The following is an 85,911-nucleotide window of genomic DNA, read 5'->3' on the forward strand; positions in this document are numbered from 1 at the left end:
GTCCATGACCGCCTGTGCCGTCGTCTTGCTGATGGCGGCTGCCGCCACGTTTGCCGATGAAAGCGAGGAAGTTGCCAAACTTTATAAGCAGGGTAATCTGGGCAAAGCGCTGGAACAAGCAGATGCCTATCTTGCCACCCGGCCCAAGGACGCCCAAATGCGCTTCCAGAAGGGGTTGATCCTTACCGAGCAAAACAGGATTGCCGATGCCACCAAGGTATTTTCTTCACTATCGGAAGAGTATCCGGATCTGCCCGAGCCCTATAATAATCTTGCCGTGCTTTACGCCAGCCAGGGCCAGTATGACAAGGCCAAGAGTGCGCTGGAAGCAGCGATACGCACGCATCCCAGTTATTCCACCGCACATGAGAATCTCGGTGACATATACGCCAAGATGGCGAGTCAGGCATATGGCAAGGCTTTACAGCTGGACAAGAGTAATGCCACCGCGCAGACCAAGCTCTCAATGATCAAAGAGTTGGTCACGACGAACCGCCCCAAAGGCGTTCAACCCGCCGCCCTGCCAGCAGGCAAGCCATCGGTAACAGGCCCGGAAAAAATTGCCGAAAAATTGCCGGAGAAGGTTCCGGACAACATTTCGGCAACCGCCGAAAAACCGGTGCCCGAAAAAGCTCCTCTTGCTGAAAAACCAGCTTCGGAAAAACCAGCAGTCGCGGATAACGACTCCAAAGAAATCCTTAAGGCAATCAATGCCTGGGCCAAGGCATGGTCGGATAAGGATGCCAGCACGTACCTCGCATTTTACGCAAGCGACTTCCATACCCCCCGTGGCACCTCACGCCCAGCATGGGAGAAAAGCCGCCGGGAGCGCATCGGCAAGCCAAAGTCTATCCATGTCGAAATCACCCATCCCAAAATCAGCTTCACCAATGCCGCGCACGCCACGGTAAGCTTCAGGCAATCGTATCACTCGGATGCGATCAAAAGCACCACCACCAAAACCATTGAGATGGTCAAGACAGGGGAAAAGTGGCTGATACAACAGGAGCAGGTCGGACGATGAAATCGCAAAATTGCCTTGTTTCCCTGAAACGGGATCGTCTATCCGTAAAAACCACGATTACCACAGCCGCACTGGCAGCATACTGTCTCGCAATCCCCGGCGTACTCGCAAGTGAAAACTCAATCTTGACGGAACTCCCCATGGCCGGGCCGGAAACGGCGCTCGTCAAAAGCTTGCAGGAAATCGCGGAGAGCCGCATGGATTCCGCTTTGAACGGAATCGAGCAATTACTCAAGACCAACCCCAATTTCCGGCTTGCGCAATTGATCAAGGGTGACCTGCTGCTGGCTCGTGCCCGCCCCATCAATAATATGGGCGATACGGGAGGAATACCACAACAGGACATTGCCGATCTGCGTGAGGAGGCGCGCGCCAGAATGCAGCATCACCGGGAATCGGTCCCGCGTAATGCGACACCTAAATATCTGCTGCAAATGCAGCCGGAGCAAAAATACGCAATCATTGCCGATACCCGCAGATCCCGGCTTTATATGTACCAGAATGTTCGTGGGGAAGCCCGCTATCTTGCCGATTATTACATCAGCAGCGGCAAGAATGGCTCACAGAAACTGAAGGAAGGTGACAAGAAAACGCCTGTCGGAGTGTATTTCATCACTGCCAATCTGCCACGTGAAAAACTTACGGATTTCTACGGCAGCGGCGCATTTCCTATCAATTATCCCAACGAGTGGGATAAGCGCCACGGGCGCAATGGTTATGGCATCTGGCTGCATGGAACGCCCTCAAACACCTACAGCCGCCCGCCTCGCGCCAGCGATGGGTGCGTAGTACTCTCCAATCAGGATCTGAATGCGGTGGGTGCGACCTTGCAAGTCGGCATCACTCCCATCATCATCAGTGACGAAATGGAATGGGTAAAACCTGATGATACGGTCATACTCCGCAACAAATTGACGCAAAAACTGGAAAGCTGGCGGCGTGATTGGGAGAGTGGGAATATCGAGGCATATATCAGGCACTATGGACGGAATTTCTCCAGCGGCGACCAGGGCCTGGCTGAATGGATACAGCACAAACGCCAGGTAAATGCCGCCAAAAGCTGGATCAAGGTGGGTATCAGCAATGTCGGCATGTTTCTTTACCCCGGCAGGGACGACCTGGTAGTCGTCAATTTCGATCAGGAATATTCCAGCAACAACCTGTCCAACAAAATGAAAAAACGCCAATACTGGATGAAGGAAAACAAAGAAGGCTCATGGAAAATTATCTATGAAAGTGCGGCATAGTTTCAGTATTATGATAAAAATAATCGATTGATTTCCCTTTTTTACAGGCAGCCCATGCATATCATCAAACTTCTCACTGTTCTCTCACTTCTTTTCAGTACTATCACAACGGCTTACGCTGCCAATCCCCAGGTTGAAATCAAGACCAATTTCGGCACTATAGTGCTGGAACTCTATCCGGATAAAGCACCGAAGACGGTAGGAAATTTCTTAAGCTACGTGAAGGATGGTTACTATACAGGCACCGTGTTTCACCGGGTCATCCCTGGATTCATGATTCAGGGCGGCGGCTTCGATAAGACCCTCAGACAGAAGCCTGCAAGACAACCCGTTGAGAATGAAGCGGCCAATGGCCTCAGGAACGAGATCGGGACCGTTGCCATGGCCCGCACGTCGGATCCGCATTCGGCCTCGGCACAGTTTTTTATCAATGTCGCCAATAACGCTTTTCTTAACCATACCGCGCCTACGCCACAGGGCTATGGTTATACCGTATTTGGAAAAGTCGTGAAGGGAATGGAGATCGTCAACAAGATCGCAGACGCGCCCACCGGTCCGGCGGGACCTTTCCCAAGCGATGTCCCTAAGGTAACCGTGGTCATCGAAGAAGTCAGACTCATCGCGGCGGAACCCTCTGCCGCAGCCAGCACCCCCACCAAATAAGGACAAACATGATCAAATTGCATACCAATCACGGCATCATTTCACTTGAACTCGACAGCGAGAAAGCGCCATTGACCGCCCAGAATTTTATCGACTATGTAAACAGCGGACATTATGACAATACGATATTCCATCGCGTGATTGATGGCTTCATGATTCAGGGAGGCGGTTTTGAGCCGGGCATGAAGCAGAAACAGACCCGCGCGCCGATTCAGAACGAGGCCGCCAATGGGCTCAAGAACGAAAAATATACCGTCGCCATGGCACGCACCTCCGATGTACACTCCGCTTCCGCACAGTTTTTCATCAATGTCGCCGATAATAATTTTCTCAATTACACTTCATCGACTTCTCAGGGTTTTGGCTATTGTGTATTTGGCAAAGTCACGGAAGGCAAGGATGTGGTAGACCAGATCAAGAAAGTAAAAACGGCCGATCGAAGCGGGCACCAGAACGTGCCTTTGGAGGATGTGGTGGTGCAGAAAGCGGAAGTCGTTCAATAGCGGAATCGTTGCGGGGGGTCCATGAACAAAAATTTTCTTTCATTCTGCCTTGCCGCGGTGCTGGGCATATCCTCCGCCATGCTCCATGCCCTCCCCTTTGCCGACTCCGTGATCAGTTTCAATGGGGGCGCCGGTTTCGGGATTGACGATGGAATTATCGACGGAGAGGGTATTGATGACCTGCAGGCGGTAACGGCTGCGATAAAGGCATTGGACGGAACAATAGTTGCCCTGGGCGGCGCCACGGGGACTCCAGGTACTATCACCATGCGTTTCAGCAGTGGCGAGGTGCTTGACGGAGCCGGCCCGGATCTCCGGTTTTACGATACTTTCAGCTTTCTGGACGGATTCAGTCTGGATATCAGCGCTAATGGATCCAGCTTCATTCACGCGTTTTCCCTTGCCGGAGATCTGTTGAATTTCTCGTGCTCTCCCGCATTCCCGTGCATTACGAATGTGGACATATCCGGGACGGGACTCAGCGAGATCAGCTACCTCAGGCTAACCGCGTCGGGCAACAGCGGGCAAGGTTTTCCCGAAGCCTATACACTCGATGCCGTGGAAGCACTTAATTTCCGTTCCTCCGCCGTCGTTCCCGAACCGGGAATACTTGCTTTGATTGGCCTGGCCGCCACCGCACTAGTGGCTATACGCCGCCGGAAGTATTGAGGAATCAGTCGCCGGGGTTCTCTGAATACGTATGACAAAATATTTTATCGGGAGAAATCATGTCCATTTTTCGACTTCTTGCAGCCATATCAATCAGTCTATGGTTAGCGGTGCTCAGCGGGTGCGCAACCACCACCACAGGTGGGGCGGTTGGGGCCAACCGCTCTCAGCTCATGCTTATTTCCTCGGAGCAATTGGAGCAGACAGCGGCGCAGGGTTATACCAAGATGAAAGCGGACGCAACAGAAAAAGGCGCGCTGAACCAGGATAGCAAGCTGCTGCAGCGAGTGCAGGCCATAGCCCGCCGGATCGAACCGCAAACCGGCGTATTCCGTCGGGATGCGCCCGGCTGGAAGTGGGAAGTCAATATTATTGATAGCAATGAGCTCAATGCTTTCTGCATGCCCGGCGGCAAAATCATGTTTTATTCGGGACTGATTAATCGCCTGAAGCTGACCGATGAGGAGATTGCGGTCGTAATGGGGCATGAAATTGCCCATGCCCTGCGCGAGCACTCACGTGAACAGGTCTCCCAGGCGATTGCCGCACAGGCCGCCATGGGCGTTGGATCGGCATTGCTTGGCCTCGGTCAGAATGCGGCTCAACTCGCCAATGTTGGTTATGAAGCGCTGATAGCCACCCATTTTAGCCGTACTGACGAGGCGGAGGCCGATCGTATCGGTCTGGAGCTGACCGCCCGTGCGGGTTACAATCCACGCGCCGGAATAACCTTGTGGCAAAAGATGATGAGCGCTAACGACGGCTCGCAGCCACCCGAATTTCTGAGCAGCCATCCAGCCGACTCAACCCGGGTTCAGCAGATTGAATCATTGCTGCCAATCGTTACACCTCTCTACCAGGCTGCACGCCGCTGAAGCTGAGTCGTATTGCAGGTTGTGTAAAAATCACGATCGTTTTTAATTCTGCGATAAGAGTTCACATTTACAAATTCCGGGCCGATCAAACTAAACGGGCCGTGTGATATACGGCCCCGTTAGTGGTACAACTATTTATCCTGAATCCGGTAGTAAGCAGGGTAAAGTGTGCGGATCTTGGGATATCGGAAGACATAACGAATCACTCACCAATGTGCCGCAAAAACCTTGCCATCCATCCCATAGCAAGCTCACCCAAAAGGTGAGAAGCCGGTCACATTACCTATAACCCGGAAGGATAAGTTTCATCCATTTCCCCTGGTCTTTTATGGGCGAATGATGGTAACGGTGTCACAGCTTCTGTTTCATCGATATGGATCATGAAATCGAATTGCCGTGGCAGGGATGTGTAGAAGTAGTGACTCATGCGCTCCGTTTCAGGCCGATAGATGACGCCGATGGCCCGCTGTAGTCTCTCATCTCTGAGCATATCGGTTGTGTCGGTTCTTCCTCGCAGGTCGAGAAAGAAATTCCGCTTTCCAAGCTGCGAGAAAATCTCTTCATAACTGCCGGACAATGGCTCGCGGATCGTCTTTGTTTCCACTGGTCCATCCCAGTCTGAAGCAGCGGTCACTGTGCCTCGGCTGGTTGAGAACCCAATACAAAGCGCCCTATCCCCGTATTTCTCACTGACCAACTGGCCGATATTAATTTCACCCCGCCGCCCCATATCGGTTGCCGTCGCATTGCCCAAATGAGAATTATGAGCCCAGACAACAATTCGCGCCTCGCGCGCCTGCTGGAGACTCACGTAAGCGGCAAGTTTCTCCAGCGTTTCGAACATATGCCGGTCTCTCAAGTTCCAGGTGTTAGGTCGTCCTCTGAACATTGCACGATAGTATTCTTCGGCATTTTTTATCAGCTCGGCATTCTGCTGCGCCGAAAAATATTCATTTTTGGCAAAAGCACCATCGCATTCGATATAGAGACGCGCTTTCTGTTGCAGTTGTATAAGCTGGGTGATGACTTCCTGCTCACAGGAATCCCATCTACCTGAGGCAATGGCATAGCCATATGCCTGCGGATCATTGATAAACTGGCCAAAGCACGCATAGCGCCCCCGTGCAGCCTCCGCTTCTTTCGGGTCGATCTTGTCCAGATACTCCAGCACCGCCTCCATGGAGGTCGTCATGCTATACAAATCAAGACCGTAGAAACCGACGGGTTTCATTGGCCCCCTCTGCTCCATTTGAGCCTTCCGGCCTACCCCGCCTTTAGCACTCTTGCTCCCTTCGTTGAAATCGTGCAGCCACTCGACGAATGCCCGAACCTCGGTATTGCGCCACATCCAGGTAGGAAACCGTTCAAAGCCCGATAGAGCCGCATCCGCATCCACATCGTCCGGCTGGCCCGATACATAACGGTTAACCCGGTAAGCATCCGGCCAGTCGGCTTCAACGGCAATAGCGTCGAAACCTTCCTCCACGATGAGGCGCCGGGTGATTTCAGCACGAATCCGGTAAAACTCCGCGGTTCCATGAGTGGCTTCACCGATCAGGACGAATCTTTTCTCCTTGGCGTTGCCCGAAGCATTCCCCCGGACGGCCTGTATTATCGCGTCATAGTCACTCTCGAAACCCGGCAGAGATTGAGCCTGTCTTTCCAGCACATCAATCAATTTATGATCAAAATTGAGGCTAGACATACGCCCTCACTCACTGGAGAAAAACCAGTTTCGGCGGAGAATCTACGAATATAGAGTTCGCCCAAGGTTTGTTGTGACATTGTTTAGAAGCGCCAGCACGTCCTCATCCGATGTCTGGGAAAAATCGCTATACCATTGTCCGACACCGTAAAAAGGCTCTGGCGCGTGCAGGCATATAAACTCATCCGCTTCTTTACCGATTTTGCCGCAGGTGGATGCCGCACCAACCGGAACAGCCACAATGATCCGTGCCGCGCCCGCCTGACGGAGGGATGCAATCGCAACACGCATGGTCGCACCCGTAGCCAGACCGTCATCGATGATAATGATTGTTTTCCCTTCTATACCTGGCGGCGCTTTACCCTGGCGGTAGAGCGTGTTGCGTCTTTCCAACTCGGCCTGTTCCCTGGCTACGATGCCATCAATAACCGTCTCGTCAATATTGAGAAGATCAATAATATCTTGATTGAAAATACGGATACTCTTCCCTGCCAGCGCACCTAGCGCCAATTCTTCGTGTCCCGGCACACCAAGTTTGCGGACAAGCCACAGATCCATCGTCGCAGACAGGGCTTTCGCCACTTCATAAGCAACAGGAACACCTCCCCGCGGCAGCGCCAGAATGAGGATATCGCTTCTACCGGTATAACCGGATAGTGCATCCGCAAGTCGCTTCCCAGCTTCTGTTCTGTTTGCGAAACGGTAAAAGGTAGTCACCACCCGATTGATCTCCCCGGCTATTTCAAGTGATCGCGGAACCATTGGGCCGCCAGAAACGCGGCGGCTTCAAGCGTACCGGACTCTTCAAACAGATGCGTTGCATTGGGCACAATTTCCAGTTTTGACTGGGCATTGAGCTGCGCAAGTGCCCATTTATTGAGATCCAGAACCTGAGGATCGTTTTCTCCCACGATCAGCAATACAGGCGCCGTAACGTCCCGCAGATAATCCCCGGCCAGATCCGGCCTGCCGCCACGTGAAACGACAGCCATGATATTTTCCGGACGCCGCGCCGCGGCAATCAGCGCGGCGCCAGCCCCGGTACTGGCCCCAAACCAGCCGATTTTCAACTGTTTCATCTTCGCTTGATCTTGCAACCATGCCGCGATATCAACCAGCCTGCCCGCCAGCATTGGAATATCGAAGCGCAGATGACGTGTCCGCAAATCGATGATCTCCTCTTCTTCCGTCAGAAGATCGGCGAGAAGTGTGGCAAATCCATATCCGTTCAGCGTTTCCGCAACATAACGGTTTCGGGTGCTGTGCCGGCTGCTGCCACTCCCATGAGCGAAGGCAATAATGGCTTCCGCGCCCGCAGGTACAGTTAAATCCGCACTCAACAGCACACCACCCGCCGGTATGCGTAGAGCCGTAGTCTCGTGAGCGTCATGCATCGAACGGGTGGGCATAGGATTTCTTATAATCCCAATTTTATGGAACAGGCGGACAGGGCAATCAAGATAGGCATCAACTACGTTTTACTGATTGTCCAAACGAATGGAATGAAATAACTTTGATGGAAGTTCCGTGCGATTTCCGTGCGATTCCGAACATAGCTGGATGTTTCTTATTGCGGAACCGGCATGACGGAACTCGGTTGATATTTAGGCCACCGGAATGGGATTGCGGCTGCCCAGCACGCAAAAATCACGGAAATTGTCATTGGCTCGTACTATTATTTAAAGGGCGGTACAGATTTCTTTCTCAATTTTTATAGGGAGCAAGTAAAAATGAAAACGATTTACCGGATCTACCCGGCGATAGGAGTTGCGCGGATAGGAAACAGCGAGACCGGCTATTTCCTGGGTCCGGAATCTCCAGGCATCGTGCCGGAGGGACCTTATCGTGACGATTCATCACCGGGGAAAATAAAACCGCAAGGTGTCCGGTTCCGAATCTATAAATTCACCCGCGATGAGTTTGGGAAGGAATCGCTCAACAACGAGGTTATGCTGGATAAGAAGACAAAAATCACCTGGAGCGTTCATCTTGCCAATAGCAAAGCGGCGGGAGGAAATTTCCCCCCAGGGGGTCCGTCTTCTTCCCCAAGAAATGCTGGTTACGACCGCGCCGGATTAGTGGTGGATGCTTCGTTGCAATCGGTATCCGGGAAAAGTAAAACTGCTTTGGCGCTAAGTGGAGAAATTCACTTCATTAGAAACGGAAATGTCGAAGGTAGTGAAAAGGTTGAGCTTGGACGGCTCCTTACCGATGAAAAAGGTCGACTCATCGTTGTTGGCGGCCCAGGCAAATCAGGCTCTCCAACCGGCCGGGGCCTGGATAGTTTCGCAAACAATGATGGCTGGTATGATGGCGTTTCCGATGGTCCTGTAAGCGCTGTGGTGGAAGTCGATGGTGAAACACCCGTCACGGCGGAAGGGGGTGCATGGGTTGTGGTTGCTCCCCCGTCATATGCCCCGGGCATCGAAAACGTCACAACCTGGTATGACCAGGCGCTAAATGTCGCCGCGAGGAATTTCTCGCCGCGCCTCGTAAAAAATGTGCCCTCATTTACACGGGATATCTATCCCATCCTGAAGCGAACAGTCATGCTGCATTGGGTGGTCGAGCAGGAAAATCGTCATCATGGCGCTGCTGGCAACTTTCTGAATATTGCGCGATTGAGTAAGTTGGCGGACAAGAGTGAAAACGGAAAGTCCGCACGCGAATCGGTCTTCAGGTGGTTGATGAAACCGAATACGCGTGTCGATCCCAATACACCACCGCCACAGCTTCCGCCGGCCATGCCAAAAGTGAATAGTGGCCTCGATCCGGACAACCCCGAGCAGGGCGAATACACGGCACTGACGGAGTATCAGTACACCATGATGGAAAAATGGTCGCAGGGCAATTTCGAAGCCGACTGGACGGCGGAGCCGGTACCCGTTCCGTTCGATGAATTGCCGCTGAAACTAAGACCCGATGCCCTGACGCGAGCATCATTGGAAGGTTGCATTGGCGCGCCATTCTTTCCCGGTATCGAGGTGACCTACGTTATCGCGCAGGCTGCGACCTACGAAGGATCATTTCGAATCAAGCACACCCTCCCTCCCGGGTTTCTGACCGAACGCATGGCATTGCCCTGGCAGGCCGACTTTCTGGCTTGCGGTGAGCTATGGTGGCCCGCCCAGCGCCCGGTCGATGTCGTTACCGCATCGGGGCGGATTCAGCCATTCTCGCGAGGCATCCAAGACTATGGGGATATGGTCCGGTGGTGGACGGAACTTGGTTTTATTGTAAAGAAAGGCGAAAAATTTGTTGAGGATGAACGTAATCCCATAGATGGCCAGTCTTAGCAGATAACAGATAGGAAGGTCAGCCTTGAGGCTGTTTGAAAACGGAGGGGTCGAGCTGATATCTTTGGAGAAGTTTATAGAATTCGGTGCGATTGCGTTTTGCGAGACGCGCTGCCTGGGTCACGTTGCCACCCGTGATTTTGAGCACGCGCACCAGATAATCTCTCTCGAAACTCTTGCGCGCATCCTCGAAAGAAACGAGTTGCTCCTCTTCTTTATGCATGGCATCGTACACCAGGACCGGTGAAATCAGGGGAGCGGTACTCAAGGCAACGCACTGCTCCACCACATTCATCAGTTGCCTCACGTTACCGGGCCATGAAGCACCCACCATCATTTCCATTGCCTCGGGAGAGAATCCATTGATATTCTTATCGTATTTCACGGAAAATGTACCGAGGAAATGATTTGCCAGCAAAGGAATATCCTCCCGCCGCTGCGACAAGACCGGAATGGTTAATGCCACGACATCCAGTCGGTAATAGAGATCTTCCCGAAAACTGCCGTTAGCGATTTCGACCTTGAGATCACGGTGAGTCGCGGAAATAATGCGGACATTCACAGGAATTGTCTGCATGGACCCAACCGGGCGCACTTGCCTTTCCTGGAGAACGCGCAATAATTTGACCTGGAGCAAAAGCGGCATGTCTCCGATTTCATCCAGGAACAGTGTCCCTTTTTCTGCTAACTGCAACAAGCCCTTGTGATCCCTCACAGCACCTGTAAACGCTCCCTTGACGTGTCCGAATAATTCGGATTCCAGCAATTGCTCCGGAATCGCCGCGCAATTTATCGCCACAAATGGATAATGGCGACGTTTTGATGCTTCATGTATGGCGTGAGCAAACAGTTCCTTGCCAACACCACTCTCACCATAAATCAGTACACTTGCATCCCCTTCCGCCACCAGTCCCGCTTTGGTGAGAAGATCCTCCATTACCGCACTTTGCGTAATAATAGTCTTGGACCACGATGCTTGTGACGTCTCGTTCTGTCCCGCAGTGCCGGGGGCAAGCCTGAGCGCTTGGCTAATGTTAGCCAGTAGTGTCTTGCTGTCAAAAGGTTTGGCGAGATAGCCGAATACGCCCCGCTGAACAGCTGCCACCGCATCGGGAATGGTGCCATGCGCTGTCAGGATTATCACTGGCAAGGTGGGCAACGTGCGGTGAATTTGTTCGAATAGCGCCATCCCATCCATACCGCTCATCTGCATATCGCTAATGACGAGTTGCGGGCGCGATACATCCAGATAATTAAGTGCCATCTCCGCGCTTGGCACGGCTTCCACTTTGTAGCCAGCGGCGGTAAGCCGGATCGTGAGTAATTCCAGCAGATCGGTATCGTCGTCGACGATGAGGATTCTTGGATTGGAGTCAGGCATATTTTTTTGAAGGTTTACAGTTCTCTGAGAATGAGATTTTTTTCCATGCTTTTAATGGCCTCAATCTGATTTTGTAAAGTTTCTGTACGTTTTTGCTCTTCTTTCAATTTTAGTGATAATTCATCCACGCTATTGCTTAACCGTTGCTGTTCCGTGAGAAGTGCCGCCAGCAGGTTTCTGAAACTTTGCAAACCCGTTGCCGGTTTTGCATCGCGTGGCCATTCGTTAAGCAGATAAAGCGCTGAAGTGGTGTCACGGAAAGGAGTGTTGGGCAAGATAAGAAGCAATATCAGCCTGGCTCGATTTGCATCGCTTTTGTTTTGTACGAAATTCTGTTTTACCTTGTCGTACACGCGAGCAAGGTCCGCCGCGGGCTGCTTACGCAAGGCATCGTAGTATTGCATCAGATCTTCCATCTGACCGGTTACGATTAAGTCGAATGGCAACGGCTCTGCAGGTTGCTGATTTTCAGGAACAGTGGAACAGGCGGCCAGCAACGCCAATATAACTACCGGCAGAATCCAGAATTTCCGGCGTGCGCTCATAAGGTTCCTTCCATATCACGAATCGGCAGGGTAAGGCGAAAATGGGCGCCATTAGTGGCCTGCTGCACAAGCTCTATCGTGCCACCATGCGCGAGCGCGTACTCACGAGCGATGGATAATCCCAGTCCTGTTCCCTTTATATGACTGTCGAGGACTTGTCGTCCCTGATAAAAAGGCTCGAATACCTTCTCACGATCCACCTCGTCAACACCGGCACCGGCATCCAAAATATCGAATCGCACCGTCTCATCCTCTTCACTCGCCCAGATTTTTATACATCCACCGGCAGGAGAGAACTTGACCGCGTTCGATAGCAAATTATCCACAATGACTTTAATTTTTTGTTTATCGCAATCAACCATCAATTCCGGGCAGGAAACATCTATTTTCAAGCCTTTGCTCATAATGATAAGATTCTGGTCTTGTAACACGGCATCCAGAATTTTTGCCAGATTCGCCGGTCGTTTCACCAGAGCCGCTTTCTCGGTCTGAAGCGCACTGTAACTCAGCAAATCTTCTATGCGCCGTTGTAATTGTATGCTGTTGTTGTACAGGATAGTTGCAATACGCTGTTGTTCTTCCGTCAGTTCCCCCGCTACGCCTTCCGCAAGCAAGTCGGCACCTTCGCGCATAGCGGTAAGTGGTGTCTTGAGTTCATGAGAAACGTGCTGCAGAAACCGGGTCTTTTGTTCTTCCAGTTTCAGCAACCTGCGGCGTAGCCAATCCAGGCGTTCACCAAGATACCTTAAGTCCTGAGGACCATCCACCCGTATGGCTTTAAATAGTGCGCCTTCCCCCATGGTACGAATCGCCTCGTCAATCTGACGTATTGGATGCGCAATCCGCAATGAAAAGATAAATGCCAGTAGAATCGCGAATGGAATCAAGGCAAGCAACTGCCATCCGACGGTAAAGCGGGCATCCCCCGCCATATCCTGCATTTCACCCACTTCACGTTCAATCAACGCATAACCGACCGCTGAAAATGTTCGCGCTGAATCTCGCAGAGGCACAAATTTGCCAACCAGATCGCGGAGCGCTTCCGGTGATTGCTTCATAGCCGACACGTTCCCGAAAATCGATTCCTCCAATAACTGCATCTGCTCCAGTAATTGCTTCTGTTCAGTATGCAAGGAAAGCTCAAAAAGGTTCGTCGCGGTGCTCTCGAATTTCTTGTGCGCCCTGAAGTAATTTTCGAGCAGGGATGTGTCACCCAGGATATGTGTCTGCCGCACGGCACGCTCCATGGCTGCAATTTCGTCCGCCAGGACACGACTGCCATGCGCAATTTGCGCCGCCTGATATACAGCCCTGCGGCTTTGATCCGCCAACCGGTCGATGGAGAATGCGCTGTTGATGAGTGCGATGATAAGCGGCAGACCCACCAGTGCAAATCCGAACAAAATCAGTTTCAGAAAAGATTTGGGCTTACGCCGTAACCGAGACGAAGAAGTGGCGCCAGTACCATTCTCCTGTCTTACGGTATCCCCATGAACAACCATTTTTATCCTTTGACCGACAAACCTGCCAGGGCCGATGCCTGAGTTAATATCCGATTATTTTTTTATCCGTAGATAATCCATAGATTATGCTGATAATTCAGAAAATCTGAATAGTCTTATTGGTCGTAACCCTTCATGTCACGACACCCATCATCGAGCTTGTAATGTCTATGGCGTTGAGGCAACATAAGGCTTGCAATAGTGCTTGGAAGGAAATTCCTTATTCCGGCGCGAATTCACAATAACATCACCACCATTTTTTACACACTCCCGCATCGCATTGTTCAGACTCGCATAATGCTCATTTGGCTCCGTATTCTTTGAAACTGGCGGCACTTTCTCCCGGATTTTGAGACACGCCGCCGCTTCATCCTTCGCAGGAGAAGTATCTTTTGTGGGCGGCAATGAACATAATTTACATGGGTTACCCGGACACAGGCATCCAGTACATTCCGCCTGCACCACGGTAGCGAATACCCCCAGCAGCAATGCAAGGACAAGTGGACAAATCCGCCGCAACATATCGATTGATCTCATATTCATATCATTTCGCCTTCTCTATCAAGTATTACCATGCTCCACCGCACTCCGCCACACTGTCGCCCCCAACCGGTCGGCGGCCTCAATCTCTCAATCGCTGAATAATTCGCTACAACAACTTCATCACGTTCTCCGGTGGGCGACACAATACGGCCTTGTCACCACGCACGACAATGGGCCGCTGAATCAGGTCCGGGTTGTCCACCATGATCTTTATTAATTCATCATCAGCTAGCTGCTGTTCAGCCAGCTTCAGGCTGCGTGCCAGTGGTTCGTCGCTACGTAGTACATCACGTACCGGCACCCCCAGTTTCTCGATCAGTTCACGCAATCCCGCGACGGTTAGAGGCATCTCATAATAATTGACTGCATCGAACTGTTGGCCACTGTCCTTGAGAAGTGCAAGCGTGGCACGGCATTTACTGCATGTGGGTTTATGATAAACGGTAATCTTGTTACTCATGCAATTTTCTCCTGTCTCAACCCCGAGTCTTGTCAAGCTTGATCCGCATTGCTGCGGGCTCTGGAGGCTACTTGTAAAATCTCGCATGACGTTGAATCATCGTAAAATGCCGGATGATACGCGCGAGTAGGCACCCTTTTATATAGCCGCTACTTTAGCAAATACTTACAAGTTCGTGATAAAACACTCCACAAGAATCAAAAAAACAGGCCCTAGTGTATGCATAAGTCGTTGATGAGAATCAAAAAAACGATACGTGGAATCCCGAAGACGTCCCTCATCCACCTGAGCGGTTCTATTCACCTTCATCCATACTCTGCTTTGCCGCTGCGCTGCTCATTCCTTATTTACCAAATTTCTTTAGTACATGGCGTGTCATGCTGAGAGCAAGCTCATGCTCACCCAGAAGCACCGTACCTCCGCTTTCTCTTCGTAGCAGTGCAGCTTCTTCTTCATTATGGGTACGCACGATAATCTCGATCGGCGGATTAAGCATACGGGCGGTTTCTATCATCCGGCGAGCTCGTAGTGCATCGGGGACCGCAATCACCAGCATTTTAGCTCGCGCAATATGCGCTTGTATAAGCACAGCCGGTTCAGCGGCATCACCCACTACGGCATGGATTCCATGCTTGCGTAACCCCTCAACCATCTCGCGATTCTGATCCGCCACAACGAGCGCCAGTCCCTGTTCAATCAGCGCTTCGCCAATATGCCGGCCGACCCGGCCATAACCCACAAGCACCACGTGGTTGGTCACATAGCTTGAGGCAACCGACATGGGCAGTTCAGCCAGGGGATCGTCAGAACGCTCCAGGACGCGGGCAAGCCTGGAACGGGAACGTATCCATTCCTGTGCTGGCTCTATTACCTGAAATACCAGGGGGTTGAGCGTGATCGAGATAAAAGCCCCCGCGAGTATAAGACTCTGTGCCTCGACCGGCAGGAGTCCGAGTGAAACACCGAGCGCTGCAAGAATAAATGAGAACTCGCCAATCTGAGCAAGACTGGCCGACACGGTTAATGCCGTATTGAGTGGGTAGCGAAAAGCAAGAACCAGGAGAAAGGCTGCCAGGGATTTGCCGATAATAATAATCCCAAGCGTGGCGACAACGCGGAGTGGCTGATCGATGAGGACGTTCGGATCAAACAGCATTCCAACGGAGACAAAAAACAATACCGAAAAAGCATCTCTGAGCGGCAGGGATTCCTGAGCGGCTCGATGACTTAAATCGGACTCCCTCATAACCATCCCGGCGAAGAAAGCGCCGAGCGCAAAGGAAACACCGAAGAGCATCGCGGAGCCGTAGGCGATACCTATCGCCACTGCAATCACACTCAAGATAAAGAGTTCGGTCGAGTTGGTGCTCGCGACATGCCATAGCAACCAGGGAAAAACCCGTTTTCCGACAATAAGCATTAGCGCGATGAAGATCGCCACCTTGCCAAAAGTGAGCAGGAGCGTCACCAGCAGATCCGGGGTGGGCCCATCCGCTGGACTACCGGCAGAGGTTCCAAGCCATCCGGCAAGTGGTGGCAAAAGAACGAGAACCATAACCATTGCCAGATCTTCGACCACCAGCCAACCCACCGCAATCGATCCATTGACGGATTTGAGCACACCACGCTGCTCCAATGCCCGCAGGAGCACGACTGTACTCGCGGTGGATAGCGCGACGCCAAACACGATGGCCGCACTCAAATCCCAACCCCAGGCAACAGCAACCGCCGCACCAAGAGCGGTTGCCACCCCGATTTGTACGAGGGCACCAGGCAAAGCAATCCGGCGGACAGCCAGCAAATCATCCAGGGAGAAGTGCAGCCCGACTCCGAACATCAACAGAATAACACCGATTTCCGCCAGCTGAGCCGAAAGCTCCATGTCAGCCACAAAGCCCGGCGTATTGGAGCCCAGGATTACACCTGCAACCAGATAGCCAACCAATACCGGTAATTTCAAGCGGTTGGCAATAAGCCCCATGAGCAAAGCGAGACCGAAACTGACGGCAATCGTGGTGATCAGGGTAACGCTATGGGGCATGTGTCGTGCCGTTTAGACAAATGGGTTAGCCACCGACCCGATGGGTTTGCGTGGACCACGGCGCGAAACTCCAGAGTGGCATGAGAACGCAAATTTGTTTCGGATTCCGCGTCCGCCAATATGAAAAAATAGAATACTTAGGGAATAATATTAATGATATAAAAAAGCTTTTTAGATCATAGTTAACTTAAAATATAAGTGAGCAACTGCTAGTTTCAGGTTCAGCAGGTACGGATATTTCTCTCCCCTCGCGCGCTCAGCCTCTACGCTGGAATGTGCGAAAGCGCCAGCCAAGCAATCCCAAGCCAGCAAGCATCATGGTCCAGGTTTCAGCTTCGGGCACGGCCGAGACTTGCCAGCCAATGTCTTTCATAGCTGCGGCATCAAGCGCTGTAAAATGTTTGCGTTGCCCACCCGCAATGGAAGGATCCATCGCGGCTTCCTGGCCGAGATAACTGAGTCCGTTAGCCCAGTGGCTATCGCCCGCCAGGGGCGGATTGTTACCAAGCAAGGCATGAACGGCAGGGCCGGTAAATTTGCCACCCGAGATCAGGTTTTTGAAAGAATCGGCGCTGCCAAAACCGAGCACATGCGCCAACTCATGTATGGCCACCGAATAAAAATCGAAGCCGGAAAAGGATTCATCTCTAGTGAGATCGGAATCAAAATACCAGTTGGAGGTATTGTTAAAGGAGATCGCCCCGCCCCACGGCCCAAAATCAGTCTCGATGGGCGCAAGGGCTCCTGACTGGCCTCTGCTGGATGCGTTGTTAATGAAATCGGCGGAACCATTGCTGGAGAATCCCCCTGGACCACCCACCGCCACTGCACCACTCAAATTACGGGCGCCAGCAAAAACCACAATTTGATTCGTGGCAACGCTAAAATTGGGAATAACAGTCTTGCTACCGTTATTCGGCTGAAAAAAACTCACATCAAAACTATCCGATCCGGATGACGTGATTGCGGCCAGGTTGTCCTCAAAGCTGCTCTCAAATGTGGAGGCGGCGGCATTCAATAAATTCTGGCGCGAACTGTTAGCGCCGGTAAAAAAGCCCGAACTGTCGTAACGATAATCAAATTGGATATCAATATTGGCCAAGGCGGGTTGACCGGCAGCGAGCAATGCGCAGAAAAATACAGGATATGCGAATTTCATCTTGCTTGACTCCTGGTGGTTGAACCGTTCAATGGGTATGCTCCAATGCTTGTAATGGATCAATATAACTCAGACCAAATTCCTTTGCCACCGCGGGATAAGTGGTCAATCCCCGGTGGGTGTTAAGACCATATTGTAGCGCCAGACTATTTCTTACGGCATCTAATCCTTCATCCGCCAGGCGCAACGTATAAAAAGCCGTTTGCGCGTTCAGCGCAAAGGTACTGGTACGCGGGACCGCGCTCGGCATGTTGGCGACACAATAATGCACCACACCCTCGAGTTCATAGGTCGGATTGCTATGAGTGGTCGGCCGGGTGGTTTCGACACACCCTCCTTGATCAACCGCCACATCGACAATTACGGAACCTTTTCGCATATTCGGCAACATACCGGCTGTAATCAACCAGGGCGCCCGTCCGCCAGGAATCAAAACAGCACCGATTACCAGATCGGCATTGTAGACCACCTCTTCAATATTATACTCATCACTGATGCGCGTCTGTAGTTGCCCATGATAAATGTCATCCAGATACTTCAGGCGGTCATGATTGATATCCAGCACGGTGACCTGGGCGCCGGATCCAACAGCAACGCGAGCGGCATTTGTGCCGACAATACCCGCCCCCAGAATTGCGACATTAGCTGAAGCCACACCAGGCACGCCGCCCATCAATACGCCACGGCCCCCGTATGTCTTTTGCAGATACGTTGCCCCGATTTGAGTGGCCATACGCCCCGCCACCTCGCTCATGGGCGTCAACAGTGGTAATTGACCTCCTTCGGTTTGAACTGTTTCGTAGGCGATGCCTGTTACGCCATGCTCCAGCAACGCGATGGTAAGAGGCTTATCCGAAGCGAGATGTAGATAGGTAAAAAGAATCATATCTCGATGCAGGTAAGAATATTCCGCTGCAGTGGGTTCCTTGACCTTAACCACCATCTGCGCCGCCCAGGCGTCTTCGGCGTGAGGAACAATCATGGCTCCGGCTGATTGGTATTCCGCATCTGAAAGAAAGCTTCCCTCCCCCGCCCCGCTCTGTACCAGCACCCGGTGTCCGCGGCGCGTCAAGGCTTTGACTGTACTCGGTGTCATTCCAACCCGATTTTCATGATCCTTGGTTTCCTTGGGTAGTCCGATCAGCATGGTTTTGTTCCTGACTGAATAAAATTGAACCTGTTCTTCTGCAAAAGATTAACCTGATTCGAAAATCTTACGGATAATCTCGCCTCTATCAATAACTCCATACTTTCCATATGACAATGAGCACTCCCGCACCATTGATTTGCTAACTCGATAGTTCCGCTTCTTTTGTCACCGAGTATACAACCCGATCCCGGGATCGCTGAAAAAAAATAAGCCTAGGCCTGGAGCCGGACGGGATGAAGTGTACGGTTTTTAGGGTACAGGGCGAGACGTAACGATGCGGAATGCGACCCCGAAGGAAGGTGAGACCCCGAAGCGGGATGCGGGCGCTCCATGGACCTGGAACGCGATCGCGGCATCCCTTACGCTGCCCGATCCCCGCTTCGCGGGAGCCCCCGTGCAATGCTTCGGGGCACCATTCCATTCCGGGGAGCTGCAACGCAGCCCTGTGCCGCGCTGTACAATTCGCCATAGTGGACTCACCAAAAAGATGAGAATCAATGGCACAGAAACTCATTTAATAATGATAGTGTTATACCGACAATTGCCAATTGCCGGATAGGGATAAATATTCTGCGCGAGACTTTTGCATTACTGCAAGATCCAGCACATTCGAAACGGGCAGTTGCATACGCAATCGCTTCGGTATTGGGTAATCGATGAGATATAGAGTGCGTTTCCCGGCATGACAACAAACTGAAGCACTGCGTTGCTGTCAGTCACACTCCCGCAGCGTACCCGCTCCCCACGTGCGACGCATTCTCACGAATCGAGGGAGCAGACAAATACGGATAAGCTGATCAGTACTTTTATGAAAACGATGTTGCCCAGCTTGAGGCTATATGTGAACGTATCAAAGTGAAACGGTATGTACGCGTTACAGCGCCTTGACCATATCTTCAACAACCTTCTTGGCATCGCCGAATACCATCATGGTTTTGTCCATGTAGAACAGGTCATTGTCGAGGCCGGCATAACCGGCAGCCATGCTACGCTTGACCACCATTATGGTGCGCGCCTTGTGGGCATCCAGAATGGGCATGCCATATATCGCACTGCCTGGAACATTCGCCGCGGGATTCACTACATCGTTTGCGCCCAGCACCAGCACCACATCGGTGGTGGAAAAATCGCTGTTGATCTCATCCATCTCCAGCACTTGCTCATAGGGTATCTCCGCTTCCGCCAGTAGTACGTTCATGTGTCCCGGCATGCGTCCCGCCACCGGATGTATCGCAAAACGTACATTGACGCCTTTCTCGTGCAGTTTCTCGGCTAGCTCCTTGACCGAATGCTGCGCCCGCGCCACTGCCAGACCATAACCGGGCACGATAATAACGCTATCGGCATTACCCATGAGAAATGCCGCATCGTCAGCGCTACCGCTGCGATGGGTTTTCTGTGTCCCGTCGCTCGCCGCAGCCACCGCCCCTCCCTCGCTGCCAAAGCCGCCAAGTATGACCGAAAGAAATGGCCGGTTCATGGCCTTGCACATGATGTACGACAGAATGGCCCCGGAACTCCCCACCAGCGATCCGGCAATGATAAGCATGGGGTTGCCGAGCGAAAACCCGATTCCTGCTGCGGCCCAGCCGGAGTATGAATTAAGCATGGAAATGACTACCGGCATATCCGCGCCACCGATGGGGACGATAATGAGAAAACCGAGCACAAAGGCGATCGCGGTCATTGTGGCAAAGGCTGTCCAGTTGGTGGTCTCGCTAAAAAAGAACCACAAACCAAAGACAACCATCACAATCGCCAGAATCAGATTGACCATATGCTGGCCGCCGAATGTGATGGGTGCGCCGCTCATGCGGCCGGACAGCTTCAAGAATGCAATCACCGAACCCGACCAGGTCATGGCGCCAATGAAAGTGCCGAGAAACAGCTCCAGTTTGCTGCCCATGGGCAATATCGCGGGCAGGCCGAATGAAACCGGGTTATTGACGGCGGCGATAGCGATAAATACCGCTGCCAGACCCACCAGCGAGTGCATGAAAGCGACCAGCTCCGGCATTGCTGTCATTTGCACACGCCGTGCAACAACAGCACCAATGGTGCCACCTAAGGCGATACATGCGAGTATCAACATCCAGTTCTTGGTGATCGTAAGTGTGGTGACAACGGCAATTGCCATTCCCACCATACCGAACAGATTGCCACGACGAGAGGTTAGCGGCGAGCTTAGGCCTTTTAGCGCCAGAATAAAAAAAACCGATGCGATCAGATACGCGAATGCGACCAAATTTGCGGACATTGACTAGCTTCCTTTTTTATCTTTTTTTCTGAACATTTCCAGCATCCGCTGGGTAACAAGAAATCCGCCGAATACATTGATTGCGGCCAGCGTCACCGCCACAGCTCCCAGCCATACGCCCCAGTCGGTTTCCGCCGGGCCGGCCGCCAGCATTGCGCCGACTAAAATTATGCCGGAAATCGCATTGGTTACTGACATCAGTGGTGTGTGCAAGGCAGGGGTCACGTTCCACACTACGTGATAACCTACGAATACTGCCAGCACGAATACGGTCAGGTTAATGATGGTTGGGTCAACTTCGCCGATCATGAGTGCTCCTTCAATCCGTTAATTATTCCGAGTGTTGAGTTATAGCAGGGAGAGTGAAACGTGCAAAATCGGACAGGTTCCTTTGCTTTCCCTCTATGACTTTTCAGGTTTTACCGGTTACTTCCCCGTCCGTGCAGACCAGCGTTCCGGAGATGACTTCATCCTCACGGTTTACTTTGAATTCACCGCTCTTCGCATCCAGCATCAGGTTAAGAAAATTCATCAGGTTACGTGCATACAGGGCGCTGGAATCCGCCGCTACCAATCCTGGCAGATTGGCGATACCGACGAGATGCACGCCGTGCTTCACTACGATTTTGTCCAATTCCGACAAGGGACAGTTACCGCCCGCTTCCACCGCCATATCGACGATCACCGATCCAGGTTTCATGGCACGAACAGTTTCTTCCTTGATCAGAACGGGCGCCGGGCGCCCGGGAATCAGCGCCGTCGTGATAATGATATCGGCTGCCGCCGCGCGCTGATGCACCAGTTCACCCTGACGGCGCTTATAATCATCCGACATTTCACGAGCGTACCCGCCGGCCGTTTCCGCTTGCGCTTTCTCTTCCTCGCTCAATGGAACCTCGACGAATTTGGCTCCGAGACTCTCTACCTGTTCTTTTGCCACCGGCCGCACATCGAACGCTTCGATCACCGCGCCCAGCCGTTTGGCCGTGGCGATCGCCTGCAAGCCGGCCACCCCCGCGCCCAGAACCAGCACCCGTGCCGCCTTTACCGTACCCGCCGCGGTCATCAGCATGGGAAAGAATTTCTGATAGACATTGGCCGCCATCAGTACCGCTTTGTAGCCGGCGATATTGGCCTGCGACGACAGCACGTCCATGCTCTGAGCACGGGAAATGCGCGGCAGTTTCTCCATGGCAAATGCGGTCAGGCCGTGACGGGCGAGTATCTCGATACCTTCCGCCTGATGGGGAGAAAGCAAACCCAGCAACACCGCATCCTTGCGCATCATTGATAGTTCGCCGGGTTCCGGCCCGCGCACTTTCAGTACGATTTGCGATTGCCCATAAAGCTCCGCCGCGCTGGCTACAATGATTGCTCCGGCAGCCTGGTACTCCTCATCAGGTATGCTCGCGCCGCTTCCCGCGCCGGACTGTACCAGAACAACGTGAAAGCCTTTAGCGGTAAATTTCTTCACCGTTTCCGGCGTGGCCGCAACGCGGGTTTCACCCCCGCGAATCTCCGCCGGTATGCCTATGTGCATTGATAATCTCCCTTATTTTTGGACATTTTCTATTTTTTTCCAGCAAACTTGCGAAAATGGGCAATCACTTCCCTTTAATCGCGAAAGCCGGATTATAAATGAACCTGGGTGCAATGAATTATCCGGATTAACGAAAATAGCTCATTCCTGGCAACCATTCCCTGTAACCTCAAGCCCCGACCTTGTTCGTTTCCTTTAAGCAATGGCTAATCCACCGGGTGGTGAGCTTCTCCTGAACACTATTCTGGCGTAAACGCGACGCCAACCCGCCGAAATCAACCTGATCAAGCGGTTGATCCTGATTGAAGCATGAAAACACATAAGTAATTTCGCCTGTCTCTGGATCTTTGTGCGGTTGTAGACACTGGGCGCAGATCTCTTTCATCATGCACTGCATCGGTGAATTGATGGAGCCGATCGCATAGTGATCCGTCTTCAAATAAGGCTGAAGTTTATTATGCCGCGCGGCACCCACCGCCGCCATCATTCGATCGGAGCCAATGGCAATGATACGGTCGGCATCCGACAACAGAATTTTCTGAGGACCCAACGCACCTCTACCATACGCGGCCATCGCATCCACGATATTACCGGCGTAGCTAAGATCGTCCGGCCGGGATGGCGTAAAACCCGGGGCTTCATCGCAACACCATACCACCACATCCGCCGCCGCCTCGATTTCCGCTACTTTATAACGATCGATCAGTTTCTTGTAACCGGCAAAATATAAAATTTTCGATCCCGCGGCGCGTGCCGCAGCACCAATGGAAAACAAAACCGCGTTACCCAGTCCGCCACCCACCAGTACAACGGTTTCCTCTGGCAGGATCTCCGTGGGGGTGCCGGTGGGGCCCATCAGCACTACCGGATCGCCAGGATTGAGTTTGGCACACAAATCCGCCGACCCGCCCATTTCCAGGGCAATCAGCGATACCAAGCCGCGAGACACATCAACCGAAGCTCCCGTCAGGGCGATGCCCTCCATTGCCAATTTTGTATCGCCCACGGCGGTAGCGAGCGTGGCAAAATTCTGGAAGCGATAGAATTGACCGGGGTGGAACCGCTCCACCGCCATTGGCGCATGCACGACCACTTCAATGATATTGGGAGTCAACCGTTCAACCTTATGCACAGTGGCGCGTAATCGTCCGTTTAATTCGGCAAAAAATAGTCTGGCGGACTTTGTGGATGCCGGTGCGACGCGTCCGAGCATCCGGCTTACCACCGGATAACCCTGTTTTGCACTGGACATGGCTTTAACCACATTGCCCGAATAAGATGGATGGAGGTCACCGAAAAAGCTGATGAAACGTCCATCCTCGCAACGGCTCAGCAATACCATCGAGGTATCCGGCTTGGGATTTCCCCGGGGGGGGCTCACTGGATCACCATTTTCATCGCAGGCCGCAAAATAGCGTCCGTTCAGCTTGAAATTTTTTTCGTCTTCTCTGGCGAGCACCGTGTTGGGCTGAGTTCCCGCCGCAACCAGAACGGCACGGGCCGGTAATTCAGCTTGCCCGGTTTTTTGCCATGAACCCGTTTCATCCAGGATCTGTACCGAGAACTTCACAGATCTCGCATGTTCCCACTTGTCGGCTTCCACTCGTACAGGGGTAAGGCCTTCGGCAAACCAGATGCCCTCCTCCAGCGCTTTCTCAACTTCCTCGTGATTAAGTGTGTAGGAGGGACTGTCGATGAGCCGTTTCCGGTAAGCAATGGTGGCACCGCCCCATGATTGAAGCAATTCCAGTACACGCGGCGCCCGCCCCTCTCTTTCCGCTTCCTTGCGCTCCGCGCGGATGGCACGACCGTGACTGAGAAACTCCTCGGCAATTTCCCGCTCCTCCTCATCCCATGCACCACGAATTGCTGTTTCATCCTGCACTGCGGTAAGAATCTCATAACGGCGAAGAAATTTGTCCACTTGCACCGGATAATAAGCCAGTGCTTCGGTTGCTGTATCGATGGCGGTCAAGCCTCCACCGATCACCACCACAGGCAGGCGTAACTGCATGTTGGCAACGGAACTGGTTTGTGCCGCGCCGGATAACTGCAGTGCCATCAGAAAATCGGATGCGGCACGAACGCCACGTGCCAAACCATTGGGCATATCGAGCACAGTGGGACGTCCGGCCCCCGCAGCCAGCGCCACATGATCGAATCCAATAGCCAAAGCGTCATCGGCCGTAAGCGTTCCGCCGAAACGGACACCGCCAAAAAGCGCAAACTCTTCCCGCCGCTCCAGAAGCAACCGGATCAACTTCAGAAAATTTTTGTTCCATCGCACGGTGATTCCATATTCGGCCACACCACCGAAACCTCCAGGCATGCGCTCATCCAGATTCTCTTCGAGTTCTCCGGCATCACGAATGGCATTGAATGAAACATGCTCGCCCTGACTATTCACACCTGAAAGCTCTGGAGCCAAAGGCTCTATCTTGAGACCGTCAATGCCAACCACTGTATGGCCATCGTTCATCAGGTGGTGTGCCAGGGTATATCCGGCGGGTCCCATGCCCACTACCAGCACTTTCCGACCTGTTGGGGCCTTTGGCACCGGCCGGCGCAGGTTTAACGGATTCCACCGGGTAAGCAGACTATAAATTTCAAACCCCCACGGCAACTCAAGTACATCCTTGAGTGTGCGGGTTTCCGCCTGCGGGATATCAACCGGCTCCTGTTTCTGGTAAATGCAGGACTTCATGCAATCGTTGCATATGCGGTGACCGGTACCCGCGCACATGGGGTTGTCCACAACGATCATTGCCAGACCGCTGACGGCAAGCCCTTGGGTCTTTAATTTGTGAAACTCGGAAATGCGCTCCTCCAGCGGACATCCCGCGAGCAGGACGCCCAATTGGCTTTTTTTGAAAGATGGCGCTTCCCCTGGCGTCTTCGGTTTCTCCTTTAATCCTTTTGAGCACGAATCCTTGCCTTGCTCGTGACACCAAATGCAGTAATTCGCCTCATCCAGGGCGCCCGCCAGGTCGGTGCCGGAATCGGTGAGCGCAAACCCCTCCCGGCGGCGTATATGATGAAGGCGGTGAACGGTATAGCCGGCGGTAGTATCGGCATCCGTTGACAAGAGATGCAGATAATCAAGTTTAGCGGGAGCCTTGAACAATATGCCATCCTGATTGCGTTCTCGTCCTGTCGCTGTTTTCAGCGCCCAGGCCGCATAGAGCAACGCCATCCTGAGCCGCTCTTCATTCACATTTTCGTCCAACAGCCACTCTATGACTTTGGTTGCAAAAACCAGTTCGGAAAAGGGCTCCTCGAATTCAGCAACCAGCTTTTCTTCCAGTGCAACCCCATCCACCGCGGCGGCTTCCGCCTCGCTCACCTTGTTCATTGCCCGGCGCTGTACGAACTGTCTTTTGCAGGCATACAGCGGAGCCAGTTGATGATGGCGGGCGGCAAGCGCACCGACTTCTTTTTCGATACCGAACAACCTGGCGACGAAATCCTCCATCCACGGCGCAACCTCGATCAGCAGGGCGGCTTCGTCTTTGCGATCCAGGCTATCGGGGTTGGCGCGGGCAAGGTCCAGGCGGACGCGCAGTCCAGGTTCCCCTTCATGCAGAAAATCAAGAAATGCCTGATCCAGTCTCACCAGGCCATCGCGGCGATACAGATCAGCAAAAGTCATCTCGAATCCCAGTACGGGGAAAACGGCTGTTGCCGGTTCAATGTGAAGCGCCGATTGTAAACTTGTCATCATAAGGTCATCGATAATATGAAAATGAATCAAAAAAGAGACTGCAAACGTAATCGCTATTTTTTATTAGAACGCGTCCGTGATTAAAGTTTTATATCCCTATTCAATTTATGTTTTTCCCCGCTAAAAAATATAAAAGCGGCAACGCCACCCCTCTCCGCGTTGTCCGCTCTAGCCGCAATGTCGCTTCACAACCTGAACAGCCTTACGCCGGAATCCTCCGCAGCGAATCAAACCGATCAAATCAACCTGAATTCCTTGCCGGGCAGATCATGCCTGCGGCAACCGTGTTGTTATTCACCTCGTCGATAACAATAAAGCTGCCGTTGGCATGGTTGCGCTGATACTCATCGCATACCAGGGGCTGGTGCATTTTCAGCGCAACCCGCCCGATATCATTCATTTTTAAGGTTTCCACCGCTTCATGATTGAGTGTATTGATATCCACGCGATAGTCTATGCGTGTCACCAGCGCCTTTACGACACGGGTCGTATGCTTGACGAGATACTTACGCCTCGGGTCGAGACTCTGCTCCGACAACCAGCACAGCATCGCCTCGAATTCCTTTGTTACCCGAGGGATGTCTCCCTCGGTTTTTACCAGCATATCCCCCCGGGAAATATCCAGATGGTCTTCAATAGTCAGTGTTATCGACTGGGGCGCGACCGCTCGATCGATAGTACCATCATAAGTCACGATTTCCTTGATACGTGAATTCAGGCCGGAAGGAAGTACCTTCACCGCATCGCCGACGCTGATGAAACCCGACTCGACCCGTCCCATGTACCCGCGGAAATCGTGCATTTCCTCGGTTTGCGGACGACACACCAATTGCACAGGAAACCGGAAATCTTCGAGATTGATGTCATGATCGATAGGAACATTCTCCAATAAATCCATCAGTACCATACCCTTGTACCAGCCAAGTTTTTCCCCGCGCTCCACCACCATATCCCCGTTCAAGGCGGACATTGGAATGTATGCGATATTGTTCAGCCTGAGCCCACCGGCAAATGCGGCGAAATCCTCGCAGATTCGCTCGAACACCTCGCGTGAATAGTCCACCAGATCCATCTTGTTAACCGCCACCACCAGATGAGGAATCCCCACCAGACTGGCCAGATAGGCATGCCGGCGCGACTGGGTAAGCACTCCCTTGCGCGCGTCAATCAGGATAATGGCCAGATTGGCGGTGGAAGCCCCCGTCACCATATTACGGGTGTATTGCTCGTGACCAGGAGTGTCGGCGATAATAAATTTGCGTTTAGGCGTTGCAAAATAACGATAGGCCACGTCGATGGTAATACCCTGCTCACGTTCCGCTTGCAAACCATCGGTGAGCAGCGACAGATCGACGCCCTCCATGCCGCGCCTGCGGGTCGTGTGAGTAATGGCGCTCAGTTGATCTTCAAAGATGGATTTCGAATCATGCAGCAGGCGTCCGATCAGCGTGCTCTTCCCATCGTCCACACTGCCGGCGGTAATGAAACGTAACAACTCGGTGTGATCAAACGAAATATTTTCTACTGCTGACATTTACAGCCCTTCTGGAAATTTTTTCACCTGGAATTTCCTCGTTCTTCTTTGTTCCAGTGAACTTGGATAACACTAATAAATTCAAATCCGTAAATCCGGATACAACAAAGTCATGAAAAGACAACGCACCGTTATCGCCTGACTCAATTTGTATGAGGCTACTTCAGAAATACCCTTCTTTTTTACGCAACTCCATGGATGCATCCGAAGTCTGATCGTCCATACGGGTAGCCCCACGCTCGGTGATTCGGGTGGTCGCGGTTTCAGCTATGATTTCACCTATACTGACCGCGGTGGACTCCACCGGACAGGTGCAACTCATGTCCCCCACCGTGCGAAAGCGCACCATGACGTTTTCCGCTTGCTCCCCCTCCTGAGGCTGCACCAGATGGGATACTGGTAAAAGACCGCTACCCCGTCTGATTACGTCACGCTTATGGGCAAAATAAATATGCGGCACTTCCAGTTCCTCGCGGGCAATGTATTCCCAGACATCAAGCTCGGTCCAGTTGCTGATCGGAAACACACGGATATTTTCTCCCGGATGTACGCGAGTATTGTAGATATCCCACAGTTCGGGCCGCTGGCTCTTCGGATCCCATTGACCGAATTCATCGCGGAAGGAAAATATACGTTCCTTGGCCCGCGCTTTCTCTTCATCGCGGCGTGCACCGCCGATACAGGCATCAAAACGAAATTCGGCAATGGCGTCCAGCAGCGTTATCGACTGAAACGCATTACGGCTCTGATTTTCAGAGCGAAGCACTACTCTCCCCTGCCGGATGGAATCCTCCATGCTGCGCACAATCAACCGCTCACCCAATTGCTGGGCTCGGCGGTCACGAAATTCGATCACTTCCGGAAAATTGTGGCCGGTGTCGATATGCAGCAACGGAAACGGAAAGCGCCCTGGACGAAAGGCTTTTTCCGCCAACCGCAATAGCACGATGGAATCCTTTCCACCGGAAAACAATAGCGCCGGATTGGCGCACTCAGCCGCCACTTCCCGCAAAATATGAATAGCTTCACTTTCCAACGCATCCAGATGTCCCAACTGCCTTGCGATACGTTGTTTAGAGGCCGCCGGTTCACTTCTCATCACAGAACCTGGAACGGGAGTAATAAATTCTTGCACATTTCTCAATAGGGTATCCATCGCTCAATCCTGATAATCTCACGAACCACGGGGCTTTATCAGAGCCTGGTCACGCTCTTTCTTTTCACTCAGAGCCTGGCCCGGTACCGCCGAGTCCACCGCCAAACGAGTCACTACCGCAGCCTTACGTCGCTTGTCCGGATGCAAGCCGCACTCCTTGATTTCGGGATTTTCCCACCACCATCGTCCGGCACGGACATCCTCGCCGGGAGTAATGGCACGCGTACAGGGTGCGCAACCGATGCTTGCGTATCCCTTGTCGTGCAGCGCGTTATAAGGGACATCGAATTGTTTGAGATAGGCCCAAACGTCGGATAGACTCCAATCCAGCAATGGACTTATTTTTTGCAAGCCATTTCCGGTATCAAACTCTGTTTCAGTCAGATCCTTTCTGGTCGGCGCCTGATCGCGGCGCAGACCAGTGATCCACGCGCGCTTTCCACGCAAGGCACGTTTCAGTGGTTCCACCTTGCGAATATGGCAGCATGTTTTTCGTAACTCCACGCTGTCATAGAACGCGTTGGGGCCATTCTGCGCAACAAATGCTTCCACGGCGGCAGACTCGGGGAAATATACGGGAACACGAATGCCATAGCGCTCCGCCACCTCTTTCATCAGACTATAAGTCTCTTCCGGCAAGCGGCCGGTATCCAGTGTAAACATTCCAATGCCGGGATAATGCCGGGCGATGATATCCGTCAACACCATATCCTCGGCACCGAAACTGTTGGCGAAAACAGCCGGCGCATAATCCGTCTGCACCCTATCCAACAGTGTCCGCACGTCAGCAATCTTTTGATCCAGGCTCATGGCACCGATTCAATAACAGGTATCAAGATTTATTACAATGCGACCGAGGATTGTGTCTGCTGGAATGATTTGGCTGAAGCCTTTAGCGGCAGCGCGCCGGTCAGATCAAGCTGACGGTCGAAGCCGAGACAGAATTCCGCAACCTCCATCGTCCACGCATCCAGGTCGGAAAACCATTCGGTCAGTCGAACATCATTCAATTCTTCAACCGGGCTCGAAAAATCCTCCGCGAATTTAGCCAACTGCCTGGATAAACGCGGTTTGGTAGGCAATACCCGGCGCAACTCCTCCGCCTGCTCGGCCAAATCGTCTTGCTTCCGGCCACTGAGCAGTTCGGTCACACCCTGGCCGATCAAACGGGCGATCTCTTCGGCACACTTAACCGAATCTTCGAATTTTCGCTGAAACTTGAGCGCATCCCGGTAATTTCGCTCGTGAGCCGCTTCGAAAAAACTTGAACCGATCTTCACCTGACTGACTCCCGCGCACTCGCCACCGCCCAGTTGCAACACCTTGAAATCACCATCCCGGCCATGATCGCGCAAGACCGATTCCAATTCCTCCGGTTTTACTTCGCCCAGATCCGCCAGCAGATCAGTAAAATAGACCTTGCCCACACGCCGGGTCCAGGAAAAAAACGTTTCATCCGCTTCGCGATTGGATGCATAAGCCGATTTCACGCGTTCCACCGCCGTCTCGACACGTGCCGTAGGGATCGATGGACCTTTGATCGCCAGCGCGCCGCGCGCCATGCCATCGCCGCCGAAATACATCTGATAATGCGGCACAAGCTTGCCATGCATGCGCTTGCCTTCACCATAAATGCCGATGTCGCCGGTCTCGGGCTGGGCACAGCCGTTATGGCACCCTGAAACACGAATTTTCAGATCATGTTTGCCGCCATTCAGTTTGGGTCCGAGGATCGTACTTGAAGTTATGCCTAAACGGCAGGTTGAAGTGCCGGGACAAGCCACCACATCATCACCTGCCAGGGGCTCACCCAGACCCAACGCAGCCAGCGCAGCGCGCAGAGACCCGATTTTGGCTTCCGGCACATTCGGCAGAAACATGTTCTGATCCTGCGTTGCACGAATTTCATGCAACTCGTGAGTCTCGGCAATACGGGCAAGACCGCGCAGTTGCGCCACGTTCAAATTACCCATCGGCACACTGATCGGAAATACATGATAACCGGGTTGCTTTTGCGCGAACACACGGCGCGGCGCACCAATACCGGGAACTTCGCTGTCAACGCCACCACTCCATTCACCCGTTGGATAATCCTGGGTTGCCAGTGCCGTTTTAGTGCGAGCCAGTTCTTCGCGATACTTCTCGATGAAACCTTCGGGACCGAATTTGTCAACCAGAAACTTAATCCGTGCTTTGGCACGCTTGATACGATCGGAATAGCGATTGTGCAATGAAACAACCGCCTCCATCACAAGCAACAAATCCTTTTCTTCCACGAATTCTTCCACGACGATAGCCTCGTGCGGCTTATGTCCGAGACCTCCTCCGGCCAGAACCTTGAAACCGAAGCGGTCGCCGTTGCGCACCGCGACGATTCCCATATCGTGCATCATGCCCTGCGCGCAATCGGATTCACAGGCCGAGAAGCTGATCTTGAATTTGCGCGGCATTTGCTGGGTCAGCGGATTGCGCAGAAAATGCTGAACCGCCCCGTCGAGATGCTTCGTGACGTCGACATGCTGGCGAGGACATACGCCCGACAGCGGACAGGCCGTGACATTACGTATCGTATTGCCACAGGCCTCGCGCGTCGTCAATCCGGCTGTAGCAAGATGGCGGAGCACCGCCGGCGTATGCTCCAGCGGTACGTAATGCATCTGGATATCCTGACGCGTGGTGATATGCACGACATCGTGGCGTACATATTTCTCCAGCATATCGGCGATCACGCTCAATTGCGGGCCGTTCACACGCCCTCCCGGAAGCTTGATGCGCACCATATTGACACCTTCCTGCCGCTGCCCATAAATCCCCATTTGCAGACGGGCAGCGGTAAAACGATCAACATCCATGCGCAGGCCCTGATAATCCTGCAGCGCCTGATCGAACGAATTTATTTCCTCATCGTTGGCAAGGTAATTCAAGTGACTCATCTGAAATCTCCACAATTTATGGCCATATCATCTTGATGCCGGCGGCAAGAGATTACCGATAACTATTGCAATATACCGATCCGGCATTGGCCGTGTCCAATCCGGGACGAACTGTCAGGCCAGACAGAATTCGCCATTTTGCTTAAATATAATCCGGCCCTATAACGTCCGCGTGCATCCATCCGCCGCCTACCGGGCGGATAACTCGATATGGTGCCTAGAAAATACCATAATAGCAACGGACATATATATCATGAAAGAATATTATGTTAGATTATTATAACCTAACGTTATTAGAGTAGAAATCATGAAATTGCAACAATTGCGCTATTTATGCGAAGTTGCCAATCAGGGCCTGAATTTATCCAAGGCCGCGGAAATGCTGCATACTTCGCAACCGGGAATCAGCAAACAAATTCGTCTCTTGGAAAACGAGCTTGAAGTGGATATCTTCGTACGCAACGGCAAGCGCGTGGTTAGAGTCACGCCGCCGGGACGAGCCATCCTGGAAATTGCCGAAAGAATGCTAAGAGACGCAAAAAATCTGAAACAGGTTGGCCAGGAATTCGCTAACGAAGCCACCGGCTCTCTCACTATCGCCACAACCCATACTCAGGCACGATATGCGCTACCCGCCGCCATCAAACATTTTACCGCATGTTACCCAAAGGTAAAATTAATTTTGCGACAGGGCAATCCGATCCAGATAGCGGAACTGGTTACCTCGGGGGAGGCGGACATTGCGATCGCCACCGAGGCGATCGAGTTGTTCGAGGAACTGGTAATGCTGCCATGCTACCAGTGGAATCGTTGCATCATTGTCACGCCGAGACATCCGTTGCTTAAACTTGAGAAATTGACGCTGGAAGCCATCGCTCAGTATCCGATCATTACTTACGATTTTGCTTTCACCGGCCGCTCGAAGATCAATCAGGCGTTCGACGCAAAAGGCCTGATTCCCAACGTGGTGCTTACAGCCATTGACGCGGATGTCATCAAGACGTATGTGGAATTGGGGTTGGGCGTCGGTATCCTGGCGCAAATGGCATTCGAGCCAAAGCGTGACAAGCATCTCCGATCCATTGATGCAAGCCATTTGTTCGAGTCGAGCACCACTCGCATCGGCATCAGCCGCAATAGTTACCTGCGAGGCTATGTTTATGATTTTATAGAAACCTTCGCACCTCACCTTGACCATGCGGCAATTAAGACCGCGATGAAACAGCATTCATGAAGCGGTGGTTCTTGAAGACGGCGCTGCGGGTGTCTTGCGCATAACATGAGGAAACTCGGGACGGTATAATGCGACTTATCTTCATTCCATTTCCGCCATGAACGCGATCAAGCTTCTTCCCGACCTGCTTATCAGCCAGATCTCCGCCGGAGAGGTAATAGGGCGGCCAGCGTCGGCACTCAAGGAGTTGCTGGAGAATAGCGTGGATGCAGGTGCAACGGAAATAACGGTGCAGCTTTTCCAGGGTGGGATCAAACTGATCCGTATCGCGGATAATGGAACCGGAATTTCCCGGGATGATCTGCCGCTCGCGCTTACCCGCCATGCAACCAGCAAGATCAATACATTGGAAGATCTGCAGAAAGTGGCAAGCCTGGGCTTTCGCGGTGAAGCGCTGGCAAGTATCGCGGCTGTATCGCGCTTGACACTGACAAGCCGTGGGGCGGGGGAGAAACACGCCTGGCAGATACAGACAAAAGATCGTCATTTGTCATCACCTGAGCCCGCAGCTCTTGCCTCGGGCACCACGGTGGAAATACATGACCTCTACTTCAATACGCCGGCACGGCGTAAATTTCTGAAAACGGAAGCCACTGAATACGCTCATTGTGACGAAGCATTCAAGCGGATTGCGTTGTCACGCGCTGACATCGGCTTCACCCTGCAACACAACGGAACCATACGCAGGCATTTGCGCCCCGCGGATGCACGGCTTCGCATTGCGGCGATGCTGGGAGATGAGTTCACCCAGACCTCGGTATTCGTCGACGAACGAGCGGCGGACTTACGGTTGTGGGGTGCATCAGCGTTGCCCAACTACTCACGATCATCCCGCGATAACCAGTATTTTTTTGTCAATGGCCGCTTCGTACGCGACAAACTGATTACTCATGCGTTACGCGAAGCCTATCGCGATATCCTCCATCCGGATCGGCATCCGGCTTTTGCGCTCTTCCTGGAGATGAATGCCGATGGCGTGGATGTGAATGTGCATCCCACTAAAACCGAGGTTAAATTCCGCGATTCGCGCGCACTGCATCAGTTCATTTTTCATACAATCAACAAAGCACTGGCATCGCCGCAATTGGTGTCCGCGGCCTCCATATCTCCGGACCCGGATCAGGAGTCGGGGAACAGGAGCCGGGCGGCGATTGCCCCATTTTCCGCCTATGCACGGCAGCGCGTCATACCGCTCGCGCCGCAGATAATGCCCGATGCGCCACCTGCACTTCCCGGATTGGTGGCCCAACCACAAGCGTTCTATCAAACCCTGTTTGGCGCCGGCACGGAATCGTCAGTTGATTCGATGGCAGCGGCGATCGTTGACGAAAAACAGGAAATTCCGCCTCTCGGATTTGCCCTGGGACAACTACTCGGCATTTATATCCTGTCGCAGAATGATCGTGGCTTATTGATTGTGGATATGCATGCGGCACACGAGCGAATACTGTATGAAAAACTCAAATCGGCGCTCGACAACCACAAACTCTCGATGCAACCCTTGCTGATCCCCGCAACATTTCAGGCGGACAGCCTGGATATCGCGACAGTTGAGGAAAGCAGCGCCGTCTTGTGTGAGCTTGGGTTTGAAATCTCGGTGTTTTCCCCCACCATGCTGGTGGTACGGGCGGTTCCAGCCACGCTCAAGGACGCCGACGTGATAAAACTCGCGCATGATGTAGTCAGCGAGATCCGGGAATTTGGCGCCAGTCAGGCGTTGACCAGTAGGCGTAACGAACTTCTCTCGACCATGGCCTGCCATGGTGCGGTTCGCGCCAATCGCATGTTGACTATTCCGGAAATGAACGCGCTGTTGCGTGAAATGGAAGCCACCGCACGCTCCGGCCAATGCAATCATGGCAGGCCTACATGGTTTGAAATCAGTCTTGCCGATCTCGATAAAATGTTTATGCGAGGCAGATGAAAACCGCGCTCCTGGGTGGTCTTTCGCCAAGAAATTTTCTACGCGATTACTGGCAGAAAAAACCTTTGCTGGTGCGTGGCGCCCTGCCCGGCTTTCAGGGATTGCTGACTCGCAGCGAGCTTATTGATCTCGCCTGCCGGGACGATGCGCAATCGCGGCTGATCACACAGCAGAATGGCAAATGGCAAGTTAGGCACGGTCCTTTTGCACTTCGATCTTTTTCACGTCTGCCAAAGAAACAATGGACGCTGCTGGTGCAGGATATCAATCACTTCCTTCCGGCAGCCCGCGAACTACTGCTTAAATTCAATTTTATCCCTCACTCACGGCTCGACGACCTGATGGTCAGCTATGCACCCAGCGAGGGTGGGGTTGGACCCCATTTTGATTCATACGACGTTTTCTTACTGCAGGGAATGGGGCGCAGGGTTTGGCAGATATCCGCCCAGCGGGACAAAAGATTGGTTGAGGATGCACCGGTAAAAATCCTGCGTGATTTCAGAATGGAACAAGAGTGGGTGCTGGAACCAGGCGACATGCTGTATCTACCTCCCGGTTACGCTCACAATGGCGTGGCAAAAGACGATTGCATGACCTATTCGATCGGCTTTCGCGCACCCGCTCACCAGGAGCTTGCCACCCAGTTTCTCGTTTACCTGCAGGATAATGCCGCGATTAAAGGCATGTATCGTGACCCCGATATCACTTTGCAGTCGCGTCCGGGACATATTAGTTCGGCCATGGTGGATCAAGCTGGCGCGGCACTCGATAAAATCAAATGGAACCGCATGGATGTGGAACATTTTATGGGGACCTATCTTACCGAACCCAAACCCCACATTTTTTTTGTACCGCCATCGGATCCTCTACCGGAGAAAAAATTTGTTTATGAGATTAAAGAAAACGGATTACAACTGGATCTAAAAAGTCGTATGCTGTACAGGAAGAAAACTATTTTTCTGAATGGAGATAGCTATGCACCCGGTGCTACCGCCCGCCGGTCATTGGAAAAACTCGCTGATCGCCTCATATTGCCGACAGCGAAGCATTTTAACGATGAGGCTCTTGCACTGTGCTACCAATGGTATCTCTATGGTTATATTGAAATAGCAAGCCAACCCGGCGGGATTGACGCATAATTTTGTCATTGACTTATGTTCACGTCGATGGTTCGTAATTCAGCCGGCAAATAAGCCGCCTCGTGGCGTAAGGTGAAAAAATGATCTGCTACTGTTTTAATGATTCACTGAAAGCCTTATCCCTTGGCCATTGCCACTATCACCCGTGGCTCTGGGATGGTCCATAAAAACTGGACAACATATCTTAATTCTGCTATTAAGATAGTGGTCTTTTCAGATTTGAATGGCCGAAATGTTTTGATATTTACCCGTGACTCGTTATAAACCATATAAAGGAGATTAAAAAAATGAAGTACTCGCTCCTCGCTGCCGCCCTGGTACTAGTACTAACCGGATGTGACCAACTGAGACAGAAAGAACCCGGAGAAGGGAAGCCGGGACAATATCCCCCGAGCCTCTGGGAGAAACGTGAAGGACAGGTAAGTGATGCGGACATTGAAGCGGCCCAAAAGGCTGAGGCTGAAGCTGCTGCCGCAGCAGAGGCAAAGAAAAATGAACCCCCGAAATAATGGGCCTATATATTAATAAGAATAAACTAACGTTGAAGAAAGCCGTCCTCCGGGGCGGCTTTTTTTATTGAATGCTGCTGCAGGTGAAGGGAAATCACATCAGCTTGCGGTTTCGGATTTGAATGACCTCGAAGCTTTTGTTATACTATGGCTCCCTGTAATGAACTATAGGATCATTGAATAATGAAATACTCGTTCCTCGCTGTCGTCCTGGCGGCGTTAACATTGACTGCTTGTGATGGCAAAAAACATCCCATGGACAAGCCTCCACCCTCCGCCTCGATCGAACGTGAGTCTGCCCCGAATTTTGACGAACTTGATAAGCCTGCGGCTGATGCGGCCAGCGGTGCTGATACCAACGTCAAAAAACAAGAACCCGGCAAGTAATGGATAATAAAGAGCATTCGTCCGGAATGGCTCTCTATTGCTCCAAATAAGGCCAATGAGCGAACACAGCTATGTAAATTCGCGTAATTCGGGTATTTTTGTTATATACTATTGTTCGTCGCATCTATTTTAATATTTTACTTAAGGAAGCCAGATAATGAAACTTTCACTCCTTGCCGCTGCTTTGGTGGCTCTGACACTGACAGCATGTGATAGGCCGAAACAAGCACTGCCTGAGAATTCAACCACCTACGGGACCAGAACAGAAGAAGGCACTACGATGGATCAAGAACGTGCCGCTGCTGGTACTCCAAAAGAAGAAAAAGCCGCTGCTGCGGAAGACGAGGACGAATATTCGGGACAGGCTGTTCTACCGGGACACGCACTTGACGGAAACGGCAATCCCATTAAAGCTGGTCAAAGCGCCATTCCAGCTGGCCACTAAAAGTAGTAGAGCAGAAGCAGAAGCCACCCTTGTGGTGGCTTTTTTATTGCGCATGAACGCCCATATTAGATAAATTGTAAATCGTGCTTCTTGAGCGTGCGATTCAGCCAATCATTTAACGTGTCCAGTTTCTGCTTTTAAGAATCAAGCAGCTTCGTTATATACTAAGTGTTTTTACCCACTCTTTAGAGGAAACAAATAATGAGACTTACGCTCCTCGCTGCTACCTTGGTGGCACTGACAATGACTGCCTGCGGCAAACCAAATCAGGCACTCCCCGAACAAGAAAAGAAAAACTTCGAGAAAATTACGTCCCAACCCGCTCCGTCGTCTACCGTTGATGATGCCAAGGAAAAAGTGGTAGAAACATATGATGCCGCCAAGGATAAAGCAGTGGACGCTAAAGATGCGGTAAGCGAGAAAGTGAGTGAAGGCGCGGATGCCGTGAAAGAGACTGCGAAAGATGTAAAAGAAGGCGCATCGGACACGCTCAAGAAATAACCGATTATCAAACAAGAAAAAGCCGCCATTTTGAGGGCGGCTTTTTTATTGCCTGGGATATATGCACGTAAGGGAGATCAATGGCAACCGAGAGTGCTTTCAGGAAGTTGGAATCATATCAACTGGCGCCAGCCAAAGCCCTCGCTCTGGTCAGCCACCCCGACCCAATCTATCTCACAATTCAAGGTATCACTCAACATGGTTTGCGCAAGTAGCGGAGTGTTATTTTTCTGGCTCAGATGAGCCGCAATAATGTGTTGCAGGCGGGTGCAATCGAGACTTGCAAGAAGTTTTGCGGAAGCGGTGTTTTCAAGATGCCCGAAACGGCCGCCAACGCGTTGTTTGAGACTTTGCGGATAATCGCTGTTCGCAAGCATTTGGGCATCATGATTACATTCCAGCACCAGCGCGTGGCAATGGCTTAAGACTGCCTCGATATGAGGTGTGGAACATCCGGTATCCGTCAATACGCCCAATCGCAACGCACCATCGCCGAATACAAATTGCGCAGGCTCCTGTGCATCATGCGGGACTGGATAAGGCTCTACCTCGATATCTCCAATGGAGAAACGTCGATAGCCATCTATGATGTTTATCACCGGCAACAAGGAAAATGTTTTTGCCACACCACGCAGCGTGCCATGCGTCAACCACACCGGGATATTGAATTTACGCGCAAGCCGCGCCACGCCGCCAATATGGTCGTCGTGTTCGTGAGTGACTATAATTCCATCTATCATGGTGGGATCGAGACCGAGCCGTGAAAGACGAGCGATGGTTTCTCTCAGGGTAAAGCCGCAATCCAGAAGCAATCGGGTCTTCGCCACTTCGACCACGAGACCGTTTCCCTGGGAACCGCTACCTAAACAGGCAAAGCGCATACCGCAATGAGCAAGTCTGACGATGGGAAAAACATTCTACCGTTGTGTGAGGGCATATCTGAAATTTTACCATCACTGCCGCGACCCCCATCAAAATACTCATTAACATTTGGCTGCAAGGGATCACGGTCCTTATGACCCGACGCAAGACACAAGCTCGAATCGCCTTGCTGTATATTACAGAATGGGGGATCTTACCGGCTTGATGACCTTGTTACCTCTCAAAAATAACTTGGATATCTCAATTGCGGGAAGTGGCTGCGCCAGATAGTAACCCTGGATTTCGTCGCAACCTCGCACTCGCAGAAAATCGAACTGCTCAACGGTTTCCACACCCTCGGCCACCACTTTAACGTCAAGACTATGCGCCATGCCAATAATTGCTGTGGCAATTGCGGCATCCGCAGGATTTGTCATCACGTCCATAATAAAGGAACGATCGATTTTCAGCACGTCGACAGGAAATCGTTTCAGATAGGCCAGACTCGAATAACCTGTCCCGAAATCGTCAATCGAAATCCGGATACCAATTGCTTTCAACCTCCTGAGGATATCGATCGTTTTTTTTGCATGTGTCATCAACGAGCTTTCCGTCAGTTCCAATTCCAGCATATCAGAGCCAATGCTGTTCTCCCTCAATGCTCTTTCCGTCTGGAGTTCGAATTCGAGCAATTCCGGCTCGACATTATTCTCCTGGGTGGCTCGAATAACATCGCGACTCAGGTTACCTTGTGAAAACTGCCTTCCGGATACATTGACCGATACGGGGATCTCTCCTACTCCCGAATGCCTCCACTCGGCGATCTGTTTGCACGCGCTATGAATAACCCATGCCCCCACCCGGTTGATCAAGCCGGTTTGTTCGAGGACGGATATGAACTCCAGAGGTGCGACGAATCCATATCCGGGACGATTCCACCTTATCAGCGCCTCCACTCCCGTGATTCTCCCTCCCTCCGAGAGTTCCATTTTCGGCTGGTAATATAAAACGAATTCATTTCGATCGAGCGCTTGCCGCAACGCATTTTCTTGATCCAGCTTCTTGATCGCGCGTACATTCATTTCCGCTGTAAAGAAGCGATATGTATCCTTGCCTGAGCTTTTTGACCGGCACATGGCTGTGTCACTGTTTCTGATAAGCGTATCCGCATCAAGCGAATCCGTCGGATAAACACTGATCCCGATACTCGCGGTCACGGTCACCTGGTGACCCGGTAACATGAAGGGCTCGCGTAATGCTTCTCTGATCTTGCTTGCAACAATTCCGGCATCCCCTGAGCCATCAGGAGTAATCAGAATACACCCGAACTCATCTCCACCCAGGCGCGCAATCATATCCCTGATGCGCAAACATTCCAGCAAGCGCAGACTAAACTGGCGTAGCAGCTCATCGCCGAGAGCATGTCCCAGTGTGTCGTTTATACTTTTGAAGTTATCAATATCAAGATACAGAATCGAAACAATTCGCTGATTTATTTCGGCCTGTTTGATAATCTTTCTCAGCGACTCATAAAATAGAGCACGGTTGGGAAGACGGGTAAGCGCATCATAACGCGCGAGCTGCGGTAATCGCTGGTCAGTTTCCTTACGATACATCATGTCATTCATGCTTGATATTTCTCATTTTACCATCACAACACAGTCACATCGCCTGTCTTCGCTTCGCAAGGAATACCATCCACCATACGTACTCGTCCTTATCGACTCCATGATTGGGCAGGATGGTACGCTTCGAGAAATATTCCTGCTAAAGAAATTCATTAATGAAATAGTCATTATTACTAGTCCTCGAACCTAAGCTCCCTGTTCAAGAATGGGGTTACCACAGAACATTCTCTTAGCCACTCATTTATGTCCCGAGCGGCCCTGACAGCCCTAACATTCAATAAGCATGATTCGTGCCAATAGTTAAAAAAGTATGGGGTCCACAGAACCTCTGAATAAAACCCTCGGATTATCAGCGGGAATACGGTAAGACCGAATACCCGAAACCAGGGAGTATTTGGCATCAATGGCTGATACCTTTTCTGACACGCCGGGAAAGAAGATCACGCGCAAGGCGCCGTCTATAAGGACTTCCATGAAATGCAATCCCCCGCTGCGTTAAACAAATCCACGATCTTATTATCTCTCTATACGTCTTATATGGGTCCCCATCTTGGCAGCAATGCGCTCCACGAAAAACTTGGCGGGAGGCTTCCCGCACGTGTAGGTGGCTTATTTATCGGGGATAGGAACAACTGTTGTAAAATTTATCGATAATCTGCGCGAATATTATATGCAAGCGTGTTTACAATAATATTTTCAAGGAAAACCAAGGGCGAGGATGCTGTATAACATGATGGAATTTCTGGCGCATTGGGGCATAACTGCCCTCTCTCTGTGGCTTGCCGGCTTTATCTTTCACGGCATTTCATTTTCCAGTAAAAAATCGTTGTTCGTATCGGCGCTGCTGCTGGGTTTCGCTAATGCCGTAATCAGACCCATTGTCATCATCTTAACGATTCCATTAACGCTCATTTCGTTTGGGTTCTTCTTGTTGGTGATTAATGCGCTTATGATGCTTCTGGTATCGTCACTTGTGCCGGGATTCAAAATTTCGGGGTTCTGGACCGCATTTTTTGCGAGCATTTTCGTAACATTTCTCAGTTTATTTGTGGGTATGTTCATATTCCAATCTGGAGAATATCCGATAAGCATTCCTGCGCGCCAAGGTGTGATGATCTGATAAGGTACGAAAAAGATAACATGTGAACATGTCAGCGTTGATCTGGTTCAGAAGCGTCCCCGCATACGATCAGCATTCATGAGGTTAGCCTTGGTCCAGCGCCTCGATATTCAACTGCATCGACAATATTTTCGCATCGGCATTTTGCTCGAATGGTAACACTCCCACCAACGGACAATTCAGCCTCTGCTCCAATGCAAGCACATTCTCATCGAATGCAGTCATTTCTGGATCAATACGATTCGCCACCCATCCAGCAAGCGGCAGTCCCGTTCCTCGCACCACTTTGGCGGTCAGCAGCGCATGGTTAAGACACCCCAATTGCATTCCCACCACCAATATTACGGGAAAACCTAAAGCCCTCGCCATGTCGGCACCGTCCTGATACTCGTTGAGCGGCACGAGAAAACCACCCGTACCTTCGACAATTACCAGGTTGGCTATTTTTTGCAATTCGAAACAAGCGCTGCAAATGGTTGTCACGTCGATAGTGATGCCCGCCTGTCTCGCCGCGATATGCGGGGCAATCGGTGAGATCAGCGCATACGGATTCACTTGCTCACGCGGAGCAGCAACGGTGCTTGCCGCCAGGAGTAATTCAACGTCCATGTATTGGCCATTGTCGCATCCTGCCGCCACCGGCTTCATACCCACGACAGTCCTGCCGCGTGCGCCAAAAGCATGCAGCAAGGCGCAACTGACCAAGGTCTTGCCCACACCCGTTCCGGTGCCGGTGATGAAATAACCTTTTGTCATCTTCCTCGGCTGGCGAATGAACCTACTAGCGATTCGAATTTATAAAAGTAGCCATAAAAATCATTTTGTCATACAAGGCAAAGCTATCGTCTAAGTTCACGCAACTGTGACAGCACCGTTGTGGCATCGCCGCTGCCGCTTACCTGCCGAGGAAGAAACCGACTAAGCATCGTTGTAATCCCGCTTCAAATTCCGCATGAACAATTGCACCACTTTATGAGAACCGTTCCCCACAGCGATTATGCCGGAATTAACCGTCATGCCGGAAAGCTGACTCATACCCCGTCCTTATATCGCTATTGTTCGGGTAAAGCGATTGGCTGATCGGTCTGCGCTACAATGAGCGCAATTTGGAATCAGTCACATCGTGGAATACGAATAATCACGGATTCCATTATCGTTGTCAATTTTTTTACCTATATTATTGAACAATAGATCGAATATTATACAGACCCTGTTCGGGCAATACTGTCTGCTTTGCGGTACCGCCAGCAATGGAAACCTGTGCGCACCTTGTCGCGATAGCCTGCCTCACCTGCCATTTAATCATTGTTTGGTATGCGCGCTACCTATGGCGGAATCCTGCGTCTGTGGTGCCTGTCTCGCAAAACCGCCCGCATTTGATCGCACCGTGGCGGCATTGAGCTACGCTTTCCCGGTGAACGCTCTCATTCATTCACTCAAATACCAGACTAACCTTCCCATGGCGCCGGTATTGGCCGATTTGCTATTGGCGCGGATTGACAAGGACTCGTTCCCGAACTTCATCGTGCCAATGCCATTGCATCCCGTTAGATTACGTGAAAGAGGTTTCAATCAGGCGCTGGAAATCGCCCGCAAAGTGTCAAAACGATGCGGTATTCCGCTATTGCCGGATGCCTGCAAACGTATCAAAGACACCGTCTCGCAGGCTGAACTGCCATGGAAAGAACGCGAGAAAAATATACGAGGAGCATTCACATGCGAAACGGACCTTACCGGCAAGCACATCGCCATGCTGGATGATGTGATGACCACCGGCGCAACCCTGAATGAACTGGCAAAGGTACTACGCAAACATGGCGCCGTGCACGTAAGTGGATGGGTGGTCGCCAGAACGCTGCCTCGTGTGCTGCCGCACGACTCCTAGCTGCCCTGGATTCCAGATCGGAAATATCCGCTACTTTCGAATCACAAAACAAAAATCGGACCGTTGATAAGCTTATGCTCGATGTAATTTTATTCCAACCCGAAATCCCGCCCAACACCGGTAATATTATACGGCTATGCGCCAATACCGGTGCGAGACTCCATCTTGTCAAGCCGCTTGGTTTTATCCTGGAAGATAAGCAATTACTACGCGCCGGACTGGATTATCACGAGTTTGCCAACATGACAGTTCATGAAAACTGGATAAACTGTGCGGAACACTTTCAAGGGCATCGTCTTTTTGCCGTCTCAACCAAGGGCAAGCAACGCTATGACTTGACTGCTTATGCCAAAGGAGACGCATTTCTTTTTGGCTCGGAAAGCCGTGGGCTCCCGACTGAAATACTGGAGAGTTTTCCTGAACAACGCCGTATCCGCGTACCGATGGTGTCCGGCAATCGCAGTCTTAATTTATCCAATACAGTCGCGGTGGTGGTCTACGAAGCGTGGCGGCAGATGAGCTTCGAGAAAGGCACATAAAACTTTTGCGGAAAACCAATCTTTTATTTCATTAGCTTCAGATCAGTAAGTTTCCGCCTTCGGTTCCCGGTTAAGTAGCGCTTCCACCGCCAGTCTCGCCGGCACCCCATCGTGGAGTACGCTGCATACCGCCTGTGTAATCGGCATTTCAATTTTCAGTGTCTGACTTAGCCGCAATACTGCAGACGCCGTATGGACGCCTTCGGCGGTGTGTCCAAGCTCCCGCAGGATGTCCGGTAACGAATGGCCCGCCGCGAGTAACAGACCTACCCGCCGATTGCGTGACAAATCCCCGGTACAGGTAAGTATCAAATCTCCCGCTCCAGCTAGCCCCATGAACGTTTCCATACAACCACCGAGTTTTAGTCCCAGGCGCGTAATTTCCGCCAAACCCCGCGTAATCAAGGCTGCGCGAGCGTTGTGACCAAAACCCATGCCGTCGGAAATGCCAGCGGCAATCGATATGACATTCTTCACTGCGCCGCCGGTTTCCACGCCGGCAACATCCCTGCTTGAGTAAATCCGCAGCCGGGCGGTGTGCAACTGTGCCGCAATGCTACGAGAAAATTCTTCATCATGCGATGCCAGGGTCAAAGCGGTGGGAAGTCCTTGTGCGACTTCCTGGGCAAAGCTGGGGCCCGACAATACGCCACAGGGCGCCACCCCGCCATATTCCTCCTGTGCCACCTGATGAGGCAATGCTGCCGATTCCGCCTCGAATCCCTTGCAGCCCCATACCACCGGCACGCCTTTCCCGCAAGCAGCAATTCCACGCAATGTCTCACGTAATCCAGCAACCGGGACCACGATCAAAACAAGATCAGCAGCCTCGATGGCAACATCGAGAACGGACGTCAACTGCAGAGAAGGCGGTAATGAAAAGCCGGGGAAATAGCGCCGGTTGGCACGCTGGGAAACAAGCTCGGCAAGATGCACCGGATCGCGGGTCCACAACGTCACCTGGTGGCCTGAACGGGTGTTGGTGCCGAGACTGATGGCCAGCGCAGTACCCCACGCGCCCGCGCCAAGAACACCTATTCTCATGAACCCCAGATTTGTTGCGTTCTGACGTAACCCGTTTGTCCATCGCGGTGGCGCACCTTGACCCAACCATTCACAGCAGGCTCAAGCTGTTCCATCACCACGTTTTGTTGCGCTTGAAATACCAGCGTCGAACTTGCATTCGCCGCCTGATAAACTTCGGCCTGTGGCGCCGTAACAATTACATAACGTTTTTCACTTAAAGCCTTTTCTTCCACCCAAGCAAGCCCGCCCCCGCTATCGCGCACCTTGACCCAACCCTCGACTTTCACTACCGCCTCTACGGGCAGATGACGACTCGCCACATATAATTTATCGGCCTTGAGCGATGGCGCGTCATACATGACGGTAGCATTCTCGGCTATCGAAAAGAACTCAAACGCCGCGATGGCATGCGCCGGACACAACAGTATGCCAATCAATAGCCCAAGAACCCGGCACCGCAGGAATGGATTTGTGACGCATGCATCGTGGGCGTGTTTCATTTTCAATGCGTTGTTTTCTGCTCTTCTTCCAGTTTCTCCGCCGCCGCGGCATTCATCTCGGCTTGCTGTTTTCCCTGGTGGTAAAGCGCTTCAAAATTTACCGGGTTTAGAATGACCGCATGAAATCCGGCGCGGGTAACGATATCCGAAACGGCTTCGCGCAAGTAGGGGAAAAGGATATTGGGACACCCAATCCCCAATACGGGATCCATTTCAGCTTCCGGCACATTGCGAATCTGAAAGATGCCCGCCTGGCCCACCTCCACCAGAAACAGGGTCTTCTCCTTGACTTTCGCGGTGACTGTTACCGTCAACAATACCTCATACATACCTTCGTCGACGCGCTCTCCCTTGGTATGCAGCTGTATGTTCACTTCGGGTGTTTCGCGCTCAAGAAAAATTCTTGGCGCATTTGGAATTTCCAGGGACAAGTCCTTGACATAGATTTTTTCAATACCGAAAACCGGTTGCTGGTCGCTCATGTTGGATTCCATATGGAGTAGTCAAAATGGGAGGTTACCGTACAAAATCTGAACTACGGGGGATACAATTCTCAAACCGATCAGCTGGCAATCAGACCGCCAGGAGCTTTACCAATCCATCATTGCGGTCGAGTCGCGCCAAATCGTCATAACCACCCACATGCGTGTCGCCAATATAAATTTGGGGAACGGTGCGACGACCGGTTTTTTCTATCATCTCGGCGCGGATGGCAGGATCCAGATCAATACGGATTTTCTCGATTTCTGTCACACCTCTGGCACGCAGCATACTTTCCGCTCTTGTGCAATAGGGGCAAAAACCGGATGCGTACATGACTACCTTCATTTCTTCACTATCGGCAAATTCGCCTGACGCCATGCGTCGATGCCACCTTGAAGGTTATGTACGTGCGCAAACTCTTTTTTGCGCAAAATCGAGCCGGCTTTACCCGTGGCATTAACGCCACTGCGATGTATCAATATGACCGGCTTGCTCTTGAATTTTTCCAGTTCGTGCAGGCGCTCCTCAAGCTTGTCAGCAGGAATATGCTTGGAATTAGGTACATGGCCCGCATTGTATTCACTCCCCTCGCGCACATCCAAAACAAGCGCGTCCTTATAATTGATGAGCTGAACCGCCACCAGCGTGTCTATCTCATTGCCGGAACGCCGCAACAACGGCCATAACAACATACCCCCGCTCATCAGGGCGGCCACAACCAGCATAATATTATTTTGCAAGAATGCCACGTCATACTCCTTAATTTTCTTAACCGGGTAATTTTATCAGAGATGCGAATGCTATGGGACTCCCGCGTTCCGGTAAACCCGGGAGATGTGCCATCCAGCGCCCAATTCTACCGGAACCGGGGCAGGATGGCCCACACTTGGCGGCTTTGCTTTGGCAGCCCGGCAATGCTGATGAGGACCCAGATAATCCATCAGGACGCGAGATGATGGTGAGGCAGGTTGCGAGATAGTTTTGCCGGTTGGCAGAAGTCCATCACTGGGTCTACGGGCGCCAGGTGAGCGGCAAAAACGGCTGCAATCAATACATAACATATTTAAAACATTCACATATTTCTTGCATGCTGCGGCCACGGCCAAAATATAATAAAATACTATGGCATTTCAAATCACCTTGCGGAAAAACTTATCTTTTTATAAAGAACAATATGAAAAAACTCATTCTCCTGCGTCATGGAGAAAGCATTTGGAACAAGGAGAATCGTTTTACTGGCTGGACAGATGTGGATTTATCGCCCAAAGGTCTGGAAGAAGCCAGAAATTCCGGCCGGCTATTGCGAGAAAACGGATTTGCGTTTGATGTTGCCTATACATCAGTATTGAAACGCGCCATTCGCACTCTATGGATCGCGCTGGATGAAATGGATCAGATGTGGATTCCCGTTAATCTGTCCTGGCGGTTGAACGAGCGGCACTATGGTGCACTGCAAGGGTTGAACAAAACCGAGACAGCGCTCAAATATGGCGAAGAGCAGGTACAAATCTGGCGGCGCAGCTACAGCATCCGGCCACCCGCGCTCGAACCGGAGGATGATCGCTATCCTGGGTTCGATCCTCGCTATCGGGATCTGGCCAGCCAGGAGATTCCACTAGCTGAATGCCTCCAGGATACGGTGGCAAGATTTCTGCCCTACTGGAACGAAACCATTGCTCCACAGGTCCAATCCGGACAACGCGTGCTCATTACAGCCCATGGCAACTCGCTGCGCGCACTCGTCAAATATCTCGACAATCTTTCCGATCAGGACGTTCTGGAGCTTAATATCCCCACCGGAGTTCCGCTAGTGTACGAACTTGATGACAATCTGAAGCCTCTCCGGAATTATTATCTCGGTGATCGTGCACAAATCGAACAGGCCATGCAGGTCGTGGCGAACCAGGGGAAAATATTATCTCGGTCATGAGTTCCCGCTCATTAATGTCGAACCGGCATCCGGTAGTCTTTGTTGTTCAACAGGCTTCTTCCCTATTATCTAGCGGAGCATGATTTCTTTCGGCAAAGAACGTTTGCATACGTTTGAAAATTTGCACTCTTGATCGGCATTAATTCATGGTTGCATAAAGCCCGCAAGTTCATCCCGGCTTGTGTACTGATTCTGTCGCATCCGCTTCACGCTGCTCCCAAGGTTGATAACGAAGACTTGAAGCAATTGCGCGGGCGAATTGAAACATTACAGAAAGAGCTCGTAGACAGGGAGGAATCGAAATCAGAAGCGGCGGACGCACTGCGCGAATCGGAGCAGGCTATCAGCGCCGCCAACCAAAAATTGATTGCGCTTACCCGGACGCGGGACGAAGCCAATACCAGGCTTCGCCAGTTACAAACACAATCCAGCCAAGTCGCCGGGAGTATCGAGGCGCAGCAGGCGCAACTAAGTAAATTGCTCTATAGACAATATATAAGCGGCGGCGGAGAAAAAGAGTATCTGAGTCTTTTATTCAATCAGCAGGATCCTAACCAGATTGCACGCAATCTGCATTATTACGGCCATCTCTCCCGCGCCCGACTGGACGGCATTAATGTTCTGCGCTCCAATTTTCAACAACTCGATGCACTCACCCGGGAAAGCCGCGAGAAAAGCCAGGAGATCGCTACGATCCAGGCCAAGCAAACTGAATACAAAAAACAACTTGAACAGAAAAAAACCGAACACAAAAACCTGCTATCCCAAATCTCGATGCAGGTCGATCAACAGCGGCGCGAAATCAGTAAACTCAAGCGCGACGAAGAACGCCTGTCACGCCTGGTAGAAAAAATCGCCAAAATGCTCGCCCGCAAAAAGAAACGTACCGAGTCCCGTACCGAATCCCGTACCGAATCCCTAAGTAATAACAGACTACCCGACGCATCGGCGGATGGAAATCCGTTTGCGGCGTTGAAAGGCCGCTTGAGTTTGCCGGTACGCGGGGAACTTGCCAACCGTTTCGGTAGTCCACGTGCTGATGGTGGTGTGACCTGGAAGGGATTATTCATACGCTCGGCCAGCGGCGCAGAGGTAAAGGCCATTGCGGGCGGGCGCGTAGTTTTCGCCGACTGGCTGAGAGGATTTGGCAATCTTATGATCGTGGACCACGGCGGCAGCTATATGAGCCTCTATGGCAACAATGAAACCATTCACAAACAGGTAGGCGAGGCGGTTCACGGCGGTGATACTATCGCGACGGTGGGAAACAGCGGCAGCAACCCCGATTCCGGTTTATACTTTGAACTACGTCATCAGGGTAAACCGTTTGACCCGTTGAACTGGGTAAGAATAAAATGAACGACGCAGCAAAATCGACACATGTGGAGAAAGTTTAATGGGTAACAAGATGCGGCAATTCGGCTTGATTATTTTCGGTGCGATCGCCGGTGTGATGCTGAGCCTCAATTTTTCTGCTGTCGCCAACAAGGAAATCACAGAGGTTTTACGTCCGCTTCCCGTTGAGGAACTGCGTGCGTTCACCGAAGTGTTCGGCCGCATTAAAAGCGATTACGTTGAGCCGGTGGAAGACAAGAAACTCATCACTGAAGCCATCAATGGAATGCTGACCGGCCTTGATCCTCATTCCGCCTATCTGGATTCGGACGCCTTCAAGGAATTGCAGATTGGCACGCAAGGTGAATTTGGCGGATTAGGCATTGAAGTCAGCATGGAAGACGGGTTTGTCAAAGTCATCTCGCCAATCGAGGATACGCCCGCATTTCGCGCCGGCATCAAGCCTGGCGATCTTATCATCAAACTGGATGAAACCGCGGTCAAGGGTCTCTCGCTCACCGATGCAATCAAGCGCATGCGTGGCAAACCCAATACGCCTATTACCCTCACTGTATTACGCAAGGGTGAGACCAAGCCATTGGTATTCTCTTTGATACGCGCCGTCATCAAGATCCAGAGTGTTAAATCCAAGATGATCGAGCCCGGTTATGCATACATACGTATCACGCAATTCCAGGAACAGACCGGCGAAAACCTCGTTAAGGCCATAGACAAGTTATTCAAGGAAAGTACTGTGCCGATGAAAGGGCTGGTGCTGGATCTGCGTAACGATCCCGGAGGCTTGCTGAACGGTGCGGTCGCGGTTTCCGCCGCCTTTCTACCGTCTAATTCGCTGGTGGTTTATACCGATGGCCGTACTGACGACGCCAAGATGAAGCTGAAAGCCAGTCCGGAATTCTATCTGCGCGATACAAAAAGCGACTATCTGAAGCGATTGCCGCCCGCGATCAAGACGGTACCGATGATTACCCTCGTAAATGGGGGCTCGGCCTCCGCCTCTGAAATCGTGGCGGGTGCTTTGCAAGACCATAAACGTTCCGTAGTCATGGGGACGCAGACTTTTGGTAAAGGGTCGGTACAAACCATACTGCCGCTAGGCAACAATACCGCGATCAAGCTGACTACCGCACGCTACTACACGCCAAACGGACAATCCATTCAGGCCAAGGGAATCACGCCGGATATTCTGGATGAATCGGCAAAAGATGAAACCGAACGCTTGCGTGAATCCGATCTGGACAGACATCTGTCTAACGGCAAACCGAAGGATGTCAAACCTGAAACGGAAGCGGCAAAGGTAGAGCCAAAACCTGCCGTCAAACCGCCCAAGCCGGAGAATGGCGAAGACAAAAACAAGAAGCGTGAGCCGCCGGCGGAATTTGGCTCCGCCGACGACTTACTGCTGACCCAGGCAATGAATTATTTCAAAGGCGGCGCGGCGGCATCGAACAAGAATCCTGATTCCGCCAAGGTTGTTAACTGAGTTGTTAACTGAACCGTTAGTCGAGGCCGATTCCTGATTGCTGGGGGAGCGGGGAACTGTAAAGTCCCTGAACATCCCCTGCGGGGTACGTTGTGGACAAAACCAGGGACTCGTTTAGAAACCCTCCAAGATCGGCTCGATTATGAAGATTCATTACGGCGCAATGCGCTTTGCTTATTAACACCCTACTTCTTATTGCAAACGGCTTGCAGACAGCTGGCCCGCAAAGATGGAACGCTGCTAATGGATGTAGGATGCAATAAGCGAAGCGCATTGCGCCGTATGAGAACCCCATCTCCATCAATACGCTTGCCAGCCCTGACTACTATTGCCCATTCCGTCCCGGAAGCGACCGTCGCGCCCCTGCTCAGAGATCCCTTAGCAGCCGCGCCGCTGTGAGCAATGAACGACGACCAACTGCTGCGCTACAGCCGGCACATTCTGTTGCCGCAAATTGGCATAAAGGGGCAGGAAACTTTAATCCAGTCACACGTACTCGTGGTCGGCGCGGGGGGATTAGGCTCACCTGCTGTGCTATACCTTGCCGCGAGCGGGGTCGGTAAGCTGACTATTTGCGACAGTGACAAGGTTGACCTGACCAATCTTCAGCGGCAAATCGCTCATAGCACGGATCGCATCGGCATACCCAAATCGGATTCCGCTAAAAAAACACTTGCGGGCATTAATCCGGAAGTCAATGTCATCGCACTGAACGAGCGCATGGACGAGAACAGGCTGCTGCAACTGATCAGGAATGCCGATGTGGTGGTGGACGCGAGCGATAATTTTCCTACCCGGTATATCATCAATCGAGTCTGCACTCTCTATAAGAAACCACTCGTATCGGGTGCCGTGGTGCGTTTTGATGGACAAGTCGCCGTATTTGATCTACGTCACGCACACAGCCCTTGCTATCACTGTCTGTTTCCCGCGGACGGCGAAGATCAGGATATGCGTTGCGCGGTGATGGGGGTGTTTGCACCCCTGGTGGGTGTTATCGGTTGTGTACAGGCAGCCGAAACGCTGAAAATCCTGCTTGATATTGGACAGACCCTGAATAGCCGGTTGCTGTTGCTGGATGGCTTGTCAATGGAATGGCGCTCCATCAGACTGAATAAGGACCCGTCTTGCAAGGTCTGCGGCACCAATGAATATTCTCGGTCAACTTACGTCTGAGCTACGGCACATGACAGCAATTCTCTGCGCTGCGCTTCCCAATATTCCATCGGGTCGCGCTTGAATCCACTTTTGGCGAACTGGTGCCAGCGCCCGGCTACATAACACATCAGCAGGTTCGCCTGAGCGGAGACATCCAGATTGGCCGGGATTTCCCCCTCGCTGACGGCGAAGCGCAACACCTGTTTCAGCGTCGCCTCAAGCCGGTCATGCAGTTGATTGATGCGTAGCTGCAGGCGGTCATTTTCGTTTATCAGTGCGTCGCCGGTCAGCACTCGCGTCATACCCGGATTTTTCTGCGCAAAACCAAGCAATAACGACAATATCCCTTCGATTTGCCGCATAGCGCTTTTCTCTTCCGCCGTCCATCTATTGATAAGACTGAACAAGGTGGCTTCAATGAACTCGATCAAGCCCTCGAACATCTGAGCCTTGCTGGCAAAATGCCGATATAGCGCCGCCTCGGAAACATCCAGCTTGACCGCCAGCGCCGCGGTGGTGATTTTCACCGGACGAGGCTCTTCCAGCATTTGCGCGAGAACCCGCAGGATCTGATCTTTCCTTTCACCGGGTTTAGCTGACATACGTTACTCGATGAGTTCCGCGATTGGATAACGCCATAGCTTAAAAATGTCCGTAAGGAAATATGCCTGAAAATTAGCTCGCCTTAATCAGTGTTCCCACACCCGCGTCTGTCAGCACTTCCAGCAACAATCCATGTTCAACCCGTCCATCAATGATGTGACAGGACTTGACCCCGCTCTTTACCGCATCCAGTGCTGAGCCAATTTTTGGCATCATACCGCCTGAGATGGTTCCATCCTCAAACAGTTCATCCACCCTCTGCGCGGTCAATCCGGTCAACAAATTACCATGCCTGTCCAGCACACCCGGCGTATTGGTGAGTAGTATCAGTTTCTCGGCGCCCAGAACACTCGCCAGCCTTCCTGCAACGAGATCGGCATTGATATTGTAGGACTCGCCGCTCTCACCCACGCCAATGGGGGCAATTACCGGAATGAAATCACGTGTTTCGAGCAGCGCAATCAGGGCGGGATCTATGCTTTCAATCTCTCCAACCTGGCCGATATCGATCCATTCATCCGTTTTCTCTCTATCCCGCATAAGCATCTTTTTTGCGCGAATGAAGCCGCCGTCCTTGCCGGTCAGACCCACCGCATGGCCGCCCTGCCGGTTAATGAGATTGACGATGTCCTTATTGACCAGGCCTCCCAGCACCATTTCCACCATGTCCATGGTTTCAGCATCGGTTACGCGCATCCCTTGAATAAATTCGCCCTGCTTGCCTATCCGCTTCAACATATCATTGATCTGAGGTCCGCCCCCATGAACGACCACTGGATTCATCCCCACCAGTTTCAGCAGCACGACATCACGGGCGAAACCCTGTTTGAGATTTTCCTCAACCATGGCGTTGCCGCCATATTTGATGACTATTGTTTTTCCGTGGAAACGCTGGATATACGGCAGCGCCTCAGCCAGGATTCTGGCTTTGTCTTTTGCGGAGGATGGGGATAAAGGCACGATTCTTCCCTATGAATTTTTGAGTATATTATCCTGAATCCGACGTTGACCACTCATTTTCCAGTCTAGCGCAATGAATCACAGCAACTGGAGTTCGCCAGGGGTGTTCAACGTTGTTCGGGATTATGCCAGATTGCAGACGCGAAAAAGCCCCGTCCATGAACAAATCACGCGCCAGGAGTTTGGGGACTTCTCCTGAATCGTGCGCGTATTCTGGCGAGTAGACTGGGACGATGACTGGTCTCTTGAGCGACGCCCTTGTCAGGCACGTCAACGGGTGGCTGAGTGGTGCCCTTGTCAGCGACATCAGGTAGCGGGTCGAAATAGCGGTACAGCATGGGCACTACCACCTTCGTCATCACAGTCGCGGTAATCAGTCCGCAAATCACCACAATGGCTAGCGGCTTCTGCACCTCGGAGCCAAGGCCGGTAGCAATCAGGAATGGCGCCAGGCCCAGTATCGTAGCTGCGGCGGTTATCAGCACGGGACGGAAGCGTGCCTCGCAACTGGTTTTCACCGCATCGGCCACGCTAAGTCCCTGTTCGCGCAGTTCCTTGATAAAAGAAATCAACACCACACCGTTCAATATGGCTACACCCCATACTGCGATGAAACCCACCGATGCCGGCACCGATAGATACTCGCCGGTGATAAAAAGGCCAATAACACCGCCGACGGAAGCGAATGGCAAAGCCGTAAAGATAAGCGCGGCGAGCTTGACTGAACCAAACAGCATGAACAACAGGAAAAAGATTGCGGCGAAGGTAATCGGCACGATCACCGCAAGAGTGGCCATGGCGCGCTCCATGTTCTCGAACTGACCGCCCCAGACAAAATAATAACCAGAGGGTAATTTGACTTCCTTCGCGGTACGCTCCTGCAGTTCGGCAACGAAACCGCCAAGGTCGCGATCATGCACGTTGGCGCCGATCACCACGCGGCGCTTGGCGTACTCACGCGAGACGATCGCTGGACCGTCAATGACCCGGATATCGGCGACAGCACTCAGCGGCACCAGAACGCCGCCGCGCGCCATTATGCCCTCGGGGCCGACATTGCCGGGGGGGCGAAGCAAAAGATCGCGGATAGCTTCGACATCGTCACGGAACTGCTCTGGAAAGCGCAGGAGAAGCGTAAAACGCCGCTCACCCTCGAAAACCTGGGTGACCGCCTTGCCGCCGATGGCGGTTGCAATGAGCTCGTTCACATCGGCAACATTGATACCATGGCGGGCGATGGCGCGGCGATCAATGTCGATGGTCAATTCCTGCTGCCCCGACAGGCGCTCGATACGGAGGTCCCGGGCGCCGCGTGTTGACTTGACGATGCGTGCCACCTGCTCGGATAACTTGCGCAACTCTTCCAGGTCGTCGCCAAAGATTTTGACCGCGACCTGCGAGCGCACCCCGGTCACCATCTCGTCCACCCGCTGCGCGATTGGCTGCGACAACGCGATATTCACGCCAGGCAACACCAACAGCGCCTTGCGGATATCTTCCTCGATCTCCTGCTGGGTACGACCCGATCCCTCCAGGTCCAACGATGCGATAGGGTCGGATTCATTCTGTGACGCCGGGTCGGCGGGAGATTCACCGCGGCCAAGCTTGGACACTACGGACACGACTCCGGGTATCTTGGCGATCAGTTTCATCGCTTCTGTTTCCAGCTTGATCGCTTCCTCCAGCGAGATCGAGGGTACACGGATGATCACGGGCGTCACCGCGCCTTCCCGCATGATTGGAATGAAAGATTTACCAAGAAACGGGTATAGGCCGACCGCCAGCAAAAGAGAGCCCACCGACACCATTGCAGTGGCCTTGGGATTCCTCAACGCTAAATAGAGCAGGCGCAAGTAAAGAGTCTTGAGGATGGCGACAATTTTGGTATCTTCCTCGCTTCCGCCCTTCAAAGCATAGTCACATAGCACCGGCGACAACAGCACCGAAACGACCAGCGCCACCAGCAGCGCGATGGAAATGGTGACGGCAAGGGGACTGAACATCTTGCCTTCCATGCCCTGCAGCGACATCAGCGGCAGGAACACGAGGACAATGATGATAATGCCGTAGATGACCGGAGCCCCCACCTCGGCTGCCGCCTTCGCAATCGTCTCGCTCTTCGGCTCGTCACCGGTTGCGTGGCTCAGGCGCAGAAAGATATTCTCCACTACCACCACGGTGGGGTCGACCATCAGCCCGATGGCGATCGTCAGCCCGCCCAGCGACATCAGATTGGCCGGAATTTCCAGATAGTTCATGATCATGAACGTGACCAGCGGCGTGATGATAAGTGTCGCACACACCACCAGGCTCACGCGCCAATTACCCAGGCAGATAATCATTACCAGGATCACGAAGACCAGCGCTTCGATCAATACACGGTACACGGACTCCAGCGCGGCATCCACCATAACGGTCCGGTCATAAAAAGGCACGATCTGAAGCCCCCCCGGCAACAGGTTGCGCTCATTGATCTCGGCAACCTTTTCCTTCACCCGCCCGACTATGTCCTTGGCGTTGCCGCCGCGCAGCATCATCACGATGCCGGTAACAGATTCGGTATAGCCGTCCTTGATGCTGGCCCCCAGGCGCACCTCCCCGCCGAACTGCACGTGGGCTACGTCGCGCACATATACCGGCACCCCATCCAGCTCTTTGAGTACGATATTGCGGATATCGTCCAGCGTCTTAATCAGGCCGACGCCACGGATCAGATACTGCTCCGCATGCAAGGGCAGAATGTTGCCGCTGGAATTCGCATTATTGCTCGCAATGGCCCGGTCAACCGCCGTCAGCGTCAGATCATAGTGACGCAACCGGTTGGGGTCGACCAGTACCTGGTATTCCTTGACATGGCCGCCTATTGAGTTGATTTCCGCCACACCCTGGACCGAACGCAGGAGCGGCCGCACCACCCAATCCTGGATCGTGCGCCGTTCGGTCAGCTCTTCAACGGTTAGTGCGCGCTGGCCATCGTTGGGATGATCGATCGTGTACTGGTATACTTCGCCCAGACCGGTGGATACGGGGCCAAGCACCGGCATAATCCCCGGTATGAGCCGGGGAGAAACCTCGATCAGCCGTTCCATCACCAATTGGCGCGCAAAGAAAACGTCGGTCTTATCGGTAAATACCAGGGTGATAAGCGACAACCCGCTCTTGTTCAGAGAGCGCATCTCCACCAGCCCCGGCAGGCCGGTCATGGCGATTTCTACCGGGACCGTAACCAGGCGCTCGATCTCCTCCGGACTGCGCCCAACCGCTACTGTGGCGACCTGGACCTGAATGTTGGTCACATCCGGAAAGGCGTCGACCGAGAGATTCTTCGCGGCAAGAATGCCCGCGGCACACAGAGCAAGCGACACCACTACGACTATCAGGCGCTGTCTGAGCATGACGCGGACAATGGAGGCAAGCATCGCTACTCCAGCTCGGCGAGCTTCCGCTCGTTATCCAGGTGAAAGGCGCCATCCACCACAATCTTTTGATCGATGGTAACCCCGTTCAGCACTGGATACATGTCGGCTACTTCGGGACCCAATTCTACGGGGATACGTAAAAACTGGTTGTTGCCTTGAAACAGAAAGACATAATCGCGGTTGGCCTCGCGCACCACCGCTGTTACCGGCACGACCAGGCTTTTGTGCGCATTATCGGTAATATGCATGGTAGCCAGCATGTCGGGCTTGAGTTTGCGCTGCGGATTCTCCACCATTGTGCGCACCATTACTGTACGGGTCAGCGGGTTCACCGTATCGGCAACGAATATGATAAGACCATCGAGGGTCACATCACCCAGCGCCGGAACATGAATCTCCACATGTTGACCAACCTGCACATTGCGCGCGATCTGCTCCGGCACATCACCCACCACCCAGACGGAGGAAAGATCGGCCACCCCGAATAACTGATCGGCCGGTTGCACCACCTGACCGATGATCACGCTCCGCGCAATAATAATGCCGCTTCTTGATGCGTTGATGGTAACGGAAGGCAGGATTTGCCCCTGCTTCGCCAGTTCTGCCAGCACGGCGCTATCCACTCCCAGCAGGCGCAATTGGTCCTTCGCCGCCCCCAGCTCGGCGCGCGCGACTTCCAGCTCCGACTCGCGCCGTTCCACCTCGGCGACGGCGATCACGTCGGCGGCCAGTAAATGTTGAGCACGCTGGGCCGCTTTTTCGGTCAGCACAGTCCGTGAATATGCACGCAAATAGGCCAGCTGCGCCTGGGTCAGTTCAGGACTGGTAAGTCGTGCCAATGGCTGTCCGGCGTTAACACTATCACCCAGCATGACGTATAAATCGGTAATACGCCCCGTCACATAAGACCCGATCCGGACAAGCCTCTCCTCATCCACCTCGACCTGACTGGGAACCTGTAATTTATCGGCGAGATCGACCATGGTGGGTTGACCGATCTTTATACGCGGCACCATTTCCGGCCTGATCGTAATACTGTTTACATCCTCCGGTGCTTGCTTGGCTTCATTGACTGGGGCTGCGGCCTCCTTGCTGCCGCAACCTGCCGCAAGCAACACGATAGTGACAGCGATACCGGTGATCCGTATTGCTTTTTTCATTCGACACCTTGCTCCCTGGGATAATAAGCCCGCAACCGGTCTATTTCAGCGGCGGCAGCCTGTAGATCAAAGCGTGCCTGCAACGAGTCCATAAGAATCCCCCGTAAAATACGCTGGGTATCGAGTACGTCAATCAGGGGGCGCTCGCCAAAGCGGTAAGCCGCCTGGGCGATCTGCAAAGCGTTCTCGGCTTCCTTGATGATCCCGCCTTCGAACATCTCCACCCTGCGGCGGGCAATCTGCAAGGCCTGCCAGGCGGATTCAAATAACTGGCCGATTTCGTAACGGCGGAATTCCAGGGTTTCCCGCGCCCGCGCGGAGTCCGCCACGGCCGCGTCGATTTCCCCGCGGCGGCGATAAAACAAAGGAACAGTCACGTGAAACCCGGCTGTATTCGACGTGTATTGAGCCTCCTGGAAATTGCTGAGCAGGATTTGTACCGACGGCAATACCGAAGCGCGCTCCAGATCGATTCGCTGGAGTGCACGGTGCTGCTCCGCCTCCAGACGCCGCACATCCGGGTTGACAGCAGGCACTTCCTCACGCAACTCCTCCAAAGGGGGCAGGTTGACCGGATCGAACAGAGACGCATTTATCACGAAATCCGGCTTCAGGGCGCCCGCGGTGAATTGCATCAATGCCACCCGCGCACGCAGCGCGCCCAGCTCCGCTGCTTCCTTGCGGCTGGCCGCGTTCAGCACCTCGGCATCGGCCCTGACCAGTTCGAAGCGCGCGGTTTCGCCCACGCCCACGGCCACGTTGATGCGCCGCCGCACTTCCTGCATCAGATCGAAAATACTTGCCTCCATGCGTGCAATTTCCTGGCGCAGCAACAGTTCATAAGCACGCACCCGCAACTGCGCCGCCAAGTCTGCGCGCACCTGATGATAACTGGCACGGCTGGCGTCCACGCCCGACTCCGCCGCCCCGATGCGCGCGCTGCGCACATAAGGGTTCTCGATCCTCTGTGCGAGGGTGACAACACGGTGATTCGTGGCCGGATTTGCCGCCGCGATGCGTGGGTGCTGAGGTCCGCCCGAGAGCGCCACTTCCGGGTTAGGGTAAGCCGCGGCACCAATGACGCCCGCCTCGGCGGCGTCCACTTGGGATCGTGCCGCGCGCACCAGCCCGTTGGCCTCAAGCCCCACTCGTTGCAAGGCCTCGATCGAGAGCGCTCCGGGCGGCATGGCGGCTAAAGCGGCAGCGGACGGCAAAGAGAAAGAAGGTATCTTATCAAAAGTACTCCCGCTAGCGGGTGCCGGAATGGAAGGTGTCCGGACAGAAGAAGGTGCCCTGACAGCAGGTGCGGGAACAGCCGGTGTCGGGACGGATGGCTCAGTGATCGAAGGTAGGACGGGGGGCGGGATACTATCCGATAGGGGAGTAGCAGACCCAGGTCCAAAAATGGGCGACACTTGAGCTGAAACAGCAGTATAGGAGGAGATGAGAATCAGGCTCAGCAAGATGCGGAAGCGGGGTGATATTTGCATCTACTACCTTTTTTATATTTCTGAAAGAAATGAAACTCGCTTCAATCGCCGTAAATAAGCTGGTACCTCAAACAGATGATCCGAGCACTGCTCAACATTATAAAAAAAATCAATTAGGGGTGAAACAAGGTACAGCTATTAATTTTACTCAGTCTAAAATAAAATTTGCATCAATAAAAGTAGTATCTGTCTGATAATATAATCGATATTTACGATCTATTATTACACATTGTATCGACATACAATGCTCAATTACAAACAGTTACATTATTTTTGGGCCGTCGCCAAGGCGGGCAGTATTGTCCGGGCGAGCGAACGGCTGCATCTCACACCTCAGACCTTGAGCGGTCAGATTGGACTCCTGGAAGAAACGCTGGGTGTGGCGTTGTTCTTACGCATTGGAAGACGCCTTGAGTTAACCGAAACCGGCCGGCTTGCGCTGTCCTATGCCGATGAGGTCTTCCAGATAGGAAACGAGCTGGAAGAAGCACTGCGTAGCCGTCCCGAAAGCCGCTCTATTCAACTTCGCGTGGGGGTAGACGATGCGGTGCCCAAATCCATTGCTTACAGGCTATTGACACCGGCAATGTCCCTTGCCGAGCCGGTACGCCTTGTTTGCCGGGAAGATAAGCTGGTGCGTTTACTGGTGGAACTGGCAATTCAGCGTATTGATCTAGTGCTCGCCGACCGGCCCATACCGGCCGGAACTCATGTGAAAGGCTTTAGCCACAAGCTTGGAGATTGCGGTATCACGTTTTTCGCCGAACCGCGGCTGGCTGCGCAATACACGGATAAATGGCCCCTTGTTCTTAATTCCGCCCCTTTGCTTATCCCCGGAAAAGAAGCTGCGGTGCGAATACCGCTGATGCGCTGGTTCGAGGCCCGCCAGATCCGGCCGCATATCGTGGGTGAGTTTGACGACAGCGCGCTGATGCAGGCTTTCGGGCAGGCCGGCACCGGTATTTTCATTGCACCATCGGTGATCGCCGAGGAAGTGCGGCGGGAACATGGCGTTACCATTCTAGGCCATACAAACGAGGTTACCGAGCAGTTCTACGCCATCTCGATGGAACGCCGGCTCACGCATCCCGCGGTCGTGGCCATCAATGACACCGCTCACCGGGAGCTGTTCGCCAACCTGGACACCTACTCGCGCTCACCGGCGGAAACCCCGACCCGTATTACTCGTTCAATAAAAGGATGATTTCAATCCGGATAATCCGCTAGAACGCGAGATAACGGTAGGCAGGGCAGGCTCGGAGAGCCGCCTAATACCTATGAATTGTTCTCGATTTGACTTGACGCCTGTGCAGGATAGGTGGAGCAAAGCGCAACCCATCAAAACCCCACACTACACAACCTATCAAAACAAAGGCATATCAAAATAGAACCTGGTACCGGCGTGACGGCAGCTTGGTGAGGGAGTGAATAACCCGGTGATGGGTTGCGCTTCGCTCCACCCATCACCGGGAACTACCAGAGATCGAGCCCCTCCCTATCAGCCTATTCTCCGTTTGAAGCCGTCAGGAAAAGCAGCTCATTGATCCTCTTAACAAAACCTGCCGGATCTTCAAGCTGACCGCCTTCGGCCAGTAATGCCTGGTCAAACAGGATGTGACTCCAGTCGGCGAAGTGCGTCTGCTCGGATTTCAGGCGCTGTATCATGGGATGATAGGGGTTGATCTCCAGGATAGGCTTGGTGGGATTCACTTTTTGCCCAGCGGATTTTAGCAAACGCTCCAGATTTCCGCTCATATCGTGGCTATCCGCCACAAGGCAGGCGGGAGATTCGGTCAGGCGCAACGTGACGCGCACATCCTTCACCTGCTCGCCGAGCGTACTCTTTATTTTCTCGGTAAGCTCCTTGTAGTCATCCGCCTCTTTCTCCTGTTCTTTCTTCTCCGCCTCGTCTTCCAATTTCCCCAGATCAAGACTGCCCTTGGCCACGGATTGCAGTGGCTTGCCCTCGAACTCGGTCAAATTCGCAACCAGCCACTCATCCACGCGTTCGGCCAGCAGCAAAACTTCGATGCCTTTCTTGCGGAAGACTTCCAGGTGCGGGCTGGTTCTGGCCGCCTTGAGGCTATCGGCGGTGACATAATAAATTTTTTCCTGCCCTTCCTTCATGCGGCCCACATAGTCGCTGAACGACACCGTTTGTTCGTCTGTATCGACATGGGTGGAAACAAAACGCAATAGCTTGGCAATGCGTTCCCGGTTGGCATAGTCTTCCGCCACACCCTCTTTGAGGACTTGGCCAAATTCCTTCCAGAAGGTTTTGAACTTGGCTTTTTCATCTTCCTGCTCGCTTTGCGCCAGATCGTCGAGCAACCCCAATACCTTTTTCACCGCACCGGCACGTATGGCTTCAATATCTTTTGATTCCTGTAATATTTCGCGCGAAACGTTCAGCGGCAAATCATTGGAATCGATTACTCCGCGCACGAAGCGCAAATAATTCGGCAGTAGCTGTTTCGCATCGTCCATGATGAATACCCGCCGCACATAAAGCTTGATACCGTGACGCGGTTCGCGATCGAACAAGTCGAAGGGAGCACGTGACGGAATGTAGAGTAGCTGGGTATATTCCTGTTTACCCTCTACCCTGGCGTGAAGATAGGCCAGCGGCGGCTCGAAATCATGCGCCACATGCTTGTAGAATTCTTCGTACTGCTCCGGCGTAATCTCGCTTTTGGCGCGTGCCCAGAGTGCGCTCGCCTGATTAACAGTCTCGTCTTCATCGGTAATCGTGTTTTCGTTCTTTTCCTGTGACCACTCCTCTTTTTTCATCACAATAGGCAGCGTGATATGGTCGGAATACTTGCGGATGATAGCGCGCAACCGCCAGCCGCTGAGCAAATCATCCTCACCCTCGCGCAAATGCAGAATGACTTCCGTACCGCGATCTGTTTTCTCCACGGTCTCAAGCGTATAATCCCCCTCACCGCCAGACTCCCAGCGCACACCATGTTCAGTGGTCAAGCCGGCGCGGCGGGTGATAAGCGTTACCTTGTCCGCGACAATAAACGCCGAATAAAAGCCAACGCCAAATTGGCCAATCAAGTGCGCATCCTTGGCCTGATCACCGGTTAATGCACTGAAGAATTCGCGAGTACCCGACTTGGCGATGGTGCCGATATGGTCGATAACCTCTTGCCGGGACATGCCGATACCATTATCGGCGATGGTGATGGTGCGTGCCGCGGCATCATGGCTCACGCGGATCTTCAGATCCGAATCGGATTCGTACAGCGCGCCATCGGTTAATCCCTCGAAGCGTAGCTTATCGGCGGCATCCGATGCGTTGGAAATCAGTTCGCGCAGGAAAATTTCCTTGTTACTATACAAGGAGTGAATCATCAGATTGAGCAACTGTTTGACTTCAGTCTGAAAACTTAGATGTTCTTTGGTAGCTGTCGCTTGCATGGGTTCTCTCCTAAAAAAATGCAATAAGATAATGAGGGTGGATCGGCGGTTTTCAAGCCATCCCGCTTCAAAAAACTGCCAAAACCTCGTTCAGAAGCGATTTTCTTCTTTTTTATCCATTTTAAATTCATGGATATTCCAAATACTCCGGAGTTCTAGCATGTGTGCCATAAAAGCCTTCATCCGTTCTGTTGTCGCCCTTAGTCTCTGCTGCTACGTCTTGCCCGCCACCGCACAATACCAGGGCCACTCGCTGCCATTGGACAAAATCAAGCTGCCCGCCGGATTCTCCATTGATTTGTGGGCGGAAGTCCCCAATGCGCGCGGATTGACGCTGGGAAAAAACGGCACGGTATTTGCCGGCTCCAAAGAGGCGGGTAATGTTTACGCCATCACGGACAATGGTGGGACACGGCAGGTCAGGACCCTTGCCAGCGGGCTCAATTCCCCGTTGGGGGTAGCATTCCGGGATGGTGCGCTCTATGTCTCTGCAGTGGAGCGCATTCTACGCTTTGATGGAATCGAAGAAAAACTCGACCAACCGGGAAAACCGGTAGTGATAACCGATAGTTTTCCCACTGAAAAGCACCACGGAGGAAAATTCATCGCTTTCGGCCCCGATGGTCTGCTATATGTGCCGGTAGGGGCACCCTGCAATATCTGCGAACCCGATCCGGAGCGTTTTGCATTGATCGCGCGTATCAAGCCGGACGGTACCAGCCATGAAATCTATGCATATGGCGTGAGAAACACGGTGGGCTTTGATTGGCATCCGGAAACGAAGGAGCTATGGTTTACGGATAACGGCCGCGACTGGATGGGCGATAATCTGCCGCCCGATGAACTCAACCGCGCACCCGCAAAGGGTATGCACTTCGGCTATCCTTACTGCCACGCAGGCGATATTCTTGACCCCAAGTACGGCGCAAAGCGTGATTGCGGCAAGCTTACCGCTCCCGTGGCCAAATTCGACGCGCACGTTGCCCCGCTGGGTATGCGTTTCTACACCGGCAAAATGTTCCCGCCGGAATATCGCAACAGTATTATTGTTGCCGAGCACGGCTCATGGAATCGCCGTAATAAAATCGGCTACCGGCTTCAGCTCGTGCGGATAAAAAACAACAAGGTCGTCAAACAGGAAGTGTTCGCCGAAGGCTGGCTGCAAGAGCAGGATGTTTGGGGAAGACCGGTGGATGTGCTGGTAATGCCCGACGGAGCACTACTGGTTTCCGACGATTACGCCGGGGTTATCTACCGGATCAGCTACAAGAAACCTTAGGAACTTAGGCCCGCGCAAACCCAAGCGAGAAAATCTTATGTTGAGTAATTGGCGGTGATAATAACGGGCAAGCCGTCCCCTCTGAATTTCTCTACACTCCCTCCCGATAGGGTATTGAACGCGCTGGAGAGCATAGGTTTCCGCAGCGATGGCCGGCTGCTGGCTCTCAATAGCTACGAGAACCGCGTCTACCAGATCGGCATGGAGGAGGGACCGCCGCTGGTAGCAAAATTTTACCGGCCCAAACGCTGGACGGATGCCGCCATACTCGAGGAACACGCTTTCGTGCGGGAACTGGCCGAGCGCGAAATACCTGTCGTGCCTGCGTTGATACTGGATGGAATCACGCTGCACAGCTTCGAGGGATTCCGCTTCGCCATTTTTCCAAAACACGGCGGCCGTGCACCCGAACTGGAAGACCGCAACACGCTGGAATGGATGGGGCGCTTCCTCGGGCGCATCCATGCCATCGGCGCACTCAAGCCATTTCACGAACGCCCTACACTGGATATCGCCAGTTTCGGTGAACAACCGCGCGATTATCTGCTGACGCATGCATTTATTCCGGCCGATCTCGATGCAGCCTATCGCGGCGTGGTAGATCAGGCGCTGGATGGCGTACGCCACTGCTTTGCGCGCACGGGCGAAGTGCGCGCATTGCGCCTGCACGGCGACTGCCACGTAGGCAATGTGCTGTGGACAGACGACGGTCCCCACTTCGTGGATTTTGACGACAGCCGCATGGGGCCGGCGGTGCAGGACTTGTGGATGCTATTGTCGGGCGAACGCGCCGACAGGGTACGACAGTTGACGGAGGTGCTGGCCGGGTATGAGGATTTTTGCGATTTTGATGAACGCGAATTGCATCTGGTCGAGGCGCTGCGTACCCTGCGCCTGATCCATTATGCGGCGTGGCTCGCGCAGCGCTGGGACGATCTTGCCTTCAAGCAGGCGTTCCCATGGTTCAACACCCAGCGCTATTGGCAGGATCGCATCCTTGAATTGCGCGAACAGATCGCCCTGATGGATGAGCCGCCACTGTGGCATGCATAACAGCTATTCCGGCGGTTCATAGGGTCATGGGGTGACTATTGGAAAAAATATAATTTAAAAGTAGTTAACCAGTTTTTGAGGTTTATACGGATACGAAAATAATGCCCTGCCCCTGCGGTGGTGCAGGGTTAATAACGAAACCGCCGAGAACTCGGGGCAGCAACGAAAAATATGTCGACTGCTGCGGCCGCTATCTGGACGGTGGCGAAGCCGCGCCCACTGCGGAAGCATTGATGCGTTCACGCTACGCCGCATACACCCTCGGCCGTGAAGATTATCTACTGGCGACCTGGCATCGCAGCACACGCCCGGCTTCACTTGAACTGGCAAGCGAACGGCGCCATAAATGGCTGGGGCTGGAAGTGAAGCGCCATGCGCAACCGGAGCCGGATCATGCGGTGGTGGAATTTGTGGCGTGCTATAAGGTGGGTGGCCGTGCGCATCGTTTGCATGAAATCAGCCGCTTCGTGCGCGAGGCGGGGCAGTGGTTCTACGTGGATGGCGATATTGTCTGAGCTATATGGATTGCTGAATAGCGTAGGCGCACAACGCCATCAGCACTTGGGGGAAAAGCCCGAATGCGAGTATCGCCAGCCCATTCGCGCTTATCAATAGCTTGACGTCACCGTCCGGCAGGATGGGCGCATCGGTTTCCGGTTCATCGAAATACATCAGTTTAACGATGCGCAAGTAATAAAACGCGCCGATCAGCGAGAATAGCACAGCCACCACCGCCAGCCATATATATCCAGCACTCAACACCGCCTGCAGCACTGACAACTTGGCATAAATTCCTACCGTAGGCGGAACGCCGGCCATCGAGAACATCAATAGCAGCGTAATAAATGCGTACCATGGATTGCGCCGATTGAGACCCTTGAAATCTTCGAGCTTATCGGCCTCGAACCCCTCGCGCGACAGCAGCATGATCATGCCGAAAGTGCCCAGGGTCATCAACACGTATACCACAACGTAGAACATGGATGCGCTATAGCCGTTCTCATCGGCGGCGATAAAACCCAGCAGCATGAAACCCATGTGCGAGATGGTGGAATATGCCAGCATGCGCTTGATATTGGTCTGGGCAATAGCAGCGAGATTACCGATCATCATGGACATCACCGCCAGAATGACGAGCATTCCCTGCCAATCCGCCACCATTGCCCCCATACCTTCCACCAGCAGGCGCATGACGAAACCGAATGCCGCCAGTTTCGGAGCCGCACCGATAAACAGTACCACGGCTGTGGGGGCGCCTTGATAAACATCCGGTGCCCACATGTGAAATGGCGCCGCACTCAACTTGAAACTGATACCCGCGACGATGAATACAAGCCCTACCACGAGCACCGCATGATTACTCACGCCGCCTTGAATCACTTCCGTTACGCGAGCAATGTTAAGCGAACCCGTTGCTCCGTAAACCATGGACATGCCATACAGCAGAAAACCGGAGGCCAGCGCCCCGAGAACGAAATACTTTATGGCCGCCTCGGTTGCCACCGCCGAATCGCGTCGCAATGCCACCATGGCGTATTGTGATAACGACAGGAGTTCCAGTCCCAGGTAGAGGGTTAGGAAATGGCTGGCGGAAATCATCACCATCATGCCGAGCGTGGCAAATAACGCCAGACTGAAGAATTCGCCGCTAAGCATGCCGCGTACAGAGATATAGGCACGCGAATACACCAGCACTGTGGCGACAGTGATATACACCAGCATCTTCAGTATATCGGCCATGGCGTCATCCACGAACATGCCCGAAAACGTATAAACCACGCCGGGCACGGAAGTGCCAAAAGTGATCAGCGCACATCCGAGCAGCGTAATTTGCGACAGCAAGTAAGCAACATAGGGTTTTTTTTCGCCCCATGCGATATCGGCCAGTAACACCACGCATACCATGACCAGAAGAAAAATCTCCGGGTAGGCGGGGGCGAAATCAGGCGGCATAAAATTCATTTAGTGTCCTCGAACAGGCGGAACTCGTCTCATTAGTACTACAATTTGCTGCGGGCGACATGCGCCAGCAAATCGTCCACCGTGGTATGCATGACCTCCGTGAATGGCGATGGGTATAGGCCCATTCCCAGTACCGCCACTGCCAAAACCGTCAGGATCAGGATCTCGCGTCCGTTAATATCCTTCAGCGCTTCCACACCGGGACTCGCCACCGCGCCGAACACGACTCGCTTGTACATCCAGAGTGTATAGGCGGCGCCGGTAATAAGGGTGGTGGCGGCGAGGAAACCATACCAGAAATTCACCTTGACGGCGGCCATGATGACGATGAATTCACCGACAAAACCACTGGTCCCGGGTAAGCCCGCATTGGCCATGGCGAACAGCATGAAAAATGCGGCGAATACCGGCATCTTATTGGCTACGCCGCCATAGTCGGCGATCTGGCGTGAATGCAGGCGGTCGTAGAGCACCCCTACGCATAGAAACATGGCGCCGGAAATGAAGCCGTGCGAAATCATCTGCACCATCGCGCCTTCAAGCCCATAAGCGTTAAACAGGAAGAAACCAAGCGTGACAAATCCCATGTGCGACACCGACGAATAGGCAATGAGCTTTTTCATATCCGCCTGTACCAGGGCAACGAGTCCGATGTAGACGACCGCTATCAACGACAACACGATCATCATGGTGGAGAGATGCTGGCTTGCATCTGGCACGATCGGCAGCGAAAAACGCAAGAAGCCATAACCACCCAGTTTCAGCAATATCGCGGCCAGTACCACCGAACCGCCAGTGGGTGCCTCCACGTGCGCGTCCGGCAACCACGTATGCACGGGCCACATCGGCACCTTTACGGCAAACGCCAGCAGGAACGCGACGAATATCAGGATTTGCGGCGTCAGCGGCAGCGGCAGCTTATGATAATCCAGTATCGAAAAACTGCCGCCGGAAACCTGGTAGAGGTAGATGAATGCCACCAGCATTAACAGGGAACCCAATAGCGTGTAAAGAAAGAACTTGATTGCGGCATACACGCGGTTGGGACCACCCCAAACACCAATAATGAGAAACATCGGGATCAGCGAAGCTTCCCAGAAGATATAAAACAAAATCGCATCGAGTGATGAGAACACGCCATTGACGATACCCGACATGATAAGAAACGCACCCATGTATTGGGATACGCGCTTGCTTATCACCTGCCACCCCGCGATTACCACCAGCGGTGTGGTAAAACAATTCAGCAGAATCAGCGGCATGGCAATGCCATCCACACCAAGATGATAATGAATATTGAAATGCTCGATCCAGGCGCTATGCTCCACAAACTGCATGGCGTTCATCAGCGGATCAAACTGGGTATAGAGCGGAATTGCTACCAGCAAGCCCGCTACCGATCCAACGAGTGCAAGCCATCTTGCCAGTTGGGCATTACGGTCGCCACCGGTGGCAAGCACGCCAATGCCGACAAAAATGGGCAGCCAGATGACTAGACTTAACAGGGGAAGGCCAAACAACATGTTTATTCCGTTTTTTTATTCATTAGCGTGTAGCGAAATTCCGGGCTGAAAACCGTAATAATATTTATCTGTTCTTGTTTTCTTAGGACCCGTACAACCAAAAACTCATCAATACAAATACGCCAACGATCATGGTGAACGCGTAATGATAGATATAGCCGGACTGAAAGCGGCGTACCAGCATGGCGATTCCAGCCACCGCTCGTGCCGTGCCGTTGACAAAAAATCCGTCAATAACTTTTATGTCGCCGAATTTCCACAATCCGCCGCCCAACGTGCGCGCACCACCGGCAAATAACCAGGAATAGAATTCATCAATAAAATACTTACGGTCGAGCAAGGTATAGAGCGGCCCGGCGGCCCGGCTTATCTTCCCCGGCAAATCGGTATTCAACATATACAGATACCAGGCGGTGAAAATGCCACCCATTGAGAACCAGAATGGCAGGGTCGTGACGGCATGGGTCATCATTCCCCATATACCATGAAATTCCGCCGACATTTTCGCGAGGGCTTCATGCTGAGGCAGGATTTGTATGGCACTGCCGAAATAGTCTCCAAACAGCATCGGCCCGATCAACCAGCCCGCACCGATGGAAGGTATTGCCAGGACAATCAATGGCAACGTCACTACCCAGGGTGATTCATGAAGATGTTCTTCGGTGTGATGATCCATGCGCGGCTTGCCATGGAAAGTCATGAATACGAGACGGAAGGTGTAGAACGCGGTAACGAACACGGTGGTTACCGCGCAGAAGTAGGCAAAACCCGCACCAGGAATAGTGGCGAAATGCACGGCCTCAATGATGGCGTCCTTGGAAAAGAATCCGGAGAAACCGGGCACGCCCGCGCTTGCCACTGCGGCGATGAACATTGTCCAGTAGGTGATGGGCATGTATTTCTTGAGGCCGCCCATTTTTCGCATGTCCTGTTCATGATGCATGGCGATGATTACCGAGCCAGCGCCCAAAAACAGTACCGCCTTGAAAAAGGCGTGGGTCATGAGGTGAAAAACCCCCGCTGAATAAGCGGATGCACCCAGCGCCACAGTCATGTAACCCAGTTGCGACAGGGTCGAATAGGCTACCACACGCTTGATGTCGTTCTGCACAATCGCCACCAGGGCCATGAATAGCGTGGTAATACCGCCAATCACCAGGATGAACGACAGCGCCGTCTCGCTTAATTCAAATAATGGCGACATGCGAGCCACCATGAAAATACCCGCGGTGACCATCGTCGCGGCATGAATCAGTGCGGAAATGGGCGTTGGGCCTTCCATCGAATCCGGTAGCCAGACGTGTAGCGGAAACTGTGCAGATTTACCCATTGCACCGACAAACAGCAAAATGCAAACCACGGACAATAGCGCCCACGGCGAATCGGGAATGACTTCAATCGTCTGCGTCATGAGTTGCGGCGCCTGGGCAAATACCGCCGCATAATCCAGCGTGCCGAAATACGTCAATACCAGGCCGATACCGAGTAGAAAACCAAAATCGCCGACACGATTGACCAGAAAAGCTTTCAAGTTGGCATAAATCGCGGTAGGACGGGTATACCAGAAGCCGATAAGCAAATAAGAAACCAGTCCAACCGCCTCCCAGCCAAAGAAAAGCTGGAGGAAATTATTCGACATCACCAGCATCAGCATCGAGAAGGTGAAGAGTGAGATATAGCTGAAAAAACGCTGGTAACCCGGATCCCCATGCATGTAGCCAATAGTGTATACGTGCACCATTAACGACACGCCGCTCACCACGACCATCATCATGGCCGAGAGTTGATCGATCAGAAATCCAACCTCGAAACGCGTATCACCAGAAATCATCCAGGTATAAACGCTGCCGTTATAGATGTTTCCTTTCAATACATCCATGAAAACGGTAATGGATGCGACCACGCACACCATCATCAACACAATGGTGGTCCGATGACTCCAGGCTGGCCCGATCATTCGGCCGAACAATCCGGCGATAAGCGCTCCCGCCAGCGGAGCCAGCGGAACCAGTAGGTAAAGTTTTTGCATCTCAGTCATTAAGATTCATCTTCTTGTTTTTAGAACACATGTCTCTGATTACGGATCTGATCCAGACCGTATGATTACCCCTTGAGTTTATCCAGATCATCCACATTGATCGTACGCAGATTGCGAAACAGAACCACCAATATTGCCAGCCCGATGGCGGATTCCGCCGCAGCCACGGTAAGAATGAAAAACACAAAAATCTGCCCCGACACATCTTGCAGGTAATGCGAAAACGCGACGAAATTCATGTTTACCGCCAGGAGCATCAGTTCGATCGCCATCAACAGGATGATTACATTTTTCCTGTTGAGAAAAATCCCGACAATGCTGATGGCGAACAAAATCGCGCCGAGGACAAGGTAATGGGATAATGAAACCAAGCTAACGACCCCTTTTTCAGGACAACATCAAAACAACGTCATACAACCGTTTTTTATTCTCTTTTTCGGCTTTATTCTTTCTTCTCGGATGGCATCGATACCATCCTCACCCGGTCTTTACGCTTTACCGCCACCTGCTTCGCCACGTCGAGACTCTTGAGACCGGTACGGCGGCGCAAAGTCAGGGCTATGGCGGCCACTATCGCCACCAGCAAAAGTACCGCCGCCAACTCAAACGCATAAACATATTCGGTATAGATCAAACGGCCCAGTTCCTTGGTATTGCTGTAATCCGCAGGGCGCGAGGATGGTGCCGGCATTTTATCAGCACCAAACTGCTCGCCCATCAGCACCATCGCCATTTGGGCCGCCATCACCAGTCCCAGGAACGCGCCGACCGGAAACCACTTCCAGAACCCCTCACGCAGTTGATCGAGATTGATGTCAAGCATCATGACCACAAACAGGAACAGCACCATCACCGCCCCGACATACACCAGCACCAGCGTAATCGCGAGAAACTCCGCTTCCAGCAGCAGCCATAGTCCGGCAGACGTAAAAAAAGCCAGTACCAGCAGTAATGCCGAATGCACCGGGTTACGAGCGGTAATGACGCCCAATGCGGATGACACCAGCACGGCCGAAAAAAAATAAAAAGTGATATCTTGAAAACTCATGTGGGCATTTCTATCAATTCAAAGCTCTGTAGGTCGGGTTAGCGTAGCCTTGCCTTATCTGACGATCCAGCCGACAAATTCCTTCATTTTCCAATTCATCGGTAGCCCGCATCCGCCGCCCGGTCTTTTGCTATCTGCTCCTCATATCGATCTCCCACCGCCAGCAACATTTGCTTGGTATAGATCAAATCACCGCGCTTCTCGCCGTGATATTCGAGAATCCGGGTCTCGACAATCGAATCCACCGGACAGGATTCCTCGCAGAAACCACAAAATATGCATTTTGTCAGATCGATGTCGTATCGTGTGGTACGGCGGGTTCCGTCATCGCGTTGCTCGGATTCGATAGTGATTGCCAGCGCGGGACACACCGCTTCGCACAGCTTGCACGCGATACAGCGCTCTTCTCCATTGGGATAGCGGCGTAGCGCATGAAGACCGCGAAACCGGGGGGATTGCGGCGTCTTCTCTTCGGGAAAATGCACCGTAATTTTACGCGCAAACATGTATCGCCCGGTCAGCATCATCCCTTTGACCAGTTCAAACAACAGGAAAGTACGGAAAAAATCCTTGACACGGTTCATGGCTTTCTCCTGTCTCAGTGGAACCACAGGTTAAGTGGAAAGGCGTTCCGAACGGACGGTGGAAATTGCATTATCAAACCTAGCAGCAGTATCCAGACAAGCGTGATCGGAATGAACACCTTCCAGCCAAGACGCATGATCTGATCATAGCGGTAGCGTGGAAAGGTGGCACGGAACCAGAGAAAACAAAACAATAAAAACGATATTTTCAGTACCAGCCAGATAAAACCTGGAATCATGGTAAATGGTGCGATATCGACCGGCGGCAGCCATCCTCCCAGAAAGATAATGCTGGCAAGCGTTGCCACCAGGATCATATTGGAGTATTCCGCCAGAAAGAATACCGTGAACGCCATGCCGGAATATTCAACATGGAATCCGGCGACGATTTCCGACTCACCCTCAGCCACGTCAAACGGAGCACGATTGGTTTCCGCCACGCCGGAAATGAAATACACCAGAAACATGGGAAACAGTGGAATAAGATACCAGTTGATAAAACTCCCGCCCTGCTGGCCCTTGACGATATCGCTCAGGTTCAGGCTCTGCGACATCATCAGCACGCATACCAATGCGAAGCCCATCGCCAGCTCATAAGAAACCACCTGCGCGGCGGACCGCATCGCGCCGAGGAAGGCATACTTGGAATTGGAGGCCCAGCCCGCGATGATAACCCCATAGACTCCCATGGAAGTCATGGCCAGAATATAAAGCAGGCCCGCATTGATGTCGGCCAATACGACCTCGGGAGAAAACGGCACTACCGCCCACGCCGCCAGCGCTGGCGCGAATGTCAGCACCGGAGCCAGCACAAACAAAAATTTGTTCGCGCCACTGGGAATGATGATTTCTTTCATCACGGCCTTCACCGCATCCGCGATGGGCTGCGCCCAGCCGCCCAGCCAGGGAATACCGAAGAAAGTTACGCGATTGGGTCCCACACGCATCTGCATGAAGGCGATAATCTTGCGTTCCGCAAACGTGAGATAAGCCACGGCAAGCATCAATGGCAATATGATGGCGACGATCAGCAGCGCGTTCTTCGTCAGAACGAAAAGAGCGGGACCCCACTCCGAACCAAAAAGGTCCCCGAATAATTGTTGCGCGTATTCCATCAAATCACTCTGGTTTCTTGCATTACAATCTTTCCACTACTATTTCACCGAACATCTCACCCAATGCCGCGGTCAGGGGATGTGCGCAAGCCACCCGCACACAATTTGAAGGCAGCTTGTCGTCCCGGGCCGCCAGCAGTTGCGCTTCGCCCTCGCCCTGTTTCAACCTTACATTGTCACCCGGATTTATGCCGAGCGTATCCATTAAATTGCCCGGCATCCAAGCCAGCGGCGTGGCGGCATCCCGTGTGCGCTGCAGCGAATCGGCACGGCGCACAATAGGGTCGGCCTGATGAATCGGGACTTCACCGATGCGCTGAATTCCGCCATTCTTCGGCTCATTCATCAGTCCACCAGTGGCGAAATTTTTCAGATTGTTGCTCAGGCGGGCGCTGATATCGCCACCTGCCGGAAGAATCTCCGCACGCACCTGCTCCGGCGTATCGTAGGCAAAACCATCAAGTTCCAGCATGCTGCCCAATACCCGCAGGACTTTCCATGCAGGACGCGTATCGGCGAGGGGTGCGACCACGCCATTGAAACTTTGCACGCGGCCCTCGGTATTGATAAAGGTACCCGAGGTTTCGGTGAATGGCGCGATCGGCAATAGTACATCCGCATAATCACCCTCAAGAACGGCACGGTTTTTGTATGCGCTCATCACCACCACCAGCTCCGCCGCGTCCAGTGCTTTCATCGTCTGATGCGGATTGTAGCTATCCAGCTCCGGCTCCAGATTCATCAGCATGTAGGCCTGGCATGGTTGCGACGCATGTGTGGCCGCACCCCTCCCGAGCATTTGCGAAGCATTCATGTTTTCCGGTTCGGGCTGGCCGGAATCTCCGGCAGCCGCGCTCAAGCCGCCGTAGTCAGGAATTGCCCCGGCAATATAGGCGCCGACACTATTGGCGGCCTCGCCCAATACGCCAAACTCCGCCTCGACAATATGCGCAATATGCTGCGCCAGCCCGTGAATATCCGCATATTGCGGATGATGCTGCGCCATGTTGCCAAGAAAAATCGCGGCGGGCTTATTATCAATGAGGCTGGCCGCCATCGCCCGCGCGGCATCCGTCACGCTGATGGAGTCCGATACTGCTTTCGCTGAATCGGGAATCTCCACCTCCTTCAGCTCGGCGGCGGCTTTCAAGACCTGCGCCAGCACCACCGCCATTGCGGCAGGTGCGACGATGGCGCGATTAACCACCTTCGTCAGCAGATCGTCATCCACCGGATTAACGAGATTCAGTTGGGCGCCCTGCTTCACCGCCTGGCGCAGGCGCTGCGCAATGAGAGGATGATCCTTGCGCAGGGTACTGCCGATAACCAGCGCCGATTTCAGATGGGAAATACCGGCAACACTCATTCCCAACCACGGCGCGCCTTGCAACTGTTGATCCGCGCGGAAATCGGATTGACGCAAGCGATGATCCACATTTCCGCTACCTAATCCCCGCACAAGTTTTTGTAGTAGATAGAGTTCTTCCAGTGTGCTGTGAGGAGAAGCCAACGCACCAATACTCGAGGCGCCGTGTTTCTCTTTTACGGCGCTCAATCCATTTGCAACGAATTCCAGCGCGGTTTGCCAGTCGCATTCCTGCCACTCGCCATTGCGCTTTATCATTGGTGTGCTCAGGCGCTCGTCCGAGTTCAGACCCTCATAGGAAAAGCGATCCTTATCCGACAGCCAGCACTCGTTGACTTCCTCGTTCTCGCGCGGCAACACGCGCATGACACGATTCTGCTTCACCTGAACCACGAGATTGGAACCAAGACCACAATGCGGACTCACTGATTTCCTGCGGGACAGCTCCCAGGTACGTGCCGAATAGCGGAAAGGTTTACTGACCAGCGCGCCGACCGGACAAAGATCGATCATATTGCCGGATAACTCCGAGTCCACCGTACTGCCGACAAATGACAGGATTTCCGCATGTTCGCCGCGGCCCGCCATGCCCAACTCCATGATACCGGCAATCTCCTGGCCGAAGCGCACGCAACGGGTGCAATGGATGCAGCGGGTCATATCGGTGGAAATCAGCGGACCCAGATTCTTGTTCGCTACCACCCGCTTGGCTTCGGTATAACGTGAGGCGCTCGCTCCATAGCCCACTGCAAGATCCTGCAACTGACATTCACCGCCCTGGTCACAAATGGGGCAATCCAGCGGATGATTGATAAGCAGAAATTCCATCACGCCTTTCTGTGCGGTTACCGCCTGTCCGGTGTGCGTAAAGACCTTCATGCCCTCCATGGCGGGAGTGGCGCACGCGGGCAAGGGCTTGGGCGCTTTCTCCACTTGCACCAGGCACATGCGGCAATTGGCCGCGATGGACAGTTTCTTGTGATAACAGAAATGTGGAATATATATACCCAGCTGGTTGGCACCGTCCATGACGGTACCATTCTTGGGCACAGATACCTGTTTTCCGTCGATTTCGAAATTGATCATTGGGCACTTATTCTCGGATTAATCGCGAATAGACGCAGCTAAAAAAGAAAGGCAATTTTTTATCCATGCTTATGCGGTTACACCATACATCTCTTGTGTTCAATATGGTAAGCAAACTCGTCCCGGAAATGCTGAATCATGGCGCGTACCGGCATGGCGGCCGCGTCACCCAGTGCACAAATGGTTCGCCCCTGAATATTGTCAGCAACATTGTTGAGCAGATCGAGATCTTCCATCCGCCCCGTGCCGGTTTCAATTCGATGCACCACACGATAAAGCCAGCCGGTTCCTTCGCGGCAAGGTGTGCATTGACCGCAGGATTCCTCAAAATAAAAGTATGACAATCGCTCCAGCGCTTTTACCATGCAGGTGGTGTCGTCCATAATGATGACAGCGCCGGAACCCAGCATGGAACCGGCTTTGGCAATGGAGTCATAATCCATGTCGGTCTGCATCATGATGTCGCCGGGCAACACCGGCATGGATGAACCTCCGGGAATACATCCTTTCAGTTTTCGGCCGCCACGCATGCCGCCCGCCATTTCCAGGAGGGTGGCAAACGGCGTACCCAGCGGCACCTCATAGTTACCAGGCTTGTTGACATGACCTGACACCGAGAAAAGCTTAGTGCCACCGTTGTTGGGTTTGCCCAGCTGCAAAAACTTCTCGCCACCGTTGCGAATGATCCAGGGCACTGAGGCGAATGTTTCGGTATTGTTAATGGTGGTAGGTTTGCCATAGAGTCCGAAGCTCGCCGGAAAGGGGGGTTTAAAACGCGGCTGGCCTTTCTTGCCTTCCAGCGATTCGAGCAGCGCGGTTTCCTCGCCACAGATATAGGCGCCATAACCATGATGGTTGTATAACTGGAAACTGAAGTTGGAGCCCAGAATGTTATTCCCCAGATATCCCGCGGCACGCGCTTCGTCTACTGCTTCCTCCATGCGCTCATAGGTATCCCAGATTTCGCCATGAATATAGTTATAACCCGCCTTGATACCCATCGCGTAGGCGCCGATGATCATGCCTTCTATCAGGATGTGTGGATTGTGACGCATGATATCCCGGTCTTTGAAGGTGCCCGGCTCGCCTTCGTCGGAATTGCATACCAGATACTTATCGCCCTCGTACTGCTTGGGCATGAAACTCCATTTCAACCCGGTCGGAAAACCCGCGCCACCACGTCCGCGCAATGCGGATTTCTTGACTTCCTCGATGACTTTCTCAGGCGGAATTTTCTCGTCCAGAATTTTTCTCAGCGCGGTGTACCCGTCGCGCTGCTCGTAATTTCTAAGCCGCCAGTTCTCGGGATCCGATGGATTCAGTCCCGCCAGCAATACCTGCGTAGGCTGGGTCATTTGTTCAGCTCCTCCAGCAATTGGTCGATACTGTCGTTGGACATGAAGCTACACATGCGTTTGTTATTCACCAGGAGCACAGGCGCGTCGCCGCATGCCCCCATGCACTCGCCTTCCTTCAATGTAAATTTTCCGTCGGCGGTGGTCTGATTGAAACCGATACCCAGTTTTTGTTTGATATGGGTCGCCGCATCGTTGGCGCCGGAAAGTGCGCAGGGAAGGTTCGTACAGACGGTAAGCTTATGTTTACCCAGTGGCTGAAGGTTATACATGTTGTAGAACGTCGCCACCTCATACACGGCTATCGGCGGCATGCCAAGATAGCGGGCAATGAAATCCATGGTTTCATTAGCCAGCCATCCTTTCTCATCCTGCGCGATGGCGAGCGCCGACATTACCGCCGACTGTTTTTGATCGGCGGGATATTTGGTGAGCTCATGGTCAATTTTTTTAATGGACTCAGGGCTTAACATGTCAATTTGGCTGCTTCACTGTCTATCTGGGTAACGGTCAATGGATCTGTCTGTTTATCTGTCGATTTCACCAAATACAATGTCTTGCGTACCGATAATGGCCACCACATCGGCGATCATATGTCCGCGCGACATTTCATCCAGCGCCGCCAGATGGGGAAAGCCTGGTGCGCGAATTTTAAGCCGGTAAGGCATATTGGCGCCATCCGATACCAGGTAAATGCCGAATTCACCCTTGGGGTGCTCAACCGCGGCGTAAGCCTCACCCGGCGGCACATGAAACCCCTCGGTAAAAAGCTTGAAATGATGAATCAGCTCTTCCATGTTCTGCTTCATTTCAACGCGTGCCGGTGGCGCGATCTTGTGGTTGCCGGTTATGACGGGTCCCGGGTTCTTACGCAGCCATTCGACACACTGCCGGATGATACGGTTGGATTGACGAAACTCTTCTATTCGCACCAGATAACGGTCATAGCAGTCGCCGCTGACACCGACCGGTATATCGAAATCCATCCGGTCATAAACTTCATACGGCTGTTTTTTCCGCAAATCCCATTCCACACCCGAACCGCGCAGCATCGGACCGGTAAAACCCAGGGCCATGGCACGTTCGGGCGAGACCACACCGATGCCTACCAGCCGCTGTTTCCAGATACGGTTGTCGGTTAGCAGTGTCTCATATTCATCTACATAGGTAGGAAAACGATTGGTAAAGTCTTCGATGAAATCCAGCAGCGAACCACTACGGTTCTCATTGAGAATTTTGGTACTTTTTTCGTTGTGGATTTTCGACGCCTGATATTGCGGCATTGAATCCGGCAGATCCCGATAGACGCCACCAGGACGGTAATAAGCGGCATGCATTCTGGCACCCGAAACCGCCTCGTAACAATCCATCAAGTCTTCGCGGTCGCGGAAGGCATAGAGAAACACGGTCATTGCGCCCACATCCAGCGCGTGCGCGCCCAGCCACAATAGATGATTGAGTATGCGTGTGATTTCATCAAACATCACGCGAATATATTGCGCACGTAAAGGTACTTCAAGTTGAAGCAGCTTCTCAATGGCCATTACATAGGCGTGCTCATTGGACATCATGGACACGTAGTCCAGCCGATCCATGTACGGCACTGACTGAATGTAGGTTTTGTATTCGGCCAGCTTTTCGGTCGCACGATGCAGCAGGCCGATGTGCGGGTCGGCACGCTGTATGACTTCGCCATCCAGCTCCAGCACCAGGCGCAACACGCCATGCGCCGCCGGATGCTGCGGACCGAAATTCATGGTGTAGTTGCGTATCTCAGCCATATTTAAGAAATCCTCTCCACGGAGATCTCATTCGCTATCCCCATAATGCTCTTCGCGGATTACGCGCGGCGTGATCTGGCGCGGTTCAATGCTGACCGGCTGGTAAATTACTCGCTGCTGGTCGGGATCGTAGCGCATCTCGACATTTCCGCTTAACGGAAAATCCTTGCGGAACGGGCTGCCGATAAACCCATAGTCTGTGAGAATGCGACGCAAATCGGGGTGACCCGTAAAGACGATGCCGTAAAGATCAAATGCCTCGCGCTCGAACCAGTTGGCGGATGGCCATATGCCAATTACCGAATTCAGAACCGGGAACTCATCGTCATCGGCGAATACCTTGACCCGCAACCTGCGGTTATGGCTGATGGAAAGCAGGTGATAGACGACAGCGAAACGTTTGCCCTCCCAGCCGTTCCCGGAGGGAGATTCGGAACCATAGGCCGAATAATCCAGACCACATAAGTCGGCGAGCATTTCAAAACCCAGATCCGGATGATCGCGCAAAGTCTCCATTGACCATAGCATATCCACGGGAGATACCGTGATCGTTAATTCGCCCAACCGTTCGCTGATGCTGCCAAGCTTATCGGCCAGCACATTTTGAAGGCAAAGGGCGAGCGTTTCCAAGCGGGAGGAAGACATAGTTAACTCAGCGGGCGATGGTATTGGTGCGGTGGATCTTGTTCTGGAGCTGGATAATGCCGTAGAGCAATGCTTCCGCCGTTGGCGGACAGCCGGGAACATAGATATCCACCGGCACGATACGGTCACAACCCCGCACAACGGAATAAGAATAATGATAATAACCGCCACCGTTGGCACAGGAACCCATGGAGATTACCCAGCGCGGCTCAGCCATCTGATCGTAAACTTTACGCAGTGCGGGCGCCATCTTGTTGCACAATGTGCCGGCAACAATCATCACATCCGACTGACGTGGGCTGGGCCGAAAAACGATGCCGAAACGATCAAGATCGTAGCGTGAAGCGCCCGCCTGCATCATCTCCACGGCACAGCATGCGAGGCCAAAAGTCATCGGCCACATGGATCCGGTTCGTCCCCAGTTAATGACATTATCCAGACCTGTGGTAACAAAACCTTTTTCCATTACGCCGCCGTTAGTACTCATAGCATTAATCCCATTCCAGAGCACCTTTTGTCCATTCGTAAATAAAGCCAACGACAAGGATGCCAAGAAAAACCATCATGGCGACAAAACCGAACATGCCGATCTCATTCAACACCACCGCCCATGGAAACAGAAAGGCGATTTCGAGATCGAATAGAATGAACAAAATGGCAACCAGGTAATAGCGTACGTCGAACTTCATGCGCGCATCTTCGAACGCTTCGAAACCACACTCGTAGGGTGAAAGTTTTTCGCTATCGGGTCGATTGGGAGCGAACAGCCAGCCAAGCGCCATGGGCACCACACCGACGGCAAGGCCGATGAGAATGAATAGCAGGATAGGAAAATAATTTTCGAGCATCGATATTATCAAAAATAAAGAACTAGAAACCAGGTTACCATTTATGCTCTACGCATCTGTTTACTCTGATTCTCAGCCCTATCCCATAATTGGTGCCGACGGCGAGACTCGAACTCGCACAGCTTTCGCCACCGCCCCCTCAAGACGGCGTGTCTACCAATTTCACCACGTCGGCGGCTTAACTTGAGTTCTAGTCAGAGGCGCAATTTTATTAGAACGCAGCTTTAATTAATTGTTCAATTAACTCATCAGAAATGTTATTTCGGTATTTCAGTGGCCTTGGAGGCTTCTCCTTCAGCAGGAGCTGCCGGGGCCGGCTCTACCGGCTTGGCTGATTGAACCGGCACCACTTTGTCCATAACCCCTCCTCCTTCTGTCTTGTGGCTGGAAAGATAGGTAAGCCCGAGACTGGTGATAAAAAATACCGCAGCCAACGCCCCTGTTGTCCTGCTCAGAAAATTTGCTGAACCACTGGCACCGAATAAACTTCCCGACGAGCCGCTGCCAAAGGCGGCTCCCATATCGGCCCCTTTGCCATGTTGCAATAAAACCAAAACAATTACAGTAATGGCCGTCAGTACATGCACTACCCAAATAAGTGTTTCCAACGCCTACTCCAAAATGAGTTAATTATTTGCCGCCCGGCAGATCGCAATGAATTCATCGGCAACAAGCGAAGCGCCGCCAATCAATCCCCCGTCAATATCCGGCATGGCGAATAGCTCCTCAGCATTATTTGCCTTGACGCTGCCGCCATAAAGAATCTTTAACCCGGCAGCCACTTCGGGACTGTGAGCGGCGATTCTATCGCGAATGAAGGCATGCACATCCTGGGCCTGACTGGGTGTAGCAGTTTTCCCGGTTCCGATAGCCCATACCGGCTCATAGGCCAATACCGATTGAACCAGCGCATTGATGCCCGCTGATTCAATAATTGCATCCAGTTGTTCCGCCACCACTTGCTCGGTAATGCCAGCCTCACGCTGATCCAGCGTTTCACCAACACATAGGATGGGTATCAAGCCGGCCGCTTGAGTCGCTTTGAATTTAAGCGCCACTGTACGACTATCTTCACCATATAATGCGCGCCGTTCCGAATGACCGGCAATAGCATAACGACAGCCGAAATCCATCAACATGGCCGCCGATACCTCACCCGTATAAGCGCCTTTGTCATACTGGCTTACATTCTGGGCACCCCACTGGATAGGCGTGTCCCGCAGCAATGTTTGCGTCTGAGCGAGGTAGGGATAAGGCACGCATACCGCAAAACCGGCGTTACGCAGGGCTGCCGTTCCCGCAACGATTGCGCCCAGCAAGTCCTGATTCTGTGCCATTCCGCCATGCATTTTCCAGTTGCCTGCAACCAGCTTCGAACGCATAGCCATCATCGCCGCCTTTGTCCTTAAAAGCAGCGAATGTTACCTGTGAATGGGTACCGGGTCAATCAGAAGGCAAGGGATACCGCCCCGAATAAAGTTCGAAAATACTAAAAACAGTGGATGAGAATGGAATGGCTGGAATGAAGGGTATTGATCCCCTGTGATTTGCAGGAACGGGCGCTGAGAACCGTTCATGTGCATCGCAAGATATTTGTAATATAAATAATATCTTCCGCGTTTGATATTTCTTATGTCGAGAACGCTAGAGCGGTTACCTGTCGGATTTAGGTTCAACCAAAACGACCGGTAATATAATCTTCCGTCTGTTTATTTTTAGGCTTGATGAAAATAGTGTCGGTCACATCAAATTCGATGATTTCACCCAAATACATATAGGCGGTGTAATCCGATACACGCGCCGCCTGTTGCATATTGTGAGTAACGATGAGAATGGTAACCTTATCTTTCAGGTCAGCGATAAGCTCTTCAATGCTGGCGGTGGCGATAGGATCAAGCGCCGAAGTAGGCTCGTCGAATAAGAGGATTTCAGGATCCGTGGCGAGCGCCCGGGCGATACACAGACGTTGCTGCTGGCCACCCGAAAGATTGTAAGCAAGCTGTTTCAAACGATCTTTCACTTCGTCCCATAATGCCGCGTCGCGCAATGCCTGTTCCACCTTCTCATCCAGCACCGCGCGCTGCCTTACTCCACGCACTCGCAGGCCATAAGCCACATTCTCGTAGATGGATTTTGGAAATGGATTGGGTTTCTGAAAGACCATACTGACACGCATTCGCACTTCGATCGGATCCACGTTACGGGAAAGAATATTGACGTTATCTGGGTGCAGAATAATCTCGCCTACATAACGATTCCCTGGATAGAGGTCATGCATACGGTTGAAGCAGCGAAGATAAGTGGATTTGCCACAGCCGGACGGACCGATCAATGCGGTGACCTGTTTTTCATGCAACGTCATGTTAATGTTTTTAAGCGCGTTAAATGCGCCATAATAAAAACTCAGATCTCTGACTTCGGATTTGCACGGAATCGGTGTGATATCCGCAACGGAGTTGTCTCGCGGGAAATTCTCTACCATTTGATATTCTTTCGCATGCGATAGCGCAAATAAATGGCTAACGCGTTCATGGTGAGCGTCATCACTACCAGAACAAGTCCCGCCGCCGCTGCGTTGGCCTGAAATTCTTCCTCCGGCCGCGACACCCAGTTAAACATCTGGATCGGCATCACTGTGAATGACGCCATCAGCCAATCAAAAGACAAAAAGGGAAATTCCGCTGTTATCGGGGACGGCGGCAGGAATGCGATGAAAGTCAGCGCGCCAATGGTGATGATGGGCGCTGTTTCTCCAATCGCACGAGCAAGACCGATAATGACGCCCGTCAAAATACCGGCTGCGGAATACGGAATAAGATGATCAGAAACAGTTTGCCACTTGGTTGCCCCAAGTGCATACGCACCCTCGCGGATAGCCACGGGAATCGAACGTATAGCCTCACGGGTTGCAACGATCACAACTGGCAGGATCAATAGTGCCAGCGCCAGGCCCGCCGACAAAATGCTCTGGCCGAATCCCAACTGATGCACGAACAGGCTCAACGCCAACAGTCCATAGATAATGGACGGCACACCTGCAAGATTGGTCACATTAATTTCAATAATCTCGGTGAGGAGGTTTTTAGATGCATACTCCTCCAGATAAATGCCCGCTCCAATACCCATCGGCACGGCCGCCACCGCCGTCACCATCATGACCAGCGTCGTTCCGACCCAGGCGGACAATATACCCGCCGAACCCGCGCGGCGCGATGGGAAAGAACTAAAAAAATCCCATGACAAACGCGGCATCCCGTCGATGAGCATGCGGGAGAATAATGCCATGAATGTCAGTATCGCAATCATCAGCACGAGTACCCCGATAATCATAAAAATGAGATCCCAAAGCTTATGACGTGCGATGATGGCACGAATCTCGTTCAGGTTTTTTTCATCTCTCATCAACCGGATCCGGGGAAAAATCAGTGGGGTATATTCATTAGAAGACCGCAAATCAAGCGGCAGAAAAAACCCGGCTGGTTAAATACATAATTCCTATCAGGCTCAATAAATCTCGCGATACCGCTTGCGTAGCAGGTGGCCAATAACATTGAATACCAGCGTTAATAGCAGTAATGTAAGTCCGGCGGCAAAAATGGTCTGATAGCCAATGCTGCCATGGGGCAGATCGCCCAAGCTTACCTGCACAATATAGGCGGTGATTGTGGCCGCTGGCTCCATTGGATTCCATGTGAGGTTCGGCTGCATGCCGGCAGCTATCGCCACCACCATGGTCTCTCCTACCGCACGGGAGATACCGAGAATATAGGCGGCGGCAATGCCGGAAAAAGCGGCGGGCATCACTACCCGGATAGCGGTCTGGAGTCTCGTGGCGCCCATCGCATAGGAGCCCTCGCGCAGGTGCATCGGCACCGCACGCATGGCGTCCTCCGCCATGGAGCTGACATAGGGAATAATCATGATGCCCATCACCAGACCGGCGGAAAGCAGACTGAAGCCGGGTAACTCGGGGAAAATTTGTTGCAGCAGGGGTGTGACGAACAGTAACGCGAAATAACCGTAAACCACCGTTGGCACACCACCCAGCAGCTCAAGAAATGGCTTGGCGATTTCACGCACGGCAAAAGGTGCGAATTCGGAAAGATATATGGCAGTTATTGTACCCATGGGGATCGCTACCGATAGCGCCACAGCGGAACTCACGACGGTCCCGGAAATCAACGGGAGTATGCCGTAGTGCGCATCGTCAAACAGCGGTGTCCATTGGGTATCGGTGAGAAAATCCCAGAGCGGAACGTGTTCGAAAAACACAAACGACTCTTTCACCAGCATCACCACGATGGCGATCGTAATTGCAACTGAAACAAACGCCATCAGGAATAGTGTGGCCTCAATGAAACGTTCACCCAAGTGACGACTGTAACTATACCCAAGTTTTCCGGGCTGATTGGTATCAGTGGGAGACTCCGTGGTCACAAACAAATGCCTCAGTAAAAGTTGGGTTTTTCGAGGAGGCTAGATATTACGATGGATATGTTACAGTCTCGTGACATTGACAGTCTCGTGACATTGAGAGAAGCACTAACCTGAAATCCATCTGAGAGCTAATAAATAAGAAGATTAAATCAAAGAAGTGACCAAAGATCCCTTTTCGACAAAATTGTGAATTGTTATGAAGCCATCTGATTTACCGCTAAAACCATCAGTCACTCACAGGCAAGCCAAGTCTCTCCGATGATCCAGGTATTCACAAAATCTCTGATTAATTTTTTAATAACACTCGACCAGCGTCATACGGTATGACGAGTTGCCGACTCATTGAAAAACTTCAAGTAAGCTGAATATTGACTGCGTGTAGCATCCGCAGCACCATCAGTACGGATACACCGCGTTGGATTCCGGGCAAAGATAGACATCAACACGTGGCAACGCAGAGTTACATGCGGCCTGCCATTACCGGGAAACCGCATCTGGACTGATAAACCTTATCCATTAAGCCGGAATACTGTCAGGCCGAATCATCCCTCCTCTTCTTCCTCCTCCTCGTCGTCCTTATCCTTCTTTTCAGGCTTGAGGACCATCTTGCCTTCCTTGCGGCTGGAATTGAGGTCGGTCTCGGCGACTTCCTTGTGCACCAGGTTCTGATGGCAGTCGATGCAGGTGGCCCCTTCGGTCTCCATCTTCTTGTGCGCGGCCT

Annotated in this window: 80 protein-coding genes and 1 tRNA gene (1 of these 81 cut by a window edge); 27 read left to right on the plus strand and 54 right to left on the minus strand. The window is 52.6% G+C overall.

Annotated elements, in window-relative coordinates; all coding sequences use genetic code 11:
- The 6 genes in view from BLO43_RS10665 to BLO43_RS10690 are tightly spaced (at most 59 nt apart) and all read left to right on the plus strand, a layout consistent with a single transcriptional unit that may run on beyond the window.
- Positions 1 to 1,024, plus strand: partial view of a nuclear transport factor 2 family protein gene (locus tag BLO43_RS10665; protein WP_090907062.1) — the 3' portion only. The gene continues 32 nt to the left of window position 1, outside the view; 1,024 of the gene's 1,056 nt are visible here — the last part of the coding sequence; its start codon lies beyond the left edge, outside the window; the stop codon is at positions 1,022 to 1,024.
- Positions 1,021 to 2,271 (plus strand): L,D-transpeptidase family protein, encoded by a 1,251-nt coding sequence (locus BLO43_RS10670; protein ID WP_090907063.1) that lies wholly within the window; start codon positions 1,021 to 1,023, stop codon positions 2,269 to 2,271. Before BLO43_RS10665 ends, BLO43_RS10670 begins: the two co-directional genes overlap by 4 nt.
- Before the next feature lie 54 nt (positions 2,272 to 2,325).
- Positions 2,326 to 2,934: a peptidylprolyl isomerase gene (locus BLO43_RS10675; protein ID WP_090907064.1), complete on the plus strand. Its 609-nt coding sequence runs from the start codon at positions 2,326 to 2,328 to the stop codon at positions 2,932 to 2,934.
- 8 nt (positions 2,935 to 2,942) lie between these two features.
- Positions 2,943 to 3,437, plus strand: coding sequence for a peptidylprolyl isomerase (locus BLO43_RS10680; RefSeq protein ID WP_074631744.1), 495 nt, complete (start codon positions 2,943 to 2,945; stop codon positions 3,435 to 3,437).
- 21 nt (positions 3,438 to 3,458) lie between these two features.
- Complete coding sequence (locus tag BLO43_RS10685) at positions 3,459 to 4,106, plus strand: PEP-CTERM sorting domain-containing protein (RefSeq protein ID WP_090907065.1); 648 nt, start codon at positions 3,459 to 3,461, stop codon at positions 4,104 to 4,106.
- A gap of 59 nt (positions 4,107 to 4,165) precedes the next feature.
- Positions 4,166 to 4,981, plus strand: coding sequence for a M48 family metallopeptidase (locus tag BLO43_RS10690; protein WP_090907066.1), 816 nt, complete (start codon positions 4,166 to 4,168; stop codon positions 4,979 to 4,981).
- Positions 4,982 to 5,264: 283 nt separating this feature from the next.
- Here the strand turns inward: BLO43_RS10690 and BLO43_RS10695 are convergent, their stop codons facing one another.
- Genes BLO43_RS10695 through BLO43_RS10705 form a run of 3 tightly spaced genes read right to left on the minus strand, consistent with a single transcriptional unit; the run spans position 5,265 to position 8,095 of the window.
- The gene (locus BLO43_RS10695; protein ID WP_090907067.1) at positions 5,265 to 6,686 is read right to left on the minus strand and encodes an erythromycin esterase family protein; all 1,422 of its coding nucleotides are present in this window, start codon (positions 6,684 to 6,686) and stop codon (positions 5,265 to 5,267) included.
- A gap of 42 nt (positions 6,687 to 6,728) precedes the next feature.
- Positions 6,729 to 7,448: a phosphoribosyltransferase gene (locus BLO43_RS10700; protein ID WP_090907068.1), complete on the minus strand. Its 720-nt coding sequence runs from the start codon at positions 7,446 to 7,448 to the stop codon at positions 6,729 to 6,731.
- Positions 7,424 to 8,095: a dienelactone hydrolase family protein gene (locus BLO43_RS10705; protein ID WP_090907069.1), complete on the minus strand. Its 672-nt coding sequence runs from the start codon at positions 8,093 to 8,095 to the stop codon at positions 7,424 to 7,426. Before BLO43_RS10705 ends, BLO43_RS10700 begins: the two co-directional genes overlap by 25 nt.
- Before the next feature lie 321 nt (positions 8,096 to 8,416).
- On the opposite strand from BLO43_RS10705, the gene BLO43_RS10710 reads away from it, so the two are divergent.
- Positions 8,417 to 9,982 (plus strand): LodA/GoxA family CTQ-dependent oxidase, encoded by a 1,566-nt coding sequence (locus BLO43_RS10710; protein WP_090907070.1) that lies wholly within the window; start codon positions 8,417 to 8,419, stop codon positions 9,980 to 9,982.
- A gap of 19 nt (positions 9,983 to 10,001) precedes the next feature.
- Here BLO43_RS10710 and BLO43_RS10715 read toward each other — a convergent pair whose 3' ends face one another.
- The 16 genes from BLO43_RS10715 to BLO43_RS10790 form a co-directional block, all read right to left on the minus strand.
- A complete protein-coding gene (locus BLO43_RS10715; RefSeq protein ID WP_090907071.1) occupies positions 10,002 to 11,363 on the minus strand; it encodes a sigma 54-interacting transcriptional regulator in 1,362 nt (453 codons plus the stop codon).
- A 14-nt stretch (positions 11,364 to 11,377) separates the two neighbouring features.
- Positions 11,378 to 11,866: a dihydrolipoamide acyltransferase gene (locus BLO43_RS10720; protein WP_254773428.1), complete on the minus strand. Its 489-nt coding sequence runs from the start codon at positions 11,864 to 11,866 to the stop codon at positions 11,378 to 11,380.
- 38 nt (positions 11,867 to 11,904) lie between these two features.
- Positions 11,905 to 13,410, minus strand: coding sequence for a sensor histidine kinase (locus BLO43_RS10725; protein ID WP_090907072.1), 1,506 nt, complete (start codon positions 13,408 to 13,410; stop codon positions 11,905 to 11,907).
- Positions 13,411 to 13,578: 168 nt separating this feature from the next.
- Positions 13,579 to 13,947: a hypothetical protein gene (locus BLO43_RS10730; RefSeq protein ID WP_254773429.1), complete on the minus strand. Its 369-nt coding sequence runs from the start codon at positions 13,945 to 13,947 to the stop codon at positions 13,579 to 13,581.
- A 112-nt stretch (positions 13,948 to 14,059) separates the two neighbouring features.
- A complete protein-coding gene (arsC, locus tag BLO43_RS10735; RefSeq protein WP_090907074.1) occupies positions 14,060 to 14,413 on the minus strand; it encodes an arsenate reductase (glutaredoxin) in 354 nt (117 codons plus the stop codon).
- Between the two features lie 343 nt (positions 14,414 to 14,756).
- Positions 14,757 to 16,454, minus strand: a complete 1,698-nt coding sequence (gene ybaL, locus BLO43_RS10740) for a cation:proton antiporter domain-containing protein (protein WP_090907075.1) — start codon at positions 16,452 to 16,454, stop codon at positions 14,757 to 14,759.
- Between the two features lie 256 nt (positions 16,455 to 16,710).
- On the minus strand, positions 16,711 to 17,613 hold the full coding sequence (locus BLO43_RS10745) for a PEP-CTERM sorting domain-containing protein (protein WP_090907076.1): 903 nt from the start codon (positions 17,611 to 17,613) through the stop codon (positions 16,711 to 16,713).
- A gap of 28 nt (positions 17,614 to 17,641) precedes the next feature.
- Positions 17,642 to 18,760: an alanine dehydrogenase gene (gene ald / locus BLO43_RS10750; protein WP_090907077.1), complete on the minus strand. Its 1,119-nt coding sequence runs from the start codon at positions 18,758 to 18,760 to the stop codon at positions 17,642 to 17,644.
- 877 nt (positions 18,761 to 19,637) lie between these two features.
- A complete protein-coding gene (locus tag BLO43_RS10755) occupies positions 19,638 to 21,020 on the minus strand; it encodes an NAD(P)(+) transhydrogenase (Re/Si-specific) subunit beta (protein WP_074631732.1) in 1,383 nt (460 codons plus the stop codon).
- Positions 21,021 to 21,023: 3 nt separating this feature from the next.
- On the minus strand, positions 21,024 to 21,329 hold the full coding sequence (locus BLO43_RS10760; protein WP_025041967.1) for an NAD(P) transhydrogenase subunit alpha part 2: 306 nt from the start codon (positions 21,327 to 21,329) through the stop codon (positions 21,024 to 21,026).
- A gap of 103 nt (positions 21,330 to 21,432) precedes the next feature.
- Positions 21,433 to 22,560: a Re/Si-specific NAD(P)(+) transhydrogenase subunit alpha gene (locus BLO43_RS10765; protein ID WP_090907078.1), complete on the minus strand. Its 1,128-nt coding sequence runs from the start codon at positions 22,558 to 22,560 to the stop codon at positions 21,433 to 21,435.
- A 169-nt stretch (positions 22,561 to 22,729) separates the two neighbouring features.
- Complete coding sequence (locus tag BLO43_RS10770) at positions 22,730 to 26,281, minus strand: FAD-dependent oxidoreductase (protein WP_090907120.1); 3,552 nt, start codon at positions 26,279 to 26,281, stop codon at positions 22,730 to 22,732.
- Positions 26,282 to 26,522: 241 nt separating this feature from the next.
- On the minus strand, positions 26,523 to 27,815 hold the full coding sequence (gene cysN / locus BLO43_RS10775; RefSeq protein WP_074631730.1) for a sulfate adenylyltransferase subunit CysN: 1,293 nt from the start codon (positions 27,813 to 27,815) through the stop codon (positions 26,523 to 26,525).
- 163 nt (positions 27,816 to 27,978) lie between these two features.
- Positions 27,979 to 28,914, minus strand: a complete 936-nt coding sequence (gene cysD, locus BLO43_RS10780; RefSeq protein WP_074634184.1) for a sulfate adenylyltransferase subunit CysD — start codon at positions 28,912 to 28,914, stop codon at positions 27,979 to 27,981.
- A 75-nt stretch (positions 28,915 to 28,989) separates the two neighbouring features.
- Positions 28,990 to 29,781, minus strand: a complete 792-nt coding sequence (locus BLO43_RS10785; RefSeq protein WP_090907079.1) for a phosphoadenylyl-sulfate reductase — start codon at positions 29,779 to 29,781, stop codon at positions 28,990 to 28,992.
- A 32-nt stretch (positions 29,782 to 29,813) separates the two neighbouring features.
- Positions 29,814 to 31,904 carry a nitrite/sulfite reductase gene (locus BLO43_RS10790; RefSeq protein ID WP_090907080.1) on the minus strand — a complete coding sequence of 697 codons (2,091 nt, stop codon included), beginning with the start codon at positions 31,902 to 31,904 and terminating at the stop codon, positions 29,814 to 29,816.
- Positions 31,905 to 32,211: 307 nt separating this feature from the next.
- On the opposite strand from BLO43_RS10790, the gene cysB reads away from it, so the two are divergent.
- From cysB to BLO43_RS10825, 7 genes are all read left to right on the plus strand, one after another.
- Positions 32,212 to 33,138 carry an HTH-type transcriptional regulator CysB gene (gene cysB / locus BLO43_RS10795; protein WP_090907081.1) on the plus strand — a complete coding sequence of 309 codons (927 nt, stop codon included), beginning with the start codon at positions 32,212 to 32,214 and terminating at the stop codon, positions 33,136 to 33,138.
- 97 nt (positions 33,139 to 33,235) lie between these two features.
- Positions 33,236 to 35,062, plus strand: coding sequence for a DNA mismatch repair endonuclease MutL (gene mutL / locus BLO43_RS10800; protein WP_090907082.1), 1,827 nt, complete (start codon positions 33,236 to 33,238; stop codon positions 35,060 to 35,062).
- On the plus strand, positions 35,059 to 36,201 hold the full coding sequence (locus BLO43_RS10805) for a cupin domain-containing protein (RefSeq protein ID WP_090907083.1): 1,143 nt from the start codon (positions 35,059 to 35,061) through the stop codon (positions 36,199 to 36,201). Before mutL ends, BLO43_RS10805 begins: the two co-directional genes overlap by 4 nt.
- Positions 36,202 to 36,488: 287 nt before the next feature.
- A complete protein-coding gene (locus BLO43_RS10810) occupies positions 36,489 to 36,710 on the plus strand; it encodes a hypothetical protein (protein WP_004179210.1) in 222 nt (73 codons plus the stop codon).
- Positions 36,711 to 36,893: 183 nt separating this feature from the next.
- Complete coding sequence (locus BLO43_RS10815) at positions 36,894 to 37,097, plus strand: hypothetical protein (protein ID WP_090907084.1); 204 nt, start codon at positions 36,894 to 36,896, stop codon at positions 37,095 to 37,097.
- Positions 37,098 to 37,254: 157 nt separating this feature from the next.
- Complete coding sequence (locus BLO43_RS10820; protein WP_090907085.1) at positions 37,255 to 37,542, plus strand: hypothetical protein; 288 nt, start codon at positions 37,255 to 37,257, stop codon at positions 37,540 to 37,542.
- Positions 37,543 to 37,743: 201 nt separating this feature from the next.
- Positions 37,744 to 38,043: a YtxH domain-containing protein gene (locus BLO43_RS10825; protein WP_090907086.1), complete on the plus strand. Its 300-nt coding sequence runs from the start codon at positions 37,744 to 37,746 to the stop codon at positions 38,041 to 38,043.
- 113 nt (positions 38,044 to 38,156) lie between these two features.
- Here BLO43_RS10825 and BLO43_RS10830 read toward each other — a convergent pair whose 3' ends face one another.
- Positions 38,157 to 38,924 (minus strand): MBL fold metallo-hydrolase, encoded by a 768-nt coding sequence (locus BLO43_RS10830; protein WP_090907087.1) that lies wholly within the window; start codon positions 38,922 to 38,924, stop codon positions 38,157 to 38,159.
- Between the two features lie 177 nt (positions 38,925 to 39,101).
- The gene (locus BLO43_RS10835) at positions 39,102 to 40,532 is read right to left on the minus strand and encodes a putative bifunctional diguanylate cyclase/phosphodiesterase (protein WP_090907088.1); all 1,431 of its coding nucleotides are present in this window, start codon (positions 40,530 to 40,532) and stop codon (positions 39,102 to 39,104) included.
- Positions 40,533 to 41,250: 718 nt separating this feature from the next.
- Between BLO43_RS10835 and BLO43_RS10840 the strand changes: the two genes are divergently transcribed.
- Positions 41,251 to 41,652 (plus strand): phage holin family protein, encoded by a 402-nt coding sequence (locus BLO43_RS10840; RefSeq protein WP_074631719.1) that lies wholly within the window; start codon positions 41,251 to 41,253, stop codon positions 41,650 to 41,652.
- Between the two features lie 84 nt (positions 41,653 to 41,736).
- Here the strand turns inward: BLO43_RS10840 and bioD are convergent, their stop codons facing one another.
- Positions 41,737 to 42,408 carry a dethiobiotin synthase gene (gene bioD / locus BLO43_RS10845; RefSeq protein WP_090907089.1) on the minus strand — a complete coding sequence of 224 codons (672 nt, stop codon included), beginning with the start codon at positions 42,406 to 42,408 and terminating at the stop codon, positions 41,737 to 41,739.
- 424 nt (positions 42,409 to 42,832) lie between these two features.
- On the opposite strand from bioD, the gene BLO43_RS10850 reads away from it, so the two are divergent.
- A complete protein-coding gene (locus BLO43_RS10850; protein WP_368086142.1) occupies positions 42,833 to 43,537 on the plus strand; it encodes a ComF family protein in 705 nt (234 codons plus the stop codon).
- A gap of 74 nt (positions 43,538 to 43,611) precedes the next feature.
- Positions 43,612 to 44,076, plus strand: a complete 465-nt coding sequence (gene trmL, locus BLO43_RS10855; RefSeq protein WP_090907091.1) for a tRNA (uridine(34)/cytosine(34)/5-carboxymethylaminomethyluridine(34)-2'-O)-methyltransferase TrmL — start codon at positions 43,612 to 43,614, stop codon at positions 44,074 to 44,076.
- Between the two features lie 42 nt (positions 44,077 to 44,118).
- Here the strand turns inward: trmL and BLO43_RS10860 are convergent, their stop codons facing one another.
- The 5 genes from BLO43_RS10860 to BLO43_RS10880 form a co-directional block, all read right to left on the minus strand.
- Positions 44,119 to 45,120 carry an NAD(P)H-dependent glycerol-3-phosphate dehydrogenase gene (locus BLO43_RS10860; protein WP_090907092.1) on the minus strand — a complete coding sequence of 334 codons (1,002 nt, stop codon included), beginning with the start codon at positions 45,118 to 45,120 and terminating at the stop codon, positions 44,119 to 44,121.
- Positions 45,117 to 45,602 carry an SH3 domain-containing protein gene (locus BLO43_RS10865; RefSeq protein ID WP_090907093.1) on the minus strand — a complete coding sequence of 162 codons (486 nt, stop codon included), beginning with the start codon at positions 45,600 to 45,602 and terminating at the stop codon, positions 45,117 to 45,119. The genes BLO43_RS10860 and BLO43_RS10865 overlap by 4 nt, the downstream gene beginning before the upstream one ends.
- 2 nt (positions 45,603 to 45,604) lie before the next feature.
- Positions 45,605 to 46,084 carry a protein-export chaperone SecB gene (gene secB, locus BLO43_RS10870; RefSeq protein WP_074631713.1) on the minus strand — a complete coding sequence of 160 codons (480 nt, stop codon included), beginning with the start codon at positions 46,082 to 46,084 and terminating at the stop codon, positions 45,605 to 45,607.
- 91 nt (positions 46,085 to 46,175) lie between these two features.
- Positions 46,176 to 46,463, minus strand: a complete 288-nt coding sequence (grxC, locus tag BLO43_RS10875) for a glutaredoxin 3 (RefSeq protein WP_254773430.1) — start codon at positions 46,461 to 46,463, stop codon at positions 46,176 to 46,178.
- Entirely contained in the window at positions 46,427 to 46,834 is a 408-nt protein-coding gene (locus BLO43_RS10880; protein ID WP_074631711.1) for a rhodanese-like domain-containing protein, read from the minus strand. Before BLO43_RS10880 ends, grxC begins: the two co-directional genes overlap by 37 nt.
- A gap of 425 nt (positions 46,835 to 47,259) precedes the next feature.
- Here BLO43_RS10880 and gpmA point away from each other — a divergent pair, with 425 nt between their 5' ends.
- The 4 genes from gpmA (at position 47,260) to BLO43_RS10900 (ending at position 52,030) form a co-directional block, all read left to right on the plus strand.
- Positions 47,260 to 48,015 carry a 2,3-diphosphoglycerate-dependent phosphoglycerate mutase gene (gpmA, locus tag BLO43_RS10885; RefSeq protein WP_090907095.1) on the plus strand — a complete coding sequence of 252 codons (756 nt, stop codon included), beginning with the start codon at positions 47,260 to 47,262 and terminating at the stop codon, positions 48,013 to 48,015.
- 129 nt (positions 48,016 to 48,144) lie between these two features.
- Positions 48,145 to 49,374 (plus strand): murein hydrolase activator EnvC family protein, encoded by a 1,230-nt coding sequence (locus tag BLO43_RS10890; protein ID WP_090907096.1) that lies wholly within the window; start codon positions 48,145 to 48,147, stop codon positions 49,372 to 49,374.
- 37 nt (positions 49,375 to 49,411) lie between these two features.
- Complete coding sequence (locus tag BLO43_RS10895) at positions 49,412 to 50,854, plus strand: S41 family peptidase (protein WP_090907097.1); 1,443 nt, start codon at positions 49,412 to 49,414, stop codon at positions 50,852 to 50,854.
- 402 nt (positions 50,855 to 51,256) lie between these two features.
- Positions 51,257 to 52,030, plus strand: a complete 774-nt coding sequence (locus BLO43_RS10900) for a HesA/MoeB/ThiF family protein (protein ID WP_090907098.1) — start codon at positions 51,257 to 51,259, stop codon at positions 52,028 to 52,030.
- On the opposite strand, the gene slmA is transcribed toward BLO43_RS10900, so the two are convergent.
- The 5 genes from slmA to BLO43_RS10925 form a co-directional block, all read right to left on the minus strand.
- A complete protein-coding gene (gene slmA, locus BLO43_RS10905) occupies positions 52,021 to 52,614 on the minus strand; it encodes a nucleoid occlusion factor SlmA (RefSeq protein ID WP_090907099.1) in 594 nt (197 codons plus the stop codon). The two genes, BLO43_RS10900 and slmA, sit on opposite strands and share 10 nt — an antisense overlap.
- Positions 52,615 to 52,687: 73 nt before the next feature.
- Entirely contained in the window at positions 52,688 to 53,575 is an 888-nt protein-coding gene (argB, locus tag BLO43_RS10910) for an acetylglutamate kinase (RefSeq protein WP_074631705.1), read from the minus strand.
- Positions 53,576 to 53,742: 167 nt separating this feature from the next.
- Positions 53,743 to 56,994, minus strand: a complete 3,252-nt coding sequence (locus tag BLO43_RS10915) for an efflux RND transporter permease subunit (RefSeq protein WP_254773431.1) — start codon at positions 56,992 to 56,994, stop codon at positions 53,743 to 53,745.
- 2 nt (positions 56,995 to 56,996) lie between these two features.
- Positions 56,997 to 58,154: an efflux RND transporter periplasmic adaptor subunit gene (locus tag BLO43_RS10920; RefSeq protein WP_090907100.1), complete on the minus strand. Its 1,158-nt coding sequence runs from the start codon at positions 58,152 to 58,154 to the stop codon at positions 56,997 to 56,999.
- Positions 58,151 to 59,341, minus strand: a complete 1,191-nt coding sequence (locus BLO43_RS10925) for a TolC family protein (protein ID WP_254773432.1) — start codon at positions 59,339 to 59,341, stop codon at positions 58,151 to 58,153. The genes BLO43_RS10920 and BLO43_RS10925 overlap by 4 nt, the downstream gene beginning before the upstream one ends.
- Here BLO43_RS10925 and BLO43_RS17085 point away from each other — a divergent pair.
- From BLO43_RS17085 to nhaR, 3 genes are all read left to right on the plus strand, one after another.
- On the plus strand, positions 59,340 to 59,573 hold the full coding sequence (locus BLO43_RS17085) for a hypothetical protein (protein ID WP_254773433.1): 234 nt from the start codon (positions 59,340 to 59,342) through the stop codon (positions 59,571 to 59,573). The two genes, BLO43_RS10925 and BLO43_RS17085, sit on opposite strands and share 2 nt — an antisense overlap.
- A gap of 100 nt (positions 59,574 to 59,673) precedes the next feature.
- A complete protein-coding gene (locus tag BLO43_RS16805) occupies positions 59,674 to 59,838 on the plus strand; it encodes a hypothetical protein (RefSeq protein ID WP_175443934.1) in 165 nt (54 codons plus the stop codon).
- Positions 59,839 to 59,888: 50 nt separating this feature from the next.
- The gene (nhaR, locus tag BLO43_RS10930; protein WP_090907102.1) at positions 59,889 to 60,848 is read left to right on the plus strand and encodes a transcriptional activator NhaR; all 960 of its coding nucleotides are present in this window, start codon (positions 59,889 to 59,891) and stop codon (positions 60,846 to 60,848) included.
- A 299-nt stretch (positions 60,849 to 61,147) separates the two neighbouring features.
- Here nhaR and htpG read toward each other — a convergent pair whose 3' ends face one another.
- Positions 61,148 to 63,070 (minus strand): molecular chaperone HtpG, encoded by a 1,923-nt coding sequence (gene htpG / locus BLO43_RS10935; RefSeq protein ID WP_090907103.1) that lies wholly within the window; start codon positions 63,068 to 63,070, stop codon positions 61,148 to 61,150.
- 160 nt (positions 63,071 to 63,230) lie between these two features.
- Between htpG and BLO43_RS10940 the strand changes: the two genes are divergently transcribed.
- The 3 genes from BLO43_RS10940 (at position 63,231) to BLO43_RS10950 (ending at position 65,917) form a co-directional block, all read left to right on the plus strand.
- Positions 63,231 to 64,349: a PQQ-dependent sugar dehydrogenase gene (locus BLO43_RS10940; protein ID WP_090907104.1), complete on the plus strand. Its 1,119-nt coding sequence runs from the start codon at positions 63,231 to 63,233 to the stop codon at positions 64,347 to 64,349.
- Between the two features lie 54 nt (positions 64,350 to 64,403).
- Positions 64,404 to 65,402 (plus strand): serine/threonine protein kinase, encoded by a 999-nt coding sequence (locus tag BLO43_RS10945; RefSeq protein WP_254773436.1) that lies wholly within the window; start codon positions 64,404 to 64,406, stop codon positions 65,400 to 65,402.
- A gap of 101 nt (positions 65,403 to 65,503) precedes the next feature.
- Entirely contained in the window at positions 65,504 to 65,917 is a 414-nt protein-coding gene (locus BLO43_RS10950; RefSeq protein WP_090907105.1) for a YchJ family protein, read from the plus strand.
- Between the two features lies 1 nt (position 65,918).
- Here BLO43_RS10950 and nuoN read toward each other — a convergent pair whose 3' ends face one another.
- The 21 genes from nuoN to BLO43_RS11055 all read right to left on the minus strand — a co-directional run.
- Positions 65,919 to 67,364, minus strand: coding sequence for an NADH-quinone oxidoreductase subunit NuoN (gene nuoN, locus BLO43_RS10955; RefSeq protein ID WP_090907106.1), 1,446 nt, complete (start codon positions 67,362 to 67,364; stop codon positions 65,919 to 65,921).
- Between the two features lie 38 nt (positions 67,365 to 67,402).
- A complete protein-coding gene (locus BLO43_RS10960; protein WP_090907107.1) occupies positions 67,403 to 68,887 on the minus strand; it encodes an NADH-quinone oxidoreductase subunit M in 1,485 nt (494 codons plus the stop codon).
- Between the two features lie 82 nt (positions 68,888 to 68,969).
- On the minus strand, positions 68,970 to 70,925 hold the full coding sequence (nuoL, locus tag BLO43_RS10965) for an NADH-quinone oxidoreductase subunit L (protein WP_090907108.1): 1,956 nt from the start codon (positions 70,923 to 70,925) through the stop codon (positions 68,970 to 68,972).
- 65 nt (positions 70,926 to 70,990) lie between these two features.
- Positions 70,991 to 71,296 carry an NADH-quinone oxidoreductase subunit NuoK gene (gene nuoK, locus BLO43_RS10970; RefSeq protein WP_041513877.1) on the minus strand — a complete coding sequence of 102 codons (306 nt, stop codon included), beginning with the start codon at positions 71,294 to 71,296 and terminating at the stop codon, positions 70,991 to 70,993.
- A gap of 71 nt (positions 71,297 to 71,367) precedes the next feature.
- On the minus strand, positions 71,368 to 71,973 hold the full coding sequence (locus BLO43_RS10975; protein WP_090907109.1) for an NADH-quinone oxidoreductase subunit J: 606 nt from the start codon (positions 71,971 to 71,973) through the stop codon (positions 71,368 to 71,370).
- Between the two features lie 95 nt (positions 71,974 to 72,068).
- Entirely contained in the window at positions 72,069 to 72,557 is a 489-nt protein-coding gene (gene nuoI / locus BLO43_RS10980; protein ID WP_074631694.1) for an NADH-quinone oxidoreductase subunit NuoI, read from the minus strand.
- Positions 72,558 to 72,571: 14 nt separating this feature from the next.
- Positions 72,572 to 73,672: an NADH-quinone oxidoreductase subunit NuoH gene (gene nuoH, locus BLO43_RS10985; RefSeq protein ID WP_090907110.1), complete on the minus strand. Its 1,101-nt coding sequence runs from the start codon at positions 73,670 to 73,672 to the stop codon at positions 72,572 to 72,574.
- Positions 73,673 to 73,694: 22 nt separating this feature from the next.
- Complete coding sequence (gene nuoG / locus BLO43_RS10990; protein WP_090907111.1) at positions 73,695 to 76,124, minus strand: NADH-quinone oxidoreductase subunit NuoG; 2,430 nt, start codon at positions 76,122 to 76,124, stop codon at positions 73,695 to 73,697.
- Positions 76,125 to 76,201: 77 nt separating this feature from the next.
- The gene (gene nuoF, locus BLO43_RS10995) at positions 76,202 to 77,479 is read right to left on the minus strand and encodes an NADH-quinone oxidoreductase subunit NuoF (protein WP_090907112.1); all 1,278 of its coding nucleotides are present in this window, start codon (positions 77,477 to 77,479) and stop codon (positions 76,202 to 76,204) included.
- Positions 77,476 to 77,952 (minus strand): NADH-quinone oxidoreductase subunit NuoE, encoded by a 477-nt coding sequence (gene nuoE, locus BLO43_RS11000; RefSeq protein ID WP_074631690.1) that lies wholly within the window; start codon positions 77,950 to 77,952, stop codon positions 77,476 to 77,478. The genes nuoF and nuoE overlap by 4 nt, the downstream gene beginning before the upstream one ends.
- A gap of 54 nt (positions 77,953 to 78,006) precedes the next feature.
- Entirely contained in the window at positions 78,007 to 79,260 is a 1,254-nt protein-coding gene (locus BLO43_RS11005) for an NADH-quinone oxidoreductase subunit D (protein ID WP_074631689.1), read from the minus strand.
- A 27-nt stretch (positions 79,261 to 79,287) separates the two neighbouring features.
- Entirely contained in the window at positions 79,288 to 79,905 is a 618-nt protein-coding gene (locus tag BLO43_RS11010) for an NADH-quinone oxidoreductase subunit C (RefSeq protein ID WP_090907113.1), read from the minus strand.
- Positions 79,906 to 79,912: 7 nt separating this feature from the next.
- The gene (locus tag BLO43_RS11015) at positions 79,913 to 80,392 is read right to left on the minus strand and encodes a NuoB/complex I 20 kDa subunit family protein (protein ID WP_074631687.1); all 480 of its coding nucleotides are present in this window, start codon (positions 80,390 to 80,392) and stop codon (positions 79,913 to 79,915) included.
- A 4-nt stretch (positions 80,393 to 80,396) separates the two neighbouring features.
- The gene (locus tag BLO43_RS11020) at positions 80,397 to 80,753 is read right to left on the minus strand and encodes an NADH-quinone oxidoreductase subunit A (protein ID WP_074631686.1); all 357 of its coding nucleotides are present in this window, start codon (positions 80,751 to 80,753) and stop codon (positions 80,397 to 80,399) included.
- Between the two features lie 90 nt (positions 80,754 to 80,843).
- Positions 80,844 to 80,928 (minus strand) — tRNA-Leu (locus BLO43_RS11025).
- 82 nt (positions 80,929 to 81,010) lie between these two features.
- The gene (secG, locus tag BLO43_RS11030; protein ID WP_090907114.1) at positions 81,011 to 81,361 is read right to left on the minus strand and encodes a preprotein translocase subunit SecG; all 351 of its coding nucleotides are present in this window, start codon (positions 81,359 to 81,361) and stop codon (positions 81,011 to 81,013) included.
- 18 nt (positions 81,362 to 81,379) lie between these two features.
- Entirely contained in the window at positions 81,380 to 82,135 is a 756-nt protein-coding gene (gene tpiA / locus BLO43_RS11035) for a triose-phosphate isomerase (protein WP_090907122.1), read from the minus strand.
- 290 nt (positions 82,136 to 82,425) lie between these two features.
- A complete protein-coding gene (gene pstB / locus BLO43_RS11040; RefSeq protein WP_074631683.1) occupies positions 82,426 to 83,235 on the minus strand; it encodes a phosphate ABC transporter ATP-binding protein PstB in 810 nt (269 codons plus the stop codon).
- Complete coding sequence (pstA, locus tag BLO43_RS11045) at positions 83,229 to 84,155, minus strand: phosphate ABC transporter permease PstA (RefSeq protein WP_074631682.1); 927 nt, start codon at positions 84,153 to 84,155, stop codon at positions 83,229 to 83,231. Before pstA ends, pstB begins: the two co-directional genes overlap by 7 nt.
- Positions 84,156 to 84,257: 102 nt before the next feature.
- Complete coding sequence (gene pstC, locus BLO43_RS11050; RefSeq protein ID WP_074631681.1) at positions 84,258 to 85,190, minus strand: phosphate ABC transporter permease subunit PstC; 933 nt, start codon at positions 85,188 to 85,190, stop codon at positions 84,258 to 84,260.
- Positions 85,191 to 85,732: 542 nt separating this feature from the next.
- Positions 85,733 to 85,911, minus strand: a 179-nt coding sequence (locus BLO43_RS11055) for a NapC/NirT family cytochrome c (protein ID WP_175443935.1), incomplete at its 5' end; no start/stop codon positions are given.

Origin of the sequence: Nitrosospira sp. Nsp13 (assembly GCF_900101945.1) — a bacterium.
GTDB classification, from domain to species: domain Bacteria; phylum Pseudomonadota; class Gammaproteobacteria; order Burkholderiales; family Nitrosomonadaceae; genus Nitrosospira; species Nitrosospira multiformis_D.

Coding starts and splice junctions, on each gene's coding strand:
- cysN (WP_074631730.1), bottom strand. CDS start 27,815: ATGTCAGCAGTAGAAAATATTTCGTTTGATCACACCGAGTTGTTACGT.
- BLO43_RS11020 (WP_074631686.1), bottom strand. CDS start 80,753: ATGCTCGAAAATTATTTTCCTATCCTGCTATTCATTCTCATCGGCCTT.
- nuoF (WP_090907112.1), bottom strand. CDS start 77,479: ATGACCCAGCCTACGCAGGTATTGCTGGCGGGACTGAATCCATCGGAT.
- secB (WP_074631713.1), bottom strand. CDS start 46,084: ATGAGCGACCAGCAACCGGTTTTCGGTATTGAAAAAATCTATGTCAAG.
- BLO43_RS10860 (WP_090907092.1), bottom strand. CDS start 45,120: ATGAGAATAGGTGTTCTTGGCGCGGGCGCGTGGGGTACTGCGCTGGCC.
- ybaL (WP_090907075.1), bottom strand. CDS start 16,454: ATGCCCCATAGCGTTACCCTGATCACCACGATTGCCGTCAGTTTCGGT.
- nuoI (WP_074631694.1), bottom strand. CDS start 72,557: ATGAACCGTGTCAAGGATTTTTTCCGTACTTTCCTGTTGTTTGAACTG.
- BLO43_RS17085 (WP_254773433.1), top strand. CDS start 59,340: ATGGCGGCTAAAGCGGCAGCGGACGGCAAAGAGAAAGAAGGTATCTTA.
- BLO43_RS10835 (WP_090907088.1), bottom strand. CDS start 40,532: ATGAATGACATGATGTATCGTAAGGAAACTGACCAGCGATTACCGCAG.
- BLO43_RS16805 (WP_175443934.1), top strand. CDS start 59,674: ATGAAACTCGCTTCAATCGCCGTAAATAAGCTGGTACCTCAAACAGAT.
- arsC (WP_090907074.1), bottom strand. CDS start 14,413: ATGAGTAACAAGATTACCGTTTATCATAAACCCACATGCAGTAAATGC.
- grxC (WP_254773430.1), bottom strand. CDS start 46,463: ATGGCGTCAGGCGAATTTGCCGATAGTGAAGAAATGAAGGTAGTCATG.
- BLO43_RS10975 (WP_090907109.1), bottom strand. CDS start 71,973: ATGAGTTTTCAAGATATCACTTTTTATTTTTTTTCGGCCGTGCTGGTG.
- BLO43_RS11010 (WP_090907113.1), bottom strand. CDS start 79,905: ATGTCTTCCTCCCGCTTGGAAACGCTCGCCCTTTGCCTTCAAAATGTG.
- BLO43_RS10680 (WP_074631744.1), top strand. CDS start 2,943: ATGATCAAATTGCATACCAATCACGGCATCATTTCACTTGAACTCGAC.
- BLO43_RS10700 (WP_090907068.1), bottom strand. CDS start 7,448: ATGGTTCCGCGATCACTTGAAATAGCCGGGGAGATCAATCGGGTGGTG.
- BLO43_RS10960 (WP_090907107.1), bottom strand. CDS start 68,887: ATGTTGTTTGGCCTTCCCCTGTTAAGTCTAGTCATCTGGCTGCCCATT.
- BLO43_RS10770 (WP_090907120.1), bottom strand. CDS start 26,281: ATGATGACAAGTTTACAATCGGCGCTTCACATTGAACCGGCAACAGCC.
- BLO43_RS10840 (WP_074631719.1), top strand. CDS start 41,251: ATGCTGTATAACATGATGGAATTTCTGGCGCATTGGGGCATAACTGCC.
- BLO43_RS10830 (WP_090907087.1), bottom strand. CDS start 38,924: ATGCGCTTTGCCTGTTTAGGTAGCGGTTCCCAGGGAAACGGTCTCGTG.
- pstA (WP_074631682.1), bottom strand. CDS start 84,155: ATGAGAGATGAAAAAAACCTGAACGAGATTCGTGCCATCATCGCACGT.
- nuoN (WP_090907106.1), bottom strand. CDS start 67,364: ATGAATTTTATGCCGCCTGATTTCGCCCCCGCCTACCCGGAGATTTTT.
- htpG (WP_090907103.1), bottom strand. CDS start 63,070: ATGCAAGCGACAGCTACCAAAGAACATCTAAGTTTTCAGACTGAAGTC.
- BLO43_RS10670 (WP_090907063.1), top strand. CDS start 1,021: ATGAAATCGCAAAATTGCCTTGTTTCCCTGAAACGGGATCGTCTATCC.
- BLO43_RS11015 (WP_074631687.1), bottom strand. CDS start 80,392: ATGAGTACTAACGGCGGCGTAATGGAAAAAGGTTTTGTTACCACAGGT.
- BLO43_RS10895 (WP_090907097.1), top strand. CDS start 49,412: ATGGGTAACAAGATGCGGCAATTCGGCTTGATTATTTTCGGTGCGATC.
- cysB (WP_090907081.1), top strand. CDS start 32,212: ATGAAATTGCAACAATTGCGCTATTTATGCGAAGTTGCCAATCAGGGC.
- BLO43_RS10820 (WP_090907085.1), top strand. CDS start 37,255: ATGAAACTTTCACTCCTTGCCGCTGCTTTGGTGGCTCTGACACTGACA.
- ald (WP_090907077.1), bottom strand. CDS start 18,760: ATGCTGATCGGACTACCCAAGGAAACCAAGGATCATGAAAATCGGGTT.
- nuoH (WP_090907110.1), bottom strand. CDS start 73,672: ATGGAATACGCGCAACAATTATTCGGGGACCTTTTTGGTTCGGAGTGG.
- BLO43_RS10940 (WP_090907104.1), top strand. CDS start 63,231: ATGTGTGCCATAAAAGCCTTCATCCGTTCTGTTGTCGCCCTTAGTCTC.
- trmL (WP_090907091.1), top strand. CDS start 43,612: ATGCTCGATGTAATTTTATTCCAACCCGAAATCCCGCCCAACACCGGT.
- BLO43_RS10705 (WP_090907069.1), bottom strand. CDS start 8,095: ATGCCCACCCGTTCGATGCATGACGCTCACGAGACTACGGCTCTACGC.
- BLO43_RS10765 (WP_090907078.1), bottom strand. CDS start 22,560: ATGCACATAGGCATACCGGCGGAGATTCGCGGGGGTGAAACCCGCGTT.
- gpmA (WP_090907095.1), top strand. CDS start 47,260: ATGAAAAAACTCATTCTCCTGCGTCATGGAGAAAGCATTTGGAACAAG.
- BLO43_RS10920 (WP_090907100.1), bottom strand. CDS start 58,154: ATGAAAAAAGCAATACGGATCACCGGTATCGCTGTCACTATCGTGTTG.
- BLO43_RS10730 (WP_254773429.1), bottom strand. CDS start 13,947: ATGAGATCAATCGATATGTTGCGGCGGATTTGTCCACTTGTCCTTGCA.
- pstB (WP_074631683.1), bottom strand. CDS start 83,235: ATGGTAGAGAATTTCCCGCGAGACAACTCCGTTGCGGATATCACACCG.
- BLO43_RS10725 (WP_090907072.1), bottom strand. CDS start 13,410: ATGGTTGTTCATGGGGATACCGTAAGACAGGAGAATGGTACTGGCGCC.
- BLO43_RS10745 (WP_090907076.1), bottom strand. CDS start 17,613: ATGAAATTCGCATATCCTGTATTTTTCTGCGCATTGCTCGCTGCCGGT.
- BLO43_RS10810 (WP_004179210.1), top strand. CDS start 36,489: ATGAAGTACTCGCTCCTCGCTGCCGCCCTGGTACTAGTACTAACCGGA.
- BLO43_RS10710 (WP_090907070.1), top strand. CDS start 8,417: ATGAAAACGATTTACCGGATCTACCCGGCGATAGGAGTTGCGCGGATA.
- nuoE (WP_074631690.1), bottom strand. CDS start 77,952: ATGTTAAGCCCTGAGTCCATTAAAAAAATTGACCATGAGCTCACCAAA.
- BLO43_RS10805 (WP_090907083.1), top strand. CDS start 35,059: ATGAAAACCGCGCTCCTGGGTGGTCTTTCGCCAAGAAATTTTCTACGC.
- BLO43_RS10925 (WP_254773432.1), bottom strand. CDS start 59,341: ATGCCGCCCGGAGCGCTCTCGATCGAGGCCTTGCAACGAGTGGGGCTT.
- BLO43_RS10690 (WP_090907066.1), top strand. CDS start 4,166: ATGTCCATTTTTCGACTTCTTGCAGCCATATCAATCAGTCTATGGTTA.
- BLO43_RS10785 (WP_090907079.1), bottom strand. CDS start 29,781: ATGAGCCTGGATCAAAAGATTGCTGACGTGCGGACACTGTTGGATAGG.
- BLO43_RS10685 (WP_090907065.1), top strand. CDS start 3,459: ATGAACAAAAATTTTCTTTCATTCTGCCTTGCCGCGGTGCTGGGCATA.
- BLO43_RS10950 (WP_090907105.1), top strand. CDS start 65,504: ATGCCCTGCCCCTGCGGTGGTGCAGGGTTAATAACGAAACCGCCGAGA.
- BLO43_RS10825 (WP_090907086.1), top strand. CDS start 37,744: ATGAGACTTACGCTCCTCGCTGCTACCTTGGTGGCACTGACAATGACT.
- bioD (WP_090907089.1), bottom strand. CDS start 42,408: ATGACAAAAGGTTATTTCATCACCGGCACCGGAACGGGTGTGGGCAAG.
- nuoL (WP_090907108.1), bottom strand. CDS start 70,925: ATGACTGAGATGCAAAAACTTTACCTACTGGTTCCGCTGGCTCCGCTG.
- BLO43_RS10715 (WP_090907071.1), bottom strand. CDS start 11,363: ATGCCTGACTCCAATCCAAGAATCCTCATCGTCGACGACGATACCGAT.
- BLO43_RS10865 (WP_090907093.1), bottom strand. CDS start 45,602: ATGAAACACGCCCACGATGCATGCGTCACAAATCCATTCCTGCGGTGC.
- BLO43_RS10815 (WP_090907084.1), top strand. CDS start 36,894: ATGAAATACTCGTTCCTCGCTGTCGTCCTGGCGGCGTTAACATTGACT.
- BLO43_RS10915 (WP_254773431.1), bottom strand. CDS start 56,994: ATGCTTGCCTCCATTGTCCGCGTCATGCTCAGACAGCGCCTGATAGTC.
- slmA (WP_090907099.1), bottom strand. CDS start 52,614: ATGTCAGCTAAACCCGGTGAAAGGAAAGATCAGATCCTGCGGGTTCTC.
- BLO43_RS10695 (WP_090907067.1), bottom strand. CDS start 6,686: ATGTCTAGCCTCAATTTTGATCATAAATTGATTGATGTGCTGGAAAGA.
- BLO43_RS10900 (WP_090907098.1), top strand. CDS start 51,257: ATGAACGACGACCAACTGCTGCGCTACAGCCGGCACATTCTGTTGCCG.
- mutL (WP_090907082.1), top strand. CDS start 33,236: ATGAACGCGATCAAGCTTCTTCCCGACCTGCTTATCAGCCAGATCTCC.
- BLO43_RS10755 (WP_074631732.1), bottom strand. CDS start 21,020: ATGTCCGCAAATTTGGTCGCATTCGCGTATCTGATCGCATCGGTTTTT.
- cysD (WP_074634184.1), bottom strand. CDS start 28,914: ATGAGAAGTGAACCGGCGGCCTCTAAACAACGTATCGCAAGGCAGTTG.
- nuoG (WP_090907111.1), bottom strand. CDS start 76,124: ATGATCAATTTCGAAATCGACGGAAAACAGGTATCTGTGCCCAAGAAT.
- BLO43_RS11005 (WP_074631689.1), bottom strand. CDS start 79,260: ATGGCTGAGATACGCAACTACACCATGAATTTCGGTCCGCAGCATCCG.
- BLO43_RS10675 (WP_090907064.1), top strand. CDS start 2,326: ATGCATATCATCAAACTTCTCACTGTTCTCTCACTTCTTTTCAGTACT.
- BLO43_RS10760 (WP_025041967.1), bottom strand. CDS start 21,329: ATGATCGGCGAAGTTGACCCAACCATCATTAACCTGACCGTATTCGTG.
- nhaR (WP_090907102.1), top strand. CDS start 59,889: ATGCTCAATTACAAACAGTTACATTATTTTTGGGCCGTCGCCAAGGCG.
- BLO43_RS10790 (WP_090907080.1), bottom strand. CDS start 31,904: ATGAGTCACTTGAATTACCTTGCCAACGATGAGGAAATAAATTCGTTC.
- tpiA (WP_090907122.1), bottom strand. CDS start 82,135: ATGCGTTCGAAGCTGGTTGCAGGCAACTGGAAAATGCATGGCGGAATG.